This window comes from Pedobacter jeongneungensis, from assembly GCF_039538295.1.
Lineage (GTDB): Bacteria > Bacteroidota > Bacteroidia > Sphingobacteriales > Sphingobacteriaceae > Pedobacter > Pedobacter jeongneungensis.
The window spans coordinates 403699-519041 of the sequence record NZ_BAABBY010000003.1; the positions used below are offsets into that span (position 1 = coordinate 403699).

The window sequence follows — 115343 nt, forward strand, 5'->3', positions numbered from 1 at the left end:
TAATGGCTATAGTAGCCTTGTTGATGATTTCGGTGTTCTCCTGAACAATATTTTTATTCAGGGCAAGTTTATATTTCATGCTTTTTAAAGCAGGAAACAGGTGCTCCAGATGTTTTTTAAAGTTATCGGTATCGGCAATCCCATCAAAATCAATCTTTTGATTGCTGATTAACTCGGAGATTTTGCCAAAACTGATGATTTCGATTTCCATGCTGCTAATTTACCTGTAAGATGCTGATTTTGCTTAATCCTTTTACAAATCTTCTTCCGGTAGCGAAATCGCTTGGCGTAATCATGGCAATATTTCCTTTTTCGGCCTTAGCAGGGTCGGTATCATAACTCCTCAGAACCAATATTTGATTTCCGGTAGGCGAATTAAAAATTTCATTCCATGAGTACACCACTTTATAGTTATCAGTTGCGGTAAAAACGAGGTAATATTCGCTCAATGTTTTTGGCGAAGCGGCATCAATTTCAACTTTGGCTAAAATATCTTTTAAAAGAACGCCTTTAATGTTTTTAATGCTGCTTTTACGTTGCATGAGGTGGTTAAAAATAGTCATACTATCCAAATTAACGGATTTATAAGCGCTTAAATTGTCTAAGGTTATTGTTAATGGTTTTTTAACCTTTCCTTCGATGGTAAATTGTTTGCTTTCTTGTGCCTTCGCAGTAAAACCTAAAAATAACAGGACGATGATGATGTATTTCATATTATGCATGCGTAAATAGTAATTTATAAGCAGCCAATGCGAGTACACAGGCCAAAACATTTTTTAAAACGGTTTGAGGAAATTTTAAGGCACCAAAATAAGCTCCACAGATGCCACCAGCAAATGCAACGCCCACATAAGTGAGCATATGACTGTTAAATTCGAACCCTTTGATCAGTTGTCCGCCTAAACCGGCAACGGAGTTTACAAAGATAAAAGCGGCACTAATGGCTGCCGTTTGTTTTTGATCGGTCCATTTTAAGAGCAAGAGAACCGGCGAAAGAATAATTCCGCCACCAATGCCGATCATGCCCGAAAGCAAACCAATAATGCCGCCAATTGCTAATGATAAAGGAATATTTGAAGGCTTAAAATCTTTCGGATCGGTATTTTGAAAAAAGAAGAAACGGATAACGGGGATTAATAAAAGTACACCTAAAATCTTTTTATAAATGGAGCTTTCAATGGCCATTGTACCACCAACAAAAGAGAGTGGGATAGAAGCAAGTGCAAAAGGCCAGAATATTTTCCACTTAAAATGACCGCCACGGTAAAACTGGATAAAGGAAGTGGAAGAAACAAACAGGTTGAGCAATAAGGCCGTTGGTTTCATAATGGCTGGCGAAATGGCAAAAATAGCCATTAATGCCAGGTAACCGCTTGCGCCACCATGCCCTACCGAAGCATAAAGAAAGGCAACAATGAATAGTAAACAGTAAAACAGGATAAAACTTTCTTGCATGGTTAATTTGGTAAAATCATTACAGTTAAAATATCGCCTTTTTCGAAATGCGCTTGTGTCTCGTTAAGGCAGATTAAACAATTTGCCTGTGCAAAAGAACTCAGGCGGTAAGATTCCTGTGCGTTTAAAGGAGTAACTTTTCCGTTTTCGTATTTTCCTTTCAGAAAATGAGTTAAACCAGGGGGCTTGCTATAAGGGTGGGTAAGCTCGGCCGCTACCTCGGTTACACTATTATTTTTTTGAGATAATATTTTTAGCGAAGGAAGTACATAATTATAATAGCAGCTCAGTACAGACGAGGGGTTACCCGGAAGTCCGAATACGAGTTTCTGACCACGGGTTCCAAAAAACAAGGGTTTACCGGGTTTCTGTTTCACCTTGTGGAAAACCTGTTTAATATTGCAATGGGCTGCCGCTTCGATCACAAAATCGTAATCGCCTACACTTACACCACCGGTTAGCAATACCAGGTCGCTACTTTCCAAAGCGGTTTGCAATACTTTTTTCAGGATTTCGAGGTCATCATCTGCTTCATAAATGCTGATCTGACTGATGCCTTCATGTTTTAAAGCTGCCGCGAGCGAATAGGAATTTGATTCGTACACCTGACCAAATGCTAAAGGCTTACCGGGTTCTTGTAGTTCTTTGCCTGTAACGATTATCGATACCATTGGCATAGGATAAATACTTACCTCATTAATGCCAATCCCCGCAAGAAAACCAATGGCAGCCGGGCTAAGCAAACTGCCTTTTTCCATGGCTAAAGCCCCGGCTTTAATTTCAGAACCTTTATCACGCACGTTTAAGCCGAATTTTAAATTGGGATCCTGTAAAGTAATTTTATCATCTGATCGCGTTATTTTCTCCTGCATGACTACGGTATCGGCTCCGTTTGGTAATGGTGCACCTGTAAAAATCCTACCCGTTTCGCCATTTTGGATGGTGATGTTTTGAGTAGTTCCGGCGGCCATTTCGCCAATGATGCGGAGTTCTTTTTCCTGATCTTCAAACTTTAAGGCATAGCCATCCATGGAAGACTGACGAAAGGCAGGAATATTGAATTGAGCATAAATATCAACAGCCAGTGTATGGCCGGCTGCTTTTGCCAGATCGATACTGATTGGGTTTAAAGGACTAATATGTTGAGAAATGAGGTCTTTTGCTTCTTTTACGCTGATCATGAAAATTTTATCCTCCAATGGTAATCATACTTCTGTTCTGAATGGTAGCAGCATCTATTTTTTCGAAATCGCTGGCCAATTGTCCGCCTAATGCCTGTTTTTTGCTCCAGATTGCCGATTGAATTAGTGGAAACACATCTTCATTTTTCCTCAGGGCGCTAAGCAAATCGGTTTCGCTATCAGAAAAAAGGCAGTTTTTTAATTTTCCATCTGCAGTTAGCCTCATGCGGTTACAGGTACTGCAAAAAGGGTGCGTCATGGTACTGATAATGGCAAAAGAACCTTCGTGACCAGGGATCATAAAATGTTTGGCTGTATCATTAGGCTCACCTTTAACTGGCAGAACTGTAAAATTCTTTTCAATTACGGCAAGGATTTCTTCTAAAGAGAACATTTGGTTACTCGTCCATTTGTTGCCGCTAAAGGGCATAAACTCAATAAAGCGAACCTGAATGGGGTTATGTTTAGTCCAGCTGATGAAATCCTTAATTTCGTTATCGTTAAGGCCCTTCATCACCACCATGTTAATTTTTACGTTGATTTTGTGCTGCAAAAGCAGTTCGATATTGCTGCGCACCTGATGAAATACATCCCTTCGGGTAACCATGAAAAATTTTTCGGGCTGAAGGGTATCCAGGCTGATGTTGATGGTTTTAACACCTGCATCTTTTAATACAGGCAGCATTTCTGCAATTCGGGTTCCATTGGTGGTAATTACCAGTTCTACCGGAAGTTTGCCTAATGCAGCAATAATTCGGGCCGCATCCTTTCTCACCAGTGGCTCTCCGCCTGTTAGCCTGATTTTTTTTACGCCATTGGCCACAAAAATTTCAGCCAGTTTGATAATTTCGTCGGTTTGCATTAACCTGGAAGCTGGAGTGAAATCATACTCTTCCTCCGGCATGCAATAAAAGCAGCGAAAATTGCAGTTATCGGTAAGCGATATCCGCAGGTAATCGTGTATTCTTCCAAAAGAATCTGCTATCATTCCTGGCTGATTAAATTATTGTAATCGGTTTCTGTATCAATGTCAGTTTCACCGCCGTCAAAAACTACGGTTTCTACATCCTGCTGATGTTGTTTTAATATTTTTTTGGCGCCATCTGTCCCTTTTAGTGCTAAAAGTGCATCAAAATATTGTTTCCCGAACAAAACAGGGGTACCAATCGTTCCGGCATAAGCACTGGCAATGATATTTTTGCCGGTTTCCTGATGCTTTTCGATTAAGTGATTAAAGGTACTCATTTTTATAAAAACCTGGTCGGCTACTGCAATAATGATACTTTCTGTTTTATCGTTTTTTTCAATCACAGCAGAAATTCCTGCAGCAATGCCCGATGCCATTCCGCTTTCCCAGTTTTTGTTGATCACGAAATTAACCTGATCGTTTTGATGTTTTGCCAATATTTCGTCAGCATATGCACCCAAAACCACTGTAACTGTTGCGCCAGCTGTTTTTAAAGCCTCATCAATCACGGTTTGGAGCAGGGTTTTTCCCTTATAATTTAAAAGCTGTTTTGGTTTGCCCAAACGGGATGAATTTCCTGCGGCCAAAATGATGATTTCCGGTTTCATTTAGCTGTTATTTAATCCATAAACATGGATGGGGGTCTTTTTATCCTTTAAAAAAACTGCTGAAGCACCTGTAAATACCGATTTTATCTCTGCCAGGATAGAAATGGCGATCTCTTCGGCCGTTTCTGCGCCAATATCCAGGCCAATTGGTCCGTGTACGCGGTTTTCATTTTCAGGGGTGGCAAGGTTCAGTTCATCAAGCATTCTGAGGAGCTTTTTCTTTGGACCCAATGTGCCGATGTATGATGCTTTGGTACTTAATAAATGTTTAAGCAGTTCGATATCATAATTGTAATTATGTGTCATCAGTACAAATGCGGTTTGTTCATCAATATCGATTTGGCTCAGTACATTTTCGGATTTACTTACCAGGATTTTGGTTGCATTTGTAAAACGCTGTGCTGTGGCATGGGTAGGTCTGCCATCAATTATGGTTACTTCCCAGCCTAAAAGGTACGCCATTTCGGACAAAGGCTGTGCATCGTTGCCGGCGCCTGCAATAATTAGTGAAACAGGAGGGTGGATAAGTTCGATAAAAGCATCTGTATCCTGATCACCGTAATTATATACTTTAAATGCTGCCGTTTTACCGGCACAAACTTCTTTAGCATCTTTAATGATATCTTCTTCAATTTCCGCTGGTATTTTGGATAGGATAGCATCTTTTTTAAAAAGCATACTGGTTCCCAACTGCAGTTTACCATTTAAGGCAAAAAGTGTTGTTAAAATGGCATCTTCCCTTTTATGCTGCAATGCCGTTAAAATGGCAATGGGGTTTAATTTGTCTTCTTCGTTAATGGGTTCGAAAAGGATATGTACTATGCCATTACAACCCAGCTGAACGCCAAATTTGGCATCATCTTCGTCGGTGGTATCGTATGTAATCAGCTTGTTTTCCTGTTGTACAATTGCCGAGAGTGCTTTTCGTAACGCATCGCCCTCTAAACAGCCTCCGCTAATGGCGCCGGTTAACTGGCCATCTTCGGTAATCAGCATCCTGGCACCCGGCCTGCGGTAAGAAGAACCTTCTACCTTAACCACCGTTGCTAAGGCAGTTTTCTTCTTTTCCTTTGTTGCTTTCTGGTATGCCTTAAGGATATCGGTAATTTCTTTCATCAGGGAATGTAATAGCTGCAATTTAATGATAATCTATTACAAATGTTGAAAGAGAAGGATATTGCCTTGTTTGGGCGATAAAAATTTATACGCTGATGATAATAAAATTAAATCAGAAAGGTTCCGAATGAAAAACTTCGAGGTTAACGCAGCGTAATCCAATGCTGTTAAAAAGCGCTGTGATCTCGTTGGTCCAGTCTCTTGGCGAATCTACACGAAGAATTTTATCGCTATCCCACAGATCAATGTTCCATTTGATTTCTTTGAAGCGGCTGTTCAGTAATGGACTGATTTCATTTAACTCGCTATCTGAGGATACATTTGTTTTGAAAACGGCTATCATAAAGAAGATTTTTAGGTTTGTTGTAGGGGTAGACGTTTCACTTTGGAAATTACTTTAAATAAAAATCATTTTTTTTATTTTTTTTAATTTTCGCAATTGAGAACCAAAACATTGCTTTATGCGTAAGTGTAATGGTATCACTTAAATTAAAACAAAATGTTAAATACAACCATTGCCGCCCTGCTTGGAGGGCCTGAACTGATCCTTGTTGGAGTTGCTGTTTTATTATTGTTCGGTGGAAAAAAAATCCCTGAATTAATGAAAGGCCTTGGTAAGGGAATAAAAGAATTTAAAGCCGGACAGGAAGAAGAGAAACCGGAAGTTCCGAAGCAAGCATAATTCTAAACCTAATAGAATTTTAAATATTAAACTTTGAACACCCGGCGCTTATAAATGGAGCCGGGTGTTTTTTGTTTAAATATTGTCGGTATTTAGATCTCCGTTTAAGAGCAATAATTTAAACCAATCATAAACGCAATTCTTGCTAGATAAAATTTTGAATGCTGCTGCATCTTTTCATGATTTGGAAATGAAAGGACAGTTGTTCCTGGCGGTTTGCAGCCCTGCTTTTGGTACAAGTTCCGATGAAAGATCGGAAGCTTTCCCTGACAATCAGGTTTAGGAACAGCGTTTTGCAATTTGTAGTCAGCAAATGGGCTACTTCATTTATCTGCGTTCGCCAATTTGCTGCCGCCACATGGAGTAATATAGGCCTTTCTTTTCGAGCAGTTCGTTGTGGCTGCCCGTTTCAGATACTTTTCCTTTTTCCAGTACGTAGATTTTATCGGCATGCATAATGGTTGATAAACGGTGGGCAATCAGGATGGTCATCTGTTCCCTTCTGTCGGATATTTCGCGGATGGTTGCCGATATTTCTTCTTCAGTGAGTGAATCGAGTGCCGAAGTAGCTTCATCAAAAATCAGTAACCTTGGTTTTCTCAATAATGCCCTGGCAATCGAAATCCGCTGTTTTTCTCCACCCGATAGTTTCATGCCATTTTCACCCAATACTGTATCGATCCCCTGGGCAGCTTTGGCAATAAGTGCAGTAGCTGATGCTTTTCGCAGCGCTTCAACAATATCTTCTTCGCTTGCGGTAGGGTTTACAAAACGCATGTTATCCCTGATCGATCCTGCATAAAGCTGCGTATCCTGCGTAACAAAACCGATTTGCCTGCGTAAAGGGTTGTACCTGATTCGTTTAGAACTGGTTTCGTTGAAAAGTATTTCGCCATCAACAGGAAGGTAAAGGCCTACCAGAAGCTTTACTAAAGTAGATTTACCCGAACCCGATGGGCCCACAAACGCCACGGTTTCTCCATTCTGGATTTCGAAAGAGATATCATCAATGGCATTATAACCGGCTGTTTTATGTCTGAAAATTACATTTTTAAATTCAAGCCGGTTTAGCGCATCCAGTTCTACTGCGTTTTCTGGCCGGGTTTCGATGGGTTTTTGCATCAGGTTATCGAAAGTTTTAAGTGATGCATCGGCCTCCCTGTATAAAATAATCATATTGCCTAAATCCTGCAAAGGCGTAAAAATGGCGGTAGAAATAAACTGCATGGCGATTAATTCGCCTGTACTTAATATTTTTCTAAAAATCAGCCAGAGCAGGATAAACAAAACTGATTGCTTTAGTAAATTGAGCAAATTGCCCTGCAAAAAAGATAACATGCTTACTTTTCTGGCCTTTAACATTTCGAGATCGAAAATTTTTAAGGTCTGCACATTTAACCTCCTGATTTCGGCAAAGGTTAAACCTAAACTCTTTACGAGTTCGATATTGCGCAGGCTTTCGGTAATTACACCTGCCTGTTTATCGGCCTGGCGGTTAATAGAGCGCTGAATGGCTTTGATTTTTTTTGAAAGCAATCCGGTTAAAGAGCCAAGTACCAATACACCAATAAAAAATACCGGCACCAGCAACCAGTTCTTATTCAGGCTGTACCACAATAAAAAGCCAATGCCTACCAGCGATGAAAAAAGGATATTGATAAAGGCATTGATGAAACGTTCGGCATCGGTTTTTACTTTTTGAAGCACCGAAAGTGTTGTTCCGCTCCGGCTTTCTTCAAATTCCTGAAAAGAGAGGCGGAGGGTTTGTTTTAATCCGTCGTTAAAAATATTCATGCCAAAGCGGGCTACGGCTTTACGCGTAGTAAATTCCTGTACCGATCGGCAAAGCCTCGCCACCAGCGCAATGGCAAGCGCAATCAGCAACCAATATAAAACTTCGCTAATGAGTTGTTTTTCGCTTAAATGGTGTTTATTGGTCGAATAGTTATCGATGATCTTTCCAAAAATAATAGGGTCAAGCAAGCTTAAAAGCTGTGCTGCTGCAGCCAGTAAGAGTGAGAGGATAATGAGTTTTTGATGTGGTTTGAGGTATTTTAAAAGTATTTTCATTTCAGCAGGATCACAGTTAATATGGGCTACTATTAAACGTGAAGGGCTGGTAATAGTTTCGATAAGATTAATTTATGCTGCCTTTTAAGTTGTCGGGGTAGCTATTAATAATCCTCAGGTATTAAAATAGGATAACAGCGGTAGGAAGAAAAACTATTATGGTTACGCAGTGAATTATCTGGAGGTAAAATCATCCATCAACTTCATTGTAATCAACGCATCCTCACCACTACATGGATTTGGTCCTTTATCCAAAAAGTAATCTACTACCTTTTCTATCATCGGCTGTTGTACATGTTGCAAAGGTTCAAATGCATATTCTTTCGGTTCATCTGTATTAACCGTGATTTTGTTACCAAACATCGGGAAACTGATATTACCTTTCGAGCCATATATCACACAGCTATCTGCATCATCTTCCGGAGCAACCGAAAAACACCAGGTACCACTAAAAACAACGCCATTTTCGAAAAGGATATTGCCTGTAACCAGGTCATCAACCGCGGTATTTTCCTGTTGTTTGGCAGCAATGCCAGATGCATGTTTAACCGGTCCGAAATAGTAGGTCATCAGATCCAATTGATGCGGAGCCAGATCGTGGAACAAACCACCACCAGAAATGGCCGGATTAATCCGCCAGTTATCCTCTGTTTTGGCTATCAACGCAGGGTTTGGCGGCTGGAGCATCTTTAACCGCACCAAGCGGATATCGCCAATTGTATTTTTGGCCAGCAACTCCTTAACTTTTAAAAACATGGGCTGCGCACGGCGGTAGTGGGCCACACATAGCTTTACATTAAGCTGGTTTGCCGCATCTGTCATACGTTGTGCAGCAGCTGCATCTAAAGTCATGGGTTTTTCTACATATACAGGTTTGCCAGCTTGCAGGGCTTCAATGGTATAGGCCTCATGCTGTAGGGGAGGTGTAGCAATATAAATGGCATTTACCTCAGGATCGTTAATTAACCGGGAGGCATCGCCGTACCATTTTGGTACCTGGTGCCGCTTTGCATAATCTGCAGCTTTGGCAGCATCGCGGCGCATTACGGCTACTAATTTAGAGTTGCCTACCTTATTAAAGGCTGGCCCGCTTTTTACCTCGGTTACATCGCCACAGCCAATAATGCCCCATCTGATTTCTTCCATTATATAATTGAATTTTAAAGGCCTGAATTTAGAGAATATGGCTGAAATTTTTCGAAAAACCATTATAAAAAAGAAAAGGGACTCAATTGAGATTGATCCCTAATCAACTAACCAAACAAATGAATTCCGGAAACCACGCCGGAATTATGATATAAACGTAACGGCACCTACATTGTTTTGAAGGATGTATAATTTATATCAATTAATTTGTATAGCCTGTTAAAATGTGGCTGGAAATTGCCAAGTGCTTTTTTTAGATTTGCCGACCCGAAATTCGTTAAACAGACCAACCTAACCCAAAATGAAAATGTATAAAAAGGTGATTTTTGCGCTATTTTTAATGCTGTCTGCGCGTGCTTATGCACAGGTTGAGCAAGATGGACCTTATATTTGGCACGCTGGTAATCAGGTTATTAGCCGTTATATCCTGGATAACGTATTGCATGTAGATTCTTTAAAAGAAGATGCCCCGATAGCGGTGCGTTTTGCTAATCATACCGACTGGAATTTCAGCTTTAAACTTCATAAAAAAATTGTTGTGCCTTCTGCAAGCTATGCAGGCGTAAATAAAATGTTCGTTCTTTCTGATATTGAAGGCGAGTTTGAAGCCTTCCGGGCTTTAATGATTGGAAATGGCGTGATGGATGAAAAATATAACTGGACATTTGGCAAAGGGCAGCTCGTAATCTGCGGAGATCTTTTCGACCGTGGCAAAGAGGTAATGCCTTATTTATGGCTGTTGTATAAATTAGAAGAAGATGCTGCCAAAAAAGGTGGCTATGTGCATGTGCTGCTGGGTAATCATGATGTAATGAATATGGCAGGCGATTTACGCTATCATTCTCCCAAATACGCTGCATCGGCTAAATTAATGAACCTTGAGTATGGAAAATTGATAGATGCTGATAGCGAAATCGGAAAATGGCTGAGGAGTAAAAATGCAATTGAAAAAATTGGCGATAAGATTTTTATGCATGCTGGTATTTCACCTCAAATTAATGCGACAGATTTCTCCCTGCAAGCCATTAATGATAAGTGCAGGAGCTATTATGGCATTGCTACTAAAAAATTACCAGAAGAAGGGCGCCTATTAATGGGAAGTGCCGGACCATTTTGGTACAGGGGTTACTTCGGGAAAGACCGCACTAACCCAGCCACCGTTGATTCTACATTAGCGAAGTTTTCCTGCAAACAGATTGTAGTTGGCCACACCATTACCAAAGAAAATATTGCAGGATATTATGGCGGAAAAGTGATCGGGATTGATGTAAACGAGCACAGTGGAAACCGAAAAGCAGTTCTTTTTATTAATGATAAAACATTTGTGGTTGATGATAAAGGTAAACAACAACCACTTGAAATTAAGGATACTACTGCAGCTATTGAATAGTTTAATCCATTTTAAAATCCTGCGCGAAAGCCCAAACAACCATGGCATCAAGCACTGGTCTTAATTGCTCGCCTTCCTTACTTAAACGATAAGTTACAAACGGCGGCACCACATTTTGAGCTTCACGGATCACCAGGTTATCTTGCTGCATCTGCTTTAAATGCTGTATCAGCATCTTTTCAGTAATAGCCGGAATAAGCTTTTTCAGTTCGTTATATCTTTTCGTACCACTTAAAAGGTGGTAAAGAATAATGGGTTTCCAATGACCGCCTATTTTATTCATCACAAAACTTACCGGGCAGCTGGCCTGATTACTTTTTCTGTTTGCGTTTAATGTTGAGTTTTCTTTAATGGCTGTCATGTTACATACTTTGGGGTAAGTACTTGTATAAAAGTAAGTGCAAATATAACTTTGTCTTAAATTAAAACATAACAATCATGAAAATAATAATAACAGGTTCTTTAGGGAACATTAGCAAACCCTTAGCATCACAATTAATTGCCCAAGGACAGGAAGTAACTGTAGTAAGTAGTAACCCTGAGAAATCGGCAGAAATAACCAAACTTGGTGCGCAGGCTGCAATAGGTTCGGTAACAGACGAAAGTTTTTTAGTTAATACTTTTACAGGTGCGGATTTAATTTATCTAATGGTTCCAACTGATTTTGGCGCAACTGATCTTCGCGGCTACATAAAAAGTGTAGGGCAACATTATGCCAATGCAGTTAAGGCTGCGGGAGCGAAAAAGGTAATTTTGTTAAGCAGCATTGGTGCACATTTAGATAGTGGTACCGGACCAATTGCAGGTTTACATGATGTTGAGCAAATATTTGGTCAGTTGAAAGAACTTGATTTGCTTATTCTCCGTCCGGCATTTTTCTACATTAATTTTTATGCGAATATTGGTTTGATTAAAAATGCAGGCATTATCGGATCAAATTATGGTGCAGATCAATCAATTGTACTGGTTCATCCAGCTGATATTGCTGCGGTAGCCGCCAGTAAGATTGAAGAAGGCTTTGAAGGCAAAAGTGTCCTTTATGTTGCCAGCGATAAACGCAAATTGAGCGAAGTAGCTTTAGCTTTAGGTGCTGCAATTGATAAATCAGATTTACCCTGGGTTGAGTTTGATGACACACAAGCTTATGAAGGTATGGTTGCTGCGGGTTTATCGGAAGAAATGGCCAGGAATTATGTGGAAATGGGTACTGCAATCAGAAACAAAGTATTGTGGGAAGATTTTAAAGCAAAAGGGATTGTTCCGGCAGGTAAAATTAAACTGGAGGATTTTGCAACCGAATTCGCTGCAGTTTATAATGGCTAAATAATATCATTCTTTTCGACTTAAGGTATTGAAATGGAGAAATCTTTGAATAGTTATGTTTGAAGATTTCTCTATTCTGCTTATAGTAACATTTATGTAAACTATTCGTAGCATTTTTTAACCATATTAGACATTTAAGGGGATATAAGCTTCTATGAACTTATATTCCTTATATGGTAAAGTTAGAAGTTTAGGATTTTGATAAAAAAATCTCTTTAGATCTGCGTTTTCTGCAATATCAGCGGGAAACAAAGTGATAGATGGCTTATTATTTTTCCCGCAGATTAAAAAGGATAAAAACGCTGAGTTTCTGTGACCAAATAAACTTAATTTACATCTGGTTTTTTAATGTAAAAAAGAAAAGGGATTCAATTGAGATTGATCCCTAATCAACTAACCAAACAAATGAATTCCGGAAACCACGCCGGAATTATGATATAAACGAAAGGATGCAAAGATTGTTTTAACGATTTACCAATTCTTCAATATTTTTTTAAAAAGGGAAAAATGACAGGATATATCGGAGAATTATGTTCTGCTTTTTTTAGCTTTGCAGCATGCAAAACCTTTCGAAGAAGCTTCAGATAGATCTCATAGAACTTAAGGCCAAATACGCCTTTATTATGGATGAGTTGGAAGCTACTTTTGCAGATGCTTACCTGTCGAAATCATTGGCCAAGCAACGTTTAGCCGAACAGATGATGCTTGAGATAGAACGTATTCTCGGCGAACAGACAGGTGGTCAGGAAAATTGATTATTCCAAAATCTTCAATTTTTTAATTTCCAGCAATTTTTTTGGCTGCAGACAGGTTAAAAGTGCGTTTTTTGTCGGCATCTTTAAAATCTACATCCATAAAATAGCGTTTGTGTTTAACAACATAATTCTCAATAAACCATAAAATATCGGGCAGGTTTTCGGCCATTGGCGATCCTGCTATTTCGTGGCCCATATCCTGTACATACTGAAAATAATAGGGGTAGTTGTTCTTTCTAAACCGGTGCGCCAGGTATTTCGATCCAAAAAAGCCGCGGTTAAGTAGTCTTACCTTGTTGTACGGAACCAGTTTATCCGCTGTGCCATGAAAAAACATGGTTGGTGCAGGAGCTACAGCATATTTTGGAGCACCTTTATAACTTAAAATTGCTCCCGCAAAAGAAATTACCCCTTTATATTGAAAGTTTGCCGGAAGTTTTGCAGCCAGGGGTGTAGCATTCCGTTTGTTGTAATCGGCATGTAATGCCGTAATGGCTCCGGCGCTCGATCCGGAGATGATAATCATACCTGTATCGATACCCAGGATTTTAGCATTTTTGATTATATAATCTGTCGCTTTGTAAACATCTGCTGTAGCCGTATCAATAGCCGACCGTAAACTAGAAGTGTTAAAAGGGGTGGGGAATTTCTTGCCCTTAAGTCCTAATCTGTAATCAACCGATACCACCTTAAAGCCATGCTCAATCAGTGTATTAAAATAGGGTTCGTATAGTTTGCTATCTCTGCGACCCAGTACAAAACCTCCGCCAAAAACAAACAGCAGTGTTGGTTTTTTTTCTGTGATTTGTCCCTGGTAATAGATATCCATTTTCAGCGGTGCAGAATCCGTTTGCGAAAATATTTTAGTGTCAACATGGTATTTCTTGTCCTTTAATACAATCTGTCCGGAAGAAGAAAGGGCGCTGAATAAGAAAATCAGGAAAAAAATGTTCGGAAGGTAGGTTTTAATGAGCATCATCTTATTTTTAAGGATTTCGATATTAGAGCATTTTTGATTCAGGTAATTTTATACCATCTCAATCTAAGCATTTTTAGTTAAAATATTCTTTAACAGATTATGATGAAATTAATTTTGTTTTTTTTATAACTCTTGAAAGGTAAAATCAGGACAGTTTTTAGCTATTTTTAGCGTTAAAGAAAACCATTATGAAAAGAACGTTACTGATCTGTATCATCCTGTTTGCTGGTCTTTTAAGTGCTAACGCTGTAATGGCCTTGCCCAAAAAGAAATTTAAAGTAATTGCCTTTTATACTGCCAAGAGCGATCTGGCGCACATTAGTTTTGTACACGAAGCCAATGTATGGTTCCCAAAAATGGCTAAAGAATATAATTTTGAATACGATTCTACTTCGAACTGGGAAAATTTAAATGAAAAATTTCTCGCTAATTATCAGGTAGTATTATTTTTAGATACCCGTCCCGAAAAGCCCGAACAGCGGGAAGCCTTTCAGAAATACATGGAAAAAGGAGGTGGCTGGATGGGTTTCCATTTTGCTGCCTTTGGTTTAAACAATTCGGCCGTTCCCCAAAACTGGGATTGGTACCATAACACATTTTTGGGGTCAGGAGAATACGGAAGCAATACCTGGCGACCAACCAGCGCTATTTTGAAAGTTGGAGTCAAACATCCCGTTACGGCAAAACTGCCACAAACTTTTAAGGCTCAACCCAACGAATGGTACCGCTGGAAAAACGACCTTCGCAATAACCCTGATATCGAAATTTTATTGTCGGTCGATTCAGCAAGTTTTCCGCTTGGTACAGGTCCAAAACAAAGTGAAATCTGGCGCAGTGGCTTTTATCCTGTGGTTTGGAGCAACAAAAAGTTTAAAATGGTTTATGTAAACATGGGGCATAACGATATGGATTATGAACATAAATACGACAATACCAATAAATCACTTTCTTCTTCGTTTGGCAATCCTAATCAGGATAAGTTATTAATCAATGCACTTTTGTGGCTGGGGGCTGGCAACAAACATTAAACGCATATTAAAATCTGCAAAAATGAAAAGAAATTCAAAGTTTTTAGCCGTTTTTCCGGTGTTGATTATTGCATTCGTGATCTAGATCAGCTCAGCAAGGATAACAGGTGATTGGTTCGTTGGTCATTAGTCATTGGTTCATTGGTCATTGGTTCAATAATCATTGGTAATTGGTTAACTGCTTAATTGGTAGCCGTAGGAGAACTCCTCATTAGCGTAATTCCGTATAAATCTGTGTATCCGTGGCAGAATTAATTGGAGGCTGAAAGTGAAGCCACTTTTTTGTTACGATAAAATTCTACCCATATATCTTCCGTACAAAAACCTTAATTCTTACTAAATTGCCATAAAATTACACACCCCTATGGCAGAAGTTAAAATCAATATTCAGGAAAATGGACCAGGCGCTTTCGATCTTTTCGATGAAGATGGAAAAGTTGGCGAAATGGTATTTGATATCCAGGGAAAAGACCTCACTGTTTACCATACAGAAGTATCGCCTGAAAAAGAGGGAATGGGCTATGCAAAACTATTGCTCGATGCCATGGTAAATTATGTTCGTGAAAATAACCTGAAAGTTATTCCGCTTTGTCCTTATGTGCATTTGCAGTTTAGAAGACACGAAGAACTTTACCAGGACATTTGGAACAAAGTAAAAGAAGAATAAGTTAATAATGACAGCTGCAAAACCTGATGGGCATCGAGCAAAGTCTTTAGTCAAAAAGAGCATAGAGTTACCAAAAGTTTTGTTGGCTCTGTGCTCTTTATGGTTTAAATGATTATCAGGCATTTTGCCTCAGTTAACCAGTTTATCCAATTAACCAATAAACCCCTCAGCTTTAAAACTTAACCGGTAACTTATCCGAAACCAATACATTATTTTTGTAATATTCAAAAAACCAGTTACCATTCTTTTTTAAAACCACACCATTCGTATTTCCATTAACGGCCATAAAAAAATCCTCAACAGAAGTTTTAAATAAAGTCATCACAATTTTAGGCGTTGCATCAACCAGCTGATAACCATTGGCTGTAGTCTGGGCATACAATACCGCATCTGTCTGTTTTGCTTCGGTAGCTACTGGCTGGGTAGCAGGGGCAGGAGTTGGTTCAGTTTTAGCTTCTTTTACCTGTGCAGCAGGCGTTGGTGCCGAAGCGTCCGGAATGCTGCCTGCGGTATAACGAAAATCAGTTAAAGAAGCAAATGCATCCCTTAAGGCCAGATTAAAAGAAGTTTTGTATTCTTTCTCCCTGCTTTTCCCTTCCTTACTTTTTAGCACCACTGTTCCCTTACAATCTTTGAGCACCACTGTAAGATTGGTTACAAACATGCTGTTTTTTTCTTCTATATCAGCAGTTAAAGCTTTACACCTGTCGCCTGCAATTTCCGTCGGTAAATCTGCATTATCAAAGTAAGTAGTGAAGCCCAAATCATCAAAAAGGGCTTTGGTAAGGTTATTTAAGTTATATTGATTAGCCTGCTTAAGAAAACTGAATTTCTCTGGCACAATAATATACTTATAATGATTAAGATTGGGTTGAGCCTGCGCAGAAAAAGAGAGTGCCAAAAGAATGATAACAAGATATCTTTTCATAATGATTAATGGAGGATTATATTCCGGTTCAATTTATACAATGAAATGCAGAAAATCAAATTGTTGGTTTATTGCCGTTTGATTTATAACTTATCGTTAATTGTTTAAATCAATTAATCGACTGCAGACTGAAGACTACAGACTTATGACTTAATAATAAATCAAGCTCTTAATGATCCGAAATAACCATTTTACCAATTGCCGGGTTTTTTGGCTTCTTGCTTACGAATAGCAGAAGGGGCAGGGTAACTACAAAAAGCAACCCAACAAAATAATAACAATCGATATAGCTGAGCATGGACGATTGCGTACTAATGGTATGTTCAATTACGCCGATTCCTTTCATGCGGGCATCCATTGCATTAATTCCTTTTTGCTGAAAATAAGCGGTTAACGAGTTTAATCGTTCAACTGCTTGCGGATTATATATGTTAATGTGGCTCAACAGATCTGTGCGGTGTACCGCTATTCGCTGTGCATAGTAGGTGTTTACTGCTGATATGCCAAATGCACCGCCCAACTGTCTCATCATATTATTGAGGGATGCACCCTGGGGAATATCTGCAGGCGGCAGTGAAGATACCGCAAGCATGGTAAGTGGTACTGTTAAAAAAGCCATAGCTGTGGCACGGAAAATCAGGTTAATGCTGATGGCCCGGGCCGAAATACCAAAATTAATTCCTGCCATGCTCCAGTTAAAATATATAAAACATACAAAGCCTAAAACAACAATTAAAATTGGCGATACTCCTTTGGCCATTAACTTGCCAGAAGCAATCAGCGCAAATATGGCAATTACAGCACTAGGCAGTAGCATCAGGCCTGTTTCGGTAGGCGTAAAGCCAAGCAGGCGCTGGGCCAGAACGGGTGTAATAAAAACCGAAGTAAACATGCCAATGCCTGTAATAAAGGTTAAAATCGCCGCTATAGATAACGATCTGCTTTTAAATACCCTTAGGTTAACCACAGGATGAGCGACATGTAATTCCCATAGGATAAACGCTGTTAAAGCCGCAATGGCGGTAACAGTGAGTACGATAATATAGCCCGTAGCAAACCAATCTTCAGTTTGACCACGTTCGAGCACAGTTTGTAATGAGCCGATACCCACCGCGAGCAAAATGATGCCCAACCAGTCTACTTTGTTTATTTTTGGTTTGATGAGCGGCTCTGTAAGCAGGAAATAACACGAAACAGCCGCAGCGATGCCTATAGGGATATTAATATAAAAAATAAGTGGCCAGTTGTAATTATCAATAATCAAACCACCCATTGTAGGGCCTATAGTTGGACCAATAAATACTCCTATGCCAAAAATAGCACTGGCTACACCCTGTTTTTCTTTAGGAAAAAGTTCAAATATTACGGCCTGCGAAACTGATAGCAAAGCACCACCGCCCAATCCTTGTAAAAACCTGAAGGCAACCAATGTCCATATATCCGGTGCGCCCCCACACATAATAGAACAAAAAACAAATATAATAATAGAGCCGATGTAATAATTTCTACGACCAAACATAGCCGTTAAAAAACTGGTCATTGGAATAATAATCACATTGGCAATGGCGTACGCCGTTACAACCCAGGTAGTGTCTTCTAAGGTAGCTCCAAGGTTTCCGCTCATGTGCGAAAGGGCTACATTTACGATGGTAGTATCAATGAGTTCCATTACGGCGGCCATCAATACTGTAATAATCAATAGGGTTCGTTTTAAACTGCTCATCTGGTATTTAATAAAAGTGAACGATTGGTCTCTTTTTAGGTAAAAAAATTAGTCGATTATGATTGGTTCTTTAGTAGTGTAGTTATTCAGGCTTAGGGGACATAATAAATTTATTAAAGTGAACGTTCGGTCTCTTTTTAGGTAAAAAATTTTAGAGGATATAAAGATCGATTTCTTTTTTCAGCATGGCTATGATGTTATGGAGGTATTCAGGGTTATTTTCTATCTTACTGATCAGCACGGCACCTTCATACATCGTGAAAACTTTTATGGCATAATTTCCGGCGTCGAAATCTTTAGAAAACTCGCCGCTTTCTTGTCCATCAATGATGATCTTGCTGATGCGGCTTTTAAACCGGTGGATGGCTGCCCTTACCTTCTCTTTCATTACCGGGTTGGTATCGTCGGCTTCTGCCCCAAAATTCAGGATGGCACAACCGCCCCATTTTGATAAAATGCGGTTATCGTAGAAATCAAGCAAGCCATAAAGTTTGCCTTTAGCCGTTGGTATTTCCCTTACAACTGCTGTAACGCCATCGTGCATGAGGTTGCTCAGGTAGTTAAATACCTCAAGACTTAAAGCTTCTTTGCTGGCAAAGTGTCTGTAAACGCCACCTTTTGCCAATTGCGTCGCCTCCATAATATCGTTCATAGAAGTACCTGCAATACCTTTTGTATTGAAAATCGGTGCAGATTTTTCGATAATGAATTGCTTGGTGCGTTCGGCTTTTTTCATGACAGGACAAATATGAACAATCGGTCGCAATTATAAGCTTTATATTTTTCTATTTACATGGGGCTTACAAAACATAAAAAATGGTAACCCGTGTAAGATTACCATTCCGCAAGATCAATAAGTTTTATATCGCTATTTTACCGGATAAAGGGCTTTTAATGCCACAAGGTCATAAGCTGTAAACGGACGGCTATTTTCACCTAAGCAGGCAAGCATCCATGAATCTGGATCGCCATTTTCTGCCTTTGGTGTTCCTGGTATCAGAACAGCACCAACATCAGCCTGTCCTTCATTTTGTTTGAGGTATTTTCCAAGCCATGAATTGTATGTCTGTATATCGCAGCTAAAATTTCTATCAGCATAATCAGTATGCCTAAAGCCAATTGCATGGCCAATTTCATGTGCAATTACGGTAGCCAGCAAACTGTTTTTAGCATAAGTTGGACCATAAACCACATTACTTAATTTGATCGGACTGGCGGGATTTCCATTTGTTGGAAAGCCAGCAGATTGACCTAAAATGGTTTGTCCGTTAGGTGCTTTTCCTAAATCTGCTCCAATAATCGAAATATCAGCAGTTTCTGCAGAGCTGGCATCTAAAAGTTTAAAGCTTAATTTTAAATTTAGATCGTTATAGCGTTTAATGGCTTCAGTTGCTGCATCATTAAACACTTTTTGTGATGTACCTGCGTCAATTTTTATTTTTAGCACCCTTGATGTTCCAACGTTTACAATGTTAGTAGAACGATATTGCTCTGTTTTAGGTTTATTCTGCCTTAAATCTCCAACGATTTGTTGTTGGGTAGCAAGGTTCTTTGCATCAAGGAAAATATCGCCCTCTACAACATAGCCTCCGTCTTTTTTAAAGGCGTTATCAGGAGAAAAACCCGCTTTTGCTATGGCCATTTCCTCATCTTTAGTAAGTTGAGTCTGGTCCTGATTTTCGTTAGTTGTGTTGTTCTTTTTGCAGCTAATGGCAATGGCTATACCGGTTAATAAAATAAGCACATAGCCTGCTTTTAATTTTGAAAATGATGTTTTCATAAGTTTGATAGTTAAAAGTTAGTTAATGAATTGATCTTGCTGTATATTAAATTACTGGTATTCAGTATTTTAATTTATTATAGGTGTGAGTGCGTGTAAACTGCTGGTGTTGAGAAACACCCGTTGAGGTATTTTGAGTATTACGAAAAGCCTGTTAGCAGAAGCTTTAGTCGATATACCGAAATGAAAGAAGTGGTTTGTTGAACGATTAAGTTCTGGAAGATTAAAACGAATACAGATTTTTCCCATCATAGTTAAATAGTTAGTTATGTGGGATGAGCAGCAAATATATATAACTGTTAAAGATTATGATAGTCAGTTGTGTGCATGTCCTGAAATTTTACACGAAATCAGATTTGTAGTTGTAGTTAGTGCTTTTTTGTATGATTTTCTTAATAAATTTTACACAAAATTATTTATGAGATGATGTTCTAGCTTGTAACCGAATTGTATATATCAGATATTGGATCCAAAGAATAACCTTTTACAAAGTAATTTTGTATATTTGCAGTCCGGTTTTGCAATTCATAACTGTAAACTGAAACTAAAAACTGGGGCCGTTCTTGGATTTGACGGGGTGGCGAAGGTTATGTTAGCATGCAGTGCGTTGTTCGGAGAGCACTTAAAGTGAACGATCACATTTTAGTTGGCGAAAATACTTACGCCTTAGCTGCCTAGTTTAGAACTAGTTTAGCTTTTGTCCCTCTAACTGCTGCATTGTTGGGTTAGAATCCGGGGCATCGAAACAACAAAGCTGGCTTTAAGGAGATGCGACTTAAAGTGAGATAAAGTATCTAAGGTTATAAACAAGGTCGGTTTTCAGCCCGTTTATATCCCGAAAATCAATTGAAAAATAAGCATGTAGAAGGTATAATTTATCTCACAACTGGACAAGGGTTCGACTCCCTTCGGCTCCACTGGAGTTAGTAACAAAATTCACTAAAAACACTAAAACCCTGCAAATCATTGATTTGCAGGGTTTTCTTTTTTGTTATTTAATGGCTTTTTTGCCAAAATATCGTGTTTGCAGCAAAAGCCCTGAGCAAGACTTTTGGGAAGATTATGCAGGACCGGCAATCCAGAAGTATCAATAGCAGCGATATTTCGATTTCGCAGAGCACGCAACTGGATTATGCCGTTCCCGCATCTAAAATTGCCGGGCTATCCTCGGGGGAATTCGTGGGGATGGTTGCGGACAATCCGGAGGAAAAGATAGCCTTAAAGATGTTTCATTGCGAAATCCAGAATGACCATGAGGCAATCGCGAGGGAGGAGAGGTCGTATAAGCCGATCCCAATGATAAAAACGGTATCTGACGAAGAGATCAGGCAAAATTATGCAGGTATCAAGACTCAGGTTGCTGATTTATTAAAAGCAGAATCAGGTGTATCTGAAGCTGCATAAAGGGGATGCTACCGTAAACTTGAAGAAGCATGATTCAAAAAACAGTAAGTCCACGAAAAAAGGTAGTTCCAAAGATGAAAGAGTTGGAAGTGCTGCTTCTTTTTAATGGGAATGCTTAGGCGTTGGATAGTTGTAAGGGAACGATTCCTGCTTTTACAAAAATGTAGGCCTAAGGATGGGTCTATCAATAGCGGGGCAAACAAATCATACAAAATATTGTTGAGAAATGATAAACAGGTCAAAACTATACATGGTCAATCCGATACACAAGCAGGGAAGTATTAAACCAATAACAGCTATGATGATTATTGTATTAATATGTACACTGGCATTTAGCTGTAAAAAAAACTCGAACGATCCGCTGCCTGTGCCGGAGCCGCCTGTGCCTGCAAAAAAAATAAAGGTCAAATACGAGATAATTAGCGTTGCAGACCCTTTCTATAGTTACGGGAACAACAAAATCATGTACACAGGTACTGACAATGGATTCTATAGCTTCGATACGCTTGCCAACAAAACATGGAAAAAGGAAATAACTTTTACGCAGCAAAAAGCAGTTACACTTTCCCTGTATGCCGATATTGTACTCAAAGGGGAAAACCCAGTGGTTACCGGAAATATTTATGTCGATGATGTACTTAAGGCTACAGCCCTTGGAACATTGCCTTATTTTAATACAGACCACACACAGATGAAAGTAGATGTAAAGTACACACAATAGTCCTGATGGATCCCTCCTGTAAACTATATTAATCAAGATAAAAAGCACTTAAATAAGTGAACATCCAGACTTAAAGTCAAAAGCTATGATTACCTGATTCACGCCTTTAGGAACTAAGTGCTTAATTAATTCTATCGAATTATAAACTGAACTTTTCTTTTAAAATCTCCGCCACTTTCCCCCGAGGGTTCATCCGGTGAACTTTTGAGGGCTTAACTTTGCGATAGGTCACCGATACACGTCTTTCCCTTTTTACCAAAATCCCATTGATGTTATCCTTTTTTCTCGGCGGAATTCCGTGAGTCCATTTCTTTCTGGCATCATCCTGCATGATGTACATTGATCTCTGCGGCATCTCGATATCTATTACCTCCAGGTTTTTGCCTTTGATAAAACGCATGATGCAACCGCTTCCCAGATTGACACCGCATATCTGGTTCTCATAGTAGTTGCGGTCCTTATGCGGACGGATTCCCTCGCCAGGAAGATATTCATTTATGATGACCTGATCAGGCTGTAAATCGAGGAGTTCCTTGTTCACCAGCTCTTCGGAAAGGCGATGAATCTGTTGTGGAATGGATAAGGGTATAGATATTAATTGATATGGCTCTTCAAGTTCATTTCTATATCCGTAATACTGCAAGCGCCTCGAATAGTCAACCACCCATATCTGCTTGTCTATTTCCTGCAACAGCTCCATTTCCTGTGGTGCTGAAATGAAATTGGGATAAATGTATAACCCAGGCACTTTTGTCTCCATCAATAGTTAACATTCTGACAATCTTTTTGTGTTGCACAGTTGTCATTTATTTTCCTGATATAAGCGTGTCTTATATTTCTCTCTCACCGCCCGGACTATGAAACGCTTTTCCTTGCTTTTATGGAAATGCACGCCAGAACACTAAGGTCAAAGGTGACCATTCAACCTGCTTTCCGATTAAAGCACGGGACTATTAGACTGGTGATAGGGGAAGAAACCGCTGGGATTGGAGGTGATGGGTTATTTTAGTGATTTATCAGCATTCGCCTTGTCATTTTAGGATATCTTTTATCTTTACTAAATTTAGTACTTGCCCTCAAATCCATTATACAATTGAAAGAAGTTATACGCCGCCTTGAAAAGCCCTTTCTCATCACGTACATTTCCATATGGATGACGATATATGTGCTGTCAAGGTTTTCTCTTGAAATTTATACTGATCATGCTCCCCGGATGGTCTGGATATTATCGCTTGTAATCATAATGCCGCTGAGTTTTTATTCAGCAGCAAGGACAGTCAACATTATAAAAGAAAAATGGTATGGTCTTATCGGCTATTTCATTATATACACTGCCGTATGGCTGCTCACGAGCAATTATATTATCGTCAATGGTGATCTGTTGATCAGTTCTGCTATTAAAAGCAAAACCCATAACCGGGCAGTGATAATTGATCTGCATAAGGTGTTTTATAAAAGCGGCTTTGACCATACCACAGTAACGCTGAAAATAGCCGATAGACCCCTTACCCTGCAAGGGAGACCTTATATCTATTTTTATCTTGTAGGCAGAGAGAATATCTCGATCAGTGCCGCGGAATCTTTTTTGGGTAATAAATACCTTTATACTGATGAAATTCCCCGAAGGGAAAAGGTTAAGGCCAGGTGGCTGCATTTCAAAGATCAGATTTACCGTTTAAGGGTTATTGCGGCTATCTTAGTTGCATTAATACTTGTCGGATTTTTATGGCCCCAAAAAAAGTTCGCAAACGGGCAGATGGTTTCTGCAAAAACGGGATTCTGGAAGATGATCGGCATCGTGATGGCCATCTTGTTTACCATTGCGCTGGTATTCTACATCGCACTTTTTGTATATGTGAAGTATTTCAACGCTACGCGCCATTGATATAAAGTAGGTTAGTGTAAAGCGTTATGAAGGATTTAAATGGGAGGGTTTTAGCAGTGTTTCAGGAAAAAAGTCAATTTTGTACAGCAAATTGTTATCGCAATGGCATTGAGAAATGAGAAAAAAGAATAAAAATATTCCTGTTAATACGCTTCCCGAAGGAACTTTCAGAGGGATCATGATGATGCGTGAAGCATTCCACGGCTCGCCGGATTCCAGGGAGGTTGAACGGGCCCATCGTGACGGCGGCTATACCTTTATCATTCAGGAAAAAGGAAGTACGCATATTCAAATTGATTTTCAAACTTATTGCATCTCAGCGCCGGCTATTGTCTACATCCATCCCAATCAGGTGCATCGGGTTATCTCATTTGAACATGCCCGGATCAGTACCTGGATTATTACTGAAGAAAACATCCGTGAAGAGTATTTGAGTGTCCTGGAAGACCTTATGCCGGTGGGCGTATTGCCCGTAAAGCATGAGACCCTCACCATTCTGAAAGAGGCTGTTGGATTATGCATGAAGTTGTCGGAGAAAAGAGAAGAGGTTTTTTATCATTCAATTTTAAAAGAAAGTTGTAATACCCTTATCACGCTCATCATTTCACAATACCTAGCTTTAGCCAAGCCTGCAGAACATCATACGCGATCTGATCATATCACACGGGAATTTAAAATTGCTCTGGGACAGCATTACAAAACCGTTAAAAATCCCAGGGATTATGCCGGCCTTCTGAATATATCCACTTCTTACCTTAACGAGTGCGTCAAAGCCACGACAGGCAAACCTATTTCTGTACATATTCAGCAGCGTATTATCCTGGAAGCAAAAAGGCTGCTCTACCATTCCGGTAAGTCTGTAAAAGAAATTGCAGATGAATTGGGCTACGATGATTTTTCGTATTTCACACGGCTGTTTACAAAAATGGTGGGGATGTCACCAATTGCTTTTTTGAATAATTACCGCGAATAGTCCTAACCTTCCAAGCCTTTGTCATTGTACCGCCTTTCATTTCATTGTTCCTTTGTACAATTAATTAAGGTAAAAGATGTTAAACAGAAAAAATATTGCGATCGTCGGCGGCGGTCCGGGTGGCCTTACATTGGCAAGGCTTCTACAGTTAAAAGGTGCACAGGTCAAAGTCTATGAAAGGGATTTCAGTCCGGGTGCGCGCGTACAGGGAGCTATCGTTGACCTTCATTTTGACTCAGGACTGAAAGTGCTGGAAGCCGCCGGACTCATGGATGCATTTAAAGCGAATTATATGCAGGGCGCAGATAAATACCGTCTGCTTGATCCACAGGGAAATATCCTGCTCGATGAGGGTGATCAGACCGAAAAAAACGGATTCGGAGATGAGCATTTCCGTCCAGAAATCGATAGAGGGGCGCTGAGAGATCTCCTGATAGAAGCGCTCCTTCCAGGTACGGTCGTATGGGACAGCCAGCTGGTAAGTATGCTTCAGGTAGGAGATGAATGGAAACTGCAATTCAATAACGGCAGCACTGCAACTGCTGATCTGGTGATCGGCGCAGACGGGTACCGCTCTCCGGTCCGGCCATATCTTACTGATGTGAAAGCGCTTTATTCCGGCGCATCGATCATTCAGGGAGAAATAGAGCATCCCGGCACTGCATGTCCGGAAATCTACCGGTTGGTTGACCAAGGAAATATGATGGCTATGGGGAACGGCGCTACTATAGCTGTGCAGCCACGTGGTGATGGGGGCTTAACTTTTTACGCGGCATCAATGTATCCGGAAAACTGGATCACACAAAGCGGTATCGATTTCAAAAAACCTGTAGAAGTACGAAGCTATTTATTAAAGCATTTTGAAAATTGGAATTCTGTATTTTATACGCTTTTTGAAGCCAGTGAACATTTCACATGGCGCCCGCTGAACTATTTTCCTTTGGAGCAAAGGTGGAGAACCAAAAGTAATATCACCCTTATTGGTGATGCAGCGCATTTAATGCCTCCCAATGGTGAAGGTGTTAATCTCGCGATGCTGGACGCCCTGGATCTATGCGAATGCCTCTGCGATAAAAGTTATCCCAATCAAAAAGATGCAATTTCAGCCTTTGAAGAAATCATGTTTCAAAGAGCTGCACCGCTTTCCAGGGAAACTGTTGATGGCATAAAAGATTTTGCATCACCAACCAAAGAGTCTGTTCAGGAATGGATTAATATGTTCAATCAAAATATTTTACCTGAGAAATAACAGTTTATTTATAACCGGTCATTTCAACTTTTTAGTTTTTACCACGCTGTCGGAAGCCTATCGTAACCAAAGAAGGAGGGAGTTTTATGCCTCCTTCTTTATAGTTCATAAATGGTTAAGCCAATAGACAGACCAATAGAGAGAAGGCACTTTTAGCTATTAAAAGCAGTACAAAAAAACTGAAATAAAGGCCCTGATGGTTCAGTTTCAAAATGCCATAAAAAAATATCGTCAGGCCTTTTCATACAGATCCTGAAGTACATCGAAGGATGCCTTATAATAAAACTGTGCCCTCTCCACGAAGGTCGTTTTAGATATATGCGCCATAATCTTCAAGCACCTCGTCCAGATTGTCAGGTCGGGTAGCGATCAGTCTCGATTCTTCAATTCTGATGGTACACTGTACGGTTCGCCATAACAAGTCGGTCTGTCTATTTTTTTTCCCGTTCTTACCTCGATCCTTTAAGGTATTCAAAATGGTAATGGTTCTTTCCTCGACAAGTCCGTTTTCTAAAGTATTCTTTAAATGTTTAAGCATATTAATCCGGGCCTAAAGGTTCACTTCCAGTGTCTTTGCCTTACATCGCATCCGGTACGTTTGTAGTGAAAGTTGCGTTAAAATGTAATGTTATATTTACATTGACATAGTAGTATTTTTGGTAGTTGTCGTAATAATAGGTATATTGGCACTACACATACCTATAATATTAAATGAAAAAGATTTTTAAAAACTGTTGGCTGATGTCAGCACTGTTGATGGCATCCCAGCACCTTTTTGCCCAGGACAATCCATCCAGGCAACCTTCCGAGATCGGAAGACCTGTAACCGGAGAGGGGTATTTCGCATTTTATGAAGGCCATAATGCTCAAGGAACCTGTGATCTGCTCTATGGGGCATTTGCAAATGTCAACCTCAATCTGACCAGTACCCATCCAGGTTCGAATGACAGGATCAGCTCTGTCGCGCTTGTAGGCCCTATCTCGGATCAGAAGCTATGGATCGCGGATAACTCCAGCGGTAATGTCAACGATGACTATGCTACCATTACTGTTACCGGGACGCTTCCTGCCGGGACACGTGTGGTGATCCCGAGTTTTCAGATCGGAGCCGCCCCGGGGGTATTTTATAACCAGAATGGCTGTACGGTTACTCTGGTTTACTATCCGGACTTTCCCAGCCCGAATCTTGATGGCAAGGTATCCCGGATCGGCAGGACGCAGTACAATTGATAGGGGCACTGATGTGTGCCTTGAATATAGATGAACCGCCACTCCTGCCCTGGAATTAAATCCTGCCGTTGAGAAGATTATTCTGTCCGGAAGTTGTCAAAGCTTTTGCGGAACTGCTTTCGAGTATATATCCCTGACTGAACATGGTCCGCAAAACGAATTTCCGGGCATCAACTTAGCAGATTGCAATTGAAAAAGCCTATCTGCGAAGAACCCTTCTGAATGAGGAAATTTCAAATGGTGTTTTTAGGTTTTGTCACCTGATGAGTTCAACTGAAGTTCAATCCTTTTGATCAGCTCGTCGATATCAAAATGTTTTGATATGAAATCATCTATGCCGGCACCGATGGCTATTTCCTTACCGTCACGGCTTGCCGATATAATGATTACCGGCGTTTTTGAAAAGAGTTTATTCTTACGGATATTGGAGACAATCTGTTATCCGGATAGGATCGGCATCCGGAGATCCAGTAGGCGAGGTATGGGTTATGTCCTCAGGCGTTCAGAAGTCTTTTGGAATCTTTTTCAGTGTGTACCGTTAAATCTGTAACCTCTAAGATCATTTCAAGCGGATCCAGAACAGCTAATTTGACGCACTGCTTCATTTAACAAAACTTACAGATGTATGTTAAGGATTAGTATATTGCCATAAGTCCAAATCAGCTGGCCCATCACCTCTTGCTGTTATCATGTTGCCATGCTTGTCGATCAGTATATATGTTGGACCGTAAATAATCTAATATTTTTCTAAACCCGTCCTTATCGCCGGCTGATGCGTATCCCATAACTCCTTTTAGACTATATTTTTTAATTTGTTTCTTCCATTTATCGGGATTTTCATCGAAGCAACCCGATAGAAATACGAAGTTCCTTTTTGGTTCACGCCCGTACACATTCTCCGAAATGCCACGCAGGACCTCATTGGCTTGCGCAAGATTATTTTGTTAATGAATTTTTTGAAGGAATTTTTTTTCAGCCTAACGGGGATTGAGTGACCACTGTTGCTGACACACACAGTTAAACTGCTGAAGCCGAATTTTTCAGAATTCCTCTAACAGCATTTACCAGTTTTACTTTAGTTTGATCCTTATTATGGGAGTACTGCTTCCTCTGGCTATCTTATGTGATGCGGGTTAAACAAGCGCCATTTTCTTTGAGAATTAAAATTCACGGCATTTTGTTTAGGTGGCGGGACTTAGTCCCGCCAGCGTTTAGAACTTAATACCCGTGATGGTAAATCCAAAGCTTCATCTGTACATTGGCCCAATAGAGGGAATCTTCCTGTCCCCAACCATGTGAAATACCATATTGATAACCTGCCGACCATGCTGCTAATGCATTAGTGGGTTCGGGTTGAGTCATGGCCCTGTCCGTTGTACTCTGGCTCGTTGACGTATTTTGAGCTTTAGGGGTATTCTGAGCTTTAGAAGATGATGGCAAAAATGCTATCGCCGAAAAACCAAAAATTGCTGATAAAATGATTTTTTTCATAATTGTAAATTAAGTGTATGTTAAACATTGAGTATTTGCAATGGTAAAACCGGACTGTTCGATATCAGCTATTGCTAATTTCTGTAAGCAAGCTGAAATCCCATATCCCAATTATAAATATTTTATTTCGCAACAACGAGAATTAAATATTTGTTTTATTTTTCCTTAAATAATTTATTAGTTAAGGTTCATTGCACAAGCCTCCGATGTACATAGAAACTTCGGGACCTAAACAACATCTGTCTGAGCATGCTACTGCGCTAGGGATAATCTATATATTTAGTCAGCCGGAGAATGGTTGTGTATCGGGGAATCTAGTTGAAGCTTGATTATGTTATTGTAACTTGATCAATTAAAATGAAGATCTGAGTGGGGTATTGATAATGGGGGTGGAGGTTATTGGGAGGCACTTACGGAGCCAGGAGTTGGATGAGGTGATTTAATAAGATCCATCATGCAAGGGATAGGATGATGGATCTAACAGCGATGAATATCTAAGGCTTTTCGTTCGCTACGGGCAGATCAACGCTAAAATTATAAAGCCTATGATGAATGCTTAAAATCAGGTAAGTTCAGTTGATCCTATGCTATCCATAACGTGCCAATAGAATATGTTCTGGCTTTACCGCTGATTATAACCCTTTCGCCACGATCCGAACAGTATAGCGTTCCACTGCGTTCAGAAACCTGAGTCGCAAGCAGATCATTTTTATGCATTTGTTCGCTCCAGTAAGGAATGAGTGAACAATGTGCCGAGCCGGTAACCGGATCTTCAAGGATGGTTGATTGCGGTGTAAAGTACCGGGAGACAAAATCAACCTCATTGCCTTTAGCTGTAACCACTACACCACCTGGGTCAAGGTTGATCTGATCAAATATCTGTCTGTCGATCACGATATCCCTTATTTGCTGCTCGTTTTCATATACCAATATATAATCCCTTGATTTCAAAACTTTTTTTGGCTGGATATTTAGTGCTTTAACAATTACTGCGGGAAGTTGGGTAGGTACAGGTTTTCTAGAAGGGAAATCCAGCGAATATAAATCATCTTTTATCGCCACAGTGAGTTTTCCGCTTGCTGTCGCAAAAACAATTTCTTCTTTGCCATAATTTAAAATGGTATGGAGTGCGTGGGCAGCACCCAGGGTGGCATGACCGCATAAATCCATCTCTATTTCAGGCGTAAACCAGCGCAGGTGTATGTGCGTGCCCATATCTACAAAGAAAGCAGTTTCTGCAACGGCATTTTCTTTTGTTATTTTGAAGAGTATTTCGTCCGGAAGCCATTCCTTAAGCGGAACAACGCAGGCTGGATTGCCACGGAATATTTCATCGGTAAATGAGTCAATCTGAAAAAGGTCTAATTTCATTGAATTTTATTGGTTGGTAGTTGTTTGTATATTTTTATTATTTTGGTGTTTTTGTGCTTTGGTTGTCAAAATATGAAAAGAAAATATAGTTACGAAGGTGTAACAGTAACCAGAGGACTATGGTGCAACAACATACCTCTACTATGGGGATTGTCTGAACTCAAATTATGCTGATGATTTTATCAAGGTTGGTTATCGTGGTTTTAATAATGGATTAATTTGTTATTTGATGTTTCAGAAATGATAAAAGTGTTGAAGTCGTTAAGGGTAATGGTGATTTTGATAACTCACACAATAATAATTCAAAATTAAATCTTCCACAATATGAAAATCCCTATTCTATTAAATGGCGTGATAGCATAGAACATAATTTTGTAAATGTTGTGAATTTAAGTGATGTCTCAGAGATTGAAAAAGAAACTAATAAAAGGAATAAGTAACAGGTAATTGTTAACTACAAATAAGATGTACACCCACCTGGTCTCAGCGTCTCGCTAAGACCAAAATGTAAGTTATATAACAAAGTATAGCAATTTAAAGTTGCCTGGCTTTGATATTTTTGTGGTAGTCCAAGTCTGATTAGTCTTGCTTTTATCGCCTCATAAGTACGAGAATTTAGTTTGGCGAGTTGGGCAATCTTGATATCTTCGTTAAAGTGCTCCGAAAGAAATTCATCTTATTACTCACTCCAGGCTAAGCTTTGGTTTCTTGTTTCGGCGATAGCTTCGAGTTGGTTATGGCAAAGAATAGGACCTGATGATTTCGGGGTTGCTGTATAGGCTATCGGCAGGGCATACCTCACCGGTTATGGGGGACTGTGCCAGCAGCCAGCGCTTGGAGAATTGCTGTATGCCAGTTGTTATCCAAAAGTGAGTCTTGTTTTGGCCCCGCGGATAAGATGCGTATTTCGGCGAAAGTGACCCTCCGTTTCGGACCAAACTGGCCGCCAATTTGATTACCGGCTGTAGCATAAAAGTTTCTTTCTCTCTGAACGCATAGCGGCTTGGCTGCAATTTACTTCTTCCCCTAGGCACTCCACGGTTTCCCGTTCGGTATCCTCATTTCCCCCTTTCCTTTAGATCGCCATTCCATCATCCTCCAGATGAAGCTGGTAAATCCATTAAAAAGACACTATGACGCGCTTAAAATAAATCTGATGAAGATCGCACCCTGTATCGATTTATCTCAGGGGCTTTAATTTGACCTGAACTTAGAAATTTTATTGGAACTGCTGTGTGAAGAAATCCTGACCTGAAGATCAGAGCGTTCAGTTTGGAGCGAAACAAGGTGTCAGCATAAATACGAAACGTGCGTACACATTTGCCGAAATGCCCACTAAAATGGCAAGGATAGTTGATGGAAAGCGAAAGAGCATAAGAGTTCAACTTGCAAGAATATTTTTCGAAGAAAAAATAACTAACTAATAGATTATACGTAATTTTATATTACGATTTGCAATCAAAAAAAAGAGGTAAGTTTTTGAGTAAAAAAATACTTAATACTTTGATTTATAGTTAGTTAAGTAGAATAATTCGACTCCCTTCGGCTCCACAAAAAGAAACCTGCAAATTATTCATTTGCAGGTTTCTTTATTTATAGTTCAGATCATTCCTTTCACATTTTCCATCTCACATCTTCCATCAATCATTTCGTTCTTCCAGGGTATTGCTTTAACGCTACTTCCAGACAGTCCATCGCTGCATTTAAATCGTCGGTATTTAAAACGTAAGCCATACGCACTTCGTTTTTACCAGAACCGGCAGTAGAGTAGAAGCCTGTTGCAGGTGCCATCATTACGGTTTGGTTTTCGTGGCTAAATTCTTCTAAAATCCACTGACAGAATTTATCAGCATCATCAATTGGAAATTTAGCAACCACATAAAATGCACCACCCGGGTTCGGACAGAAAACACCATTAATATTGTTCAATCTTCCAACCAAAGTATCGCGGCGTAAAGTATATTCAGTATTTACCTTTTCAAAATAGCTATCTGGCGTATCTACTGCAGCGGCACCGGCAATCTGCTCTACCATACCCGGACTTAACCTCGCCTGTGCAAATTTTAATCCTGAGGAGATTACTTCTTTATTTTTAGTAATTAAACAGCCCAAACGTGCACCACAAGCACTATATCGTTTAGACACTGTATCCATAATTACCACATTTTCGTCCAGGCCATCCAGGTGCATTGGCGATATAAATTCCCTGCCATCATAGCAGAACTCGCGGTAAGCTTCATCTGAGAATAAAAACAGGTCGTACTTAACACAAAGTGTTTTTAAAGCTTCTAATTCTTCTCTCGAATATAAATAACCGGTTGGATTATTTGGGTTACAGATAATAATTGCCTTGGTTTTTTCGGTAATCAGTTTTTCAAATTCGGCAATAGGAGGCAGGGCAAAACCATTTTCGATATACGAAAGAATTGGTTTTACTACCACGTTGCTCATACAGGCAAAACCATTGTAGTTTGCATAAAAAGGCTCCGGAATAATGATTTCGTCACCTTCATTCACACAGGTTTGCATGGCAATGGTAATGGCTTCAGAGCCACCAACAGTTACCAGTATGTTTTCTGGCGTAATGTTATAACCCAGTTTATTGTAATATTCGGTAAGTTTTAAGCGATAGGCTAACGTTCCTTCTGATGGTGTATAGGCCCAAACATTAAAATCAATGTTTTTGATGGCGTTTAACATTCCTTCAGGTGTTTCTATATCGGGCTGACCAATATTTAAGTGGTACACTTTTTTACCATCTTTTTTAGCTTGATCTGCAAAGGGGGTTAATTTTCTGATCGGCGATGCAGGCATCTGCACACCTTTTTGTGAAATTTTTGGCATGGTACAAAAATAAAAAAGTCCCGATGAAAATCGGGACTTTTTAAATATTATCGGTTAAAAAATTACTTTGAAGCGGCAGCTACAGTTTCACCTTTAATATAAAGAACCTTAATTGGTGTTTTAGCGTTTGAAGTGATGGTAACCGCTTTAGAGAAAGTAGACGGACCGGCAGCAGCGTTAAAAGTTACTGAAATTACACCGGTTTCACCTTTTTTCAATGGGGTAGAAGTGTATTTTGGTACAGTACATCCACAGCTTGCTTCTGCTTTAGTAATAATTAAAGGCTCTTCGCCAACGTTTGTGTATTTGAAATCGTAAGTTACTGGCTTGTTTAAAACAATTTTACCGAAATCATGTGTTTCAGTTTCGAATTTAAACTCAGCAGGTTTAGCCTGTGCATTTGCAGCAATACCAAAACCTAAAACAAAAGCGAATAATACTAAGATCTTTTTCATGTTATTTGGGTGTAATTTATTTTTTTAATTTCTAAAACAAATTTAATGTTTTCAATGTAAAACAAAAACTATTCCAAATATTATTTTCCAATTCCATATATAATTTTACAATCGAGGTTAAAGGCAAACTTTTAATTTTGTATATATTTGCCGCAACCAATCTTTGATTACTATGCCGAATGAAAAATTGATGACCAACGCTATTAATGCTTCCGAACTGAGTTTTAATGATTTCAAATCAATTGTTAAAAGCGACTATAAAATAGCCTGTGAGAGTAGACAGGCCAGTGTTTTAGGCCGTAGAGAGGTATTAACAGGGAAGGCTAAATTTGGCATTTTTGGCGATGGTAAAGAGGTACCGCAGATTGCCATGGCAAAAGCTTTTAAGAATGGCGACTGGCGCTCCGGATACTATCGTGATCAGACTTTTGCCTTTGCAACAGGCATTTCTACCATTAAAGAATTTTTTGCTCAACTGTATGCAAACCCAACAAATGGGGCCGATCCTTTTTCAGGCGGCAGGCAGATGAACTGTCACTTTGCTACAAAATCAGTTAATGAAGATGGCAGCTGGAATGATTTAACGCAGATCAAAAACTGTTCATCAGATATTTCACCAACCGGAGGGCAGATGGCCCGTTTGGTTGGTTTGGCTTATGCCTCTAAATTATTCAGGAAAAACAGGGAACTCGATTATTTAAAACATTTCTCTGTTAATGGGAATGAAGTTGCTTTTGGTACCATCGGCAATGCTTCTACCTCAGAGGGTGTATTTTTTGAAGCCATTAATGCGGCAGGAGTGCTGCAGATTCCGATGGCCATTTCGATCTGGGATGATGCTTACGGAATCTCTGTTCCGGCTAAGTACCAAACTACAAAAGAAGATATTTCTGAAGTTTTGAAAGGCTTTCAGCGTGAGCCCGGGAAGCCAGGATATGAAATTTATAAAGTGAATGGCTGGGATTATCCCTCTTTGTGCGAAGTGTACGAAAAGGCCATCAATGTTTGCAGGGACGAGCATGTGCCTGTATTGATTCATGTTACGGAACTTACTCAGCCTCAGGGACATTCAACTTCAGGTTCTCACGAAAGGTATAAATCTAAAGATCGCCTGAGCTGGGAAGTTGAACATGATTGTATCCTGAAAATGCGTGCCTGGATGCTCGATTCGGCCGTTGCCACAGAAGAAGAAATAGCTGAAATTGAAAAAGAAGCAAAGATTTTTGTACGCAATGCCCAAAAAGAAGCCTGGAATGAGTTTTTAGACAGCATTAAACCCGAACAAAAGCAGGCAATAGACCTGATAAGTGGTATAGCTAAACATCAACCTGAACTGGCTAAGATTGCAGCAAACCTGGCTTCAATTGCAGATGCACAACGCAGGGAGGTTTTTGTGGCCGTCCGTAAGGCCATCCGCTTGTCGGCCAATACGCGTTCAGCAGAACGTGATGAACTTTTAGCCTGGTATAAAGAACAGGAAGTACATAATTACGACAGGTACAATTCTAAATTGCATACGGATGGCAAAGAAAGTCCGGCTAAAATTGCCATTATTGAGCCAGAATATGATGAACTTTCCAAAATGGTTGATGGCAGGGAAGTGCTGAATGCCTGTTTTAACGAAAATTTTGCCCGCGATCAGCGTTTAGTTGCTTTTGGTGAAGATTTAGGGAATATTGGTGATGTAAATCAGGGTTTTGCAGGTTTACAGGCTAAATATGGTGAATTAAGGATTACCGATACCGGAATCAGGGAAATGACCATTATGGGACAGGGGATCGGTTTGGCGATGCGTGGTTTAAAACCAATTGCAGAAATTCAATACCTTGATTATCTGATATTTGCATTGAATGTGTTGAGCGACGATCTGGCATCGCTGGCTTACCGCACCAAAGGCATTCAAAAAGCACCGGTTATTGTTCGCACGCGTGGTCACCGTTTAGAAGGGATTTGGCATTCAGGTTCTCCGATCAGTATGCTTTTAGGTTCGTTAAGGGGGATGCACCTCTGCGTGCCGAGGAATATGACACAGGCTGCAGGAATGTACAATACGCTTTTCAGGGCAGATGAACCTGCCGTAGTAATTGAATGTTTAAATGGTTATCGCCTGAAAGAAAAGTTGCCGTCAAATGTTGGCGATTTTACAGTTTCTTTAGGGAAAGCTGAAGTTTTGGAAGAGGGAACTGATATTACGGTGGTTTCTTATGGCTCATCGCTTAGGATTGTTCAGGAAGCGGCAGAAGAACTGGCACTTTTAGGCATTTCTGTCGAAATTATTGATCCACAAACCCTTCTACCTTTCGATATCGATCATATTTGTGTTAATTCTCTTTCAAAAACTAATAAATTACTGGTTGTAGATGAAGATGTTCCGGGGGGAGCTTCTGCATATATTCTGCAAAAAGTACTGGAAGAACAGAAAGGTTATTTCCACCTGGATGGACAGCCGAAAACATTATCAGCGAAAGCTCATCGTCCACCGTTTGGATCGGATGGTGATTATTTCAGTAAACCTTCGGTTGATGATGTAACTGAAGCCATTTACCAGATGATGCATGATGCCAATCCGGCTAAATATCCTGCACTTTTTTAATAGTTAAAATATATTGAATTTAATGGAAAGGTTTAAATGCTTATTTTATAAGTGCTTAAACCTTTTTTCGCTTAAACAAAAGAAATAAAATCGCCTTTTCAGGTGTTCGGTAAAAATCCGGTTACTTAGTAATGGAATTTTTATATACATTTATACATCCAAACAAATTTTTTATTTCAGTATGTTTTATATCATCACCTCTGTGAAACACTGTAATTTTCAAGCTTTTTTGTACCCGTATTCCAATAAAATTAACAATTAGATTTTATAGGATAATGGTATGTTGCGTTGTTGATAAACAGATGAATGCCTGTGCCTTGTTTTTTAAAATGAGCGCAACGTTTCTGTTGCTTTTATTTTTCAGTATAACTGTTTCTGCGCAAACCAGTGCGCCCCAAAAGAAACTCGATAGTTTGTTAGCGGTTAATCAAAAGAACCAGAAAACAGACTCTACAAAAATTAAAGTGCTGACGGAAGTGTACCGCCAGTACATGAGAATGAGGAATGTGGAGAAGGCTGAAGAATACCTGGATAAAACCATCCAGCTTTCGCATGAAAAAAAACTCAAAAAGTTTTCTGCAATGGCTTATTACAGAAGGGCTTTGATGTACCATGGCAGATCCAATTATCAAAAGGCAGAAGAAAACTATTTAAATGCGGTAAGCGAGTTTTCTTCAATTGGCAATCTGGATATGGTGGCCGGTACCTACCTCAATCTTGGAGCGCTTTACAGTACTATTCCCGATTATGTAAAATCACTGGAAGTTAATCAAAAAGCCATTACGATATATGAAAAAATGGGTAATGAGGTTGATATGGCCAGTTGTTATACCAATATTTCTACCATTTATCAGCGTTTAGGAGACCAGAGCCAGGCTTTGGTATATATGAAAATGGCTCTAAAGGTTTTTTCTAAAGAAGGCGAAAATTCGAGGGGGGTAGCTGTTGTTTATGGCCTGATGGGGAATAATTATTTTGAGGCATCAAGCCATGAACTGATGCAAATGAATGTATTGCCCGGTCAGAAGATTAAACTGGCTTTAGAATATTATAATAAGTCGTTAAAGGTTGCAGAAGCCATTAATGATGTTGGCATTATAGCAACCGCTAAACGCGATCTGGCGGAACTGTACAGTTCTATCGGGCAAAAGGATGCCGCACTTAAATCCTATCAAAAATCGATTGAGCTGAGCAAAAATGGTGATGATAAAGAGGCTTATGCCTCTACATTATATGCACTGGGAAATTTTTATCAGCGTGAAAATGATTTTGAAAATGCCATTTCCCTTTTGGGCAGCAGTTTAAAAATTGCTGAGGAAAATAAATTTTTGGAGATAGAAAAGGATGCCAGTTTGGGACTGAGTACAGTTTACGAAAAACAAAAAGATTATAACAAATCTTTAGCCTATTACAGGCAATACATAAAGGTAAGGGACCAGATTTTTAACGAGGATAAAGAAAAAGAAATTACCAGAAGAAAAATGCAGCTCGATTTTAATGTAAAAGAGCGCGATTATTTATTGAAACAGAAACTTACTGAAGCAGAATTAAAAAGACAGCAGCAGGAATTGATTTTAAAAAGACAGCAGCTGGCTTTGAGCGACAAAGAAAAAGCATTGGATCTGTTAACTTTCCAAAAAGCCAAAGCCGATCTTGATATTCAGCGTTTGGCCCAGAAGGGTAAATTTGCGAAAGCTAAATATCAGGCGCAACTTACGGCTAGTGTGAAGGACAAACAAATCAGTAAGCAAAACCAGCAGATTAAATTTGATGAACGGATCAAAATATTTCTGAGTATTGCTACATTTTTGATTTTGATTATCGCTGTAGTCATCTTTTTAAACCAGAGAAAAACCACAAGGCTGAATAAGATCATCAGCAATCAAAAAAAGGAATTAGAACAGCTGAGTAAAGTTAAAGACCGTATTTTTAGCGTGGTGAGCCACGATATGCGTACGCCTGTAAATTCACTCATTTCATTTATGCAGCTGCTGGAAGGAGGTAACATTGAGCAGGAGAAATTAAACCGTTATGCCTCGTCACTAAAAAATAACCTTACTTATACTTCAACCATGATGGAAAACCTGCTAAACTGGGCCGCAAGTCAGATGCAGGGTTTTAATCCATACCTTGAATCGTTGGATATGGAATACCTGACAGGTGAAGTAATCCACTCTTTGCAAGATAGTGCAGATCGGAAGGAGATTAGTATTAAAAACTTAATTGCTTTTCAAACCTATTGCAAAGCCGATGAGAATATGCTCAGTCTTGTGATCCGTAATTTAGTGAGTAATGCCATTAAATTTACGCCTGGCGGAGGTTCAATAGAAATTAGTTCGGTTGATCTCGGTAATCAGCAGGAGATTAAAATTTCTGATACAGGTGTTGGGTTAAATCCGGTGCAATTAAGCCATTTTAATAAGGCCGGTTATCTTGGCGCTGGTGTAAGTACACTGGGTACCAATAAAGAAAAGGGTACAGGTTTGGGTTTATTGCTGTGCAGAACTTTTGTAGGCTTGATGGATGGAAATATAAACGTTAGCAATAATCCGGCAGGTGGCAGTTGCTTTACCATTACATTGAAAAAATAATTATTTCAAAAACCGGGAAAGGATTTTTTTATCAATTGCTTTTTCTAACAATTCCTGTCTGTTTGATACACTTATTGGAACAACAAAGTCATGTTCTAAATGAACTTCATGATTGGTTAGGGTAGAAATATGGTTAATATTGATGATGTATTGTTTGTGCACCCTCGAAAATATTTTGTTCGGTAACTGTTTTTCCAGATTTTTAAGGCTAACTAAAACGATATGTTTATCGGTACGGGTAAAAAGTTTAGAGAAATCCCCCATACTTTCTATATAGATCACATCATCATACCTCAATTTGGTAATTCCTTTGGTTTCCCTGAAAAAGAAATGATCATCACCTTGTTCATTGGTCGATTTATCTGCAAGCTGTGGTTCTTTGCCAACCAGTTTTTTCAGCTCGAGGTATTCTATAGCTTTGTTGGTCGCCTTTAATATTCTTTCGAAAGTTGCCGGTTTAACAATAAAATCCAAAGCATCGAGGTTAAAACTTTCTGCTGCATATTCTGTAAAAGAGGTAATGAATATGAATAAAGGCTGTTTTTTGAGGCTTTTTAGCAGCTCCATTCCGGAAAGCTCAGGCATATCGATGTCAGAAAAAACAATATCAACAGGTGTTGTGCTTAAAATCTGCGAAGCTTCAATACCATTACTACAGACCGCTAATATATTTAATGAAGGGATTTTTTTAAGGTGCATTTCAATAGCGTCTCTTTCAATTTCGTTATCATCAACAATTATGCAGGTGTAGGTCATTTAGGGATATGGGATTATTGTTGTCAACAACAGGGATCAAAAATTAATGTTTGTAAAATACGCTAAAATGAGAATTAAAACACAATTAAGTCAACACTTTTTTGTTAAATGTTGCCTTAAAATCTATTTCTGATGCTTCTTTTCGCCTGTATATAATTTCTCGCCGGCTTTAACAGCCAGTTGCAGGTCATTCTCTTCTGGCGGAACCGGACAGCGGTAACCATCACTATAAGCGCAATAAGGGTTATAGGCTTTGTTGAAATCGATTTCTATGTGGTTATCTTTGATTTCTTTAGCATCAAGATCGATATACCTGCCGCCACCATAAGTTTCTTTATTGTTGGTCTCGTCGGTAAAGGGTAAAAACAGGTGATCTTTATATGTAGGATTGGTTGATAGTGCAACACTTCGATATAAGGTCATTAGCAATTTTTTGCCGTCTAAATTCAAGTTTACACGTGCGTAACGATAATAATCGCTGCTGCTGCCATTAAAAGTTGGCATTTTAAAAATCTTTTCGTTCTTTAATAATTCTACTTCAGCCAGTACTTTATATGTACTGTCAGTCTCATAAAAATGAAGATTTTGAAGATCGTTTTTCTTTAATGGCGAGCGGCTGTCTTTAATAAAATCTTCTTTATAAGCCTCACGGTGTTTTGCAATCTGCTCCTCATAGCTTTGTGCAAAACTATTAATGCTGATCAACAGGAACAGAAAAGTAAGAATTTTCATGATTAAATTACGCTTGCTTTATTTCTCAAAAACTGATCGGCCAAAACCAGGGCAGCCATGGCTTCTACAATAACCACAGCTCTGGGTACCACACATGGATCGTGCCTGCCTTTTCCTTTAATTTCTGAAACTTCTCCGGCTGCATTGATGGTTTGCTGGTTATGCATAATGGTGGCTACAGGTTTAAAAGCTACTTTAAAAGTGATGTCCATTCCGTTAGAAATGCCTCCTAAAATACCACCTGCATAATTTGTGGTAGTTTTAAACACATTCGAATCTGCAGCTTTTGGCTGCGGGATATCATTGTGCTGCGATCCGCGTAGTTCGCTTCCTGCAAAGCCAGAACCATATTCGAAACCATGAACAGCATTGATGCTTAACATGGCTTTGCCTAAATCGGCATGTAGTTTATCGAAAACAGGCTCGCCTAAACCAGCCGGACAGCCTTTTATCACGCAGCCGATTTTACCGCCTACGGTATCGCCGTCTTTTCTTACCGAATCAATAAATTCGATCATTTCGTTTGCTGTTGCCGGATCGGCACAACGTACAATATTTTCTTCCCTGATGGTCAGCAAAGCAGATAAATCGTTGCTTTCTAAATTTGGTGCATCGATGGTGCCTACAGAGGTTACATGGGCGAAAATTTCGATGCCTTGTTGCTTTAAAAACAATTTTGCAATGGCTCCTGCAGCTACACGTGCTGCTGTTTCACGAGCAGAAGAGCGTCCGCCACCTCGGTGATCGCGGATACCGTATTTTGCATCGTAAACATAATCTGCATGGCTTGGGCGGTAAACATCAACATTATGTCCGTAATCTTTCGAACGCTGATCTTCATTCGGGATTAAAAGTGCAATCGGGGTGCCCGTGCTTTTTCCTTCAAAAACGCCCGATAAAATCTGAACGGTATCGCTTTCTTTTCTTTGCGTGGTAATTTTGGATTGACCCGGTTTGCGTTTATCCAGTTCTGACTGAATAAAATCCATATCAATATCCAATTGCGCCGGACAGCCATCAATAATTACCCCAATGGCTACACCATGAGATTCTCCAAAAGTTGTAATGCGAAATAGTTGCCCGAATGAGTTGCCTGCCATATATTTAATGAGTGAATGATTGATTTTTTAATGATTGAATGTTGCTATTCAGTCTTAATAATTAAATCTTGATACTTAGTGCTTTAACCTTGATACTCAAATTACTTGATACCGATCTCGAAACCCGCTTTTTTCAAATCTTCCCAGTAAAAAGGATAAGATTTTTCTACTACCTGCATTTCTTCAATTTCTACTTCATTGATTAATAATGCAAGTGGAGCAAAAGCCATCGCCATACGGTGGTCCTCGTAAGTAGCAAAGGTAACTTTATCGGGGAAATGAAGATTATCAGTATTTAAGGTGTAAACGAGGTTATCTTCAGTTAAAGTAACACCAATTTTAGCCAATTCGTTCTGAAGGGCCGCAATACGGTCGGTCTCTTTGATTTTTAAGGTTTCTAAACCTGTAAAGGCCATGTTTTTACCTAAAGCAGCTGCAATAACCACAATGGTTTGTGCTAAATCAGGACAGGTTTTAAGGTCTAAAACTTCTTTAGTGTCTAAAGTAAGTCCTAAGTTGCTAATGGCAATCCCTTTATCGGTTTTAGTTGTGGCAATACCAAAAATCTTCATGATATTTTTGATCTGGCTATCGCCCTGTAAACTTTTTTCCTTTAAAGCAGGTAAAGCTATTTCCGCTTCATCAGCTAATGCTGCAATACTGTACCAGTACGATGCAGCGCTCCAATCAGGCTCAACAACCAGGGTTCCCGGTTTAAAAACCTGGGGTTCAATGGTGATTAAGTTCCCGTTCCAGGTATGTTTAATGCCAACTTCTGCAAGCATATCCAAAGTCATATCCACATATGGTTTGGAAGTAAGTTCACCCTCGATTTCTAAAGTTAAACCTTGTGGCAGGATAGGGGCAATCATTAATAAAGCGGAAATGTATTGACTGCTGATATCGCCTTTGATCTTTACCTGGGCCGTTTTTTGATCCAGTGGACCAACAATATTCAAAGGAGGAAAACCTTCTGATTCTGCATAGGAAATATCTGCCCCGATAGTTTTTAAAGCCTCAGCCAAAATTCCGATAGGGCGTTGTTTCATCCGCTCGGTTCCGGTTAAAAGGAAATTACCGTTTTTAGCAGAAAGATAGGCAGAAAGAAAGCGCATTGCCGTGCCTGCCGGACCAACATCTACCAGTTCGGAGTTTGCAGTTTTTAGTTTGGAGTCTCCTCCCGGCTCATTACCCTCAACTCCCAACTTGTTCAGGATACCATTTAAAGTTACTGTATCGGCAGCATTGGAAAGGTTTTCAACTTTAACCAGTTTCTTGCTTAAAGCGCTAATAATTAAGGCCCTGTTGCATTCGCTTTTAGAGCCTGTTAGTTGGATTTCCGTATTAATATTCTTGGTTCCTTTAAAAGAAACTAAGGCATTTTTCGACATTTTATTCTGTTTTATTCTTAAATGTGGTGTCGGATGGAAACACCTGACACCACATTATATATTATTAATCGTCATATCCTTCGACAGGCTCAGGATGACACTGCTGTGAGACATTGTTTTTTGCTTTGGTCTTTCAGCTTTAAGGTTTAATTACGCTTTAACCTCATTATGTTGTTCAGCAGCAATACCTTTTTCAGCTTTGCCGGCATTCATAATTTCGGTTTGTTTACGGATTGATTCACCGTGCATCAATTCTAAGAATTTCTCGGTAAAGTTTAAGTCTAATTTCAAAGCTTTTGCAAAAGCATGACCTTTTTGAATGATGGCATCCCAACGGTTAACCTGTAAAATAGTTACCTGGTTATCGCGTTTAAATTCACCGATTTTTTCTACGATAGCCATACGCTCACCTAATTTTTGCAATAAGATATCATCAATTTTATCAATTGATTTACGTAAATCAGCTAATTTATCTGCGAAAGCTTCGTTTGGTGCTTCCGGCTCACGAACGGTTAAACGATCTACCAATTCTGCTAAGGCCGCTGGAGTAACCTGTTGTTTAGCATCTGTCCAGGCTACTGAAGGATCTACGTGCGATTCGATCATTAAACCTTGCATATCCAAATCCAATGCTTTTTGAGAAATGTAAGGGATTAGCTCACGGTTACCGCAGATGTGACTTGGATCGTTGATGATCGGTAATTCAGGGCATAAAGTTTTCAATTGGATAGCAAGTTCCCACATTGGTTCGTTACGGAAAGAACTTTTCTCGAAAGAAGAGAAACCACGGTGAATAGCACCGATTTTAGTAATACCTGCACCATTAATACGCTCAATAGCACCAATCCACAACTGCAAATCAGGATTAACCGGGTTTTTGATCAATACAGGAACATCATGACCTTTTAAAGCATCTGCAATTTCCTGAACGGTGAATGGATTTACGGTAGAACGTGCACCAATCCAAAGGATATCTACACCAGCTGCCAAAGCCTCTTCAACGTGTTTTGCATTTGCAACCTCTACTGCAGTTGGTAAACCTGTTTCTGCTTTAGCGCGTTTTAACCACTCTAAACCTATGCTTCCAATACCTTCGAACTCTCCCGGACGGGTACGTGGTTTCCAGATGCCAGCTCTTAATACCGATACTTTACCGGTTGCAGCCAATAAATGTGCTGTAGTTAATAATTGTTCTTCAGTTTCTGCGCTACAAGGACCAGAAATAATTAAAGGCTCGTTGTTTACGTTTAACCAGGTGTTTAAAGGTTGAATGTTTAAATTAAGTTTCATGATGATGGGGTTGTTTTTAAGTCCGGAGTCCGTAGTCGAAAGTCCGGAGTTATATTTTAGTTTTTAAATTGTTGTGTTCTTGGGTTAATCGGTTAATTGTTTAAATTGGTTAACTGATTGTTGTATCCAGTTTTTTGTGAATTCGATATATGCTTGATTAATGAATGGAAAAACCGTTACATTAGGGATGTGATTTACTTCTAATAAATGTTTTCGTCCATCCAATCCAATCATGTAGTCTACACCAACTGTTTGTAAATTGAAATGTTTAGCTAGATTCTTGCTATCTTGAAGTAAATCAGCATCTACATCCATCTCCCACGAACCTTCATTGTGAATTGATTTTAACCAATTTGTTCCTGTAAGTTTTATTTGCCAGTATTTATCTCCAACTAGCATAATTCGAACAGCTTCTCCTTCAATGAATTCTTCGATGACAGAAGTTTCATTGCTTTTCCATTCGCCGGTGAACTTGTTTTTGTCTTCTCCACAATGCCAAATCCCCCATTTTGCAACTACTTCTTTGTCTGTAAAATATTCCTGCTCATTTATAAGCATACCTCTTTTTGTGCCACTGAATTTTGAAATATTTAATGCTCTTACTAAACCTGGAATTCTGTTTCTCAAATCCATCATTCCCGTAGCATTGGGTAAACATGGCCCATTCCATAGCGCTAATAAGGTTATGAAATCAAAATCAGTTTCAAATATTCCATGGAATATTACTTTGTCAACAAGTAAATATTTGTCTGGGATAGTACTGCTTTCTACAAAAAGTTCTCCTTCAATTAATTTTATGTTAGGCAGCATGTCGTAATGAACAATCAGATACTCAAATCCCAAGTTTTCTTTAATAGCATTCACTTCGTGTATCTCAAGGCCCACTATTAAAATTCTCTTCTTTTCCATTTTTTATCTATTGAAATGCGTAACCTAATTTTTTTTAGTTTTATTAAAATGCCATCTGAAAATTGTTAACTGTTAACCAGCTCAACAGTTAACCAAACTATACCTTGTCGTTCTTCTGATATTCGCCGAGTATATTAAAGTTCGATGTATATTTTAACGCTTTTCTGATGGCTTTATCGTACTTTTCAGTGCTTGGCCATTCTAAGTCGACGTAAAAGTAATATTCATTTCTTTTACCTAACACCGGCATAGATTGTATTTTTGTTAAGCTTACATCCTGTTCGGCAAATACATTTAATACAGTAGCCAGCGAGCCTGCTTTATGTCCAACCTGAAAACAGATTGACGCTTTATTTATTTTCTTTCCTTCGTCGGTTTTATCTTTTTTAAGGATCAGGAAACGGGTATAGTTTTTTTTGTTCGATTCTACCCGGCGCTCTAAAATGTTGAGTCCATATAGCTCTGCCGCTAAACTGTTTGCAATGGCCATAGTATCGGTTAATTTCTCTTCCTGGATACGTTTGGCACAGGCAGCGGTATCGTTACTTTCCACAATTTTAATGTGCGGATAATCGTAAAAGAAATCGATGCATTGGCGGATGGCGATAGGGTGTGAGGTAACGATTTTAATGTCCTCAAACTTTATACCTGGTAAGGCCATTAAGTGCAACTGGATTGGTAAATACACTTCGCCAACCACTGCAAAACCGTAATCGCGGATTAGCGTATAGTTTGGCAATAAACTGCCGGCAATAGAGTTTTCTATGGCCATTACCACGAAATCAGCCTCCCTGTTTTCCAGCTTATCGCAGGTTTCTTTAAAAGAATTGCACTCTACAGTTTCAATTTCTCTACCAAAGAATTTATATGCAGCTTCTTCGTGGAAAGATGCTTTAATACCCTGAATTGCTACTCGTTTTGTCGTTTCCATTTTTGCGTTAAAACAAAAAAGTCCCGGCTGTTTGCCGGGACTTTCTTATACATTTTAATATTGTTATATATCTTTTTGCATATTAGCCCCGGCTCTTACTAAAATAGTAAAAGTAACCAAAGTAATATGTGTTTGTATTTAGCATTTCTTTTTTTGTTGAGCCAAATGTAGTAACAAAATTTAATTTGTCAATAGGAAAATGAAAATATTTTTAATAAAATTTAATTTTGTTAAAAATGGGCTGGTTTTGTAATTGGTCTTTTTGAGGCTTGAAATGTGTCAAGAACCGATTTTTATATGGTTTAAGTCTTTGGCAGTGCTATAAACTATCAATTATTATCTGAATATCTTTTTTTGTAATGGTAGCTTCCTCTGATTTATCATAAATATAAATCATATTGATTTCATCTTCATTTTGGAAATAGGTGATGACTCTACACCCACCACTTTTTCCTTTTCCCTTGCTTTTAACAGCTAGTCTTATTTTGAAGATATTGTTACCCAAAGGTGTTCCTGTACTAGGATTTTTCAATAAAATCGATTCTAATTGAGATAGGTCGCTAATTAATGATAAGTGTTTCTTTTTTAATTGCTTAGCTTTTTTGATGAAAATGGGAGAATATATTATTTTAATTTCAGCCATTATATATCGCTTAGAGAGAGTGGGGCGATTTTACCTTCTTTAATATCTTTAGCTTCTTTTATTCCTTGTTTAATACCATTAAGCAAATTTTCCTTCTTCGAAGACTGGATTACTTTGCCATTAATCCTTTTAATTACTTCTAGAAGAAATTCAGTATCGTTATCTTTGACTTGTATAGTTAAGGTTGTCATAGTATAAAAGTTTATATCAAAAATACAAATTATATCTTAAATAGGTAACTAGCTATGTGTAAAAGGACCTGTACAATCTAAATTTTGGTTGTTAAAGTATTCAGATTCCGGCCTGCGTGGGAATGACAACATTTTTCGAATACAACAACATTATCTGTATTTAGCATCATCTGTGTTAATCCGTGTTTTCTGTGGCAAAAAACAATAGCTGAGATACATAACAAAAACATAAATAATATCACAAAAAAAGGTCTGTGGAGACACAGACCTTTATAGAAATCTAAACAATTAATTTTTTATCCTGTAGAACTTAATTCCCCACGATCGTTAAGTCCTTTTACTTTGTTTTGTTGTAAGGCTTCGAAGTTTTTCTTTTCTTCATCACGTAACTCCTGTTGCATAATTTTAGCAATTTTAGTGCTTCCGTCATGGCTCCATCCTGGTGGGTTGAAAATATACCTCACCTTATCCATAAAGGTTGGCGCTTTTTTCACATCAGCGGTTAAAGCAATAAACTCGTGGAAAATGATGTTTACAGGGCCGGTATCTTTCGGTTGGGTAGTTAAACCGTATTTTACTACATCCTCTGGTAATTCAGCCTGAAAAGTTCCAAACCACCTGTCCCAAAGAATTAAAACCATACCCATGTTTTTATCTAAATAACGTACATTGCTCGCATGGTGTACACGGTGGTGCGAAGGGGTTACAAAGATATATTCGTACCATTTCGGGAATTTGATATTGTATTGTGTATGTACCAGATTACCATAAATCTGGGTTACCAGGTAAGCAAAAAGGATATCAACCGCAGTAAAGCCCATAAATGCCAAAGGCAGGTAAAAGAAAACGCGGTACATCGGCTCAAAAACGGTAGAACGGAAACCTGTTGTTAGGTTAAAGTGTTCTGATGAGTGGTGTGTAACATGCATGGCCCAGAAAAAGCGCACGTAATGCCCAACCGTATGTAAAAACCAGTACAGAAAATCCTGTGCTAAGATTAATACCAGCCAATAAACCCAAACATTAGTAATCTGGAACAAACGAAACTGGTAGCAATAGGCCAGCAAGAAAAACGTGAATGTTTTTGTGCCTAAATTGATCACCACAGCTGCCGTCATCAGATAAATGTTCGTCCAGGTATCGCGTTTGGTATATAATTTTCTGTCGTGCTGATAACTGAAATACATTTCAACCAGGGTTAAAACGATTACGAAACCAAAAAGTCCGACTACAGAAATATCACTTCCGGTAAAATTCATTTTATAAACTGTTATAATAATCCAAACTGCTTAAAATATCGGCTGTGCTAACACGGCAGTTAAACGTGCATTTGCCTGTTGTTTCTAAAAGCGAGAAGAGAATATTTCCATCTTCGTTCTTTTTATCGCTCTGCATCAGTTCTAAAAGGGTATCGAAACTTTCTTTTTTGATGTGGTATTTCGGATATAAAGACAAAATATAGCTGCTGATATCGTTTAATTCTTCTTTTGTTAGCGTGCTGTTTTTAATCGATAAAGCAGCCTCACAAATAAAACCGATGGCTATGGCTTCTCCGTGTGTTAAAGGATTTTCGTCGTTAGCCAAAGAGTAGCCCTCAACAGCATGACCAATGGTATGGCCGAAGTTTAAAATCTTCCTTAAATTTTTCTCATGCGGATCGATAGTGACTACCTCGTTTTTAATTTCTACCGAACGGTAAATGTCTTCGGCAGAAGGATTAAGGTAATCGCTTGCTTTTAACTTTTCGTAATAAGGTTTATCATAAATTAAGCCATGTTTAATCATTTCGGCAAAACCCGATAAAAGCTCACGCTGTGGCAATGTTTTTAGAAATGCGGTTTCGATAAAAACCATTTGTGGTAAAGTAAACGTACCCACCATATTTTTTACATTATCAATATCGATTCCGGTTTTACCACCTACCGAGGCATCAACCTGCGATAACAGGGTAGTAGGCACATTGATGAAATCGATCCCTCTTTTATAGGTAGAGGCGATAAAACCACCCATATCAGTGATTACACCACCGCCGAGATTGATCATCAGGCTTTTACGGTCGGCTTCAAAATCCAGAAGGGTTTTCCAGATGCCAATGCAGAAATCGATGTTTTTGTTTTCTTCACCTGCAGAAGTTTCGATCAGGTCGAATTCAGAGAAATCGTCTAAAAGCGACTGAAATAGCGGTAAACAGATTTCGCTGGTATGCTCATCTGCCAATACAAAAACTTTGCTGTATTTGTTGCTGTCTAAAAGTGTTTTTAAGGCGTCTAAATTGCTTTCGAAATAAAGCGAATGGCCTGCGCTCGTTAAAGTTTCCATTAAATTACTTCGATTTTATCTTGTTCAAATGTGATGATATCGCCAACTCTAACCTTGTAGCGTTTGCGGAATTCCACCTCGCCGTTGCATTTTACCAAACCATCCATCACAGCCGCCTGTGCATCACCGCCGGTGCCAACTAAACCTGTTGCTTTAAGCAGCTGGATTAGCGGAATAAATTCGCCTTCTAATTTGAATTGTATCATTTTGTGCAAAAATACGATTATTTAGAGGTTTTTAGTTTTAACAACCAATGCTTTTTATAATTTTGCACCAATCTGACTTATATATAGATAAAAAATGGATTTAGTTCCCAATAAACAACCTAATTTCGACAACACGGAAATTGCTTTCCGCCAAAAAACCAATCAGGAACTGAAAAAAGCGTATTGGCTTTTTAAAATGATCGGCAGTAATTTTCTTACAAAAGTTGGTCCGGCCATTACAAACTTTTTCTTAAATATCGGCCTGCCAATCCAGGGCGCAATTAAAGCCACTATTTTCCAGCAGTTTTGTGGTGGCGAAACCATTGCAGAATGTAATAAAGCCATTGAGCAATTAGACAAAGGTGGCGTGGGTACCATTTTAGATTATTCGGTTGAAGGAGAGGAAGAGGAGCAGGTTTTTGATGAAACCTGTGCTGAAATTATCCGTACGATTGTGCGTGCAGATGGCGATACCAAAATTCCGATTACCGTATTTAAAATAACAGGGATCGGCCGTTTTGCACTGTTACAGAAGCTTGATGCTAAAGAAAAGCTAACCGCTACGGAAGAGTCAGAATATGAAAAAGTAAAACTGCGTTGTGAAATGATTTGCAAAACCGCTTTTGATAGAGGCGTGCCGGTTATGATCGATGCAGAAGAAACCTGGATCCAGAATACCATTGATGAACTGGCTTTGGATATGATGCGTAAATTTAACCGCGAGCGCATCATTGTGTACAACACTTACCAGATGTACCGCCATGATAAACTGGCTGATATGAAAGCCGACCATTTAATTGCCAAAGCAGATGGTTTTATTCTGGGCGTAAAAATGGTACGTGGTGCCTATATGGAAAAAGAACGTAAGCGCGCTGCAGAAATGGGTTATCCTTCACCGATTCAGCCGGATAAAGAAGCTTCTGACCGTGATTATAACGAATCGCTGCGTTATTGCGTAGATCATATTGAAGAAATTGCGATCGTTGCCGGTACGCATAATGAAGATAGCAGCCGCTTATTAACCTATCTTTTAGAAGAAAAAAATATTAAACACAACCATCCACACGTATATTTTGCTCAATTGCTGGGAATGAGCGATAATTTAAGCTTTAACCTGGCTGATGCTAACTATAATGTGGCCAAATATGTGCCTTATGGGCCAATTAAAGCGGTAATGCCATATTTATTCAGAAGGGCACAGGAAAATACCTCTGTTGCCGGACAAACAGGTCGTGAATTAGGCTTAATTGAAAGGGAATTGAAAAGAAGGAAACTGTAATTCAGTTGGCAGTTATAAGTTAATAATAGAGTCGTCATTTCGAGCGGAGTGCAACGTAGTCGGGAAAACTATCTCGAGATAGATCTCTCCATTCCACTGCGTTCCAGTCGAGATGACGACCATTTTTATATCAGACTTCCGAAGTTCTTCTTCCGCTCGTGGCTTTATTAAACTTCGGAAGTGTTTGCAGAAGTTATTTATTTACAACAAAAGGCTGTCTTCCCGTTAACAGATCGTAAAACAAAATAAAATCACTTGCCAGACTATAACCCGGATATTGAAAAGTGGCAGGTTTGTTTTTTTCGAAGAAAAAGTGACCCACCCATTCAAAACCATAGCCTAAAACAGGCATGGCCAGAAAAAAATGCCAGTTATGAAAAAGAAAACCGGTAAAGAAGGCTAAGACCACTAATCCTGTTCCAATAAAATGCAGGATACGCGAGATGGTATTGCTGTGTTCTGAGAGGTAAAAAGGGTAGAATTCTTTAAGCGATTTAAACTTTTTCTCTGTCATGTTCTAATTTACAAAATTCCGTTTGCTTTTAAAAACGCCCCTAACTGGGCAGGTTTTTCTGTCATTAGTAAAGTATGTAAACCTACTTTTTTTGCACCTTCAATATGTTGCGGACTGTCATCAATAAATAAGGTTTCGGCAGGGTTTAAGTTGTTCTCTTTTAGTACCTGTTCAAAAATATTGATATTGGGCTTACGCAGTTTCATGTGTTGCGAGAAATAAGCTTTCTCAAAATAAGCATCGTAATTATTGATTTTGAAAGTAGTTTTCAGGTAATCTATAATCCAATTGTAGTGGATTTCATTGTTATTGCTCAATAAAAAAGTACGGTATTTTTCTTTCACCTGAAGCAGTAAATCGTGGTTTTCCTGAATGGTGCCAATTAAAAGGCTGTTCCATGCATCGTCAATCTGCTGGTCGGTTAAATCGGGTTTGTTAGCTGCCTTTCTTATTCCTGCCCTAAATTCGGCGGGAGAAATGGTACCGGTTTCAAAATCATCAAATAATTGGTTATGTCCTTTATGGGCAAAGAAATTTTCAATGTCGGTAATACCCAGTTTTTGAAAAGATGCCTGGGCGATTTTAAAATCGATATCAAATATGACGTTTCCGTAGTCGAAAATTATGTTTTTAATGTTTTGCATGGAATCTTTTGAATTTGCTGCAAAGATATTATAGCTGGATTAATGAGAGGTATTAAATCATTAATTTTTACAATAAAAAGCCCGAAACCTGTTGTGATAGGTTTCGGGCTAAGTTTTTTCAATTAACCTATTTAGGCTCCACCGTTATCGATTGAATAATCGGCCGGTTTTTTTTATCGCCTGTTTTTAATTCCTTGAAAACAAAATAGATCGAATGGAATTTCCCATCTGAAATCATATTAATGGGAACACTTTTTCTGAAAGTAGATTTTCCGATCATCATGCCTTTGCTGTCGTCCAGTCTGATTTCTATCTCGCCATCGCTGACAGGATCAAGATTTAAGAAAGAAAATCCGAATCCGGAAATACCATTCAAATCAATATTTTTTATGGCTATCCAGCCATTATCCTTACTTAAAATCAGTTTTTCACCGCCAAATACATCTTTTCGTTCAAAACCGCCAAAATCTTTAAGGTCATCTGCTTCAATTACATTGCTTTTTAAGTTCACCAGGTTGGTGGTGGTTAAGGGCTTTAAACCGGCAGCACCTGCATCAGTATAAGTTGCTTTTAAGGTTAAAACAGATTTCTTTTTATCTTTTGCTGCTGGCGGAACAATTTTGCCCGAAGCTGGTAAGGATGCTTTAACGGCTTCTTTATTGCCTAAAGTCATAATCCATTCGGTAATTTTCTTTACATCGGCTTCTTTCATGGCGGTGTGGGCAGGCATAGGAACTTCGCCCCAAACACCCTGACTTCCACCAATTACTTTCGAAGCCAGATAATCAACTGCTTTGGGATCATTTTTATACTTCGCTGCCACTTTATCAAATGCAGGGCCTATGGAAACCGCAGATTCTTTATGGCAGGTGCTGCAATCAGATTTCAACATCAATGCCTTGCCAATCATCGTTTGTGCAGCCTGCTGATGACCCAATTGTGCTCCGGCCATATCAGTCCCTTCGGTATAGGTATTTGAAATATAAATGCGGCTGTTATTTACTTTCGAACCTTTATCACTCACTAAAACTTTATAATCAACAGGTTTATTCGGGAAATAAAAACTCTTGTTTCCGGCTAAATCAATGGTTACGTTCGGATGTTCGTTTCCTGCAAAAACAGGTATAACGGCGCTTTTTGCAGCGGCATTACTTTTATCCATCACGGTAACGCTTACCGGGTATTCGCCTGCTTTGGCAAAAGTATATTGTAGGGTTGGGCTAGTGGTAGTTTTAGTGATACCTTTTCCTAAATTCCAAATATAAGTTAGAGCATCACCATCAGGATCTTTGGCAATAACATTTGCGGTCATTTTGTAAGGAATTAACCCGCTGGTTTTTACAATATTCAGTTTTTCTACACTTGGCGGACGGTTTCCTTTTAGGTAATCAATCCTTGATATGGCGGCATCAGGATTTTTACTAAACCAGCCTTTGCCATATTCTAAAATATACAACTTTCCATCAGGACCCAATTCCATATCAATCGGCGCAGCCAGCGAGACCTTTGATAAAAAGGGTTCCATGCTCTGGTAATCGCCTTTATCATTCATAGTAACGGCTTTTACCCAACCGCGTACCCATTCGTAAATAATCAGTTTTCCGTTATAGTAGGCAGGGTAGGGTGAGTTTGCACTGGCGTAATAAACTGGTCCGGCCATGGCTGTTCGTCCGCCTGCACCTACCTGTGGAAATTCGGCTGATGCTCCGTAAGGATACCAGATAAATGCCGGTTGTGCCGGTGGAAGTTGTTGTAAACCCGTATTATTCGGCGAATTATTGATGGGCGCGGCAGGAACAAAGGCATCACCATTGGCTCCGTTTGTAAAATCGTAAGCCTTATAAGCATAGTTATTGCCAATAAATAATGGCCAGCCAAAATTACCGGCTTTTTTAGCCTGGTTTACCTCATCATAACCTCTTGGGCCCCTTAAGGCATCATCATTAGAAGCATCGGGACCTACTTCTCCCCAATATAAAAAATTGGTTTTTTGATCTACCGAAATGCGGTAAGGATTGCGGTTACCCATTACATAAATTTCTGGACGGGCTTTTGGATCGTTTTTCGGGAAAAGGTTACCATCAGGGATGCTGTAAGTACCGTCTTCATTCACTTTGATCCTTAAAATTTTTCCGCGTAAATCATTGGTATTTCCTGCTGATCTCCTGGCATCATATTGCTCAAGCCCCTTTCTGTTATCAAGCGGGGCATAACCCTTATTTACATATTGTTGTTTCGGAACATCGAAAGGAGTAGAGTTATCACCTGTAGAAACGTAAAGCAGGTTATCCGATCCGAAAGCAATTGAACCGCCGGTATGGCAGCAGATTTCGCGTTGCGAATAAAATTCTAAAACGATTTTTTCTGATTCTTTCACAATTTGATCGTTAACTAGCTTAAACCTCGATAAACGGTTTACTGATTTGTCAAATGGGCTGTAAAAAAGGTAAATGTATTTGTTTACCGCAAATTTTGGATCGGCGGCCATGCCCAATAAGCCTTCTTCTGCATTTACATCAGGATTGCTGGTTTTAAAATAAACATCCAGCTTGCCGGCTTCTTTTATTTTTTTTGTACTGTTTTTATAAATCAATATTTCGCCACGGCGTTGTGCCACCAAAATATCAAGGTTGGGCAGGACAGCCATTTCGGTTGGTTCTGTAAATTCGCCCTGTGCAAGGGTAGCCTTCACGAAACGGTCCTGATCGGGGGTATCAATTCTATTTTTAGTAATAAAATCGAAGGTTCTGTTCTGGTAATTTTTTTTGTTGAATGTAGTTGCCGAAATTAATATAAACGCAATGGCAGATAACACTAAGGTAAATGTTGTTTTCATCTATTTGGTTGAAGGTTTTTTAATAAATATAGTGCAATGTTTTAAAAACCGAAGTATTGTATCAAAATTTATGCGAATTAGAAAATTAGAGAGTTAGAAATGATAGAATTAGTGAATGATAGAGTTAAAGAATGATAGAATTAGTGAATGATAGAGTTAAAGAATGATAGAATTAGTGAATGATAGAGTTAAAGAATGATAGAATTATGGAATGTTGGATTTACTGAAGTCTTAAACACTCACTCACTCATTCAATCACTCATTCAATCATTCATTCAATCATTCATTCCATCACTCATTCATTTTATACTTTCGCTCAGCATATAATCTGCCAGGCGCTCGATATCTTTTTTACTGATTGCACCATTCCAGGCGGGCATTCCTTTATCTATAATCCCATTATTGATGTTGTTGATTATAGACTGTTTGTCGGCTCCATGTTTAAACTTACCACCTACAAGGCTGTAAACTGTTTCTGTTCCCTGCAATTTATCACCGTGACAGGATGCGCAAAGCTGTTTAAACATTATCGCCGGAGTATTTTCAGTTTTAGCGGTTTTATTGTTCGAAGAAATGGTTTGTGCGATCTGGTTCTCTTTTGTATTTGAAGGGCGTAACCTGAGGATCATATCGTAAGGTCTTTCACCTTTACTCTCGGGCAGGTCGAAATTTGAAGTTGATAGATAAAGGTATCCATCCGGGCCAACCACCATTGACCTGATCCTGCCATATTGTTTTTTTAGCAATATTTCCTGCTTAATAACTTTTCCTTTATCCATTTCAATTCTCAATATAGATTCGCCACGCAAACAGGCAATAAGAAGGTTGTTTTTTAATCGAGGAAAAGCATTTGCGTTATAAAATGTAGCTTCAGACGGACCAATTGATAGTGTATATTCTAGCAGCGGTGTAATCATACCCGCCCTGGCTTCCTGATGGTGGATTACCGGCCAGCCGTAATTGCCACCTTTTTGGATGATATTCACCTCATCGCCACCTGTAGGGCCATGTTCTGTGGCATATAATTGTTTGGTAGCAGGCTCAAAAGTTAAGCCCTGAGGATTGCGGTGCCCGTAAGACCAGATTTCTTTATGTGCCGTATCGTTCTTAATAAATGGATTATCTGCCGGAATGGATCCGTCTCATTAAGCCTTAATATTTTGCCGTTAAAAGTTTTTAAATCCTGCGCCAATATAGGCTGATCAGCATCTCCGGTAGAAATGTATAACTTTTGGTCTGGCCCGAAAATTAACCGGCATCCTGTGTGGTTTCGTGCTGCAGGAATCTGTTCAATTAATGTTCTGGGGTTAATAAGCGAATCGTTTTTAAATTCATAGCGCACTACACGGAGCCATAAACGGTTATTTTCTCCATAATTATGGGCAATGTATATAAAATGGTTGTGGTTAAAAGCAGGGTGAATCACCATTCCCAGCAAGCCTGTTTTGGTTTCGGCCTTTATATCATTTACCTGCAATGCAGGCTTTTCATTAAGTTTTCCGTTGCGGTAAAGGCGTACCTGGCCAGGGCGTTCGGTAAAGAGCATTGTACGGTCGGGGAGGAAAGTTATTTGCCAGGGCACAGTGAGGTTGGTGGCCAGGGTATCAATTTTAAAAAATACACTTGTCTCATCGCTATTGTTTTTAAATGTAAAACTACTCACAAAAGCGAAGGCAGTTATAAAAGCTATTGCAATTAGGTATCTTCTATTGGTCATTGTGATTAAATAAATCGTTTTACTAAATAAATATAGAATAAAATAATTACTGTTAATAACTTGTAAAAGTGTAATCAGAAATTGTTTCTTTATTTAATTACCAATATGGTACCGTCGTTTTTAAGCTTATAGTAATATTGTTTTTCCTGGCGGCGTGTTAAGATTTCAATCTTGTCAACTTCACCTTGTTTTCCCGTATCATCCCTAATGGTATCACCTTTTCTAATACTTTCCAGTTCCTCTTTACTGCTGTTTTTGGTTAGTTGTTTCATAATCTGGTAGTTTAATGTCTATTGTGTAACATTACTAATATCTATATGTTTTGTGCCTGGTTAGATTTGGTGCCGTATGATTTACGATTTTCAATATGAATTTACTAAAAAAAGGAAATTCTTACAACTTATAGTTGTATTGTGTAATAATTTTGTGTCAGCCTATTGTCATTACGAATATTAACTGTACATTACATTATGGGCGATAAATTAAATATGATTCTGGGAATAGTTTTCCTTTTAGGTGGTTTTAGTGTTTTCTTTGTAATTTTTAGCGGTAAAAAGAGTTAGTTCGGTTTTCAAAATACTTTCATTGAGCTGTTTTCTCTTTGAATTGTTTAATTTTGAATATGCAGCAAAATCCGGTATCCGGCAAAAAAACAAATTCATTTTCTGGTATTCATATCGATCCTATTCAGTTTAGGGTTGCCGGAATGCATGATGATAAATGTAAGTTGACAGCTTATAACAGGAGAGATTTTTATAAAATTTCGCTTATTACAAAAGGCTGTAGTACATTGTTGTATGCTAACCGCGATATCGAAATCAGCAAACCGGCATTGGTTTTTACCAATCCGCTCATTCCGTATTCCTGGGATGCAAAGGAAGAGAATATGGAGTACGACGGGCATTTCTGTGTTTTTAGTGAAGATTTTCTGCACACCGGAGCGCGTATGGAAAGCCTGCAGGATTCTACTTTGTTTAAAGCAGACGGAAATCCGGTTTACCTGCTTAACGATGAGCAATTAAAATACCTTAAAAGCATTTTTGAGCGCATGCAGGCCGAAATGGACGGGGATTACGTTTATAAATATGAGCTGATCCGCAATTATGTGAATGTAATTATCCATGAAGCGGTTAAAATGCAGCCTGCGGTTGCTTATTTCAATCCTACAAATGCAGCCTCCAGAATTACCAATATTTTTTTAACGCTTCTGGAAAAACAATTCCCGGTCGATTCTCCACAGGATCCCCTTAAATTAAAAAAGGCCGGCGATTATGCCGAAAGGCTTTCGGTGCATGTAAATCATTTAAACGCCGCCATTCAGGAAGTAACCGGCAAATCTACCACTACCATTATTAACGAAGCCATTATTGCAGAGGCTAAATCTCTTTTGTTGCATACCGATTGGAGCGTTGCCGAAATTGCTTTTAGTCTTGGTTTTGAATATGCCTCCTACTTTAATAATTTCTTTAAAAAGCATACGGGTTATACGCCGATGAAAATCAGGAACAATTCTTTGCCTGCATGAAATCTTTCTTTTTGAAGCAGTTGATTTGTTTAATAAACACTTTGATTTGTATAATCGGCTAATTCCCCCTCACTATAACTTTGTTCATGTTAAATTAAAAACATAAAACATGGACATTAAGAAAATAAATTTAGGTAGTGAAGGACTACAGGTACCGGTGCAGGGATTAGGTTGCATGGGCATGACTACCCTTGCCGGGGGAGATATTTATGGTAAAGCCAGCGAAGAAGAATCAATTGCAACCATCCATCGTGCACTGGAACTTGGAATTAATTTTTTAGATACCGCTGATTTGTACGGACCGCTGTTAAACGAACGTTTGGTGGCCAAAGCCATAAAAGGTAACCGTGAAAAATATATGATTGCCACAAAATTTGGCTATGAAGTTGATGATAACGAACAATTAACCTGGGGATTTAACGGTACACCGGCTTATGTGCAAAAAGCGGTAGACCGCTCATTGAAAAATCTCGGTACAGATTACATTGATTTATATTACCTGCACCGTGTTGACCCGAATACGCCAATAGAAGAAACTGTAGGTGCAATGGCCGGGTTGGTAAAATCGGGCAAGGTAAAATACATCGGTTTATCGGAGGTTTCTGCAGAAACGATTAGAAAGGCGCATAAAATTCATCCCATTACTGCAGTGCAGAGCGAATATTCACTTTTCGAACGCGAGGCAGAAACCAGCGGCGTTTTGGATACCTTAAATGAACTTGGAATTGGTTTTGTTGCTTATTCCCCGCTGGGAAGGGGCTTTATTTCGGGCGATATTAAAAGTCCTGATGATTTTGCTGAAGATGATTTCCGCAGAAGCATTCCACGTTTTCAGGGAGATAATTTCTATAAAAATATAGATTTGTTAAAAGAGATCGGGCTTATTGCAGCAGAAAAGGGCGTAACGCCTTCGCAACTGGCTTTGGCCTGGGTACTTGCTCAGGGCATAGTGGCCATTCCGGGTACCAAAAGGATTAAGTATATTGAAGAAAATGCAGCTGCCATCAATATTACCTTAAGTGCAGATGAAAAAGAAAAATTAGAATCTATTGTGCCTGTAGGCGCTACCGCCGGAAGACGATATGATGCCACCCAAATGCAGTTTGTAAATGCTTAATTGTAATCAGCAAATTGGAAAGCCGTGGGTTAACCCGCGGTTTTTTTTTGAATAATCTTAAGTTAAAAACTAAAAAAATGGCTAATAGTACACTCGATCTACACATCTCATGTGAAAATCTATTTAACTGCTAAACATTTTGGCTTATTCGTATGTTTGATAATTAAAAAATCTGAATAAAATGCAGGGCACAATAAAATTTTATAATGAATCGAAAGGTTTTGGATTTGTTGTAACAGAAAACGGGGATGAAATTTTTGTACATGTTACAGGTTTGATCGATAAAGTAAGTCAGAATGACAGGGTTGAATTTGAGGTTGCGCAAGGTAAAAAAGGACCAAATGCCATTAATGTAAAATTGATTAAATAGCGATATGAGGCTGGGTACAGTAAAGTTTTATAATAACGAAGAAGGTTTTGGTGGCATAACCCCATCAAACGGAGGCATGGAAGTGAATGTTTTTGCACATGGAATAGTGGGCGAAATTAAACCGAACAACATTGTTCAGTTTGATATTGAATTTACGAAGTTAGGAGTAGAGGCCGTTCAGGTGAGGGTTTTATCTGCCTGACAGGAAAATCTGGTGCAGTTAACCGCTTAAATTGTATTGTAATAAATAATAGAGCGCATTTTTAATAAGCGTAAATATTTCAAAAATGATTAAAAACAATTCATTTTTAATCATTAATCTATGCCTTCTGATCTTTTAGAAGGCTTTTTTATGATATTTGTACGCTGAAAATGGCCGTGGCTTCTATAAAATATTGATGGAGATGTAACCTCGCCGAGCTATTTCAGTCTTACTGATGTTTATCCTTTTAGGTTATTATGATACAATTAGAACCGATTAGCGGGGTTTTTAACAGGGAGCGTGCATTGCAGGCAACATATCCCATGCGGATGTTGATTGTAAGGGAAGGGAGTGGTTTTTTATGTATGAATTCCGGCGACCATGAACTGCTTGAAAAAAGAATATTTTTTATTCCTGAAGAAGGTTTAGTTAGGCTCGACGGGCGGATTAAATCTGGTTACTGGTTAAATTTCAGCAGTATGCTGTATGCCGAGTTTTTATTGCAGCATTTGGATCCATTGGCAAAAAATCTTTTTCTTAACTTATCTTACAGGGATTTAACCCCTCAGGAATCTATCAAAACCTATAGTTTATTAGATCAGCTTAAAAAAGAAATTGATGCTAAAAAAGATTTAAGGTTTTTAGCTCAGTACTTATCCCTGTTTCTCGGTTTTACTGCCGGTTTAGATGGTTACCTGGCTGCATTAACGTTAGATGAGTTGCAACAGGTTTTGCGTTTCAGGGCAATTTTAGATCAGTATTACCGCGAAGAAAGAGCCGTTCAGTTTTATGCTGAAGGGATGGGAATGAGCGTGGGGAAATTAAATAAATTTTTAGACCGCGTGCTGGGAAAAAGTTTAACCGTACTGATTAAAGACCGGATTATGAGAGAAGCTGAGGAATTATTGCTGCACAGCGATTTTTCTGTTGATCAGATTTCAAGAATATTGGGGTTTGAGCAAACTAATAAGTTTTTAACAAGTTTTAGAAGACATAAAGGAATATCGGTACTTCAGTTTAGCAGACTGGTTTAAGAAAAGAAAATTGGTGCGTCTGGCAAAGAAATGACCATCAATTTGATTTCACCTCTTCCAGAAAACAGGCTTTCCGGACCTCACAACATTAATTGCTTTAGCGCCTAACGCGTAAGGCTTTGCTCCCTGTATCTGCTATCAGCCGCACCAATTTTTCACCTGCTAAATTATAAAAATCTTACTACAAAGAAGAAAATAATCTTCATTATGTTACAAAGCTGTAATTAATTAATTACAGGGCTTTGTATGCGCCGTAAATTTATCTTCTGTCGTTATAAATGTGGTGCATTATGCTAGTTTTCAAACAAATAACCACTGTAGGCCAATCCTTTTGCCACACTTTTAAAGTTATCGCCGGAGTTTAACGGAATGTGTGGAAACTTATTCTTAAAAAGGTTTTGCACAGCCGACACCATTGAGGTTCCTCCTGTTAGAAACAAACAGTCGATATCCTGTGGGTTGATTTTGTAAGTTTCCATAAACTGATCGAGGTAGGCATCAATCCTGTTAATATCCTTTTCAATAATCGAGTTATATTGTTCGAGTGAAATATTTTCATCAATTTCTATCTCCATATTGTTATAGGCAAATGTAGAAACAGGCTGATCTGAAAGCTCAATCTTTGTTTTTTCAATTGACCTGAACAAAGAGTAACCCAGGTTATTTTCGATCAGGGTGATCAGGTTTTTAAATTTAGAATCGTTTTTAGAGTAGTAATAGTATTCTTCAATCTCTTTCTGGATTTTCAGGCCATTAAAGAAATTCATTTTATCCCAGGTACAGATATTGGCAAAAAGCGATTTGGGCACATTTAAAACTTTCCCCGGTGTAGCCTCGTACATGGTGTTTTTTCCGAAATAGGGTGTTCCTTTATCCCACATAAATGCAGAATCCAGGCTATCTCCACCAATGTAAATGCCTCCGGAGGCAATCATATCTTTTTTTCTGTCCTTGCTGCCCACTTTATCAGGATCGAGGATGAGGTAAGTAAAATCGGTTGTACCCCCACCTAAATCGGCCACCAGAACACGTTCTTTCTTTTTTATGGTTTTTTCATAGGCGAAAGCTGCTCCGATAGGCTCAAACTGAAAGCGAACTTCGGTAAAGCCGGCACTTTCTGCTGCTTTTTTTAACCTGGTTTGTGCCAGGGTATCTTTCATGGTATTGTCGTCATCAAAGAAAACCGGACGTCCAATAATGGCTTTTTGGCAATCTTCGCCAATAATTTTATCAGCTTTTTCTTTTAAATCTTTGAGAATCAGCGTAACCAGATCGGAAGCGGTATATCTTTTATTGTGGATGCGGGTTTCAGTAAAAGTGGTTCTCGAAAGGATCTGCTTAATGGATTTAATAAAGCGGCCTTTCATGCCATCGTTTAAATACGCATCTATTGCTTTTTCGCCAACAATGTGGTTTTCGCCATCAATAATGCTTTTAACTTCTGTGAAATAAATTAACGAGGGAATTGAAATCGTATCTATAATTTCTTTCTTTTCTTCATCATAAATGGATAGTGCCGAATTGGTTGTTCCAAAATCGATTCCGTATAAAAACTTACTCATGGCCTGGTGTATGGTGAAATGTAGCGATTGAAATGGGGCTGCGAAAGTATTAAAAAAAGGTGTACCGAACTAAATTTTTTTAAAATAACTCACTTGTGCCCAAATGGGCATTTACAATGCGTGTAATCTGCTGTCCGAGTTCTTTGGCATTACCAACGCCAACGCTTTTAAGCGCAGCCAGTTGATCTGTTGTTCTCGGCATCCGTTCGGCGATAGAAAGCAGGGCCAGATCAGACAGTACGGCATAATCCTGCGTTCCTCTTTGCAGGGCAATGGTTTTGCGCCATTCTATAAGATTTTTATAAACCTGCGGATTGGAAATTTCTTTTGGCTTAATACTCGATTTAACCGTCTTTTTCTCGGGTTGTTTATTGCTTGCCGCGTGTAAGGTGTTGATATAATTTTTAATTGAAAACGGATTCCACGAAATTTTAAATAAAGCCAGTTTAATTTGAAGTGCATCTTTAACTTCATTCAATAACGTAAGAAGCTTATCAGAATGGGTATCATTGTAAAAATTGATCGCCACAATCCTTGCCGTTAGTGCGATGAGTTGCTCCAGTTTCGGAATAAAATAATCAGATGCTTTTTGCAGGCGCTCCATAAAGGCCGTTTCGTTTGCCGGATTTTCGGCCATGCTTATTTTTGAAAATTCCTTTGCGATAAAATTTCGGGCCACTTTAAAAATTTCGTTCTGAAAGATCTGGTTTCCCTGCTCGTAGATGGATAAAAAGGCATTTTTTTCATCTTTATCGATTAGTTTAGACCGCCCCAGTTTCTCCCAGTCTTTTGCAACAAGCGAAAAATCCAGTAATTCGTTAATCAAGCCCCAGGCATATTGCTGGCTATAACGTTCTAATAATGCGGCAGTAGGTTTATCCTGATAACTGTTTTTGGTAAAACTGATGACTTTGGCATCGGTAATGATATTTTCGGGAGCCACAGGCGATTTTAGGATCAATCCTTCCAAGCTTCTGCAGCGGCTTAAGGCCACATAAGCCTGTCCGTGGGTAAATGCGGTACTTACATCAACAATGGCATGATCGAAGGTTAATCCCTGACTTTTATGAACGGTAATGGCCCAGGCTAATTTAAACGGATATTGTGAAAATGAACCTGTGCTGGTTTCGTCTATTTTATTTTCTTCAGCACTCAGGCTGTATTTAACATTTTGCCAGATTTCTTTTTCAACTTCGATTTCTTTCCCATCACTAGAAAAACTAACCTTTATCGAATCCTCATTAATGGCGGTGATTTTCGCTGCTTTTCCATTGTAATACTGTCGCTTTCCTGAGGAATCATTTTTGATAAAAATAACCTGAGCGCCAAGCTTTAATTGTAGTTTTTCATCTGTAGGATAGGCATCTTTTGGGAAATCGCCGTTTACTTCGGCATCAAATTCAAAAATATCGCCTTCCAGTTTTTCTAAACAACCCTGGTTAATTTCGTTAACCAATTGATTGTGAGTGGTTAAAGTAATGTAATCATCCTTCCATTCCTGATCTAAAGAAGGATCATAACGTTCATTTAATTTCTCCAATAAACCGGCATCGAGAGTGTTTTCGCGCATGCCATTCAGAATATCCAGAAATACAGGATCTGATTGGCGGTACACTTTATCCAGGGTGAAAGTAAGCATCGGAGTGCTGCGGAAAATTAAACTGTCAAAAAAGTACGGACTGGAATAATATGCGCCCAGAATGTGCCAGGCATCGTGAAAAATAGGGGAGAGCTGATAAAGATCACCAATCATTAAAACCTGTACGCCACCAAAGGGGCGGTTAGATCCTTTAACACGTTTCAGGGTACGGTCAATAAAATCAATAATATCAACCCTAACCATACTGATCTCATCTATAATTAAAAGATCAAGACAGCGTAATAACCTTGTTTTTTCGTCCGAATATTTAAAATTGGTATCTGTATTTTCATCTACAATCGGAACTAATGGTCCGAAAGGGATTTGAAAAAACGAATGGAGCGTTACGCCACCTGCATTTATAGCCGCCACCGCAGTTGGTGCAACAATGGCAAAATTCTTTTTAGTGGTATCCCTAATCTTGCGAAGGAGGGTGGTTTTACCTGTTCCAGCTTTACCGGTTAAAAAAACGGGCTGGTTGGTTGTGGCTAAAAAATCTAAAAGAAGCTGGTTGTCCGGATCGGGCGTATTCATATCAATTACAAAATTAACCTATTCAAAACTCATTTAAAGAGAGATTAACAGCCCTTTTATCCACATTTTGAGCGGAGAGGCAAAACCTGTTGAAAATAAAAAATAAGATTAAGCAGTTGAAAATGAGTTTGTATAACGCATTTTAATGAAAAATTCCCAAAAACATTTTCGAAAATTCAATTCAAATTTGTAACATTGCACTCGCAAAAAAGGAATATCCTTTTTTCCGGGCCTATAGCTCAGCTGGTTAGAGTAGAAGACTCATAATCTTTTGGTCCCTGGTTCGAGCCCAGGTGGGCCCACTGCTTTAAACCCCTTTAAGGATAACTTGAAGGGGTTTTTTGTTGGTTTAATCTTCGCAAACCAGCAGCCTCTTTTTGAACTGACAGAACCTAACATCCCGGGAAATTCAGATCTTTGCCATATGTTTATTACTCATATTAATTACGTCAGACTAAAATAAATTCTACACTATTTTTTGTAAGAATAAGGATTTGTTTTTTAATATAATCTCTATTTGATTTACTAAAACCTTTTAGTATTATTGAGGTAAAGAAAAATATTTACTACTAACCAATTTATCTTATGAAATTCTCAAACAAAAGCAAAACATTTACATGTATTCTTTTAGGCACGGTTGTCTTTTTATCAAACTGCAAAAAAGAGCAAACAAACACAGAAATACCCGAACCTGAAGTTATAAACAACACTGCGGCTACCAGGACAGAGGTAACCGGCCAGGCCCGGTTTACTGTTAGTACAGAAAACACCGGAGGGAAGGATGCAGCCGAGGGCTCATCAAAAGCTATTGATAACAATATCGATACTAAATTTTTGATATTCAGCCATCAGTCTAATTTTTATATGCAATTTGAGTTTACCACCAATACCCAGGTTGCAGCATATACATTCACTTCTGCTGATGATGCGAGCGAAAGGGATCCGTCTAACTGGACCATTACAGCTTCAACAGATGGCAACAACTGGACAGAATTAGACCATCGTGAATATGAAATGTTCTCAAAACGCAAACAGAGCAAGACGTATAATTTTGTTAATAATAATTCCTATAAATTTTACCGCATTAATGTGAAAGTCTTATTTGGTCAAGCCAATCCGATCTTCCAGCTGGCAGAAATAAAATTATTTAATGTTCCACAGAACCAGCAGGCATTGGCGCCAAATAATACCCTCGAAACTGTGGTTGAAGGCGCAAATACTTTAATTTTTACAGATAAGACGGGTACTTTTAGTGCTGCTACAAAAGCAGGTTTCATCACGGTGTTTAAAGCCAACTATCAGCGGATGGCGAATACTTTTAACGCCAATGCACCGAAAACGCAGGTATTTGTGATTGATTCTGAATATGAAGGTGTTGCAGCAACCTATGGAGGGTCTATTATCCGTTATGATCCCAGATATTTTGCTGGTAATCCGAAAGATATTGATGTGGTAACCCACGAAATGATGCACGTTGTACAGTCGTATAAGTTTAACCTGCCCAATACCGGATGGATTACCGAAGGAATTGCAGATTATGCAAGGTATATTTTCGGCTACGACAACCCAGGTGCCAACTGGTCGTTACCAGCTTACAGTTCGAATCAGAATTACACTGATGCTTACCGCGTTACGGCACGTTTTTTTGCCTGGCTGGAAAACCATGGTTATCAGGGCATCATCGTTAAATTGGATAAAGCAATGCGGGATGGTACCTACAATGTGAACACTTTCTGGTCGGCAAATGCAAATGGTAAAACTGTAGATCAATTGTGGCAAAATTATATAGCTAACCCTGCTTTGTAAAAATAGCAGATGCGATATAACATTTATCAAACTTCAGCCAAACTGGGGTTTGGTAAATGATTATAAAAGACCAGCATATATGCAGGAAATTTCGGTTATTGTTCTTCTTTTGAGCGCAGCCATATCAATTTGTTTGCTTTATCAAACCGGTACACATCGCTCCACCACCTTGCCCCGCCACGGCATGAGGTAAAAAAGAGCTTGTTTTTTGTATCGAGTTTTACGTCGCATAACCCGAGGCATTGTGCATTGGTATTAGTGGGTTCTTTCAGTTTTTTGAAACGTTTTGAAACAGGATCATAAAGAAAAATGGTATAGGTTCTGTAAACGCCCATTCCGGCATCGGGTATGGAAAATCCGACATCATCATGGCCGTCAAAATTATAATCGGCTATATGGCTTTTTCTGAATTGCTGCGGGTTGTCGAAGCCCTCCAGCTGTAAGGTTTCTCTTTTGCCAGGTTCATAATTAAATGTAAGTTGAGTATTTTCATTGTGACTGAAAGTTATCAATACATTGTTAACTAGCAATTTGTCTTGAGTGTTATCAACAGAATTACCCGTAATTTGTTCAAGCTTAAATATTCTTCCATCTTTAAGCCGTTTATAAACCGCTCCAAAAATTTTACCGGTTGTTTCGTTTAAGCTATAGTTTCCGGTAATTTTCCCGTCCATAAGTTCATCCCAGCTATAGTAAACTGTGGGAACATTATTACCCGCATTCTTTTTAACGTGTACTGTTCTTATTTCTAAAGGGATAATCCCTTTTTGACCAACATACTGCACAAATGCGCCCTTTCCCTCTGATCCATAATAGATGTGCAACTGAAAGCTTTTTTCGCTGTCTGTAGATTTCAGAAGGTAGGGTTGAGCCTTCGCCTGTAAACAAACGAATGTAAGGATGATATAGATTAAGTAATTAAATTTCATGCTTCTGATACTATTTTAATGCGGCTGATTGTGGGCACTGTGCTATTCAGCTTTTACTCCAATAAGATACAAAATTAAAATATATTTTTTTTTCTCAAATTTAGGAATTAATAGTGCCTGAGCTTTATCTGGCAAGCCAATCCCGATATTTTACTGTTAATTTCTTAATTACTGCACCAAAGCTTTTATGGTAACGATTTGGTTACGCAAAAAATAACTTGTGCTGCGAAAAGTCACTGAATCAAACTTTAATAAATCGTTTTATACTTTTTGATAATCAATGATTTAGGTTAATTAGTTTTTTGCGCTAAAAGATGTTTTGTCAACCTAAAGACATAGTTTTGTCATAAAACTTTAAAATTAGTTATAGTGAATATTAGGGGACAGTATATTTGTACCCATATAATAATTAATTATCTAATCTTAAAAAACTATGAAAAAACGCTTACAAAGTTTGTTCATACTGCTGTTTTTTACCCTTTCGGTAATGGCACAGGACAGGACAATCACAGGCACAGTTACTTCACAGGATGACAAGTCGCCTATCCCCGGAGTTAACGTAAAAGTAAAAGGAACGCAGATCGGTGTAAGTACCGATGCCAACGGAAAATTTTCTATCAGTGTTCCTTCTTCTTCATCAACTTTGGAATTTTCTTTTATCGGTTACACTACGCAGAGCAGGGCCATTTCAGGAGCAGGTCCGGTTAACATCGTACTCGTACCCGATTCCAAATCACTTAGCGATGTGGTAGTTACCGGTTATACCGTGCAGAATAAAAAGGATGCAACGAGCGCCATTTCTAAAGTTTCTGCCGATCAGTTTAAGGATACACCGGTTGCCGATCCGAATGAGCTTTTAAAAGGCCGTGTTACAGGTGTTGTGGTAACTTCAGGCTCAGGCCAGCCAGGCGCGGTACAATCAGTACGTATCCGTGGTATCAATTCAATTTCATCAGGCAATAACCCGTTATATGTTATTGATGGTGTTGTGGTGGCCAGGGGCGATTTTAATACCGATACCAATAATGATTTACTGGCCAGCAATCAGGTAACTCCTACGGATATCCTTTCCAATTTAAACCCAAATGATATTGAGAGTTTTGACGTTTTAAAGGATGCATCTGCCATTGCATTATATGGTGCAAGAGGTGCTAACGGTGTAATTGTAATCACCACCAAAAAAGGGAAGATTGGCGCACCTGAATTTAATGTAAGAGCGCAGTATGGAAAAACCAAAGCCAATTTTGGCAATTTTAAGCTAATGGATGCCAGTCAGTTTTTAGCTTATGAAAAAACAGGTTTGATTAATGCGGGGATAACAGATGCCGAAATACCTGATTATTTAACTGCAGCGGGTGGAAACTCCAGCTTTAACTGGATGGATGCGGCTTTCAGAACTGGAACATCTTCAAATTTTGATATCTCGGCCCGTGGTGGAAATGAAGGTACAAAATACTATTTCTCGAGTGGCATAGGCAAGTTGGACGGTACGCTAATAGGTTCGGGGATCAAAAAATATTCCCTTTTATCTAACATCGAACAAAAAATAAACAGCCGCTTTACAGTTGGTTTAAATTTAAACCTTTCTTATTCGGATGGTTTAACTTCTGCAGATGGAAGCCGTTATGGCAGCCCTATTTTGGGATATATTGCCACAGCACCGATTCAATCGCCTTATAAACCTGATGGTTCGTTATACAACGGTAGAGAATCTGGCTGGTATGGACTAACAGGAGATAACTTTTTATACAATACACAATATAATTTTAACAGCAATAAAAACTTCAGAACGCTAGGCCGTTTGTATGGTGATTTGAAGATTTTTGATTGGTTGAAATTATCAGAAAACTTATCTGTAGACTGGATCAATGCAAAACAAAAATTGTATCAGGATGCGCGTACTTCTGATGGTTTTGGTCAGAACGGATCATTAGCTGCTTCGTCCATCGATAACAAATTATATACCACGCAAACCTCACTATCTGGAAGTTATGCACCAAATAGCGATCATTCTTTAACATACCTGGCCATGCTGGAGTACTCTTTTAAAGAAAATGCAGGCATTAGTGCCAGTGGAAAATCAATTATTGCAAACGATCGTTTCCGCTCGCTTAACGCTGCAATATTGCCGGTAAGTGTGGGTGGTAGTACTTCAACACAGGCCATTTTATCTTACATTGGTAATGCAACCTATTCATACCAATCGAAATATAACCTGAATGTGAGTTTACGTCGTGATGAAGCTTCGAATTTTAAAAACAACAAAGCCGAAACTTTTTATGCTGTTGGTGGTGCATGGAGAATCATTAACGAGGATTTTATGAAGGATCAGAAGGTTTTGTCGAATGCAAAACTACGTGCGAGTTATGGTACATCGGGTAATTTAAGCGGTTTGCTTGATTTCGTTTCTTATACTTTGTGGACGCCTGTAAATTACAACGATAACCCGGGTTTAGCACCTTTTCAACTGGGTAATGATGATTTGCGCTGGGAAAAAACAAAGAGTTTTGATTTAGGTTTAGAACTTGGTTTTTTAAACAACCGCATTTCACTGGAAGCTGATTATTACAGCAAAAAAACAAATCAACAGTTATTCTCCCTGCCAATATCTTCAACCAGCGGATTTACGACCATGCCGGTAAATATTGGCCAGGTGCAGAACAGAGGTTTCGAACTTGCGCTTAACACGGTAAATATTGAAGGCGTAGTAAACTGGAAAACCAATTTTAACGTTTCTTTTAGTAAAAATAAGGTAAATGAAACTAAAGATGGTCAGGACCTGGTAACAGGCCAGAATATTACCAGGGTTGGTTTTCCTGTTGGCTCATGGTACATGAGAGAGTGGGCAGGTGTTGATCCGGCCAATGGCGATCCGCTATGGTTTAAAGCTGATGGAACAACTACAAACAACTACAATCTTGCAGAACGCAGGATTATTGGTCAGGCTTTACCTAAATATACTTTCGGTTTAACCAACATTGTGAACTATAAAGATTTAGAACTTTCTTTCTTGTTTTATGGTGCTACAGGCAACATGATTTATAACCAGACCCGTAGTTTTGTAGAAAATACCGCTTACATTAACAGTGGTTTTAACCACTCTGTTGAAGCTGGTGAAGATTTCTGGCAAAAACCTGGCGATAACGTTTCAAGACCAAAACCAATTGCCGGCGGAAATAAAAATGAGTCGTCTGCTTCTTCAAGATTCTTAGAAAAAGGAGATTATTTACGTTTAAAAAATGTAAGGCTTTCGTACTCACTGCCATCAGGTATTTTAGGCAAAACCGGTATTAAGAAAATAACATTTTTCGGACAGGGAGAAAACCTGGTAACGTGGACAGGATATACTGGCGTGGATCCTGAAACAGATGCAACAGGAAACGAATTCTTTAAATATCCGGTAGGAAAAATCTACACTTTTGGTTTAAACGCAACATTTTAAGGCACTTTAACTAAGAATATCATGAAAAAAATATATATCATAGCACTTTTCCTATTTATTGGAAGTGCCTTCATGAGCTCTTGCAAGAAAGAGCTTAATCAACAACCAGACGGCGCATTACTTGATGAAACGGCCATTACCGATTTTCAGACTTTACAGGCTGCAACCATTGGCTGTTATAATTCCATCATCGATTTAAACTGGTATGGCAGAAATTACCCTACCATGCTCGAATTAAGAGGCTCGAATATGTTTATTGCCTCAGCAAATTCAAACCGTTTAACGGCCCCGTATCAATATAATTTTACAGTTGCCAACGCAGATGTTGCAAGTACCTGGAATACGCTTTATAAGGCAATTGCAAGGACAAATAATGTAATTAACAAATCTGCTATTGTAACTGATGGTACACCGGAAGAAAAAGCACAGCTTATTGCAGAAGCAAAATTTGTAAGGGCATTAGCCTATTTCGATTTAACACGTGTTTTTGGCCAGCCATATACTGTAAATAGTGGTGCATCTTTAAGTGTGCCTATTGTATTAACTCCTGGTATTACCCAGCCAAAACGCAATACCGTTGCTGAAGTATATGCACAGGTAATTAAGGACCTTACAGAAGCAAAACCCAATTTACCAACTGATATTGTAAATAAATTCAGGGCTTCAAGATTTGCTGCCTCAGCTTTACTTGCAAGGGTTTATTTGTACAAAGGTGATGCGGCAAGTAATGCATTGGCCATTGCAGAGGCAACAACTGTAATTAACGCAGGTTACACCATGACCACCGCATCGAGCTATGCAGGTACTATTTTCTGGGCCAACCCAGGACAGAACGAAGAAATTTTTACAGCAAAAATTTCCCAGTTTCAGGATTTGGGCTCTGACAACTATGGCCAGTTATACGTTAGTGAGCTTGGTGGTTACGGAGATATTCGTGTAAACCCTGCTTTTAGGGATAGTTATGCAGACAACGATGTCCGTAAAACACAGGTGATTAAAAAAGATGCAACTACAGATGATTACATCACCACTAAATTTTACAGACAGGATAATATTCCGGGATTATACAGCCCTAAAATTTTGCGTTTATCAGAAATGTATTTTATCCGCGCAGAGGCCAATGTTAAGCTAAATACCGCTACAGGTGCTACGCCGGCTGAGGATCTGTCTTCGGTACGTACCATGAGGGGATTACCAGCCTATACCGGCACACCAGCTCTTGCAGATGTTTTAACCGAGAAAAACTTCGAATTTGCTTTTGAAGGCCACCAATGGCAGGATAATTTTAGGAACGGCATTGTTACTGTACGTCCGCAAATAACCGGAGCGTTAAATAATAACAGCAGTTCAAATATTGCAATAACCGATAATAAACAACTTTATCCTATTCCACAAAGGGAAGTGGATGCAAATCCAAATATTAAACCAAATAATCCCGGGTATTAATGTAAAAAGCTTCCTGATATAATACAGGTTGCCGGATTTGGAAAATGTAAAGGAGTAGAAAGCGTTGTCTTTCTGCTCCTTTTTTGCGTTAAAGGGATATTAAAAAGGACTGAAAAAATATATAAAAATCTGGCTCCCAATGATTAATTTAGTTTTAAAAATATAAATCATGAGAGCAATTAATCCCTGGATCAATTTTAATGGTAATGCCGAAGAAGCATTCAATTTTTACAGATCGGTTTTTGGCGGTGAGTTTACCAAAATTATCCGTTTTAAAGATTTATCAGGCCCCGATTTTCAGGTGGCCGACGATGAGGCCAATAAAATAATGTATATCGGCCTGCCGCTTGGCAAAAACAATGTGTTAATTGCCAATGATGTTCCAGGGTTTTTAGGGCCGGTAAGTGAGAATGAAAACCGGTCTAAAATATACGTAAGTGCCGAAAACAGGGAAGAAGCAGAAAAAATATTTAATGGCTTATCGGTAGGAGGAGAAGTTGAAGGACCAATCGGCGAAAGCCCATGGGGTACCTACGCCGGGATGTTCAGGGATAAATATGGTATTGAATGGATTATAGAGTTTGATCCGGATTATAGCAGCTAAGCTGAACTTATTCTTTTTATTGCACAATTAAATAGGCTGTCTAGTTAAGACAGCCTGTTTCAACTCTTTAATTCACTATTTCTCTCGTTCCAGCCTTGTAATATAGTTCTGCCAGCGTTTTCTGGTAACCTGCTATCATACTTTCCTGTTTAATTTTCATATCTATCAGTTTAGTTTCCCTGCTGTTGATTAAAAAAAGTGTGCTTTCGCCCAGGCTAAACTTCTGGTTTTCTCCATTTACCAGGATCTGCTGGTTTTCGATGCTTTTTACCTGTACATTAAGCTGTGCAGCATAAGCAGAAAGATCATTATACGAAGCTATTACATTGTTCCTGATTGCTCTGCCAAACTGTTTGATGTCGTAATCAAGCTCCAGTTGTTTGATCTTCACTTCCCGCAATTTTCCCCGTTCTGAGCGCAAGAAAAGCGGAAAAGCGAACTCTATACCAAATTTATAATTGCTCCAGTTAAAATCGTAATATCCTGGTACATTGCTGTTGAAACCGGTACGGTTAGAAATCAGGTTACCAATTACATTTAGTTTAGGCTTTACCAATTCCTGACGGTAACTTCGCTCGATGGCCAGTTGTTCACCTTTGCTTTTCAGTTTTAAAATTTCAGGGTGTTGATTAGCCGCCTGGCCCAGAAGTGTATCCAGTAATAGGGGATCAGGGCGGCCATTGGCTAAAGTTGTATTTTGCGGAATAGCTTCAACCGGAAGTTCCAATGGATTCCCTTCGTTATTCCAAAGGTGATTGGAGAGGATTAATCTTGCGTTTTGAAGTTCAATAGCCGTTTTCTCCTTTTGTATCATCCGCTCCTGTACGGTAATGTAAGCTTCAACAGAATCGATAACGGGTTTATCGCCAATTATGGTTTGTGCGCTCAGCGCTTTAAATCTTCGTTGTGCAAGGTCCAGCCCTTCATTAACCAGGTCAAATTGTTTGTGGGCATAATACCAGTTCCAATAATCTTTGGCTATCCCGTACCAAACGCTATTAATCTGTTTCAACTGATCAGCCTCTGCATATTCGACCATTATTTTTGATTGGCGGAGCGTGCTTCTCCGGGCATCAATAATTAAACCCTGACCTAACGGGATACTTAAACCGATGGCAGTTAAACCCTGCTGTCCGGTTCGGTTTTCCGGATTGATGTAATTGCCCACATTGCGGTCGTAACCCAGTTTAAGATCTGCTCCGGCAAGCCAAAGCGGAATTTTTAGTTCACTGTTCCATTTGTTGTAATATTCGGTATCCCCAAATAATTTCCTGCTGAAACCTGCTTTTAATGCCGGATCGAAATAACCTAACGATTGCAACACCTTTGCCCTGGCAGATTCGCTTAATAATGCCGCCTGTTTAATTACCGGATGATACCTGAAAACCATTTGCTGCAGGTCTTCAAGACTGAAAACTTTTCCGCTGTCGGGGTTTTCTCTTGGCACAGGATCCTGGGCAAAACAGATCTTCGCCGAGAGCAATATTAAAACAACTACAGTTAATATTTTTTTAAAAGCCATTATCATTTTACAACCTCCATAGCTATTTTTTGTCTTTTGTACTTATTGCAGGTTCCTTCTCCAAACTTGGCGGAAAGCCGTTCAATTGTCGCCATATCTCATACCAAAGTGGAACCGATCGGAGGATAATCCGTCCGTAAACACCTGAGCCTTGTCTTAATTGTGGTGGCCAGGGTTCATCTTTGGTTGGACCAGGATTGGTTTGGCTAACCAAAAGACGGTATTTTCCTCCTGTACTGCTGGTGCGGTCGATAGAAAATACTTTGCCCGCAAAGGTACCTACCGCTACCGATGGCCATCCCGAAAACTGTACCGATGGCCAGCCTTCAAATTGCAAACGAACATCACTCGTATCTAATATCAAGGGAACATCCATTGCGCTTACATAGAGTTCTGCAGCAACCATTGGCGATTTTGGCTGTAGTGTAGCCACCGATTCTCCTTCTTTGATGTTTTCTCCAATACCTGCTTTTAAGGTTTTAACAATAAAGCCGCTTTGCGGAGCCCTTACCACATAAAGGCCGCGCCTGATGCTGAGGTTTGAAATATCGTTACGTAATTTTGCAATATCTCCCTGAGCACTTGCCTTGCCCGATATAGCCGAACTCATGTCGGATTGTGCTTTAGATATTGCTTCCTGGTATTTGGCCCTGATATTATCGAGTTCAATTGAAGCATTTAATAAATTCTGCGTGGCATTATTTAGTTTGTTTCGCTGACTAATCACTTTTGCATTATCTTCCTGCAGTTTAAGCCGGCGTGTTTCAATATCAGTGAGTGAGAAAAGCCCGTTTTTGTAACCCGTTTCGTACCTTTCTAAACGAACTTTGGTGGTTTCATAAAATTTTTGGACTGCCAATAGTTCCGCGCTATCGATGCTTATATAATTTCTGGCCTGCAATACTTTGTTTTCAGCCGCTTTCATTTGAAAATGCAAGCCCTCGGTAAGTGCTTTCATTTGGGCTTTGGTGGCATCTATTTTCTGTCCGGCAGCGGTTTCACTTCCCCGTTTGGCATCCAATTGCTCGTTCAGGCGTGCAGGAAGTTCGGGATCAAAATAAGATTGACTGGTTTCCGAAATCAGGAGTATAGTATCGCCTTTTTTTACTTCCTGTCCTTCACGCACCGCCCAATGTTCAATACGGCCACCAATCTGATTTTGTACCGTTTGAGGCCGATCTTCAGGCCTAAGTGCAGTTACAGTACCACGCCCGGGTATGGTTTGGCGGTAGGGCAGGAATAGCAACAGCACAAAAAAGGCCATGATAAACAGCAATATTCTGCCTAGTCTTTTCGGGCCTTTTGCATTAATGATTTTACTGTTGGCATGTACCGAAAGTGATTCCCAGTTTTGGAGTTGAGCCAGGTTGTTTCCTGTGTTAGCCATGATTAATTTCTCCTTCCTCCAACTCCAGGTCGGTTACTACAGCAAGCTTTTCGCTACCTGTAATCATGTCAAAAACCGTGTTCAGGTTGGTCATCAGTTTTTCAATGGCATAGCTAATCTGTACGATAATTACCTCGGCTGCTACAAACTGGCCAAATGTCATTTGTCGTTCCACTACGAAATAAGAACCTAAAAGCAATAGGGCACCCATCAGTATGGTACGCATGGCCACCGCACTGATGAAAAATTTTTTTAACACACCAAAATGATCATTTCGGGCCTGTATGTAGTTTGCTGTGATTTTATCCGTCCGTTCTATAATCTCTTTTCTTTTGGTATTACTTTGTCTGTACGTATCCAGATCTGAAGCAATTTCTTCAAGGTAAGCCACCACTTCGTATTTATGGCCCGATTCTTCAATGCTTGTTTCTACGCCGCGGCGATAATATAAAACCAGGATCAAGACAATTACAATTAGTACAAATGTGCCAAAAGCCATAAAAACAGGGTGATAAAAGGAAAGCAGTATCACACTAAAAAATATTAATACGGCTGCGGCAACAATATCAACCAGTAGTTTGGTCAAGCCTTTTTGTATGGTGAGGATATCAAAAAAACGATTGACAAGCTCGGTGGGATTTTCTCCCTCCAGTGCTTTCTTTTTAATCCGTGGCAGGCGGAAGGCAAATTCGAGGGCAGCTTTGGTAAAAATCTTTTGCTCAAGAAATTCGACCAGGGTTAATTGGCCGATAAGCAGTAAACCACCAACAACAATGCCGACTAAAATTACTGCAATCAGGATATAGGTGGAACTGTACATCGCTCCGTTAGAGAGCAGGTTAAAAACGGCACTCGTTCCAAGTGGAAGCGAAAGGCCGATTAAGCCAATTAAGATGGCATAAACATAAATATAATTGATGGTTTTGCGTTCGAGGTGAAGCATAAGCACCAATCTTTGCCATGGCGAACGGGCGCCGGCAGCGTGATTATTTTTCATTAATATTTAATTCAGCTATATAAATTATGGACCAGTGGTACGTAATAATTTAACCACTGGATAAATGTGATGTAATTAAGAGTCTATAATATCTCCATTAACATATCCTAAGATATGTTTGCAGCTTGACTCCATTATTGTTAAGAAAGTGCGTCGGGAGGCGGCGTGGGGACATTCTTCGCCGGAAAATTGCTGCAGCCGAAGCACCATGAATATTTATTTGCAGGAAATTGGTCTGCCTGAAAGGCATTTAAGCATACTGAAGGTGATGAATCGCAGATCAGCAGTTTTTTCTTTAGTTTATCGAAAGATTCTTCATCCTTTCCTTTGTTTTCTTCGCTGCTTTTTTCTATAGCATAACTATGATCAGAAGATAAGAATGGAACCAGAGAAAATGTAAAAAATTTCGTCACAAACAGCCCCATTACCAACAGGCCAAAAATGTTCCTCCATAATTTTCTTTTCAGGTAATTCATCATCTGTAATACAAATATATGGACGAAAAACAATGATTAGCCCATTGAAAAGGCGGATTATACCATTTTTTTAAAAGCCTGACATAAATTTTATACTAGGATTAAAACGGGATTAGAAAAGGGCAGATAAAGCTTAATTTACAATTTCAGGAATTTGTTGACAAACCCAGATCATCGTTTCTACATTTTAAAATGCCAAATCGAATGCTCTTCAAACGCTAATTGTAAGCTTATATCCTTTGCCGCGAATCACAACAATTTTGATATGAGGATCAGATTCCAGCTTTTTTCTAAGTTTTGATATGAACATATCCAGACTGCGACCTACAATCACGCCTTCGTCTTCCCAAATCTCTTTTTGCAACCGGCTTCTCTCTATGGTTTCATTGGGCGTACGTGCAAAAATAAGCAACAAACGCGATTCCGTTCCGGTTAGGTCTGTTGTTTCCTCGTTTATGATGAGCTTTCTATTCTTCGCATCAAACATTGCCGAACCCAAATTGAACATATTAGTATCCCGATCATGACTTAAAGCTCTTCCAGGCTTTACCGATCTCAGAAATATAAAACCAACAAATGCTAAAAATGGCAGGCTGCCTAAAACATATCTGCTCTTTGCTGTATTTATGCCTTTCGGTTTAAATTTAATGTTGATCATGTAGCGTGCTTTAGGTTGTTTTCTTCCTATACAGGCTACAATATCATCTTTCTTATCTTTGGATATAGCGAATCCATACGCTACGGTGGAGTTGCCAAAATTAATAACGTTAACAATGTAATCATCTGCCATCGGATCCTTGGCCAGCAAACGCCGTGTAGTATTCACCAGGGCGGAAGATTGAAAAGTAAACTCGTTCTCAAACCTGATCTGGTATTCATTTTCTGCAATCTTTTTTACCGGTAACACCCTCGAAGTACTGTCGCCCGATTGTAAGAGCAATTCATGACCGATCCTGCGGAGCAAAACTTCCCGTTTGGCGAAAACAAAGTCATCACCATCCTCCATACTGAAAGCCAGGCAAACTACAGAGATAAACGAGAGGACTATCAATGCAGGCAGATATTTGCGTTTTCCGTTGAGGAGATTTTGACTAAGATGCATATTGTCAGGTTTTTATTTACAAAGTTTACATTTTTATTTACAATCCAAATTCTTCTGTCCGAAAGATATCAAGGTAATTTCGTTAAATCAATTAGATAAGATATGAAAAATAAAAGAAATGTTTTGTACAGCCTGATAATCATGCTGGCAGGAGTAAGCTGTTTTCCCATACAGGCCCAGCAGAAAAACGGAGTTCAGGATGTCGCTGAAACCAAAAACGCATCTACTTTTCACGGTCCCAAAAGCATGGTTCGTACCGTTAAACAAGATCGAAAGGACAATATTTGGATAACTTCAGGAGAGGGTGTTTTTAAATATGACGGAAAATCTTTTACCAATATAACAGGTAAAGTAAGTTCTGCACGCTTCTTTTCTGTTTTAGAAGATAGAAAAGGAAATTTCTGGTTCGCTACCATTGGTTCTGGTGTTTATTATTATGATGGGAGTTCGTTTCGGAATTTTACGACCAAAAACGGGTTGGCCAGTGATCGGGTTGGGCATATTTATGAAGATAAAAACGGTAATGTTTGGTTTGGTACTGAAAATGGAGCGAGCCGTTATGATGGAAAATCTTTTCAAAATTTTAAAATGAATGAAGCTGCTTCCGCGGCACAGACTGATTCTGTCCATATTTCAGCTTACCAGCAACCGCTTCCAAAAGACAGTTGGATGCATAATGATGTTAATGCTATCATTGAAGATAAAACAGGAAAATTTTGGTTCGCTACAAGGGGTTATATTTCCGTTTACGATGGGAAAAAATTTACCACAATAACCAATAAAGATGGAAAACCTTTTGTAAATGTTCGTTCGATAATCAAAGATAAGCAAGGCAATATCTGGCTTGGCGGAGCTGATGGCCTTTGGCGGTATAATGGCAGTACCTTTACCAATTTCACACAGGGGTTTGTTGGTTATATAACCGAAGATAAAAAAGGCAATATTTGGACGAGTTCAGAAAGCAGCAGCGGTAAAGGTTGGGCACTTTCACGCTATGATTCAAAGTCTTTATCTGATAAAAATCCAATTGTAACCGAAATCACCAATAAACCAATGATCTTCGGGATTTTAGAAGACAATGATGGTAATATTTGGTTTGGCGCTGATGGCCTGTATCGTTACGATGGAAAAACCGTTACCGACTTCGGAGATAAAGAGGGACAAAAATAACCTGAAAGACCTGATAAATATTCACAGCTTACTGTTCATAAAAAAGAGACTGTATCATGCTTATGATTAGTCTCTTTTTATAAATAAGTATTTAGGGCATTAGCTAATATTGTACACCCTCACATAATCTACATTCATGCTCGTAGGCAGCGCAGCATCATCAATCGTTTGTCCGGCCAGGTTTCCACCTACCGCCATGTTAAAAATGATAAAAAACGGTTTATGAAATTCGTCTGTACCATTAATGTTATTGGTTGTATTACCTGTTGCGTATAAATTACCATCAACATACCACCTGATGCCGCTCGAAGTCCATTCTACTGCATAAACATGGTAATCTCCCGGAGTTGTTGTTGTGTTATTGCTGTAATATACATAGCCGTTATTGTCCCAGTGGATGGTGCCTAAAATAGAATTACTCGTATTTACATGTTCCATAATGTCTATTTCGCCACATTTTGGCCATCCCACGCTTCCTATATTGCTGCCCAGCATCCAGAATGCCGGCCACGTACCTTGTACCATTGGCAGTTTCATCCGGGCTTCGATCCGGCCATATTTGATGGAGAATTTGCCGTTGGTATTTATTCTGCCCGAGGTATAAGGCTGACCACCAACCGATTGTTTGCGGGCAGTGATAATCAGGTTGCCTCCGCTTACGCTCACATTACTGGTTTGATAATATTGTTTTTCGTTGTTTACGCCCAAGTTTCCCGTTTCATAATTCCACTTGGCAGCATTTAAGCTGTTGCCGTCAAATTCATCCTGCCAAACCAATGTCAGGGCTCTCGGCGTGGCAGTCTCATCTTTAGGATTGGGGGTTTCGCTTTTCTCGCTTTTTTTGCAGGCCGAGATCAGTACAGTTAACAGCAGCACTATGCCTGCCATCTTTTTCAATTGATTAGATTGTTTTCTCATAATTTGGTTAATAAATGTTTAGGGATATAATATTTGGTTGAAATTTTTATCTGACCTGAATTAATATTGTAATGGGAATTAAAGTATTTTAAATATGACGGGATGGTATTGTAACTATTTAGTATTAATACTACAATGTATGTAATTAAAATTACAAATAAAAATTTATTCCAATCACTAATTGAAGTAAATAGTACCATTAATAAGTTGATTGACACAATTAGATGTGTTTATTTGTTTTTACCTTTGATTAAGGATTTTTATTATGGAAAACAGCACTAATAACCGATATTCAGATTTGAAACTAAGCCAGCAGAAACCCGCTGTATCGCAGTGGAGTGGTTTTATTCATTCTAAATGCCCGAGATGCAGAATGGGGTCGGTTTTTACCGGAGCAGTGTATGGTTTAAAAATTCAAAGAATGAATGAAGTGTGTAGCGTATGTGCCTTAAAATTTGAACGCGAGCCCGGCTACTTTTACGTTTCCATGTTTGTGAGTTATGCCATGAATGTTGCCGAAATTATTTCAATAAGCGTTGCGGCCTATGTTTTAGGACTGGATATTGTTTACGAAAATTTATGGTATTTCGTTTTAGCCATATTTGCCGGTGTAGCCATACTTTCACCATTTAATTACCGCTATTCTAGAATGGTACTGCTTTACTGGCTTTCGCCCGGATTACATTACGATCCATCACGCATTGTGGAAAATAAAGCAAAAACAAACCAGTAAGTTTGAGCAGGGCTCTTAAATGAGTAGATTCGCAATAAATTTGCGAATGAAAAAACTCATACCCATTTTAGATTCCTGCACCTTAACCGATAACAAAAGGGCCGATGTCCTGGTTGACCGGTTGCAGAGTTATTTGGATAAACACCGAAATCTTGTTTTTCCGCACCGGCACAAGTTTTATCATTTCGTTATTTTTACTTCTGGGACAGGGAGCCATTCTATCGATTTTAATACCTACAGCGTAACACCCTGGCAAATTTATTTTATGTCGCCGGGGCAGGTGCATACCTGGGAATTTGGCGAAAATACAGAAGGTTATATCGTAAATTTTGAACGGGATTTTTTTCAGTCCTTTTTGTTGAAGCCCGATTATCTTGAAAATTTCTCTTTTTTTACAGGAGCTGACCTTTCAAATGTAAAAGAGTTGCCCATCGAAATCAGGAATGATGTGGAGGTACTTTGTAAACAATTGTATGCCCAGGTAAACGATCCTTTACATAAAAATATAGATTTTCAGAAAGTGCTGCTGCTCTCACTTCTGATGCTGGTAGAACAGCATTCGCCAGCCATGCAGGCTCAACAGTATCAAACACATAGCATGGTGGTGCTGCGCAATTTTCAGAATCTCGTTGAAGAACATTACCTCCTTAAGAGACTGCCCAAAGACTATGCAGAATTGTTGTACATTACACCGAATCATTTAAACGCCATTTGTAAGGAACTTATTGGTGCACAGGCCGGAGAGGTGATCAGGGAGCGTGTTTTACTCGAAGCCAAGCGTCTTTTAGTGAGTGGTGAGGTTAATATTTCTCAGATTGCCAACGAACTCAATTTTAATGACAATTCATACTTTACAAAATTCTTTAAAAAATACACTGGCTTAACGCCTGAGCAATTTAAAAAAGAGCATTCAGCATAAGATATTTTATCGAGCAAAACTCTTCAGTCATTATCTCATCCCAACTCAATTGGAGATCTTAACGCGTAGCAATACGCCTTAAAATTCCCACCTGCATGGCAGAGACGAATTTATATTAGATTTCTTCACTCGTTATGTCATCCTCAACTTGATTGGGGATTTTATGCCTTGGTAATTGGTTCGCTAGGCAATTCGAAATTCAGGCATGCCAAGGAATCACTAACTTCTTATCAGTTAGCCTAAACCGCAATATTATTCGACATTTTATACTCAGATGGGGTAACACCCGTCTGTTTTTTAAAATATTTTCCGAAAAACGAAGAATTGCTAAAACAAAGTTCTATTGCTACTTCAGAAATATTCATTACATGGCTGGTTAACAATAGCTTTGCCTCCCTGATCACCATTTCATCGATAATTTCCCCGGCTGTTCTATCCGTAACCTGTTTCACCACCTGCGATAAATGCCTCGGCGTAATGCGCAGGCAGTTGGCATAATAAATTACCCGTTTTTCCTTTTTAAAATTTTCTGATACCAGTGCTAAAAAACGGTTGGTTAATTCTGTGCGGCTGTTGTGAACGAATGGAGTAGGGTTTTTCTGTTTGTTTTTTAGTAGAAAAATATCGTACAGTAACTCTAGAAAGCTATTGTGCACAATGTTTTTAATCTGAGGCGTATCTTTCGAAACATTTAGCTTCTTATGCAGGGCAAGCATATCGTAGTAGATGAAGTTATATTCCTCTTTAGAAAGCGAAAATTTATGCGATTGAATATCCTGCGACATCCGGTAAGTTTCACCGCTGTTAAAAAATACACCCTTATTTTTCAGGTAACTCTTATTAAAATGGATACTGATAAATGCAACGCTGCTGTTGTCCGTAATCTCATAAACAGAATGTGGTAAAACCAGTAAAATATCCCTTTGGTTCAGTACATAATCTTCAAAATTGATCCTGATATTAAGTTTCCCTTTGGTAATCAGTATTAAGGCATAACTCGATGTACGAAAAGGCTCCGAACTGCAATAATGTGGATCATTGCTGTTGTGGATTTTCGCCATCAGTCCGTCGTTTAACGAAAGCGCTTCCTCATAATTTTTTTCTGAAAAAGTTTTATTAAGTAAAGTCTGTTGCATAAATCGTTCAACATTTTTTAATAATTTCTTAACAGATATAATCACTTTTACGCACCAGTTCCAGCCATCTTTTTTCGGATGGATTTTGCCCTTTATCTGTCGGATTTTGTACAGGCAAATGTAGCGTTCAGGAGCATTTTTGCAAGCTAAAATTTTTAAAATGACTAATTTCTGATTGATTTTGATGTTTTTGATTAATTAGTTAATGTTTTGTATGTGGTTTAAAAACAGCTATTTATGTGGTTTTTAGGGCGTTTTAAGCTGTTTTTAACTTTTTTACTATTTTATAATAAAAGTCAGAATGTCAATTGGTCAATTCATCTGAATGTCACAATTTGTCAATCCTACATTTTGACCAATATATCCCACGTTTGAACCTTTTTTAGGCTTCAATTCCGCGTTAAAATTGTGTTATCAAATCGTTTGGTTAATGCGGCTTTAATCTGTAGGGTCGGTTCCGGTTTTAACAGCAATATCGTAGCGCAGTCCAGACTTTCAGAACAGGGTTTAAAAAACTGAAGAACAATAGCGTTCAGTATGCGTAAAAAATTACAAGATAGAATTGCCTCTTTTAAGGATGCAGCTATGATAAAAGAAAAAGGATTGTATCCTTATTTCAGGTCGATAGAATCTGCCCAGGATACCGAGGTGGTGATCGATGGAAAAAAAGTACTCATGTTTGGTTCCAATTCCTATTTGGGGTTAACCAATCATCCCAAAATAAAGGAAGCGGCAAAAGCTGCCATCGAAAAATATGGTACAGGCTGTGCCGGCTCGAGGTTTTTAAATGGTTCGTTAGATATTCACTTAGAATTGGAAAGCCGCCTGGCCGAATATGTGGGCAAAGAGGCTGCGGTGCTTTTTAGTACTGGTTTTCAGGTAAATTTAGGGGTGATATCGTGCCTGCTTGATCGTAACGATTACCTCTTGCTGGATGAATACGACCATGCTTCTATTATTGACGGAAGCCGTTTAGCTTTTGCCCGTACCATTAAATATGCGCATAACGATATGCAGGATCTCCGCCGGAAATTAAGCCGTTTGCCAGAGGATGCTGCTAAACTGATTGTTTCTGACGGTATTTTTAGCATGGAAGGCGACCTGGTAAACCTGCCTGAAATGGTAGAAATTGCCAATGAGTTTGGTGCCAATATTATGATGGACGATGCACACAGTTTAGGTGTAATCGGTTTTAACGGTTCAGGAACTGCTTCTCATTTCAACCTTAACGATGAAGTTGACCTCATTATGGGCACCTTTAGCAAATCGCTGGCTTCATTAGGCGGTTTTATTGCAGGGAGTACCGAAACCATCGAATTTATCAAACACCGTGCACGCTCGTTAATGTTTAGCGCCAGTATGCCGCCATCTGCTGTGGCCAGTGTAATTGCTGCGTTGGATATTATCGAATCAGAACCCGAGCGCATCGATAAACTCTGGGACAATACCAATTATGCCAAAAAACTTTTAACCGAAGCGGGTTTTGATATCGGGCACAGCAACAGTCCGATTATTCCCGTTTACATCCGCGATAATACCAAAACCTTTATGATCACCAACATCCTCCAGCAAAATGGGGTTTTCGTTAATCCGGTGGTTTCTCCGGCAGTACCATCCGATTCATCTTTAATCAGGTTTTCGCTGATGGCTACACACAGTTTCGAACAGATTGAAACAGCGATTGAGCAATTAAGTGTTGCTTTTAAGGCCGTTAACGTAGAATTAGTGGGAAGCCAATCATGAGAGAACTGATCAAGGTTTCTGATAAAAAAGCATTGGCCGCATTTGTCGATTTTCCGCATGATTTATATGCCGGCGACGTAAATTACGTGCCTGAATTGTTTATTGCGCAGCGCGATCTGCTTACCCCCGGCAAACATCCTTTTTACGAACATTCTGAAATACAGCTTTTTTTGCTATATGATAAAGGAAAGGTAATTGGACGTATTGCTGCGATTAATAATACCAACCACAATAAGGTATATGAATCGAAGGATGGTTTTTTTGGCTTTTTCGACTGTATCAATGATGCCGCGGCAGCCAAACAGCTTTTTGAAGCAGCACAGGAATGGTTAAAGGAGCGTGGATTAACGAAAGTTTTAGGCCCGGTTAATTTTTCTACCAACGAAGTGTGTGGCTTGCTGATTGAAGGTTATGATGGTCCGCCGGTAGCCATGATGCCTTATAATGCACCATATTACCTGCCGCTTTTGGAGCAAATGGGTTTCAAGAAAAATGTTGATTTAAGGGCTTACCGTTATACCGCCGGCAATTATAGCGACCGTTCGGTGAAGCTGATGGACAGGATAGAGGATCGTTTGAAACGGAACGACATCATTCTCCGCAAAATCAACATGAAGAAATTCAAGGAAGAGTGCAACGCGGTGAGAGATGTGTACAACAAAGCATGGGATAAAAACCTGGGTTTTGTACCGATGACAGATAAAGAATTCGATTATACGGCGAACGACCTGAAAATGATCCTAGATCCAGAATTTTGCATTTTGGCCGAGCAACATGGTAAAATCGTTGGTTTTGCGCTGGCCATTCCGGATATCAACCAGATTCTGATCAAAATTAAACGTGGCAGGTTATTTCCAACCGGTTTAATCAAACTTTTGACCAATAAAAAGAAAATCGATGGCATCCGTATTTTATTGCTTGGTGTGGTTGATGGTTACCGTAAAATGGGGATCGAAGCCTGTTTATATGGCCGGATCATTAAACGTTTCGAAGCCAAAAAAATGAAATATGCGGAGGCGAGCTGGACCCTGGACCATAACGACCTGATCAATAAACCGATTGAGGATATTGGCGGAAAACTGTACCGCAAATACAGGATTTTAGAGAAAGCAATATGAAAAAGCGGGTGTTGATTACAGGAGCGACTGGTTTTGTGGGGTATCACCTGATCAAATCTGCTTTAGCTAATGGGATGGAAGTATATGCCAACGTACGTAATAGTGCTGCTGCCGAACACCTTAAAGCGTTTCAGATCAATTATGTTGACCTGGATTTTGAATCAATTTACCTGCTAAAAGAAAATATTGAGGCGAACAAGTACGATTACATTGTGCATGCCGCTGCGGTAACAAAAGCCAAAAGTTTAACCGATTACAATAAGATTAACGCAACATATACCAGGAATTTAGCCGTAGCCTCTTCAAAATCAGCTCACGCGATAGAGAAATTTATATTCATCAGCAGTCTCGCCGCGCTCGGTCCTTTAAAGCAGAAAAATGAAAAACTGACGGAAAAAAGCGCTTCAAAGCCAGTAACCCAATATGGCATCAGCAAAGCATTAGCAGAAACTTACCTGGCTCAGGTTCCGGATCTGCCACTGATCATATTCAGGCCGACAGCGGTTTACGGACCACGTGAGAAAGATATCTTCATCCTGATTAAAACCATTAAAGCCGGGCTGGAGCTTTACATCGGTAAGCAGGAACAGGAATTGAGCTTTGTGTACGCTACCGATCTGGCTGATGTAATCATCAAAGCACTCACATCTGATGTTGTGGGTAAGGCTTACAATATTTCAGACGGGGCAGTGTACAGGCGCTCGTCGCTTGCAGATTATGTAAGCAAGGCTTTAGGCAAAAAAACAGTAACGGTAAATGTGCCGGTGCCGCTGATTAAAGGCCTGGCCTGGGGGATGGAACGTTTGTATGGCGTATTTAATAAAATTCCGGCTTTAAACGTAGATAAAATAAAAGAACTCACCGCCTTAAACTGGGGCTGTGACATTAAAAATATACAGAAAGATTTTGGTTTTGTGCCACAGTTCGGGTTAGAGCAGGGAATAAACGAAACCATCAGCTGGTACCGAAAAAACAATTGGTTATAAGATTTTAAATAAAGAATAGAATGAAACAACAAGTAAAAGCAGCTGAAGGTAAGCTGGGAATATTAATGCCAGGACTTGGCGCGGTAGCTACTACCATGATTGCCGGCGTTGCTGCAGTTAAAAGAGGTTTATCAAAACCAATCGGTTCGTTAACGCAAATGGGCACCATCCGTTTGGGTAAAAGAACAGAAAAAAACGAACCAAAAATTAAAGATTTTGTACCATTAGCCAATCTTGAAGATTTAGTATTTGGTGGCTGGGATGTGTACGAAGATAACGTGTACGAAGCCGCATTAAATGCCCGTGTATTGGATGCCAACCTGTTACGCGATGTGCGCGAAGAGTTACAGGCCATTAAACCAATGCGTGCCGCTTTTGATAGAAACTACGTAAAAAACCTTGATGGTAAATATGTAAAAGACATCGATAACCGTTACGAACTGGCTTTAGCCGTAATGGAAGATATTAAAAACTTCAAAGCTGAAAACAATTGCGATCGTATTGTACTGGTTTGGTGTGGTTCTACCGAAATTTATTTCGAACCATCTGAAGTGCACGAATCGCTTGCTGCATTTGAGCAAGGCTTAAAAGACAACGATCTTCGCATTGCGCCAAGTATGATTTATGCTTATGCAGCCTTAAAATTAGGCATTCCTTTTGCTAACGGTGCGCCTAACTTAACCGTTGATATTCCTGCTTTGATCGAGCTGGCTAAAGAAACCAATACGCCAATTGCCGGTAAAGATTTCAAAACCGGTCAAACTTTAATGAAAACCATTTTAGCACCAGGTTTAGCGGCCCGTTCGTTAGGTGTAAACGGTTGGTTTTCTGATAATATTTTAGGTAACCGCGATGGTTTGGTATTAGACGATCCGGATAACTTCAAAACCAAAGAAGTATCGAAACTGGGCGTATTGGAAGATATTTTCAAACCAGAAGTTAACCCTGACTTATATGGCGATATGTACCACAAAATCAGGATCAACTACTATCCGCCTCACGGTGATAACAAAGAAAGCTGGGATAACATCGACATTTTTGGTTGGTTGGGCTATAAAATGCAGATCAAAATCAATTTCCTTTGCCGCGACTCTATTTTAGCCGCACCAATTGTACTGGATCTGGCTTTATTTATCGATCTGGCTAAACGTTCAAACCTGTCAGGCATTCAGGAATGGTTATCGTTCTACTTAAAATCGCCGCAAACAATCCCTGGCGTACCAGCTGAGAACGACATTTTTAAACAATTAATGAAGCTTCAGAATACCTTGCGTTACATCATGGGCGAAGAATTGATCACCCATTTAGGTCAGGATTACGAAGAAGAACTGATAGAAACGGTATAGTGATTATCCACAAATTTCTTTCAACGGCCCTGGGAATTGGCTACATCGGCAAAGGTGCAGGTACTTATGCTGCAATAGCAACCTGTATTTGCTGGCACATTTTCCAGGGCCCTTATGTTAACCCATATTTATGGCCGGTGCTTTTCACCATGTTAATCGTGATGATTGGGATCATGAGTGCCGATCGGGTAGAAGAGATTTGGGGAAAAGACCATAACAGGGTAGTAATTGATGAAGTGGCGGGAATGTGCATTACCCTGTTATTTGTGCCTTTAAAATGGCAATATACCCTTATCGGACTTGTTCTTTTCAGGTTTTTTGACATCCTGAAACCCTTTTACATCCGCAAACTGGAAGAACTTCCGGGCGGTTGGGGTGTAATGGCAGATGATATACTGGCAGGGATTTACGCAAATATCATTCTCCAGCTGGTGGTGGTTTTTGATTTTTTTTAAGATACATGCTCACCTTCCTAAAAGCACAGGCATCATCCTTAATGGCATCAGCAACTGATTTTGGTATCACCATTATTGCAGTAAACCTTTTTGGATTGTGGTACCTGGCTGCAAGCATCATCGGAACCATTTCGGGCGGGGTTGTTAATTTTTTGGTCAACCGTAAATGGGTTTTTCAAAGCCGGTCTAAGGAGCTTAAGTGGCAGGTATTCAGGTATATTATAGTATGGGCAGGCAACCTGGCCATCGTTACTGCGGGTGTGTTTATTTTCACCCACTTTTTCAATCTCAATTACGTACTCGCTAAAGTAGTGAGCTCGGTTTTAACCGGCATCAGCTACAATTATATCATGCAAAGGCAGTTTATTTTTACTAGTTAAATGAAACCTATCTATTCATTTTTTTTATTTCCGTTACTCGTTTTTATAGTGCAGGTAAATGCTTTTGCACAAAGAACCGTGGTTTCCGGAACCGTGCGCGATGCCGTAACCAAAGAAACACTGCCCAATGTTTCCGTTTTTTTTAAGGATACCCAAATTGGTACCCAAACCGATATCAATGGAAAATATACAATCGTTTCGCCTAATCCGCAGAGTGAATTAAGTTTCAATTATGTGGGTTATCGTACCGTTTTCAAAAATATTGTAGCTTCTGCTACGCAGGAATTTGATATAGCACTGGTGCCCGATGCCAGGGCTTTGGATGAAGTGGTTATTGTAGGTGGTAAAAAAGTAAGATACCGCAATAAAGATAATCCTGCGGTAGAACTCATCCGTCAGGTAATTGCCCATAAAGATGAAAACCGCATTAAAAGTTACAATACCGTATCGTACAGGGAATATGAGAAGATGTTGTTCAGCCTGAGCAATGTTTCGGATAAATTCAGGAACAAAAGAATGTTCCGGAATTACCAGTTTTTATTTCAGGAGCAGGATTCTACCTTAATTGGCGGGAAAAATCTTTTGCCCGTGTATATTCAGGAGAAACTGGCTGATAATTACCTCAGTAAAAACCCCGAAAAGAATAAAACCATTGTAATTGGCGAAAAACAGGTTCAATTTGACAGCCGTTACATCGATAATAAAGGATTGAAGACTTATTTCGACCGGATGTACCAGGATATTGATATTTATAAAAACAATATTTCGGTGATCAGTAATGAATTTTTAAGCCCGATTGCCGATGGCGCACCGGCTTTTTACAAGTTTTTCATCACCGATACCATCAAAACACAGAAGCCGGAGATTATAGAGCTGTCTTTTACGCCCCGCAATACCGGCGACATGTTATTCGAAGGAAAGATTTATGTTACCAACGATAGCCATTATGCCGTTACAGGTGCTTCCTTTGGGGTAAATAAAAACATCAACCTCAACTTTGTACGCGCACTTAAAATCGACCTTGATTTTGAAGCCAACGATAAAGGTAAATACAGCTTAAGCAAAAGTAATTTGCTGGCCGATTTTGGTATCGGTAAAACCAAAGGCATAGGCTTTACCGGCGAACGTACGGTGACATTTAAAAATTACCAGTTTGATACGGCTTTGCCTGATACTATTTTCCAGGGGAAAAGTACCGTGGTACTCGCTGATGCTGCTAAACGAAACGATCAGTTCTGGGAGAAAAACAGGCTCGATACCATTTCTAAAAACCAGCTGAAAATTTACGGGAATATCGATACACTGCAAAATCTGCCTTCTTTTAAACGCACGATGAAAATCGTGACCCTTTTATTTGCAGGTTATCAGAATTTAGGTCCTTACGAAATTGGTCCCGTAAATACTTTTTACAGTTTTAACAATGTAGAAGGTTTAAGGTTGCGTTTGGGCGGAAGAACTACGCCGGAGCTGAGCAAACGTTACTATTTCGAAAATTATGTAGCTTATGGTATTAAAGATGAAAAATGGAAGTTTTTTCTTTCAGGTACCTATTCACTGAACAATAAATCGATCTACGAATTTCCACAGAATTACATCAGGGCAAGTTTTCAACGCGATACCAAAATCCCCGGTCAGGAGCTGCAATTTGTGCAGGAAGACAATTTTTTACTATCCTTTAAAAGAGGGGTGAATGATATGTTGCTCTATAACGATTTTTACCGTCTGGATTATGTAAAAGAGTTCGAAAATCACTTTTCTTATAATCTGGGTTTTAAAAAATGGAGTCAAACGCCGGCTGGCGGATTAAACTATTTAAATTCGGATAATCAACTGGTTAACAGACTTACCACCAGTGAGGTTTCGCTACAGTTAAGATATGCCCCAAATGAGAAATTTTACCAGGGGAAAATTTACCGTGTACCCATTGCCGATCGTTATCCGGTATTTACCTTACGTTATACTGCGGGTTTAAAAGGTGTTTTGGGCGGCGAATACAATTACCATAACTTTTTGGGAAGCATAGATAAACGCTTTTACTTATCGCAGCTCGGCTATAGCGATGTAACTGTTGAGGGCAGCTATATTGCCGGAAAAGTGCCTTTCCCGTTATTGGATATACACCGGGCAAACCAAACTTACGCTTATCAGCTCAACTCATACAACCTGATGAACTTTCTGGAGTTTGTGAGCGATCATTATGTGAGCATTAACATAGATCATAATTTTAACGGCTTCTTTTTTAATAAAGTGCCTTTGCTTAAGCGCTTAAAATTAAGGGAAGTGGTATCATTTAAAGCTTTATACGGGGGTTTGCGGAATGAAAACAATCCAAATTATCAAACTGGTTTATATCAGCTACCGATTTATGAAAATGGTGCGCAAAGGACTTATGCCTTGGGTAATCAACCTTACATGGAAGGCAGTGTTGGGGTAGGCAATATATTTAAACTGTTAAGGGTCGATCTGGTTAGGCGTTTCAATTACCTCAATAATCCGGAGGTTTCGGAATGGGGAATCAGGGCAAGGGTAAAATTTGATTTTTAAAAAATATGCAATGGAAAGAAAATTAAGGGACAGCCTTCAGCAGGGCATATATAAAGTAATTAATCCTTTTGTAAAGGGATTGATTAAAATAGGTTTAACGCCAAATGCCGTAACCACTATAGGTTTAATCCTGAATATCGGTGTGGCCGTAATTTTTGTGCTGGGTGCTGAAAAATCAAACCGTGGCGATATGTCGTACATTGGCTGGGGCGGGGCATTGGTACTTTTTGCAGGGTTGTTCGATATGCTCGATGGTCAGGTGGCGCGCTTAGGCAATATGAGTTCCAAATTTGGTGCTTTGTACGATTCGGTACTCGATCGTTATAGCGAAATGATCATGTTTTTGGGTATCTGTTATTACCTCGTAGCACATCATTATTTCTTGAGTTCATTGTTTGCCTTTATCGCGCTGATCGGTTCGATGATGGTGAGTTATACCCGTGCAAGGGCCGAAGGTTTGGGGGTAGAGTGTAAAGGTGGTTTAATGCAGCGGCCAGAGCGTGTGGTAACCATCGGTGTTTTTGCCATTGCCTGTGGTATCGCCGGGCATTTTATCGGTGGCAATTATAAGGTGTACGTACCGGGCATTTCGTTCCATGTTTTCGAAACCATGTCGGTTTTTACCATGCCCATTACCATCATGGCTTTATTAACCAATATTACCGCGGTTAAACGTTTACAGGAGGCTAAAAAAGGACTCGAGGCACAAGAATTTAACGAAAGGAAAGGCAATAACAAGGCCGCATTAATCGCCGGACTGGTTTTGCTGACGAGTTTAGGTAGTGCACTTCCTTTTAATGCAAATGCACAGGGAAGTGATCCATCGCCGATTACTTTTCCAACGCCGAAAGACATTAGCAATCAGCTTTTTTACCTGCAACGAGATCCGAATACCAATACCATTATCTGCCAGTTAAATGTAGATAAACATGGCGTAGTAAATAAAGAGCAGCCTGTAAATGTGTTCTGGATGCGTTACGGCGATAATGGCGAAAAAAAAGATTTAAGTTACATTCAGCGGAAGTTTGCCTATGGCATTATTAGCAAAGATCTGGGCAATGGTAATTTCGAACTTAGGTTTACTTCGCACAAAAAATTACCAATGTATTTGAATAAATCTGCCGCAGACAAGAAATACCATGTTTTTGCGACGATTAACAATAAAAAAATGCAGCTGGAACGGATATTCCTGCGGATTGAAGGCGGAACGTTTTGGTTCCCGAATGTAAAATATGTAGAAATAAGAGGGGTTGATGCAGCGGAACCATCAAAGGTGTTGATTGAAAGGATTAAGGTTTAGTGGAGGGGCGGTTGGCGTTGGGCGTTCCCACTCAATCCGTTATTGCGAGAAGCGGGTTCCCCTCGAACCGTCATTTCGAGCGGAGTGCAACGAAGCCGAGAAATCTACCTTGAGATAGATCTCTCCGTTTCGCTCCCGATGAAAAATCGGTAGTTTCAGTTGAGATGACGAACGAAGGGAAGATAGTTAAATGTCAGTCTGAGCGAAGTCGAAGACCTTCACTGCATTCAGAATGACAAATTCGTCATTTCGGGCAGAGTGCAACGAAGCCGAGAAATCTACCTTGAGATAGATCTCTCCGTTTCGCTCCCGATGAAAAATCGGTAGCTTCAGTCGAGATGACGAACGAATGGAAGATAGTTAAATGTCAGTCTGAACGGAGTTGAAGACTAAAAAAATAATTTACCAGATGAAAAAGAATTTTGTTTCAAATTCTACTGCATCCATCAGGATGTTTAAAAATGACTTTTTAGAGAGCTTATCTAAAGTGCAATTTTATGTGCCGTTAATTGTTTATGTTCCTGTTATTGGTTTCCTTTTTTGGAAAGCACTGGCAGAAATACAGATGCCAGTGCTAAATTTTGCAGGCTGGTTTCTGCTTGGCCTGGCCATCTGGACCATTACCGAATACATCCTGCATCGTTATGTTTTCCATTTCGAGCCAGATGCGGAGTGGGGCAAAAAGATCCATTTTATTTTCCATGGCGTACACCACGATTACCCCAATGATGCGAAACGCCTGGTTATGCCGCCTTCGGCCAGTATTCCAATGGCTTTAGGATTTTATTTTCTCTTCGACTGGATATTGCCTGCAAACACCGTTTATCCGTTTTTCTCCGGATTTATGATCGGTTACCTATTTTATGATATGGTGCATTATGCCCTTCATCATGCCAATTTTAAAAGTGGTTTCTGGAAAAAATTAAAACAGCACCACATGCTTCACCATTATTCCGATTCGACAAAAGGCTATGGGGTAAGCTGGACTTTCTGGGACCATATTTTCAGGTCGAATTTTGATAAAAAATAACATGCAGCAGGAAGTTTTGCTTAAAAACAGTTTTTATAATATTCGGAATATTTATCTGACAGTTGCTATATCTCTTGGATATCTGTTGTTGTCAGCCTTGCTGGTGGGTTTTAAAACCGATCAGCTCGTGTTGATTTTTATTTTTAACAGCCTTTTTTATATTTCTGCAGGAACAAGGCGTTTCATTCTGGGTTTCTCAATTTTTATCGTGTATTGGATCCTTTTTGATTACATGAAGGCTTTCCCGAATTACCTGTTTACCGAGGTTCATATCAAAGATTTGTACGGACTGGAGAAAAGTATTTTCGGCATCAATTATAACGGAATAAAACTCACACCAAACGAATACTGGAAACTAAATAGTCACTCATTTTTGGATGTACTTACCGGCCTTTTCTACCTGATGTGGGTACCGGTTCCCCTGGCTTTTGCAACTTATCTTTTCTTTAAAAACAAGGAACAATTCGTCCGGTTTTCCCTCACTTTTGTTTGGGTAAATTTATTAGGTTTTGTGGTTTATTATGCATTCCCTGCAGCACCGCCCTGGTATGTACAGCAGCATGGATTTGAATTTATAGCCAAAACTCCTGGTAATACAGCAGGCCTGGCCAGGTTCGATCATTATTTTAACATTAATCTTTTTCAGGGGATCTATAGCAAAGGTTCTAATGTTTTTGCTGCGATGCCTTCGCTTCATTCTTCCTATCCGGTAATCGTTACCTATTATGGTTTGAAAAACAGGTTAGGCAAGATTAATTTTTTCTTTTTGGTTGTGATGATCGGAATCTGGTTTTCGGCAGTTTATACCAGTCACCACTATACGCTGGATGTATTGGCGGGAATCAGTTGCGCAACGATTGGAATTATCAGTTTTAATTACCTTGTTAAAAATACCAGGCTGAAAGTGTTTATTGAACGCTTTGTTAAAAAGATATAATACTTTTTATTATTGCGAATTCAGCATCCTTACTATCTTCATTTCGAGCGGAGTGTAGCGAAGCCGAGAACCACGTAAGTGCTCAGCGAAGCTAAATCTGCCTCTAGATAGATAAATCTCTCCCCGCCTGTACAAACGGGCTGGCCACTGCGTTTCGGTCGAGATGACTTTTTCTCAATAAACTGTTAGATTATTAAGTCTAATCTTAATGTTCTTAACTTCTTAATGGTCAATTATGCTTTGTGCATTCATGGCTGGATAATGGGAGATATAAGCATGTTTTGATCATTTACAGATGAGACCCCATGATTAAGGTATGTACGAAATTCTACGAGCCCACTTTCAGATAAACATTAGGTTGATTTACGGTTTCTTCATTACCACGAACGGCCATAGTATGATGTGCCTTTGCAAAATAATAAAACTCAACGCTTGCTATCAGGATCAGGGTATAGCCAAAAAGTTCTAAAGATTCTTCCGAAACATTCTTCACATCACGGGTATATTGCGCTTCCATTACCGCCATCCAGAACACCTTTCTTCCATATAAACGTGCAAAAATATAGGTTGTAAATATGCCCGACAGGAGTATGCCAAAAGAGAACTTAGAAACAAAATCGTTCATGTTCGACAGGAAAACAGCTCTCTTCCTGTATATTAAAATTGCGGCCAGTATCAATAAACTAAAGGCAGCTGTTTGCCAGGCACCGTCGTAAATGTGCTCATCTAAAAGTGCATCCTGTTCTCTGATTAGCGAAGCAAATGTAAAGGCAAACAAACCAAAGGACAGCGGAAACATCGATTTGTATTTAAATGAAACACGCAGGTAAATTAACGAGCAGGTTAACAGGATCATGCTTTGAACCGCTTCTACCATAGAATCTTCCGTAAATTTGCTTTGTCCTGTTTCATGCTTAACGTTCCATTTTAAGAATTCGGCAGCGATGTAAACAATTGCTCCATATACAATAAATCTGATAATGGCTGTTTTGAAGCCTTTTGTGCTGGGTTTTATAGTTTTCTTTAACATCTTTAATACAATTTATGCTTTGCTGGAACGCAATCAGACCGCACCGTTTACACCTATCTGAATAGCGTAAAAGCGAGAGCAAAAATCGTTTTCTAAGCAGTGTCTTAAAAGGTCAAAAACTCCTATAAATTAGTCAAAATGTACGAATAGGGCATGTTTACAATAAGATGGCAATTAGGATGTAAGATGGGAAATGTATGAGAGGTATGGAAGTCCGGAAGACCGATGTCCGAAGATAATTAGCCCACATCAATGGCAATTTTTTCTTAATGATCTCAACTTCATAATGGTAAATAGTCCCGAAGTCTGAAGACCGATGTCCGAAGATAATTAGCCCACATCAAAAGCTAATTTTTCTTAATGATCTCAACTTCTTAAAGGTAAATATTCCAGAAGGCCGAAGACCGATGTCCGAAGAAAATTAGCCCCATCAAAAGCTATTTTTCTTAATGATCTCAACTTCTTAATGGTAAATAGTCCGGAAGACCGATGTCCGATCACCAGGATTTAATATTTCGCAGGTAAACATTTCGAACCGGGCCAAATACCACTTAACTTTTGTGTACCACTTAACCTAACAGGCGACCAGCGCATAAGACAGGCAAAAACAGGCAACGGAAATTAAACAGGCATTTAGTTTGCATTAAATATGGTACAATTCAACATTATCTTGAAAAAGATAAGCTTAATAGGGACAAAAGGCCGCGGATGCGGCCTTTTTTATGCGTTATAGTAAAAAAATCTTATTGGAATGTTACTGTTTCTGATCAGCAGGGGTATGGAATTTTAACCTGAATGAGGAAAAAATTCCCCACTTTTTTCCTTGAAGAGGAGAGAAAATGATCGCGTTTTAATATTTTGAAAATATTTTATTGCCAATACTGCTTTAAAGAATATGTTTGGTACTGTACCAGATCTGAATTAAATAAAAAGAGGGTACTTAGTATATCCCTGTACTTTTCCCCTCTTTTTGCAATAACTGGTACTATCTTAAAAAGATAATGTAGAAATAAAGAGTCATCCCTTACTCATTTGATTTCAACAGCTAACGCCTGATGATCAACGCTCTTAATGATCTGCTACAAACTTACTTCAAGGTTGATTATGATAAAATGAACAATAGTTAAATAGGTAGTTTTACTCCATGAAAGGGTAAAATACTTCGGTGAAGGATTTGGTTTTTTGCTACAGGGGCTATACAAACCAGATTGTGACAGGCGCAGTTTTTTATTGGGTTTTGGAAATTAACTGGTTTACCGCGTCATGAAACGTTCTGAAATCAAGTGGTTTAACCAATAATTTATCGCCATTTACCAGATCGCTGATGGCGTATGTACTGTGCGAACTGATGTACACAATAAATTTTACACGGTTTCTGAGCATCCGGGCAATGTCGAATCCGGAAACATCCATTTCAATATCTAAAAAAAGAAAGTCGATCTCTTGATAATGCTTAAAAGCGGCCATTGCATCTACCGGACTTGTAAAGCTCCCTTTTAGTTCCAGGCTTTCCACATTGGAAATGTAACGCTCCATAATCTTGATAAAAATGGCTTCGTCATCCAGGATTACACAACTATATGTTACGTTTGCGGTATTCATATCCTATTCCTTTAATATGCAGGAGAAATCTGTAAATGCAGTTACCAGAAATTTTGGAGCTAAAGAACTGATTTTCCGTCACGTTAATTTATGAAATAATCATCAGAATATAAACTGATTATCCATTTAAGTTTTTAAAAGAAAACCCTGGTCAAGGCATTAGTTTAATTTCAAATTGGGTATCATTTGGTTTTACCGTTTTTAATGAAAATTCAAAACCATGGTTTAACAAAATCTCACGCACAAGGGTAAGCCCAATGCCCTGACCATCTTTTTTGGTGCTAAAAAAAGGACTGAACAATTGTTCGGTATCTTGCTGCGAAATGCCTTTCCCGGTGTCCGAAATGGTTAGTGTTTGTTGCGACTGATCTAAGGTAATTGTTATCAAGCCTGTATCTCCGATAGCTTCAATAGCATTTTTAACAATATTAATCAGTGCCTGTTCCATCTGTTCTACATCAGCAAAGATAAAATATGGGGCGTTGTGCAGTTCTGTCGTAATGGCGATGTTTTTTTCATTTGCGGGATAATACATTAACTCAGATACCGATCTGATCAGCGCTATAAGGTCTGTTTTCTTTCGGTTTGCTTCCGGCAGTTTAACGAGGTCGGCAAAATTGCGCATAAAAACATTAAGGTTCTGGTTACGGTCTATGGCTACTTTCATCGCGTTTTTCAGGGGTAAATCACCCGCATCTAACCAAAGGTGTTGTTGTGAGAGTGCTGTATTAATAATGGAATTTACCGGACCAACAGTATTGTTTACTTCGTGTGCCATCATCCTGATCACTTTACTGTAAACACCTTTTTCCGCAGCAAAAATCTCTGCAGTTACTTCTTCTAGCATGATAAAAATACGCTCAAAACCACGATCAATAAACCTTGATTTCTGAATTTTGTAAGTATGCAATCCATTGGTGCGTAATGTTTTAGAACTGCCGGTTTTCATGCCCTGAAGCTGGTTTTCGAGCAAATCAGGATTATCGGCCAGTATTTCGGTTGCCTTGGGGTTAATCTGCTTGATCTGTCCGTCATAATCCAGTATAATGATGCCTGTTGGCGAAGTTTGCACCAGTTTTTCGAGGAAAAAATGCTGTTCCTGCTGTTTGGTACGTTCTGTTCGCAATTCGTCGATCATCCGGTTGTACACATCAACCAGTTCGTCAACTTCTTTTTTTCCGGTGAGCAGAAATTTAACATTAAAATCTTTATCCTTTATGGCTGAAATACCCTGCCTCAAATAGGTGAGGGGTGCAATTAACTGTTTGTATAAACTAAGCGAAATGATAATCGAAATGATGATAAAAACTTCTGTAAGCAGGAAAATGAGCTTATTTTCTTTAAAAATAAAATAGCTCATCACCAGGCAGGTAAGGTGTAATATTGCTAAGAAAAGGATATACTTAGTCTTCAGTTTCATTAAAAGGAATTTGATATTTTTCCAGCCTGCGGTATAAGGCGTTTCTGGTAATGCCCAAAGATGCTGCGGCTCTGGTAATCCGGTTTTTATGAAAATTCATGGCTTGTTTAACCATTTCGGCCTCCATTTGATCTAAAGTCATGGTGCCCACGCCCGGGAGTTTTACTTTTTCATTTTTTTGTGGCGATAAATTTAACTGCGACTGGAAATCATCAATGCCCAGTTCGTTTTTGCTGCTGATTAATACCGTACGCTCTACCAGGTTTTTTAACTGCCTGATGTTGCCGGGCAAAGGCAGTTGTTGCAGCCAGCGCATGGCTTGTGGCGATATCGATAAATCAGGACGGTTGTAAATCTCTTTCATATTTTTAATAAAGAAATTAACCAGCAGGGGAATATCTGATGCCCGTTCTCTTAAGGCTGGCAGATGGATGGTAATTAAATTAATCCGGTACAATAAATCTTCCCTGAACAGGCCCGACGCCACCATCTCGTTCAGGTTTTTATTGGTAGCACAAACTACACGGGTATCCACAGTTTTGGTTCGGCTGCTGCCTAAAACCTCATAGGTCCGGTCTTGTAAAACCCTTAACAGTTTCACCTGACTTGAGGCTTCCAGATCGCCGATTTCATCTAAAAATATCGTTCCCTTATTGGCCATTTCAAAACGTCCTGTTCTATCAAAACGGGCATCGGTAAATGCACCACGCACATGGCCAAACATTTCGCTCTCAAAAAGCGACGACGAAATACCACCGAGATTTACTTTAACAAATGGTTTGTTCAGGCGGTTACTATTCTCGTGGATGGCTTCAGCAATCAGTTCTTTACCTGTGCCGCTTTCGCCTGTAATGAGGACGGAGGCGTTGGTAGAAGCTACGCGTCCGATGGTTTCCAAAATAGATAACAGTCCCGGGGCTTCACCAATAATCTGTTTAAAATGGTACTTTTTATCGAGTTCTTTTCTGCTCGCGGATGTGGCTTTCTTACCGTTGAGTTGTAGCAACGTATCAACCGATTGCAGCACATAATCATTATTCCAGGGTTTGTTGATGAAATCGTTGGCACCGAGTTTCATGCCCTGTACCGCCAATTCTATACTGGCCCAGCCTGTAATTAAAACCACAGGTAAGGCGGCATCATAAGCCCTTATTTTTTTGAGCAGCTGCATGCCTTCTTTTCCTGAAGTGCCAATAGAAAAGTTCAGATCCAGTACAACAAGCTCAGGCTTCCGGGTTTGAACCACCTCAAAAGCCTGAACCGGACTATCTGCAGTAACGATTTCATTTCCAGTGCTTTTTAAAAGAAGTGAAAGTGACGTTCTTACCGCTATATCGTCATCAACAATTAATATCATACGCGAAGTTAAGATAAGTATTATTCTTCATGCAATGCAATAGCAGGGTGGATGCCTGCCGCCTGTTTGCCAGGGTATAAAGAGCAGAATAAAACCAGCAGATAGATAAATAATACAGAGAGCAACATGGCAATAATATAAACGCTTGCAGGGATGTTGAAAACGCTTAGCAACGGAAACTGAATGGCAAAGAAACAACCCGCAATTAACGACATGGTTGCCAGTATCATCGCTTCGAGCACAAGCTGGTAAGATACCGAGCGACCGCTTGCACCAATGGCCCTCCGCAAACCAATTTCACCTTTTCTTTTATTGATATTGTACCATAAAACGCCAAATAAGCCCAAAGCCACATTAATAATTAAAAAAGTAGCGATAATGATAAAAATGACCATCGGAATAATGGTGACTTCATTTTTAGAATCCCGCATTTGATCGAGATGTTTGATTTCGACAGCATTCTTTACCGAAGTTGCCATAAATTTATACAACTGGCTTTCGAAGTTTGCATCAGCACCGTCTTTCACCCTGATCAAAATGTTATGGGTGTTTCTGTAATAGCCAGAATCCAGCTGAACAAACATCGCCTTACCGGCAGGCGCAAAATCTCCATTGGATTTAACATCCTGAACCACACCTATTACTTTCATTTTTTCTTTGTCGTCGTAATCGCCTATTAATTTACCCGTAGCTTTTGTATTCCCAAATATTGCTTTTTTAAGGGTTTCGTTAATGATGATGTTTTTATTTTTGCCAACAAGGTCTTCAGGCAGAAACCACCTTCCTTCCAATAACGAAACATTCCATACTTTTTTGTAATCCGTGCCGACAACAAAATGGCTCACCATCGTAATTTTTTCCCCGTTTTGGGTTAAGCCTGTGCTCATAAAACTATCTGAATAAGGAAAATTTCCACTCGAAAAGGTAACTTCCTCAACTTGGGGCATTGATTTTAGTGATTTGTTAAGGTTCTCATAAAAAATGGCCAAAGAATCCCTATTTTTCGTCAATTCGCCATTTTCATAGGAAATAGACCAAACTTTTTTATAATCAAATCCCAGCGGCTCACTGTAGTTCTGATAATAATAGGTAAGGAAAGAAAAAACCGAAAATATCACCAGGAAAGAGACCAGGATTTCGGAAAGAAACAGAAAATTCTGCTTCCTTTTGTTCCATATTAATTTAAATAAGTGTTTAAACATAATAATATCTTTTAGTGGTTATTGGGCTTTTAGAGCCTTAACAATATTTAATTTTGACATTCGCCAGGCAGGGTAAACTCCGGAAAGCATGCCGAAAAATACGCAGGCAATCAGGCTATAGCACAATACGGTAAAATTCATGCTCAAACGCATATTCGACACTATATTGGCATCGTTAATTAGAAAAATAACGATAACAGAAAGGATTAAACCTATAATGGCCCCTAAAAAGGTGAGGATAAGGTTTTCGATAATAAACTGATAAACAAGTGTTTTAGATGAGGCACCGAATGCTTTGCGTACCCCAATTTCTGATGAGCGTTCCATAATCCTGGTGATATTAATGTTAACCAGGTTGATGGTGGGTAGCAACAAAAACAACAGTACAAAAAGACTGATGATCGAAACGGCTTTGGTCAATCCATCGTTTGTACCATCTCCCGCAATCCTTCTGGTCATGCTGGCAAAATAAGGATCTGCGTTGCAGTAGAGCCTGTCAAAATCTTTAGGGATAGGAACTTTTTTAATCATCAGATCGTATTCCTTTTTCATTTTTGGTAAATCTGCTTCGCTTTTAGCCAATAAAACGGCACCGAAGCCACCCATTAAATCGGTATTTTTGTAATCTTTAGATAGGGTATAGGGTATATACATATCGGCACAAAAATTCTGTAATGTTTTAGAAACGTTGGCAACTACGCCGATTACTCTGTAATTGATATTATCGGCAGAGATGGATTTCCCGATTACATTTTCTTCATCACCGAAATAATCTTTTTTGGTTTCTTCCGAGATCACGGCCACCAGTTCGGCATTATCAATTTCACGTTGCTGGAAAGCTTTGCCCGCTAAAAATTTATACTCCAGTATATTCCAGAAATCAGCATTGGTGTATTTGTATTCGATAACCAGTTTTTTATTATTCACATAAGCGTTTGAGGCTTTTGCAGAACTTGAAATACCGATTTTATTAACTGTTTTAAGCTTAGAAACATAATGATCCAAAAAGTAATAGGAAACATCACTTCTATTCATCCAACCTTCTTTAGAATTTTTAAATTCCATGGTAGTTACATAAAGCGAATGGTTTCTTTTATAATCGGGGTAATCGGGACTTAAAACTTTATCCATAAAAGCAGTTGCCACCATTAAAATGGTAAGTGTAAAGCTAATCCCGAACAGGCTGATGAAGGTGAAGAACTTTCTCCGCTTCAATACAGCTATGGCTATTTTAAAGTAGTTTTTTAACATAATTCAGGCTTATTGAACTTGTGAACCATCAAATAAACGCACCAAACGATGGGTTTTATGGGCCATACTTTCATCGTGTGTAACCATTACAATGGTGGTACCCTCATTTTTATTCAGGTTAATAAGGATATCCATAATTTCGTTCCCCATGGCACTATCCAGGTTACCTGTAGGTTCATCGGCCAAAATAATCTGCGGATTGCCTACAATGGCCCTTGCAATGGCTACACGCTGCCGCTGACCTCCTGAAAGTTGCGTAGGAAAATGTTTTAAACGGTTACTCAATCCAACTTTCTCTAAAGCTGCGGTGGCAAGTATTTTACGTTCTTTAGCTGATGAGTTACGGTATAATAAGGGTAGTTCTACATTATCCAGCACCCTTAAATCGTTAATGAGGTGATAGCTTTGAAAAATAAAACCCAGTTTCTGGTTTCTGAATTTTGCCAGTTTCTGATCTGAAAACCGGCTGATATCCTGCTCATCAATTTTAATATTCCCTTTAGAAGGTTCATCCAGCAAACCCATAATGTTAAGGAGCGTACTTTTGCCACAACCCGATGGACCCATAATGGAAAGGAATTCACCTTTGGCAACATCCAGGCTGATCCCATTGATGGCAAGTGTTTCTACCGTATCCGTCCGGTAAACTTTTTCAATGTTTTTTAAGCGTATCATAATGTATAATTAGTAATTAAGATTTATTAATAAGTGATTTTTTTGTTTTTTTCGAAATCGTAAAGCGACAGGTAACGGAGTTGATAATAGGCGCCCCAGAAATCGCGGAGGGATGAAACATAATCTCGTTTGGCCCTGTCGTTTTCCTGAAACGCAATACTGAGATCGGTGATGCTTAAATTGCCCAGTACATAGCGCTCACTGGCTATTTTGTATTTTTCAGCAGCAATTTTTTCGGCTTCATCTGTTAACTTTATTTGTTCTTTCATCATATTAAAAAGCGTTACCTGTGTTACAATCTGTTGCTTAAAAGTTTGTTTATCCTGCTCAACGGCATAAGTGGTAAACTGTTCGTTGGCCTGGGCCGTTTTGGTACGCGATTTCGACCTTCCCCAATCCATTACCGGAATAGAAAGCTGTAACTCTACTGATTGCTGGTTTTTTGGCGAACGGTAAATATCAAAAGCACTGTTTGCCGCGTTAGAGAAACCCAGATTGGCCCTCAAAGTGGCCGTAAGGCCGTTTTCGCCTTTAGCTTTTGCAACATCTCTTTTTGCTTCGGCCAAGCGGCGGATAAAGGCAATGGCTTCTGATCGGTTTTCGAAAGCTTCAGCCAATACTTTTTCGGCAACTACCGTCATTTGCGCCACTACCGAAGGCATATCCAGTTTAATCCTGTCGTTACCTTCAATACCGATGTAACTCCGTAAGTTCAGGGTTGCAATTTCTACGTCGCGTTTGGCTGTGCCTACTGCTTTCTGTGCATTTAAAACTTCTAACTGGAGTTGTAAAATCTCATTTTTTGAAATCTTACCCAGCTCGAATTTGGTACCGGCAATGGTTAAAATGCGTTTGGTATTGGTGTAGTTTACATCGGCAATGTTCAGGTTTACCTGTGCGAGCAATAAATCGAAAAAATACTCCGTAACCGTAATGGAAATCTTTTCCTGCGTTTCTATAAAAACCTGTTTACTTTCGTTAAATTTTAAAGGTTCTATTTTCTTGTCCCATTTTAAACTGTTAAACTGGAGCAGGGGCTGTGTATAGCCGATTCCGTAGGGGATACCATTGTATAACACGCTTTTCCTGTCGAAATCATCAAAGCGCTGTAACTGAGTGGTGCCATAAATGGTTCCGCCGGTGGCTGCAATACTTTGACTAAAGTTTAGCGTGAGCGAGGAGTTATCATAATGTACCGGCTGAAAAAGTATGGTTCCGTTGGGTTGTTGCACTTGCGTATAGGTTTTGGTATAACCTGGCAAAACGCCCTGTAGAGCCAGTTGCGGCTGGTAATTGGATTTAAACGTGCGCCATTCCCAGTATTTGGTTTCTTTAACGGTGATGGCCTGCTTGGCGGCAATAGAATTTGCCTTCGCCATTTCTACCACCTGCTGTAAGGTTAACTGCAAGGTATCTGCCTTTTGAAAGGAGAAACCTTTAACACTAAATGTTGCCAATAAACCCATGAGTAAAAATTTCATTCGCATAATCTTAATTACTGATGGTAATGGTTTTCGTGTTTTTATAATCGCCCATGTCTGAAGTGATTACCTCATCGCCAGCTTTTAATCCGCTCAGAATTTCTACGTAATCGAAATTGCTCAATCCGGTTTTAACAGAGCGGCGTTCGGCAACTCCGTTTTTAAGCACAAACACTTCCTGCAGGTTCGAGCCATTAAATGCCGGACCATTAGCCAGCCGCAAAACCCCGTTTCTGGTGGCCGTAACTAAAAAAACATCAACTTTTTGGTTTGGCCTCAGTTCTTTGCTGTCTTTTTCGTTCAGCTGGATATCGAAAGAAACAATGGCATTGTTTACCGCCGGAGATATATTTACCACTGATCCGCGTAACTGCGTATTGCCGATGCGGATAATGGCAGTCATATTGTTGTGGATTTTATCCAGCAGGTTATCAGACATGCTTCCGGCAACCTTAAACCCACTTAAATCGGCAATCCTTACTAAAGCATCGCCCTCATGCACACTGGAACCAATGTTTTTATTTACCCAGGTAATTACCCCGGGCCGGGTAGCAATTACATCTGCCAGGTCGAGTTTGCGTTTTAAGGCATCAAGGTCTTTGCGTTGGATGGCCAGCGAGATTTCGGCTTCCCTGATTTCGATTTTCATGGTTTGCTGCTTGCTCCTGATTTCATTTTCCAGCTGAAGTTTTTCCAGTTCGGCAACTTTCAGGTTCAGTTCGGCTGCTTCTACATCTTCTTTGGTTCCGCCACCCGCTTTTAATAACCTTTTTGCTGAAGAAACGGCATCATTAAGGTTGCTGATCCGCAATTGTTTAATGCTGTTATTTGATTTGATATCGAAAAAACTTTTCTCCAGGTCGAGTTTCAGTTTACGGATCTCATTTTCCTTCGATTCCATCTGGAACTGGAGTTTGCCGTATTCTGTTTCGCTTACCGATTTATCGAGTGATAAGATCGATTGCCCCTTTTTTACCTTATTGCCTGCATCCATCAGCACGTTTTTTATCGATGCGTTAATCGGACTGGTTAAAACTTCTTCAAATTCAGGGAGTACTTCGCCGGTTGCGTTAATTGTATTTTCGATAATACCGGTTTCTACCTTTGCGGTGGTAAAATCGGCCAGGGTTAAAGATGGTTTAAAAAAGAACCTGACAAACCAGATGGCGACTGCAAAAGCAATGATAATAATGAAAATAAGGAGGTAGGTTTTTTTCTTCCTTTTCGAAGAAACTTCTTCTTCAATGAGTTTGTCCATTTAAAATAGTTTACACCTGGTTTTACAATAGCGATGCCATTGTTAAATGTTTATTTATCAGCGTTTTATATTTTATTAGGAAATTAAAAATGCCCGATATCGAACAAGTTGTTTGTAATCGGACGTAAAAGGAAGGAAGGTTACTTCATCCAATGAAAAATTGGCTTCGCAATGAAGATCTTTTGCAGCTTGTCGACAATTTAATGCCTAATCGTTCAGGCCATTAAAAACAAAAAACTCCAACAGCTTTAGCTATTGGAGTTTTTTATATCCTGAAAAGGAAAATATTATTTATTCAGTTGTACCAGCGTTTGGGTAGCCTGGTTTTCTAAAGTCCTGTCTACATTTGGCAAACGCATTTTTGCGATGTTGTTTTCTACATTTAAAGATGGGTTTTCTGCTTTTGCAAGTGCAGCAATATCTCTGGTGGTGCTTGATAACATTTTAAGTGATAACAAGAATAAACGGTTATCGTATTCTGTAGTTGCACGCTCGCTGTAATCATGCTGAACTTTATCCAACAATACCAGTTTATCGGTAATCTGATCCAGTACCTCTTCAGAAAGTTCTAAACCCTGGATACCAATAACGCGGTTATTTTTAACTAAATATTCCAGTCCGTTAAAGGTAATGATGGTTAAATCATTTCTGTTGATAATGTATTCAGCTTTTGAAGCATTGCCACTCTTACGGCTCCTTTTTTGTGCGCTTAATCTTTCAATTACAGCGTTACCATTTACTTTATCAACGTTTTCAAAAGGAGTTACGTGTTTGCTGGAATTTTGTTGAGCCATCAACATTATTGATGATGAAGAAAGTAAGGCAGTTAAAAGAAGTGCAAAAGAAGTTTGTTTGGCAATTTTCATGGCGCAAAGATAAAATAAGAAAATGTATTTTTGAACTTTTTGTATGTTTAATATTACAGTTTTAGATTAATTTTGAAATTATTTTGATGATATAAATCAACAAATTGGTTTAATCTTGTATTTTTAGTTAGTAATTAATGGCTTAAAAGTGTTCTTCTATATAAAATTCACTCATTTATCCTTCCCGAACCGATGTTAAATGCATCGCTTTTAATGTAATCTTAACACCAGCTTTACATGCCGTTTTTACTTTTGCGGTGTAAAATATTTGGTTAGTATTATTACAGGTTTAGTTAGTTGATAAGAAGAGGCCCCAACGGATGTTGCGGCCTTTTTAGTTAATGATTTGGGCAAACAAAATAAACGTTTACGCGTTTCAATCATACATTGAGCCAAATCCCGTTTTACATGAGATATTTCTCTTTATTAATTCATATAATAAAAGCTTTATTTATGGCAAAATCAGGGGAAATTTAATCCGGTAGGACAAAAATGACCAATAGTTGCAATAAATTACTCAAAAAAACGTCTTTATTGGGCTGTAACAGCTGATTGTAAATAAAATGATTAGTTTTGCGGCCTGCTTATTGTTGAGCAGAGCGTATAAAAATTGAAATATGGATGGTCTGTCATCCTGGTAACAAAAAAACATTATGGACAAATTTAAAGAAGTACAAAATCTGATCGCTTCAGTTGAGGCAGATGTAACCAAGTTTTATGATGGTGGAAATGCTGCTGCAGGTACACGTGTACGTAAAGCAATGCAGGATCTTAAAGTTTTAGCTCAGGATATCAGAGCTGAAGTAACAGAGAAAAAAAATAGCGCGAAATAATTAAATTATTGCGTTTTGGGAAAACGAGAGCCTTCAGCCTTACAGCTGGAGGCTTTTTAGTTTTGTGATTTTCGAACCGGCTATTGTATCAAAGTAGTTAACTGGCTTTACCTCAGCATAAATTCCGTTATCTTGTAAACGCCATATTTAAAAGCCTGAAAAGGCGGTTAAATTTTAACGCTAATGCCAGATATACCATGATCAAAAGATTACTCCCATTACTTTTATTATTAGTTTTTTATAAGGGTTTCTCGCAGGAAACTACCAGAATTTACCTTTCCGGAACGGATAAAGACCATACTAAACAATGGGATTTTTACTGTACTGCTGGACGTAAAAGTGGGGTTTGGACTAAAATCCCGGTACCCTCCAACTGGGAATTGCAAGGTTTTGGAAGTTACAATTATGGGCATGACAAGGATAAAGCTAAAGAGCAGGGCATTTACCGCCACGAGTTTGCAACAGGTAAAATAACCGGGAAGAAAGTATTTATCGTGTTTGAAGGTGCTATGACGGATACTAAGGTTACCATTAACGGAAAACTTGCAGGAGATGTGCATCAGGGCGGATTTTACCGCTTCAAATATGACATTACAAAGCTTTTAAAACCTGAAGGAAAGAATTTGCTGGAAGTTACGGTAGATAAGATGTCGGCCAATGCCTCTATCAATAATGCGGAAAGGAAAAGCGATTTTTGGGTTTTCGGTGGCATATTCAGGCCTGTTTACCTGGAAACCGTTCCTGATAAATTTATAGAAAGGCTTGCAATAGATGCAAAAGCAGATGGTTCGTTTCGGGTTGATGTGTATGGACAAAATTTAAGTGCAAACGATATAATTGAAGCCCAGGTAAAGAAATTGAATGGCGAAAATTTGGGTAAACCGTTTTCGGTAAAAGTTAATCTGCAGGATAGCACCCAAAAGCTACAATCCGGCTTTTCGCACCCCTTATTATGGAGTTCGGAGTTTCCGAATCTGTACCAGGTGGTGGTTAAGGTTAAAAATAAGCAAAAGCTTGTTCATCAGGTAAAGCAGAAATTTGGTTTCCGTACGCTGGAAGTACGCAACGGTGATGGTTTTTATGTCAACGGTGCTAAAATACTTTTAAAAGGGGTTAACCGCCACAGTTTCTGGCCCGAAACCGGACGTACATTAAGTCCTGCAGTACATTTGATGGATGTGCGGTTAATGAAAGAGATGAATATGAATGCTGTGCGGATGTCGCATTATCCTCCCGACGCCGAATTTTTAGATGTTTGCGATTCGTTAGGGCTTTATGTGATTAATGAATTAACGGGCTGGCAGGCTAAATACGATAATCCGACCGGGCACCGGCTGGTAAAAGAACTGGTGATCAGGGATGTGAACCACCCCTCCATTATTTTTTGGGCCAATGGCAATGAAGGTGGATTTAATACCGATCTCGATAACGATTATGCCCTTTACGATCCTCAGAAACGGACTGTAATCCATCCCTGGGAAAAATTTAACGGAACAGATACCAAACATTATCCGGATTACAATTACATGGTAAAAGCAGCCACATCGGGAAAAGAAGTTTTCTTCCCGACAGAATTTATGCATGCCCTTTACGATGGTGGTGCTGGTGCGGCTTTAGATGATTTCTGGAACCAGATGTTGATTCATCCACACGGTGCAGGTGGTTTTATCTGGGCACTGGTTGATGAAAATGTAATCAGGACAGACAAAAACGGTATTTACGATGGCGATGGTAACCATGCACCGGATGGAATTGTTGGCCCTCACCGCGAAAAAGAAGGCAGTTTTTATGCCATAAAAGAAATATGGTCGCCGGTTTTTGTCGATCTTCCAAAAATTGATGAAAAATTTAAGGGTAAAATCCCGATTGCCAACAGGTTCGCTTTCACCGGCCTCGATAAATGTACCTTTAAATGGAAACTGGTAAATTTTCCGGGCGCGAAAGATGCCTCAACAAAGGCAATTATCACTGCAACAGGATCTGCTGCATCAAACCTTAAACCTGGCACAAAAGGTACGCTCGATTTGCCTTTACCACAATCATGGTCGCAGAGCGATGCTTTGTATTTAACGGTTTATGGTCCCGATCAGAAAGAAATATTTACCTGGAGCTGGCCGGTAAAAACGGCTCAACTGATGGTCGCAAAACAAGAAAATACTATACCTGCTGCTGTTGTAAAAGCGGAAGAAACCGATGGATCACTTTTGGTTAAACAGGATGGCAATACTTATTATTTTAACAAAGCAACTGGTTATCTGGAGAAAGTAGCTAAACCCAGTGCTACCATTTCTTTATCAAATGGCCCATTGCTGGCAGGTGTAAATACCACCTTGAAAAATTTCAGCTTTAAAGCCGGGGGACAAAAATACATTGTCGAGTCAGATTATCAGGGCGCAGGTAATTTACATGCAAAGTGGACATTTGAACCCGGAAAACCGGTAAAACTTGAATATGAATTTAGCCAGCAGGGCGATGCCGACTTTATGGGCATTACGTTCAATTACCCGGAAGAGAAAATCACCGGGATAAAATACCTTGGCCGTGGTCCGTACCGTGTTTGGAAAAACAGGTTAAAAGGCCCGCAATTTGGCGTTTGGCAAAAAGATTATAACAATTCGATCACTGGCGAAACATGGGGATATCCTGAATTTAAAGGTTATCATGCAGAAGTAAACTGGGTAGTGGTAGAAAATAAGGAAGCGCCCTTTACTGTCTATATTCCCGATCAGGATACTTATTTGCAAATGTACCGCCCCGCACGCGAAGCTGCTGCATTAAGCAATAACAATGTAGAACCTGCATTCCCCGAAGGCAATATAGGTTTTTTAAAGGGCATCAGTGCCATAGGTACCAAGTTTCAACCGGCTTTAGTGATGGGGCCTCAAAGTCAGAAGAACAAAACAGATGGTAAAACTTTCAGCGGAACTTTATTCTTCGATTTTGTTCATTAAAAGCACCTAATGAAAAGTATTGGATTTATTTTTTTGTTTAGCTTACTTGCTTACGCACCGGTACAGGCACAGCAACTTGACAGCATCAAATTTAACGTGACCGCCGCTCCCGAATGGACAAACCTGTTTTATAGATCGGAAGGCTGGTTTGGTGGCGATGGCATTTACAGTATTCCGCTGAACGGGCAGGAAGCATCTCCGCCAAAGGCAAAAAAGACACTGTTTATTTTTAGCGATAGCATGATCGGGAAGGTAACCGGTGGCAAAATGCAGCCTGGTGCTAAAATGATCCATAATGCTGCTGCGGTTTTAACTGGAAATGAACCTGACCCTAAGAAAATGAGCTTCAGCTGGAAAAACGCTGATCAAAAACCCGAATCTATATTTTCTCCCAAAACTCCCTTAACCAATGTAGGTGATTATTACTGGCTCGGCGATGGTTTTGTAAATCAGGAACTGGATAATGCTATATTTATTTTCGGTTACCGGATTAAAAGTACTGGTAGTGGGGCTTTCGGCTTTGCTGAAGTGGGAAATACGCTGATTAAAATTAAGGCCAGCGAGGCTTTACCTTTTCAAAATTATGAACAAAAAGATACGCCTTTTTACCTCGACGAAAATGGTGAAACAGGCTCTTTTGGTGCAGGCATTTATGTAAACACAAAACAGGCGGGCCAGGCTAATGCCGATGGATACATTTATGTGTACGGTACATTCGGGAAAACTAAAAAACTGCTGGTGGCAAGGGTGTTACCTGCAGCATTTGAAAACTATGATAAATGGAACTATTGGGACGGGAAAAACTGGCAGGCTGATATTAAAAAATCTGTTGCGGTAACCGATCAGGTTTCTAATGAACTCAGTCTTTCGCAACTGCCCGACGGACGGTATGCATTAATTTTTCAGCAAAGTGGCATTGGGAAATACGTTTGTATGCAGCTTGGCAAAACACCTTATGGCCCTTTTGGTAGGGTAATTAAGCTTTGGGATACTTCTGAAGCCATTGTACTGAAATCTTTTTTTACCTACAACGCTAAGGCACATCCGGGTTTATCAAAAAAAGGAGAGTTGCTCATTAGTTATAATGTAAATTCTTTCGATTTTTTAAAGGATTTACAAACTCACCCCAATCTTTACCGGCCGAGGTTTATCAGGGTAAAGTTCGAGTAGGCTTGTCATCCTGAGCGTAACTACGGATCTGTTAGGGACGTACAACTACCATTAAATGCATACCTGTGTTAGTTTGATACTTGCAGTAGACAGTTTGATACTTGCAGTTAACAACATGATACTGGCAGTAAGCAATTTGATACTTGCAGTTAACAACATGATACCCGCCATCGGTAGGTTTAGGTTTGCGTATGGTAACATTTCTTTCGCAATCGATAGTTATAAACTTGCAGTTAAAAACATTAAACTTTTCATTGACAACATTATACTGTCAGCTTGTAGGTTTATCGGATCAGGCGAAAGTTATAAACTTTCCATCGGTAGTTTTAAACTTGCAGTTGATAACATTATACTTTCCGATGGCAGATCTATTGTTGCAGTTCGCAACTTTATCGGAGGGGTAGGTTACTTTATATGTGCAGTTAACAGTTTGATGTATGCAGGTGTTAGTTTGATGCTAGTTTGAATTTTTAATTAATTGCCAGTCTTTACAAGGCAAGCGAGTTATTGGTATAGTTAAAATTATTTTCTTATTTTTAAACTAGTTAATGCTCACCCGATGAAAAACCCAACCATCCAGGATCAATTTTACCTGCAAATTCAAAATGAAATAGATAGAATAGAAGGTAAAGCAAATACTTATATTGGCTTTTTTTACCTGATAAGGATTACTCAAATCCTTCTTGCAGGCTTAATCACAGTTATTTCAGGCTCAAAGAATCCGCAATATTTTTGTGAGGATATTATTCTTATTTTAGGCGCTGTATTAACAATAATTACATCTGTTGATACACTGTTCCAGGTAGATGCCAAAAAAAATACCTATAAATTACTATTGTTCGATTTCAGGGCAATCCGCGCGGAATTTGTAAATGAATATCTTCAAAATGATGGTGTAGTAACAAACGGGTTTAAAGCCGACCTTTTTAAAAAATATGAAAGGGCCAATGCCTACGCACGCGATTTAATTGGAAGTGATAAGAAAGCAAATCGTAATAGTGGTATGGAGCCAGATCCAATACAGTAATTTGCTTAAGATTTCCTGATTAATCCTATGAAAACCGGGGAGGGCCTTGCGCTCAGGCTTGGATCTGCTCTGCGCCGCCTAAGGGCGCTTACTTTTGGCTTGATCCAAAAGTAACAAAAGATCAAGGCTTGGATCCTTTCTTGTAAAAAGCTACTGAAATCTTTATTGCGGCAGTATCCAGGCTCTTACCCTTGCTTTTGCCCACCGCTCCCGCTTGATCCTGCCTTGGGGGGTGGGGTTATGAGTGGCTAGTGCAAAGATTTCCGTGCTTTTTCCTGCGAAAATCTCCTATGCCGGATGGCAGGGGGCCGATAGCATGATGCATACATTATCGTGCACTGGCATTGTATAAAACCCTGAGGGGAGCTCCCCTCCTAAAGGAGGGGCTGGGGGAGGTAGAAAGGTGCCGGTAGGCGGATGGGGGAACGTTCTCCGCCCGACGCTCTCCGATTTTCCCACAAAATTCATTACATTTGCTCCCAATGAAATACTTTGTGCTTTTATTTTCCCTTTACCTGATTCTTCTGGGCGTTACGCCTTGCCAGGATAGGGATGATATGGCTACAAGCGCTCAGTTCGAAACTGTTGTTCACCGCGATGCGGCCAAAGGCGATCATGCCGGTGGCGAAATGTGTCCGCCGTTCTGCAGCTGTGCCTGCTGTTCTGTTGCGCAACATTTTCCTCTTGAAAAAACAACTGCATTGATCGTTCCTGTTTTTCAGCAGGTATATCCGGGCTTTTATTGCTCTGATCTGAAAAAACAGTCTGTTGATGTCTGGCAACCGCCAAAACTCGTTTAATCAGATTTTCTTACATGTCTCGTCCATGAATTTTAGCATGTGCTACACATTAAAAGTGCAGGCAATTGTGCTATTTATTAATTTTTGATTATACCCATAATGCTGAACAAAATAATACAGTTCTCCATCGGGCAGAAATTGCTGGTGGGGATTATGATGCTGGCGTTGATTGCCTGGGGCATATATTCCCTAAAGCAACTGCCAATTGATGCACTTCCCGATATTACGAATAACCAGGTGCAGATTATTACCAACTCGCCCAGCAACGGGGCAGAGGATATTGAAAGGTTTGTAACCTACCCGGTAGAGCAAACCATGGCTACGATCCCCGGAATTGAAGAAATCCGATCGTTTAGCCGCTTCGGACTTTCGGTGGTTACCGTTGTTTTTAAAGAAAATGTAGAAATTTACTGGGCCCGTCAGCAGGTAAGCGAACGCCTGGCCGAAGTAGAAAGGAACATCCCCAAAGGAATAGGAACACCCGAAGTTGCACCTTTAACCACCGGTTTGGGCGAGATTTACCAATATGTGATCCATCCTAAAAAAGGATACGAAAAAAAATATAATGCCACCGAACTCCGCTCCATCCAGGATTGGATTGTGCGCCGGCAGTTGTTAGGCGTAGAGGGGATCGCCGACGTGAGCAGTTTTGGGGGATACCTCAAACAGTATGAAATCGCGCTCAATCCCGATAAACTCCGGAGCATGGATATTTCCATCAGCGATATATTTACCGCCCTCGAAAAGAATAACCAGAACACTGGCGGTGCTTACATTGATAAAAAACCCAACGCTTATTTTATCCGGAGTGAAGGTTTGATTAACAGCATCGAAGATATCGAAAACATTGTGGTGCGCACCAATGCCAATAGCATCCCCGTATTGATCCGTAACGTGGCCGAAGTGAGGATTGGTGCAGCTACACGTTATGGCGCCATGACGAGGAACGACCAGGGTGAAGTGGTTGGTGCAGTAGTAATGATGCTTAAAGGTGCCAATTCATCAAAAGTGATTGCCAATGTGAAAGCCCGGATGGAACAGATTGCTAAAAACCTGCCCGAAGGTGTAGCAATAGAGCCTTTTATCGATCGCACAAAACTGGTAAACAATGCAATTGGCACTGTAGCCAAAAACCTGGCTGAAGGGGCATTGATTGTGATTTTTGTACTGGTATTGCTGTTAGGTAATTTCCGTGCCGGCTTAATTGTGGCTTCGGTAATTCCACTGGCCATGCTGTTTGCCGTATGTTTAATGAACCTTTTTGGCGTAAGCGGAAACCTGATGAGCCTGGGTGCAATAGATTTCGGACTGATTGTAGACGGTGCTGTAATTATTGTAGAGGCATCACTTCATCACCTCGGCCTCCGTAAAAACCGGAACCGTTTAAGCCAGCAGGAGATGGATGAAGAGATTTTCGAATCGGCCTCAAAAATCCGGAACAGTGCGGCTTTTGGAGAGATAATTATCCTCATTGTTTATCTGCCCATCCTTGCATTGGTAGGGATTGAGGGTAAAATGTTCAGGCCAATGGCACAGACTGTTGCTTTTGCCATCCTGGGTGCTTTTATTTTATCGCTTACTTATGTACCGATGATGAGCGCGCTGATTTTGAACAAAACCATTAGCACAAAAAGAAACATTTCCGACAGGATTATGGCTTTCTTCCAAAGGATATATACCCCGATGCTCAATTTTGCCATCAGGGCAAGGGTATTGGTGGTTGGCATCGCACTGGCATTATTTGCCATCTGTTTAATCATTTTCAATTATCTCGGGGCCGAATTTATCCCCACTTTAGAAGAAGGCGATTTCGCCGTAGAAACCCGTGTATTAACCGGCAGTAGTTTATCGCAAACGATTGAGGCCTCAACACGTGCCGCAAAAGTATTGAAAGCCAATTTCCCGGAAGTAAAGGAAGTAATCGGGAAGATCGGTTCGAGTGAAATCC

The 115343-nt window shown here is 39.4% G+C and carries 104 protein-coding genes, 1 tRNA gene, 1 other RNA gene and 1 pseudogene (2 of these 107 only partly in view); 46 read left to right on the forward strand and 61 right to left on the reverse strand.

The window, feature by feature from the left end:
* The 8 genes from ABD769_RS07630 to ABD769_RS07665 form a co-directional block, all read right to left on the reverse strand.
* Positions 1–211 carry the 5' portion of a MoaD/ThiS family protein gene (locus tag ABD769_RS07630; protein ID WP_344850814.1) on the reverse strand. It extends 23 nt beyond the left edge of the window, so the window shows 211 of its 234 coding nt (coding positions 1–211); its start codon is at positions 209–211; its stop codon lies beyond the left edge, outside the window.
* A 4-nt stretch (positions 212–215) separates the two neighbouring features.
* Positions 216–713 (reverse strand): molybdopterin-binding protein, encoded by a 498-nt coding sequence (locus ABD769_RS07635; protein ID WP_344850815.1) that lies wholly within the window; start codon positions 711–713, stop codon positions 216–218.
* Position 714: 1 nt separating this feature from the next.
* The gene (locus tag ABD769_RS07640) at positions 715–1455 is read right to left on the reverse strand and encodes a sulfite exporter TauE/SafE family protein (RefSeq protein WP_344850816.1); all 741 of its coding nucleotides are present in this window, start codon (positions 1453–1455) and stop codon (positions 715–717) included.
* Between the two features lie 2 nt (positions 1456–1457).
* On the reverse strand, positions 1458–2636 hold the full coding sequence (locus ABD769_RS07645; RefSeq protein WP_344850817.1) for a molybdopterin molybdotransferase MoeA: 1179 nt from the start codon (positions 2634–2636) through the stop codon (positions 1458–1460).
* 7 nt (positions 2637–2643) lie between these two features.
* The gene (moaA, locus tag ABD769_RS07650; RefSeq protein ID WP_344850818.1) at positions 2644–3624 is read right to left on the reverse strand and encodes a GTP 3',8-cyclase MoaA; all 981 of its coding nucleotides are present in this window, start codon (positions 3622–3624) and stop codon (positions 2644–2646) included.
* Positions 3621–4211, reverse strand: a complete 591-nt coding sequence (locus tag ABD769_RS07655) for a nucleotidyltransferase family protein (protein ID WP_344850819.1) — start codon at positions 4209–4211, stop codon at positions 3621–3623. Before ABD769_RS07655 ends, moaA begins: the two co-directional genes overlap by 4 nt.
* Positions 4212–5327 carry an XdhC family protein gene (locus ABD769_RS07660; protein ID WP_344850820.1) on the reverse strand — a complete coding sequence of 372 codons (1116 nt, stop codon included), beginning with the start codon at positions 5325–5327 and terminating at the stop codon, positions 4212–4214.
* Between the two features lie 112 nt (positions 5328–5439).
* On the reverse strand, positions 5440–5670 hold the full coding sequence (locus ABD769_RS07665) for a hypothetical protein (RefSeq protein WP_344850822.1): 231 nt from the start codon (positions 5668–5670) through the stop codon (positions 5440–5442).
* Between the two features lie 156 nt (positions 5671–5826).
* Here ABD769_RS07665 and ABD769_RS07670 point away from each other — a divergent pair, with 156 nt between their 5' ends.
* The gene (locus ABD769_RS07670) at positions 5827–6009 is read left to right on the forward strand and encodes a Sec-independent protein translocase subunit TatA/TatB (RefSeq protein ID WP_025142807.1); all 183 of its coding nucleotides are present in this window, start codon (positions 5827–5829) and stop codon (positions 6007–6009) included.
* A 327-nt stretch (positions 6010–6336) separates the two neighbouring features.
* Here the strand turns inward: ABD769_RS07670 and ABD769_RS07675 are convergent, their stop codons facing one another.
* Positions 6337–8079 carry an ABC transporter ATP-binding protein gene (locus tag ABD769_RS07675; protein WP_344850823.1) on the reverse strand — a complete coding sequence of 581 codons (1743 nt, stop codon included), beginning with the start codon at positions 8077–8079 and terminating at the stop codon, positions 6337–6339.
* Between the two features lie 174 nt (positions 8080–8253).
* A complete protein-coding gene (locus tag ABD769_RS07680; RefSeq protein ID WP_344850824.1) occupies positions 8254–9225 on the reverse strand; it encodes a Gfo/Idh/MocA family protein in 972 nt (323 codons plus the stop codon).
* Positions 9226–9526: 301 nt separating this feature from the next.
* Here ABD769_RS07680 and ABD769_RS07685 point away from each other — a divergent pair, with 301 nt between their 5' ends.
* Positions 9527–10615 (forward strand): metallophosphoesterase, encoded by a 1089-nt coding sequence (locus tag ABD769_RS07685; RefSeq protein WP_344850825.1) that lies wholly within the window; start codon positions 9527–9529, stop codon positions 10613–10615.
* 1 nt (position 10616) lies between these two features.
* Here ABD769_RS07685 and ABD769_RS07690 read toward each other — a convergent pair whose 3' ends face one another.
* Positions 10617–10976: a winged helix-turn-helix transcriptional regulator gene (locus ABD769_RS07690; protein ID WP_344850826.1), complete on the reverse strand. Its 360-nt coding sequence runs from the start codon at positions 10974–10976 to the stop codon at positions 10617–10619.
* Between the two features lie 77 nt (positions 10977–11053).
* Between ABD769_RS07690 and ABD769_RS07695 the strand changes: the two genes are divergently transcribed.
* Together ABD769_RS07695 and ABD769_RS07700 are read left to right on the forward strand one after the other, a co-directional pair.
* Positions 11054–11938, forward strand: a complete 885-nt coding sequence (locus tag ABD769_RS07695; RefSeq protein ID WP_344850827.1) for an NAD(P)H-binding protein — start codon at positions 11054–11056, stop codon at positions 11936–11938.
* 557 nt (positions 11939–12495) lie between these two features.
* A complete protein-coding gene (locus ABD769_RS07700; protein WP_344850828.1) occupies positions 12496–12693 on the forward strand; it encodes a hypothetical protein in 198 nt (65 codons plus the stop codon).
* Between the two features lie 22 nt (positions 12694–12715).
* On the opposite strand, the gene ABD769_RS07705 is transcribed toward ABD769_RS07700, so the two are convergent.
* Positions 12716–13672 carry an alpha/beta hydrolase gene (locus ABD769_RS07705; RefSeq protein ID WP_344850829.1) on the reverse strand — a complete coding sequence of 319 codons (957 nt, stop codon included), beginning with the start codon at positions 13670–13672 and terminating at the stop codon, positions 12716–12718.
* Positions 13673–13860: 188 nt separating this feature from the next.
* Between ABD769_RS07705 and ABD769_RS07710 the strand changes: the two genes are divergently transcribed.
* Both ABD769_RS07710 and ABD769_RS07715 read left to right on the forward strand, forming a co-directional pair.
* Complete coding sequence (locus ABD769_RS07710) at positions 13861–14700, forward strand: ThuA domain-containing protein (protein WP_344850830.1); 840 nt, start codon at positions 13861–13863, stop codon at positions 14698–14700.
* Positions 14701–15064: 364 nt separating this feature from the next.
* Positions 15065–15367, forward strand: a complete 303-nt coding sequence (locus ABD769_RS07715) for a GNAT family N-acetyltransferase (RefSeq protein WP_344850831.1) — start codon at positions 15065–15067, stop codon at positions 15365–15367.
* 172 nt (positions 15368–15539) lie between these two features.
* Here ABD769_RS07715 and ABD769_RS07720 read toward each other — a convergent pair whose 3' ends face one another.
* From ABD769_RS07720 to ABD769_RS07735, 4 genes are all read right to left on the reverse strand, one after another.
* On the reverse strand, positions 15540–16295 hold the full coding sequence (locus tag ABD769_RS07720) for an SPOR domain-containing protein (protein ID WP_344850832.1): 756 nt from the start codon (positions 16293–16295) through the stop codon (positions 15540–15542).
* 169 nt (positions 16296–16464) lie between these two features.
* Entirely contained in the window at positions 16465–18018 is a 1554-nt protein-coding gene (locus ABD769_RS07725) for a DHA2 family efflux MFS transporter permease subunit (protein WP_344850833.1), read from the reverse strand.
* A 151-nt stretch (positions 18019–18169) separates the two neighbouring features.
* Positions 18170–18754 (reverse strand): TetR/AcrR family transcriptional regulator, encoded by a 585-nt coding sequence (locus ABD769_RS07730; protein WP_344850834.1) that lies wholly within the window; start codon positions 18752–18754, stop codon positions 18170–18172.
* A gap of 132 nt (positions 18755–18886) precedes the next feature.
* A complete protein-coding gene (locus ABD769_RS07735; protein ID WP_344850835.1) occupies positions 18887–19798 on the reverse strand; it encodes a M57 family metalloprotease in 912 nt (303 codons plus the stop codon).
* 553 nt (positions 19799–20351) lie between these two features.
* Between ABD769_RS07735 and ssrA the strand changes: the two genes are divergently transcribed.
* The 3 genes from ssrA (at position 20352) to ABD769_RS07750 (ending at position 21923) form a co-directional block, all read left to right on the forward strand.
* Positions 20352–20718: a transfer-messenger RNA gene (gene ssrA, locus ABD769_RS07740) on the forward strand.
* Between the two features lie 100 nt (positions 20719–20818).
* On the forward strand, positions 20819–21202 hold the full coding sequence (locus tag ABD769_RS07745) for a hypothetical protein (RefSeq protein WP_344850837.1): 384 nt from the start codon (positions 20819–20821) through the stop codon (positions 21200–21202).
* 298 nt (positions 21203–21500) lie between these two features.
* A complete protein-coding gene (locus tag ABD769_RS07750; protein WP_344850838.1) occupies positions 21501–21923 on the forward strand; it encodes a hypothetical protein in 423 nt (140 codons plus the stop codon).
* Between the two features lie 139 nt (positions 21924–22062).
* Here the strand turns inward: ABD769_RS07750 and ABD769_RS07755 are convergent, their stop codons facing one another.
* Positions 22063–22683: an alpha-ketoglutarate-dependent dioxygenase AlkB gene (locus tag ABD769_RS07755; protein ID WP_344850839.1), complete on the reverse strand. Its 621-nt coding sequence runs from the start codon at positions 22681–22683 to the stop codon at positions 22063–22065.
* 483 nt (positions 22684–23166) lie between these two features.
* Between ABD769_RS07755 and ABD769_RS07760 the strand changes: the two genes are divergently transcribed.
* The 3 genes from ABD769_RS07760 (at position 23167) to ABD769_RS07770 (ending at position 26030) form a co-directional block, all read left to right on the forward strand.
* Positions 23167–23808: a hypothetical protein gene (locus ABD769_RS07760; protein WP_344850840.1), complete on the forward strand. Its 642-nt coding sequence runs from the start codon at positions 23167–23169 to the stop codon at positions 23806–23808.
* Positions 23809–23923: 115 nt separating this feature from the next.
* Positions 23924–24781, forward strand: coding sequence for a helix-turn-helix domain-containing protein (locus ABD769_RS07765; protein WP_344850841.1), 858 nt, complete (start codon positions 23924–23926; stop codon positions 24779–24781).
* Between the two features lie 76 nt (positions 24782–24857).
* A complete protein-coding gene (locus tag ABD769_RS07770) occupies positions 24858–26030 on the forward strand; it encodes an FAD-dependent oxidoreductase (RefSeq protein WP_344850842.1) in 1173 nt (390 codons plus the stop codon).
* Positions 26031–26340: 310 nt separating this feature from the next.
* On the opposite strand, the gene ABD769_RS07775 is transcribed toward ABD769_RS07770, so the two are convergent.
* The gene (locus ABD769_RS07775; protein WP_344850843.1) at positions 26341–26568 is read right to left on the reverse strand and encodes a hypothetical protein; all 228 of its coding nucleotides are present in this window, start codon (positions 26566–26568) and stop codon (positions 26341–26343) included.
* Positions 26569–26741: 173 nt separating this feature from the next.
* Between ABD769_RS07775 and ABD769_RS07780 the strand changes: the two genes are divergently transcribed.
* Positions 26742–27260 (forward strand): hypothetical protein, encoded by a 519-nt coding sequence (locus tag ABD769_RS07780; protein WP_344850844.1) that lies wholly within the window; start codon positions 26742–26744, stop codon positions 27258–27260.
* 246 nt (positions 27261–27506) lie between these two features.
* On the opposite strand, the gene ABD769_RS25000 is transcribed toward ABD769_RS07780, so the two are convergent.
* The 5 genes from ABD769_RS25000 to ABD769_RS07800 form a co-directional block, all read right to left on the reverse strand.
* Entirely contained in the window at positions 27507–27695 is a 189-nt protein-coding gene (locus tag ABD769_RS25000; RefSeq protein WP_425568854.1) for a response regulator, read from the reverse strand.
* Between the two features lie 783 nt (positions 27696–28478).
* Positions 28479–28751, reverse strand: a complete 273-nt coding sequence (locus tag ABD769_RS07785; protein WP_344850845.1) for a hypothetical protein — start codon at positions 28749–28751, stop codon at positions 28479–28481.
* A gap of 582 nt (positions 28752–29333) precedes the next feature.
* On the reverse strand, positions 29334–30122 hold the full coding sequence (locus tag ABD769_RS07790) for a PhzF family phenazine biosynthesis protein (protein ID WP_344850846.1): 789 nt from the start codon (positions 30120–30122) through the stop codon (positions 29334–29336).
* 1644 nt (positions 30123–31766) lie between these two features.
* Positions 31767–32966, reverse strand: coding sequence for a pyridoxal phosphate-dependent aminotransferase (locus tag ABD769_RS07795; RefSeq protein WP_344850847.1), 1200 nt, complete (start codon positions 32964–32966; stop codon positions 31767–31769).
* Positions 32967–33028: 62 nt separating this feature from the next.
* Positions 33029–33421, reverse strand: a complete 393-nt coding sequence (locus tag ABD769_RS07800) for a DUF1573 domain-containing protein (RefSeq protein WP_025142781.1) — start codon at positions 33419–33421, stop codon at positions 33029–33031.
* A 172-nt stretch (positions 33422–33593) separates the two neighbouring features.
* On the opposite strand from ABD769_RS07800, the gene ABD769_RS07805 reads away from it, so the two are divergent.
* Together ABD769_RS07805 and ABD769_RS07810 are read left to right on the forward strand one after the other, a co-directional pair.
* Positions 33594–36014, forward strand: coding sequence for an alpha-ketoacid dehydrogenase subunit alpha/beta (locus tag ABD769_RS07805; protein ID WP_344850848.1), 2421 nt, complete (start codon positions 33594–33596; stop codon positions 36012–36014).
* Positions 36015–36343: 329 nt separating this feature from the next.
* Entirely contained in the window at positions 36344–38605 is a 2262-nt protein-coding gene (locus tag ABD769_RS07810; protein WP_344850849.1) for a tetratricopeptide repeat-containing sensor histidine kinase, read from the forward strand.
* Here ABD769_RS07810 and ABD769_RS07815 read toward each other — a convergent pair whose 3' ends face one another.
* The 12 genes from ABD769_RS07815 to ABD769_RS07870 all read right to left on the reverse strand — a co-directional run bounded on the left by ABD769_RS07815 (position 38606) and on the right by ABD769_RS07870 (position 49073).
* Positions 38606–39361, reverse strand: coding sequence for a LytR/AlgR family response regulator transcription factor (locus ABD769_RS07815; RefSeq protein WP_344850850.1), 756 nt, complete (start codon positions 39359–39361; stop codon positions 38606–38608).
* A 123-nt stretch (positions 39362–39484) separates the two neighbouring features.
* Complete coding sequence (locus ABD769_RS07820; RefSeq protein ID WP_344850851.1) at positions 39485–40093, reverse strand: DUF1684 domain-containing protein; 609 nt, start codon at positions 40091–40093, stop codon at positions 39485–39487.
* 2 nt (positions 40094–40095) lie between these two features.
* Positions 40096–41193, reverse strand: coding sequence for a chorismate synthase (gene aroC / locus ABD769_RS07825; protein WP_344850852.1), 1098 nt, complete (start codon positions 41191–41193; stop codon positions 40096–40098).
* A 101-nt stretch (positions 41194–41294) separates the two neighbouring features.
* Positions 41295–42584, reverse strand: coding sequence for a 3-phosphoshikimate 1-carboxyvinyltransferase (gene aroA, locus ABD769_RS07830; protein WP_344850853.1), 1290 nt, complete (start codon positions 42582–42584; stop codon positions 41295–41297).
* A gap of 150 nt (positions 42585–42734) precedes the next feature.
* Positions 42735–43874: a chorismate mutase gene (locus tag ABD769_RS07835; protein ID WP_344850854.1), complete on the reverse strand. Its 1140-nt coding sequence runs from the start codon at positions 43872–43874 to the stop codon at positions 42735–42737.
* A gap of 84 nt (positions 43875–43958) precedes the next feature.
* Complete coding sequence (locus tag ABD769_RS07840) at positions 43959–44783, reverse strand: ATP-grasp domain-containing protein (RefSeq protein ID WP_344850855.1); 825 nt, start codon at positions 44781–44783, stop codon at positions 43959–43961.
* 97 nt (positions 44784–44880) lie between these two features.
* Positions 44881–45714 carry a prephenate dehydratase gene (locus ABD769_RS07845; RefSeq protein ID WP_344850856.1) on the reverse strand — a complete coding sequence of 278 codons (834 nt, stop codon included), beginning with the start codon at positions 45712–45714 and terminating at the stop codon, positions 44881–44883.
* Between the two features lie 319 nt (positions 45715–46033).
* Positions 46034–46357 carry a type II toxin-antitoxin system RelE/ParE family toxin gene (locus ABD769_RS07850; protein WP_344850857.1) on the reverse strand — a complete coding sequence of 108 codons (324 nt, stop codon included), beginning with the start codon at positions 46355–46357 and terminating at the stop codon, positions 46034–46036.
* Positions 46357–46548: a hypothetical protein gene (locus ABD769_RS07855; protein WP_344850858.1), complete on the reverse strand. Its 192-nt coding sequence runs from the start codon at positions 46546–46548 to the stop codon at positions 46357–46359. The genes ABD769_RS07850 and ABD769_RS07855 overlap by 1 nt, the downstream gene beginning before the upstream one ends.
* A 296-nt stretch (positions 46549–46844) precedes the next feature.
* On the reverse strand, positions 46845–47807 hold the full coding sequence (locus ABD769_RS07860) for a sterol desaturase family protein (protein WP_344850859.1): 963 nt from the start codon (positions 47805–47807) through the stop codon (positions 46845–46847).
* 1 nt (position 47808) lies between these two features.
* On the reverse strand, positions 47809–48867 hold the full coding sequence (gene aroB, locus ABD769_RS07865) for a 3-dehydroquinate synthase (RefSeq protein ID WP_344850860.1): 1059 nt from the start codon (positions 48865–48867) through the stop codon (positions 47809–47811).
* Positions 48867–49073: an RNA-binding S4 domain-containing protein gene (locus tag ABD769_RS07870; RefSeq protein ID WP_025142770.1), complete on the reverse strand. Its 207-nt coding sequence runs from the start codon at positions 49071–49073 to the stop codon at positions 48867–48869. Before ABD769_RS07870 ends, aroB begins: the two co-directional genes overlap by 1 nt.
* Before the next feature lie 94 nt (positions 49074–49167).
* Here ABD769_RS07870 and ABD769_RS07875 point away from each other — a divergent pair, with 94 nt between their 5' ends.
* The gene (locus tag ABD769_RS07875) at positions 49168–50352 is read left to right on the forward strand and encodes a proline dehydrogenase family protein (protein ID WP_344850861.1); all 1185 of its coding nucleotides are present in this window, start codon (positions 49168–49170) and stop codon (positions 50350–50352) included.
* A gap of 193 nt (positions 50353–50545) precedes the next feature.
* On the opposite strand, the gene ABD769_RS07880 is transcribed toward ABD769_RS07875, so the two are convergent.
* The 6 genes and pseudogenes from ABD769_RS07880 to ABD769_RS07905 form a co-directional block, all read right to left on the reverse strand.
* A complete protein-coding gene (locus ABD769_RS07880; RefSeq protein ID WP_344850862.1) occupies positions 50546–50866 on the reverse strand; it encodes an Mpo1-like protein in 321 nt (106 codons plus the stop codon).
* An 8-nt stretch (positions 50867–50874) separates the two neighbouring features.
* Positions 50875–51510, reverse strand: coding sequence for an HAD family hydrolase (locus tag ABD769_RS07885; RefSeq protein ID WP_344850863.1), 636 nt, complete (start codon positions 51508–51510; stop codon positions 50875–50877).
* 127 nt (positions 51511–51637) lie between these two features.
* Positions 51638–54346 carry a PQQ-dependent sugar dehydrogenase gene (locus ABD769_RS07890; RefSeq protein ID WP_344850864.1) on the reverse strand — a complete coding sequence of 903 codons (2709 nt, stop codon included), beginning with the start codon at positions 54344–54346 and terminating at the stop codon, positions 51638–51640.
* Between the two features lie 299 nt (positions 54347–54645).
* Positions 54646–55059 carry a c-type cytochrome gene (locus tag ABD769_RS07895; RefSeq protein ID WP_344850946.1) on the reverse strand — a complete coding sequence of 138 codons (414 nt, stop codon included), beginning with the start codon at positions 55057–55059 and terminating at the stop codon, positions 54646–54648.
* Positions 55060–55074: 15 nt separating this feature from the next.
* Positions 55075–56063, reverse strand: a pseudogene (locus ABD769_RS07900) (PQQ-dependent sugar dehydrogenase); the annotation flags it as partial.
* Positions 56064–56152: 89 nt separating this feature from the next.
* Entirely contained in the window at positions 56153–56335 is a 183-nt protein-coding gene (locus ABD769_RS07905; RefSeq protein WP_344850865.1) for a hypothetical protein, read from the reverse strand.
* A gap of 350 nt (positions 56336–56685) precedes the next feature.
* On the opposite strand from ABD769_RS07905, the gene ABD769_RS07910 reads away from it, so the two are divergent.
* The 5 genes from ABD769_RS07910 to ABD769_RS07930 all read left to right on the forward strand — a co-directional run bounded on the left by ABD769_RS07910 (position 56686) and on the right by ABD769_RS07930 (position 60311).
* Positions 56686–57588, forward strand: coding sequence for a helix-turn-helix domain-containing protein (locus ABD769_RS07910; RefSeq protein WP_344850866.1), 903 nt, complete (start codon positions 56686–56688; stop codon positions 57586–57588).
* A gap of 109 nt (positions 57589–57697) precedes the next feature.
* Positions 57698–58705, forward strand: coding sequence for an aldo/keto reductase (locus ABD769_RS07915; protein WP_344850867.1), 1008 nt, complete (start codon positions 57698–57700; stop codon positions 58703–58705).
* A 181-nt stretch (positions 58706–58886) separates the two neighbouring features.
* Positions 58887–59075 (forward strand): cold-shock protein, encoded by a 189-nt coding sequence (locus ABD769_RS07920; RefSeq protein ID WP_344850868.1) that lies wholly within the window; start codon positions 58887–58889, stop codon positions 59073–59075.
* Between the two features lie 4 nt (positions 59076–59079).
* The gene (locus ABD769_RS07925; protein ID WP_344850869.1) at positions 59080–59277 is read left to right on the forward strand and encodes a cold-shock protein; all 198 of its coding nucleotides are present in this window, start codon (positions 59080–59082) and stop codon (positions 59275–59277) included.
* 257 nt (positions 59278–59534) lie between these two features.
* Positions 59535–60311: a helix-turn-helix domain-containing protein gene (locus ABD769_RS07930; protein WP_344850870.1), complete on the forward strand. Its 777-nt coding sequence runs from the start codon at positions 59535–59537 to the stop codon at positions 60309–60311.
* Between the two features lie 293 nt (positions 60312–60604).
* Here ABD769_RS07930 and ABD769_RS07935 read toward each other — a convergent pair whose 3' ends face one another.
* A complete protein-coding gene (locus ABD769_RS07935; protein ID WP_344850871.1) occupies positions 60605–61873 on the reverse strand; it encodes an Hsp70 family protein in 1269 nt (422 codons plus the stop codon).
* 79 nt (positions 61874–61952) lie between these two features.
* A complete protein-coding gene (locus tag ABD769_RS07940; RefSeq protein WP_344850872.1) occupies positions 61953–64046 on the reverse strand; it encodes an HRDC domain-containing protein in 2094 nt (697 codons plus the stop codon).
* A 228-nt stretch (positions 64047–64274) separates the two neighbouring features.
* Here ABD769_RS07940 and ABD769_RS07945 point away from each other — a divergent pair.
* Positions 64275–64348 (forward strand) — tRNA-Ile (locus ABD769_RS07945).
* Between the two features lie 283 nt (positions 64349–64631).
* Positions 64632–65852, forward strand: coding sequence for a basic secretory protein-like protein (locus tag ABD769_RS07950; protein WP_344850873.1), 1221 nt, complete (start codon positions 64632–64634; stop codon positions 65850–65852).
* Positions 65853–65947: 95 nt separating this feature from the next.
* Here ABD769_RS07950 and ABD769_RS07955 read toward each other — a convergent pair whose 3' ends face one another.
* Positions 65948–66781 (reverse strand): XAC2610-related protein, encoded by an 834-nt coding sequence (locus tag ABD769_RS07955; RefSeq protein ID WP_344850874.1) that lies wholly within the window; start codon positions 66779–66781, stop codon positions 65948–65950.
* A 433-nt stretch (positions 66782–67214) separates the two neighbouring features.
* Here ABD769_RS07955 and ABD769_RS07960 point away from each other — a divergent pair, with 433 nt between their 5' ends.
* From ABD769_RS07960 to ABD769_RS07970, 3 genes are all read left to right on the forward strand, one after another.
* A complete protein-coding gene (locus tag ABD769_RS07960; protein ID WP_344850875.1) occupies positions 67215–70223 on the forward strand; it encodes a SusC/RagA family TonB-linked outer membrane protein in 3009 nt (1002 codons plus the stop codon).
* 21 nt (positions 70224–70244) lie between these two features.
* Positions 70245–71669: a RagB/SusD family nutrient uptake outer membrane protein gene (locus ABD769_RS07965; RefSeq protein WP_344850876.1), complete on the forward strand. Its 1425-nt coding sequence runs from the start codon at positions 70245–70247 to the stop codon at positions 71667–71669.
* A 169-nt stretch (positions 71670–71838) separates the two neighbouring features.
* Positions 71839–72273 carry a VOC family protein gene (locus ABD769_RS07970; protein ID WP_344850877.1) on the forward strand — a complete coding sequence of 145 codons (435 nt, stop codon included), beginning with the start codon at positions 71839–71841 and terminating at the stop codon, positions 72271–72273.
* A gap of 67 nt (positions 72274–72340) precedes the next feature.
* On the opposite strand, the gene ABD769_RS07975 is transcribed toward ABD769_RS07970, so the two are convergent.
* The 5 genes from ABD769_RS07975 to ABD769_RS07995 form a co-directional block, all read right to left on the reverse strand.
* On the reverse strand, positions 72341–73795 hold the full coding sequence (locus tag ABD769_RS07975; protein ID WP_344850878.1) for a TolC family protein: 1455 nt from the start codon (positions 73793–73795) through the stop codon (positions 72341–72343).
* A gap of 22 nt (positions 73796–73817) precedes the next feature.
* Positions 73818–75182 (reverse strand): HlyD family secretion protein, encoded by a 1365-nt coding sequence (locus ABD769_RS07980; RefSeq protein ID WP_344850879.1) that lies wholly within the window; start codon positions 75180–75182, stop codon positions 73818–73820.
* The gene (locus tag ABD769_RS07985; RefSeq protein ID WP_344850881.1) at positions 75175–76179 is read right to left on the reverse strand and encodes an ABC transporter transmembrane domain-containing protein; all 1005 of its coding nucleotides are present in this window, start codon (positions 76177–76179) and stop codon (positions 75175–75177) included. The genes ABD769_RS07980 and ABD769_RS07985 overlap by 8 nt, the downstream gene beginning before the upstream one ends.
* Before the next feature lie 140 nt (positions 76180–76319).
* Entirely contained in the window at positions 76320–76658 is a 339-nt protein-coding gene (locus ABD769_RS07990) for a hypothetical protein (RefSeq protein ID WP_344850882.1), read from the reverse strand.
* A gap of 208 nt (positions 76659–76866) precedes the next feature.
* Positions 76867–77757 (reverse strand): winged helix-turn-helix domain-containing protein, encoded by an 891-nt coding sequence (locus tag ABD769_RS07995; RefSeq protein ID WP_344850883.1) that lies wholly within the window; start codon positions 77755–77757, stop codon positions 76867–76869.
* Positions 77758–77859: 102 nt separating this feature from the next.
* Between ABD769_RS07995 and ABD769_RS08000 the strand changes: the two genes are divergently transcribed.
* Positions 77860–78927 carry a ligand-binding sensor domain-containing protein gene (locus tag ABD769_RS08000; protein WP_344850884.1) on the forward strand — a complete coding sequence of 356 codons (1068 nt, stop codon included), beginning with the start codon at positions 77860–77862 and terminating at the stop codon, positions 78925–78927.
* 99 nt (positions 78928–79026) lie between these two features.
* Here the strand turns inward: ABD769_RS08000 and ABD769_RS08005 are convergent, their stop codons facing one another.
* On the reverse strand, positions 79027–79845 hold the full coding sequence (locus ABD769_RS08005; protein WP_344850886.1) for a glycoside hydrolase family 16 protein: 819 nt from the start codon (positions 79843–79845) through the stop codon (positions 79027–79029).
* Between the two features lie 265 nt (positions 79846–80110).
* Between ABD769_RS08005 and ABD769_RS08010 the strand changes: the two genes are divergently transcribed.
* Together ABD769_RS08010 and ABD769_RS08015 are read left to right on the forward strand one after the other, a co-directional pair.
* On the forward strand, positions 80111–80578 hold the full coding sequence (locus ABD769_RS08010; protein WP_344850887.1) for a DUF983 domain-containing protein: 468 nt from the start codon (positions 80111–80113) through the stop codon (positions 80576–80578).
* A gap of 46 nt (positions 80579–80624) precedes the next feature.
* Positions 80625–81497, forward strand: coding sequence for a helix-turn-helix domain-containing protein (locus ABD769_RS08015; RefSeq protein WP_344850888.1), 873 nt, complete (start codon positions 80625–80627; stop codon positions 81495–81497).
* Between the two features lie 239 nt (positions 81498–81736).
* On the opposite strand, the gene ABD769_RS08020 is transcribed toward ABD769_RS08015, so the two are convergent.
* The gene (locus tag ABD769_RS08020) at positions 81737–82633 is read right to left on the reverse strand and encodes an AraC family transcriptional regulator (RefSeq protein ID WP_344850889.1); all 897 of its coding nucleotides are present in this window, start codon (positions 82631–82633) and stop codon (positions 81737–81739) included.
* A gap of 537 nt (positions 82634–83170) precedes the next feature.
* Here ABD769_RS08020 and spt point away from each other — a divergent pair.
* From spt to ABD769_RS08070, 10 genes are all read left to right on the forward strand, one after another.
* Positions 83171–84376, forward strand: coding sequence for a serine palmitoyltransferase (gene spt, locus ABD769_RS08025; RefSeq protein WP_344850890.1), 1206 nt, complete (start codon positions 83171–83173; stop codon positions 84374–84376).
* Positions 84373–85494: a hypothetical protein gene (locus ABD769_RS08030; protein WP_344850891.1), complete on the forward strand. Its 1122-nt coding sequence runs from the start codon at positions 84373–84375 to the stop codon at positions 85492–85494. Before spt ends, ABD769_RS08030 begins: the two co-directional genes overlap by 4 nt.
* Positions 85491–86480 (forward strand): NAD-dependent epimerase/dehydratase family protein, encoded by a 990-nt coding sequence (locus tag ABD769_RS08035; RefSeq protein WP_344850892.1) that lies wholly within the window; start codon positions 85491–85493, stop codon positions 86478–86480. The genes ABD769_RS08030 and ABD769_RS08035 overlap by 4 nt, the downstream gene beginning before the upstream one ends.
* 20 nt (positions 86481–86500) lie before the next feature.
* On the forward strand, positions 86501–87826 hold the full coding sequence (locus tag ABD769_RS08040; protein ID WP_344850893.1) for an inositol-3-phosphate synthase: 1326 nt from the start codon (positions 86501–86503) through the stop codon (positions 87824–87826).
* Entirely contained in the window at positions 87826–88281 is a 456-nt protein-coding gene (locus ABD769_RS08045; protein WP_344850894.1) for a phosphatidylglycerophosphatase A family protein, read from the forward strand. The genes ABD769_RS08040 and ABD769_RS08045 overlap by 1 nt, the downstream gene beginning before the upstream one ends.
* Before the next feature lie 5 nt (positions 88282–88286).
* On the forward strand, positions 88287–88661 hold the full coding sequence (locus tag ABD769_RS08050) for a GtrA family protein (protein WP_344850895.1): 375 nt from the start codon (positions 88287–88289) through the stop codon (positions 88659–88661).
* Positions 88662–91205: a DUF5686 and carboxypeptidase-like regulatory domain-containing protein gene (locus ABD769_RS08055; RefSeq protein WP_344850896.1), complete on the forward strand. Its 2544-nt coding sequence runs from the start codon at positions 88662–88664 to the stop codon at positions 91203–91205. It abuts the gene before it with no gap.
* Positions 91206–91215: 10 nt separating this feature from the next.
* Positions 91216–92505: a DUF4833 domain-containing protein gene (locus tag ABD769_RS08060; protein WP_344850897.1), complete on the forward strand. Its 1290-nt coding sequence runs from the start codon at positions 91216–91218 to the stop codon at positions 92503–92505.
* Positions 92506–92914: 409 nt separating this feature from the next.
* Complete coding sequence (locus tag ABD769_RS08065) at positions 92915–93535, forward strand: sterol desaturase family protein (protein ID WP_344850898.1); 621 nt, start codon at positions 92915–92917, stop codon at positions 93533–93535.
* A 1-nt stretch (position 93536) separates the two neighbouring features.
* Positions 93537–94472 carry a phosphatase PAP2 family protein gene (locus tag ABD769_RS08070; RefSeq protein WP_344850899.1) on the forward strand — a complete coding sequence of 312 codons (936 nt, stop codon included), beginning with the start codon at positions 93537–93539 and terminating at the stop codon, positions 94470–94472.
* 328 nt (positions 94473–94800) lie between these two features.
* Here ABD769_RS08070 and ABD769_RS08075 read toward each other — a convergent pair whose 3' ends face one another.
* The 10 genes from ABD769_RS08075 to ABD769_RS08120 form a co-directional block, all read right to left on the reverse strand.
* Entirely contained in the window at positions 94801–95502 is a 702-nt protein-coding gene (locus ABD769_RS08075; protein WP_344850900.1) for a hypothetical protein, read from the reverse strand.
* Positions 95503–96729: 1227 nt separating this feature from the next.
* Entirely contained in the window at positions 96730–97104 is a 375-nt protein-coding gene (locus ABD769_RS08080; RefSeq protein WP_344850901.1) for a LytR/AlgR family response regulator transcription factor, read from the reverse strand.
* A gap of 151 nt (positions 97105–97255) precedes the next feature.
* Positions 97256–98524, reverse strand: a complete 1269-nt coding sequence (locus ABD769_RS08085) for a sensor histidine kinase (protein WP_344850902.1) — start codon at positions 98522–98524, stop codon at positions 97256–97258.
* Positions 98508–99881: a sigma-54-dependent transcriptional regulator gene (locus tag ABD769_RS08090; RefSeq protein WP_344850903.1), complete on the reverse strand. Its 1374-nt coding sequence runs from the start codon at positions 99879–99881 to the stop codon at positions 98508–98510. The genes ABD769_RS08085 and ABD769_RS08090 overlap by 17 nt, the downstream gene beginning before the upstream one ends.
* A gap of 20 nt (positions 99882–99901) precedes the next feature.
* Positions 99902–101083: an ABC transporter permease gene (locus tag ABD769_RS08095; protein WP_344850904.1), complete on the reverse strand. Its 1182-nt coding sequence runs from the start codon at positions 101081–101083 to the stop codon at positions 99902–99904.
* A gap of 18 nt (positions 101084–101101) precedes the next feature.
* On the reverse strand, positions 101102–102334 hold the full coding sequence (locus ABD769_RS08100) for an ABC transporter permease (RefSeq protein ID WP_344850905.1): 1233 nt from the start codon (positions 102332–102334) through the stop codon (positions 101102–101104).
* Between the two features lie 9 nt (positions 102335–102343).
* The gene (locus ABD769_RS08105; RefSeq protein ID WP_344850906.1) at positions 102344–103009 is read right to left on the reverse strand and encodes an ABC transporter ATP-binding protein; all 666 of its coding nucleotides are present in this window, start codon (positions 103007–103009) and stop codon (positions 102344–102346) included.
* 26 nt (positions 103010–103035) lie between these two features.
* Complete coding sequence (locus tag ABD769_RS08110; protein ID WP_344850908.1) at positions 103036–104490, reverse strand: TolC family protein; 1455 nt, start codon at positions 104488–104490, stop codon at positions 103036–103038.
* A 10-nt stretch (positions 104491–104500) separates the two neighbouring features.
* On the reverse strand, positions 104501–105748 hold the full coding sequence (locus ABD769_RS08115; protein WP_344850909.1) for an efflux RND transporter periplasmic adaptor subunit: 1248 nt from the start codon (positions 105746–105748) through the stop codon (positions 104501–104503).
* A gap of 287 nt (positions 105749–106035) precedes the next feature.
* Positions 106036–106614 (reverse strand): hypothetical protein, encoded by a 579-nt coding sequence (locus ABD769_RS08120; RefSeq protein WP_344850910.1) that lies wholly within the window; start codon positions 106612–106614, stop codon positions 106036–106038.
* A gap of 653 nt (positions 106615–107267) precedes the next feature.
* Between ABD769_RS08120 and ABD769_RS08125 the strand changes: the two genes are divergently transcribed.
* The 7 genes from ABD769_RS08125 to ABD769_RS08155 form a co-directional block, all read left to right on the forward strand.
* On the forward strand, positions 107268–107447 hold the full coding sequence (locus ABD769_RS08125; RefSeq protein ID WP_025142680.1) for a hypothetical protein: 180 nt from the start codon (positions 107268–107270) through the stop codon (positions 107445–107447).
* A gap of 197 nt (positions 107448–107644) precedes the next feature.
* Positions 107645–110398, forward strand: a complete 2754-nt coding sequence (locus tag ABD769_RS08130) for a glycoside hydrolase family 2 protein (protein ID WP_344850911.1) — start codon at positions 107645–107647, stop codon at positions 110396–110398.
* A 9-nt stretch (positions 110399–110407) separates the two neighbouring features.
* A complete protein-coding gene (locus ABD769_RS08135) occupies positions 110408–111568 on the forward strand; it encodes a DUF4185 domain-containing protein (RefSeq protein ID WP_344850912.1) in 1161 nt (386 codons plus the stop codon).
* Between the two features lie 73 nt (positions 111569–111641).
* Positions 111642–112034, forward strand: coding sequence for a hypothetical protein (locus ABD769_RS08140; protein WP_344850913.1), 393 nt, complete (start codon positions 111642–111644; stop codon positions 112032–112034).
* A 93-nt stretch (positions 112035–112127) separates the two neighbouring features.
* Positions 112128–112595 carry a hypothetical protein gene (locus tag ABD769_RS08145; RefSeq protein WP_344850915.1) on the forward strand — a complete coding sequence of 156 codons (468 nt, stop codon included), beginning with the start codon at positions 112128–112130 and terminating at the stop codon, positions 112593–112595.
* Between the two features lie 482 nt (positions 112596–113077).
* Entirely contained in the window at positions 113078–113395 is a 318-nt protein-coding gene (locus tag ABD769_RS08150) for a DUF6660 family protein (RefSeq protein WP_344850917.1), read from the forward strand.
* Between the two features lie 99 nt (positions 113396–113494).
* Positions 113495–115343, forward strand: partial view of a CusA/CzcA family heavy metal efflux RND transporter gene (locus tag ABD769_RS08155; protein WP_344850918.1) — the 5' portion only. It continues 2528 nt past the right edge of the window; 1849 of the gene's 4377 nt are visible here — the first part of the coding sequence; its start codon is at positions 113495–113497; the stop codon falls past the right edge of the window.

What these genes read in the sequence shown, in the direction of transcription:
- ABD769_RS08015 (WP_344850888.1), top strand. Translation starts at nt 80,625, where the DNA reads ATGAAAAAACTCATACCCATTTTAGATTCCTGCACCTTAACCGATAAC.
- ABD769_RS07645 (WP_344850817.1), bottom strand. Translation starts at nt 2,636, where the DNA reads ATGATCAGCGTAAAAGAAGCAAAAGACCTCATTTCTCAACATATTAGT.
- ABD769_RS07870 (WP_025142770.1), bottom strand. Translation starts at nt 49,073, where the DNA reads ATGATACAATTCAAATTAGAAGGCGAATTTATTCCGCTAATCCAGCTG.
- ABD769_RS07875 (WP_344850861.1), top strand. Translation starts at nt 49,168, where the DNA reads ATGGATTTAGTTCCCAATAAACAACCTAATTTCGACAACACGGAAATT.
- ABD769_RS07680 (WP_344850824.1), bottom strand. Translation starts at nt 9,225, where the DNA reads ATGGAAGAAATCAGATGGGGCATTATTGGCTGTGGCGATGTAACCGAG.
- ABD769_RS08065 (WP_344850898.1), top strand. Translation starts at nt 92,915, where the DNA reads ATGAAAAAGAATTTTGTTTCAAATTCTACTGCATCCATCAGGATGTTT.
- ABD769_RS07770 (WP_344850842.1), top strand. Translation starts at nt 24,858, where the DNA reads ATGTTAAACAGAAAAAATATTGCGATCGTCGGCGGCGGTCCGGGTGGC.
- ABD769_RS08075 (WP_344850900.1), bottom strand. Translation starts at nt 95,502, where the DNA reads ATGTTAAAGAAAACTATAAAACCCAGCACAAAAGGCTTCAAAACAGCC.
- ABD769_RS07675 (WP_344850823.1), bottom strand. Translation starts at nt 8,079, where the DNA reads ATGAAAATACTTTTAAAATACCTCAAACCACATCAAAAACTCATTATC.
- aroC (WP_344850852.1), bottom strand. Translation starts at nt 41,193, where the DNA reads ATGGCAGGCAACTCATTCGGGCAACTATTTCGCATTACAACTTTTGGA.
- ABD769_RS07800 (WP_025142781.1), bottom strand. Translation starts at nt 33,421, where the DNA reads ATGAAAAAGATCTTAGTATTATTCGCTTTTGTTTTAGGTTTTGGTATT.
- ABD769_RS07805 (WP_344850848.1), top strand. Translation starts at nt 33,594, where the DNA reads ATGCCGAATGAAAAATTGATGACCAACGCTATTAATGCTTCCGAACTG.
- ABD769_RS07995 (WP_344850883.1), bottom strand. Translation starts at nt 77,757, where the DNA reads ATGCATCTTAGTCAAAATCTCCTCAACGGAAAACGCAAATATCTGCCT.
- ABD769_RS07790 (WP_344850846.1), bottom strand. Translation starts at nt 30,122, where the DNA reads ATGAAATTAGACCTTTTTCAGATTGACTCATTTACCGATGAAATATTC.
- ABD769_RS07755 (WP_344850839.1), bottom strand. Translation starts at nt 22,683, where the DNA reads ATGGAGACAAAAGTGCCTGGGTTATACATTTATCCCAATTTCATTTCA.
- ABD769_RS08145 (WP_344850915.1), top strand. Translation starts at nt 112,128, where the DNA reads ATGAAAAACCCAACCATCCAGGATCAATTTTACCTGCAAATTCAAAAT.
- ABD769_RS08080 (WP_344850901.1), bottom strand. Translation starts at nt 97,104, where the DNA reads ATGAATACCGCAAACGTAACATATAGTTGTGTAATCCTGGATGACGAA.
- ABD769_RS07665 (WP_344850822.1), bottom strand. Translation starts at nt 5,670, where the DNA reads ATGATAGCCGTTTTCAAAACAAATGTATCCTCAGATAGCGAGTTAAAT.
- ABD769_RS08035 (WP_344850892.1), top strand. Translation starts at nt 85,491, where the DNA reads ATGAAAAAGCGGGTGTTGATTACAGGAGCGACTGGTTTTGTGGGGTAT.
- ABD769_RS07785 (WP_344850845.1), bottom strand. Translation starts at nt 28,751, where the DNA reads ATGAAAAAAATCATTTTATCAGCAATTTTTGGTTTTTCGGCGATAGCA.
- ABD769_RS07750 (WP_344850838.1), top strand. Translation starts at nt 21,501, where the DNA reads ATGATGATTATTGTATTAATATGTACACTGGCATTTAGCTGTAAAAAA.
- ABD769_RS07640 (WP_344850816.1), bottom strand. Translation starts at nt 1,455, where the DNA reads ATGCAAGAAAGTTTTATCCTGTTTTACTGTTTACTATTCATTGTTGCC.
- moaA (WP_344850818.1), bottom strand. Translation starts at nt 3,624, where the DNA reads ATGATAGCAGATTCTTTTGGAAGAATACACGATTACCTGCGGATATCG.
- aroA (WP_344850853.1), bottom strand. Translation starts at nt 42,584, where the DNA reads ATGTCGAAAAATGCCTTAGTTTCTTTTAAAGGAACCAAGAATATTAAT.
- ABD769_RS07855 (WP_344850858.1), bottom strand. Translation starts at nt 46,548, where the DNA reads ATGACAACCTTAACTATACAAGTCAAAGATAACGATACTGAATTTCTT.
- ABD769_RS08150 (WP_344850917.1), top strand. Translation starts at nt 113,078, where the DNA reads ATGAAATACTTTGTGCTTTTATTTTCCCTTTACCTGATTCTTCTGGGC.
- ABD769_RS08060 (WP_344850897.1), top strand. Translation starts at nt 91,216, where the DNA reads ATGGAAAGAAAATTAAGGGACAGCCTTCAGCAGGGCATATATAAAGTA.
- ABD769_RS07930 (WP_344850870.1), top strand. Translation starts at nt 59,535, where the DNA reads ATGATACAATTAGAACCGATTAGCGGGGTTTTTAACAGGGAGCGTGCA.
- ABD769_RS07775 (WP_344850843.1), bottom strand. Translation starts at nt 26,568, where the DNA reads ATGCTTAAACATTTAAAGAATACTTTAGAAAACGGACTTGTCGAGGAA.
- ABD769_RS08055 (WP_344850896.1), top strand. Translation starts at nt 88,662, where the DNA reads ATGAAACCTATCTATTCATTTTTTTTATTTCCGTTACTCGTTTTTATA.
- ABD769_RS08040 (WP_344850893.1), top strand. Translation starts at nt 86,501, where the DNA reads ATGAAACAACAAGTAAAAGCAGCTGAAGGTAAGCTGGGAATATTAATG.
- ABD769_RS07880 (WP_344850862.1), bottom strand. Translation starts at nt 50,866, where the DNA reads ATGACAGAGAAAAAGTTTAAATCGCTTAAAGAATTCTACCCTTTTTAC.
- ABD769_RS07845 (WP_344850856.1), bottom strand. Translation starts at nt 45,714, where the DNA reads ATGGAAACGACAAAACGAGTAGCAATTCAGGGTATTAAAGCATCTTTC.
- ABD769_RS07820 (WP_344850851.1), bottom strand. Translation starts at nt 40,093, where the DNA reads ATGAAAATTCTTACTTTTCTGTTCCTGTTGATCAGCATTAATAGTTTT.
- ABD769_RS07690 (WP_344850826.1), bottom strand. Translation starts at nt 10,976, where the DNA reads ATGACAGCCATTAAAGAAAACTCAACATTAAACGCAAACAGAAAAAGT.
- ABD769_RS07795 (WP_344850847.1), bottom strand. Translation starts at nt 32,966, where the DNA reads ATGCCAAAAATTTCACAAAAAGGTGTGCAGATGCCTGCATCGCCGATC.
- ABD769_RS08120 (WP_344850910.1), bottom strand. Translation starts at nt 106,614, where the DNA reads ATGAAAATTGCCAAACAAACTTCTTTTGCACTTCTTTTAACTGCCTTA.
- ABD769_RS07975 (WP_344850878.1), bottom strand. Translation starts at nt 73,795, where the DNA reads ATGGCTTTTAAAAAAATATTAACTGTAGTTGTTTTAATATTGCTCTCG.
- ABD769_RS07920 (WP_344850868.1), top strand. Translation starts at nt 58,887, where the DNA reads ATGCAGGGCACAATAAAATTTTATAATGAATCGAAAGGTTTTGGATTT.
- ABD769_RS08030 (WP_344850891.1), top strand. Translation starts at nt 84,373, where the DNA reads ATGAGAGAACTGATCAAGGTTTCTGATAAAAAAGCATTGGCCGCATTT.
- ABD769_RS07990 (WP_344850882.1), bottom strand. Translation starts at nt 76,658, where the DNA reads ATGATGAATTACCTGAAAAGAAAATTATGGAGGAACATTTTTGGCCTG.
- ABD769_RS07950 (WP_344850873.1), top strand. Translation starts at nt 64,632, where the DNA reads ATGAAATTCTCAAACAAAAGCAAAACATTTACATGTATTCTTTTAGGC.
- ABD769_RS07955 (WP_344850874.1), bottom strand. Translation starts at nt 66,781, where the DNA reads ATGAAATTTAATTACTTAATCTATATCATCCTTACATTCGTTTGTTTA.
- ABD769_RS08085 (WP_344850902.1), bottom strand. Translation starts at nt 98,524, where the DNA reads ATGAAACTGAAGACTAAGTATATCCTTTTCTTAGCAATATTACACCTT.
- ABD769_RS08005 (WP_344850886.1), bottom strand. Translation starts at nt 79,845, where the DNA reads ATGAGAAAACAATCTAATCAATTGAAAAAGATGGCAGGCATAGTGCTG.
- ABD769_RS07695 (WP_344850827.1), top strand. Translation starts at nt 11,054, where the DNA reads ATGAAAATAATAATAACAGGTTCTTTAGGGAACATTAGCAAACCCTTA.
- ABD769_RS08105 (WP_344850906.1), bottom strand. Translation starts at nt 103,009, where the DNA reads ATGATACGCTTAAAAAACATTGAAAAAGTTTACCGGACGGATACGGTA.
- ABD769_RS07725 (WP_344850833.1), bottom strand. Translation starts at nt 18,018, where the DNA reads ATGAGCAGTTTAAAACGAACCCTATTGATTATTACAGTATTGATGGCC.
- ABD769_RS07815 (WP_344850850.1), bottom strand. Translation starts at nt 39,361, where the DNA reads ATGACCTACACCTGCATAATTGTTGATGATAACGAAATTGAAAGAGAC.
- ABD769_RS07670 (WP_025142807.1), top strand. Translation starts at nt 5,827, where the DNA reads ATGTTAAATACAACCATTGCCGCCCTGCTTGGAGGGCCTGAACTGATC.
- ABD769_RS07895 (WP_344850946.1), bottom strand. Translation starts at nt 55,059, where the DNA reads ATGGTGGTTGGCCCGGATGGATACCTTTATCTATCAACTTCAAATTTC.
- ABD769_RS07730 (WP_344850834.1), bottom strand. Translation starts at nt 18,754, where the DNA reads ATGAAAAAAGCCGAACGCACCAAGCAATTCATTATCGAAAAATCTGCA.
- ABD769_RS07810 (WP_344850849.1), top strand. Translation starts at nt 36,344, where the DNA reads ATGAGCGCAACGTTTCTGTTGCTTTTATTTTTCAGTATAACTGTTTCT.
- ABD769_RS07835 (WP_344850854.1), bottom strand. Translation starts at nt 43,874, where the DNA reads ATGAAACTTAATTTAAACATTCAACCTTTAAACACCTGGTTAAACGTA.
- ABD769_RS07925 (WP_344850869.1), top strand. Translation starts at nt 59,080, where the DNA reads ATGAGGCTGGGTACAGTAAAGTTTTATAATAACGAAGAAGGTTTTGGT.
- ABD769_RS08100 (WP_344850905.1), bottom strand. Translation starts at nt 102,334, where the DNA reads ATGTTAAAAAACTACTTTAAAATAGCCATAGCTGTATTGAAGCGGAGA.
- ABD769_RS07910 (WP_344850866.1), top strand. Translation starts at nt 56,686, where the DNA reads ATGCAGCAAAATCCGGTATCCGGCAAAAAAACAAATTCATTTTCTGGT.
- ABD769_RS07660 (WP_344850820.1), bottom strand. Translation starts at nt 5,327, where the DNA reads ATGAAAGAAATTACCGATATCCTTAAGGCATACCAGAAAGCAACAAAG.
- ABD769_RS08090 (WP_344850903.1), bottom strand. Translation starts at nt 99,881, where the DNA reads ATGATATTAATTGTTGATGACGATATAGCGGTAAGAACGTCACTTTCA.
- ABD769_RS08115 (WP_344850909.1), bottom strand. Translation starts at nt 105,748, where the DNA reads ATGGACAAACTCATTGAAGAAGAAGTTTCTTCGAAAAGGAAGAAAAAA.
- ABD769_RS07965 (WP_344850876.1), top strand. Translation starts at nt 70,245, where the DNA reads ATGAAAAAAATATATATCATAGCACTTTTCCTATTTATTGGAAGTGCC.
- ABD769_RS07780 (WP_344850844.1), top strand. Translation starts at nt 26,742, where the DNA reads ATGAAAAAGATTTTTAAAAACTGTTGGCTGATGTCAGCACTGTTGATG.
- ABD769_RS07635 (WP_344850815.1), bottom strand. Translation starts at nt 713, where the DNA reads ATGAAATACATCATCATCGTCCTGTTATTTTTAGGTTTTACTGCGAAG.
- ABD769_RS07985 (WP_344850881.1), bottom strand. Translation starts at nt 76,179, where the DNA reads ATGAAAAATAATCACGCTGCCGGCGCCCGTTCGCCATGGCAAAGATTG.
- ABD769_RS07840 (WP_344850855.1), bottom strand. Translation starts at nt 44,783, where the DNA reads ATGGAAAAGAAGAGAATTTTAATAGTGGGCCTTGAGATACACGAAGTG.
- spt (WP_344850890.1), top strand. Translation starts at nt 83,171, where the DNA reads ATGCGTAAAAAATTACAAGATAGAATTGCCTCTTTTAAGGATGCAGCT.
- ABD769_RS07735 (WP_344850835.1), bottom strand. Translation starts at nt 19,798, where the DNA reads ATGAAAACATCATTTTCAAAATTAAAAGCAGGCTATGTGCTTATTTTA.
- ABD769_RS08125 (WP_025142680.1), top strand. Translation starts at nt 107,268, where the DNA reads ATGGACAAATTTAAAGAAGTACAAAATCTGATCGCTTCAGTTGAGGCA.
- ABD769_RS08095 (WP_344850904.1), bottom strand. Translation starts at nt 101,083, where the DNA reads ATGTTTAAACACTTATTTAAATTAATATGGAACAAAAGGAAGCAGAAT.
- ABD769_RS07720 (WP_344850832.1), bottom strand. Translation starts at nt 16,295, where the DNA reads ATGAAAAGATATCTTGTTATCATTCTTTTGGCACTCTCTTTTTCTGCG.
- ABD769_RS07760 (WP_344850840.1), top strand. Translation starts at nt 23,167, where the DNA reads ATGCCGCTGAGTTTTTATTCAGCAGCAAGGACAGTCAACATTATAAAA.
- ABD769_RS07940 (WP_344850872.1), bottom strand. Translation starts at nt 64,046, where the DNA reads ATGAATACGCCCGATCCGGACAACCAGCTTCTTTTAGATTTTTTAGCC.
- ABD769_RS07705 (WP_344850829.1), bottom strand. Translation starts at nt 13,672, where the DNA reads ATGATGCTCATTAAAACCTACCTTCCGAACATTTTTTTCCTGATTTTC.
- aroB (WP_344850860.1), bottom strand. Translation starts at nt 48,867, where the DNA reads ATGGAAACTTTAACGAGCGCAGGCCATTCGCTTTATTTCGAAAGCAAT.
- ABD769_RS07980 (WP_344850879.1), bottom strand. Translation starts at nt 75,182, where the DNA reads ATGGCTAACACAGGAAACAACCTGGCTCAACTCCAAAACTGGGAATCA.
- ABD769_RS07710 (WP_344850830.1), top strand. Translation starts at nt 13,861, where the DNA reads ATGAAAAGAACGTTACTGATCTGTATCATCCTGTTTGCTGGTCTTTTA.
- ABD769_RS08130 (WP_344850911.1), top strand. Translation starts at nt 107,645, where the DNA reads ATGATCAAAAGATTACTCCCATTACTTTTATTATTAGTTTTTTATAAG.
- ABD769_RS07860 (WP_344850859.1), bottom strand. Translation starts at nt 47,807, where the DNA reads ATGAATTTTACCGGAAGTGATATTTCTGTAGTCGGACTTTTTGGTTTC.
- ABD769_RS07715 (WP_344850831.1), top strand. Translation starts at nt 15,065, where the DNA reads ATGGCAGAAGTTAAAATCAATATTCAGGAAAATGGACCAGGCGCTTTC.
- ABD769_RS07935 (WP_344850871.1), bottom strand. Translation starts at nt 61,873, where the DNA reads ATGAGTAAGTTTTTATACGGAATCGATTTTGGAACAACCAATTCGGCA.
- ABD769_RS08050 (WP_344850895.1), top strand. Translation starts at nt 88,287, where the DNA reads ATGCTCACCTTCCTAAAAGCACAGGCATCATCCTTAATGGCATCAGCA.
- ABD769_RS07765 (WP_344850841.1), top strand. Translation starts at nt 23,924, where the DNA reads ATGAGAAAAAAGAATAAAAATATTCCTGTTAATACGCTTCCCGAAGGA.
- ABD769_RS08000 (WP_344850884.1), top strand. Translation starts at nt 77,860, where the DNA reads ATGAAAAATAAAAGAAATGTTTTGTACAGCCTGATAATCATGCTGGCA.
- ABD769_RS08010 (WP_344850887.1), top strand. Translation starts at nt 80,111, where the DNA reads ATGGAAAACAGCACTAATAACCGATATTCAGATTTGAAACTAAGCCAG.
- ABD769_RS07960 (WP_344850875.1), top strand. Translation starts at nt 67,215, where the DNA reads ATGAAAAAACGCTTACAAAGTTTGTTCATACTGCTGTTTTTTACCCTT.
- ABD769_RS08110 (WP_344850908.1), bottom strand. Translation starts at nt 104,490, where the DNA reads ATGAAATTTTTACTCATGGGTTTATTGGCAACATTTAGTGTTAAAGGT.
- ABD769_RS07850 (WP_344850857.1), bottom strand. Translation starts at nt 46,357, where the DNA reads ATGGCTGAAATTAAAATAATATATTCTCCCATTTTCATCAAAAAAGCT.
- ABD769_RS07655 (WP_344850819.1), bottom strand. Translation starts at nt 4,211, where the DNA reads ATGAAACCGGAAATCATCATTTTGGCCGCAGGAAATTCATCCCGTTTG.
- ABD769_RS08135 (WP_344850912.1), top strand. Translation starts at nt 110,408, where the DNA reads ATGAAAAGTATTGGATTTATTTTTTTGTTTAGCTTACTTGCTTACGCA.
- ABD769_RS07970 (WP_344850877.1), top strand. Translation starts at nt 71,839, where the DNA reads ATGAGAGCAATTAATCCCTGGATCAATTTTAATGGTAATGCCGAAGAA.
- ABD769_RS07905 (WP_344850865.1), bottom strand. Translation starts at nt 56,335, where the DNA reads ATGAAACAACTAACCAAAAACAGCAGTAAAGAGGAACTGGAAAGTATT.
- ABD769_RS07915 (WP_344850867.1), top strand. Translation starts at nt 57,698, where the DNA reads ATGGACATTAAGAAAATAAATTTAGGTAGTGAAGGACTACAGGTACCG.
- ABD769_RS08070 (WP_344850899.1), top strand. Translation starts at nt 93,537, where the DNA reads ATGCAGCAGGAAGTTTTGCTTAAAAACAGTTTTTATAATATTCGGAAT.
- ABD769_RS07700 (WP_344850828.1), top strand. Translation starts at nt 12,496, where the DNA reads ATGCAAAACCTTTCGAAGAAGCTTCAGATAGATCTCATAGAACTTAAG.
- ABD769_RS07685 (WP_344850825.1), top strand. Translation starts at nt 9,527, where the DNA reads ATGAAAATGTATAAAAAGGTGATTTTTGCGCTATTTTTAATGCTGTCT.
- ABD769_RS08020 (WP_344850889.1), bottom strand. Translation starts at nt 82,633, where the DNA reads ATGCAACAGACTTTACTTAATAAAACTTTTTCAGAAAAAAATTATGAG.
- ABD769_RS07885 (WP_344850863.1), bottom strand. Translation starts at nt 51,510, where the DNA reads ATGCAAAACATTAAAAACATAATTTTCGACTACGGAAACGTCATATTT.
- ABD769_RS07890 (WP_344850864.1), bottom strand. Translation starts at nt 54,346, where the DNA reads ATGAAAACAACATTTACCTTAGTGTTATCTGCCATTGCGTTTATATTA.